The organism is Bartonella sp. bp_1 (assembly GCF_055808085.1).
Map to the genome: position 1 here is coordinate 1,617,843 of NZ_CM147851.1, position 107,332 is coordinate 1,725,174.

Here is a 107,332-nt window from a genome sequence, read left to right on the forward strand (position 1 = left end):
AAAAATACCACTTGGCAACGCCAAGCTCGATGAAAAAAATTATAAAATCATTTTTGAAATGCTTGCAGACAAGCCCCATACAATCGGCAATATAATCAAGACAATTGAAAATCCGAATGATACCAATCCACTTCATATGCTAAGCATGCTCCTAGCCTCCCGTCAGATTGAGATTGTCTTGCCTAACAATGCACGTCGTTCAAAAGCCGATACGATGAAGTTCAATAAAAATATGATTACCTATTATATCAGCAATAACGCCACGCGCGCATCATTTTTAGGATCCCTAATCGGCTCACCACGTATTGTCGGGCTATTCCAGCTTCTCGTCTATGAAGCACTGCTCAATAACACTGAAAAGAAGATTGATATTATTAGCGACACGATCTGGAACAATCTGTCACAGCGTGGTGATTATCTAATCGACAAAAACAGAAAACTGGAAACAAAAGAACAGCACATGGCGCTTATCAAACCTCAGGTTGAAACAGTACTTAAAAGCCATTTTCCAGTCTGGCATCGCTTGGGCGCTATATAACATATTGATATAGAGCCCCACAATAAAGTGGCTTTTTCAGTTTCTCCAAAGAGGCTACATTAATACAGGCCATCTTTGAAACTTCAAAAAAAGACTATATTCGGGAGTCAAATTTGATCCGTATCCTCCCCCTTGTTCTTGCGGTAGCGCTGTTCATGGAAAATATGGATTCCAATGTAATCTCTACATCCCTACCCGCTATTGCTGCCGATCTAGATACCAGTCCTATCGCGCTTAAACTGGCCATGACATCCTATCTGGTATCCCTCTCAATTTTTATTCCTATCAGCGGATGGATGGCAGACCGTTTTACAGCCCGCCACATCTTCCGTATTGCCATTGTTGTCTTCATGATCGGCTCACTCTTATGTGCAGGATCCTTCTCACTTCAATCTTTCGTCTTCTCGCGCTTCCTGCAAGGCATAGGCGGCGCCATGATGACACCGGTTGGTCGCTTGTTGCTCATCCGTTCCACCCCGAAGAACGAACTGGTTGTCGCTCTCTCATGGCTTTCCGTACCTGCCCTTGCCGGGCCACTTGTCGGGCCTCCCGTCGGTGGATTTATTACAACCTTTTTCTCATGGCATTGGATCTTTCTAATCAACATACCCATCGGCATCATCGGTCTCATTCTATCAACCCTTTATCTTCCCCGTGATGAAAACCTCCTTTACCGAAAACTGGACTGGCTAGGCTTCATATTATCAGGCCTTGCCATGGCTGGCTTCATATTCGGCCTTTCAGTCATCAGCTTACCGGCACTGCCCGAATGGATTGGCATTTTAATGGTTGGCCTCGGCCTCATCGCTGCATGGCTCTATATCCACCATGCCGCCCACACAGAACACCCACTACTCAACCTTCGTCTTTTTCGTGATCCTGTCTTTCGCAACTCGATTACCGGTGGTTCAATTTTCCGATTAGGTATTGGAGCCATCCCCTTTTTGTTGCCAATGATGCTACAATTAAGCTTTGGCCTTTCTCCATTACAATCAGGCTTGATCACATTTGTCGGTGCGATCGGTTCTATGTGTATGAAGTTCGGCGCCAATGCTGTCTATGCACGCTTCGGTTTCCGCCGTGTCCTAATGTATGGCGCTCTTATTTCTGCATGCTTTACTGCAGCAAATGGACTGTTTACACTACAAACATCCTATCTCTGGATGCTTTTCATCTTGTTGATTGGCGGTTTTTTACGATCCCTGTTTTTTTCCGGCGTCAATGCCCTTTCCTTTGCGCAGATACCAAACGAACAAGTCAGTCAAGCAACACCGATCTCGGCTGTCGCCCAACAAGCTTCCCTTGCTCTAGGGGTTGCCATTGCTGGCGCGATCTTGGAACTGTGCATTTTGCCCCACGGCGGCGGACCAAAACTCTCCGACTTCCATATAGCCTTCTATACAATCAGCATTATTTCCGCCTTGGCCTTCTTTATCTTTCAACGCCTACCAACGAATGCCGGTCATGAACTGACAAAGTCCCCGAAGAACGTTATCATTCAAAAAAATGGCCCATCCAGAAACTGAGCGGACCATCTTGAAAGCATATCATGCTATCAAAATTAGGCAGCAATGCTACGCAATCCCAACCATGCCTCACGCGTCAACCGATAGAAATCAGTCATAACCAGACCTGAAACCAGAGATGGGCATTCCCCCATACCGATATATTCAAAGCCCATTTTCTCAATAACATGTCTGGAACGTGTATTGGCCGCAAAACACGACACATACAGACTATCCATATCACTGACACGAAAAACCGTATCAATTAATATATTAACAGCCTCGCTGGCATAGCCTTGCCCCCAATAGGGTTCACCAATCCAATAGCCAATTTCGAGCCCTTCCGCATTTTTACATTCACGGATCGAACAGGTACCAATAAATTCACCCGTCTCGGCAAGAGTAATGGCATAGACGCAATAGCCCATCTCGCCAGCCACCGAGCGCAGAATAAATTCTGCAGCATGTTTTCGGGTATACGGATATGGCATTTCAGAAAGCATAGCGGATACACGACGGTTATTGGCGAGATCGGCAATGGCGTCCATGTCTTCCACATGGGGTGCTCTTAAAACCAGCCTCTGTGTAACCAGAACAGGGCAATTGATCTGCCGCTGCCTGCCTCTTTCATCATCTAATATTTCCGTGCTCATTGTAACCTCCTTGGAGCATAAGAAAAGGGAAAGATGGAGCCCCATCTTTCCCTTTTCAATGCTTTTGGAGACTTTCCAACAACCGGGCCCGATGGGACGCCGGTCTGTTTAAAGAGCTCCCGGCTTACTCTGCGGCTTCCGCCATCGGAATCACCGACACGAAAGAACGATTGTTGGCTTTCGTACGGAACGAAACCGTACCGTTTGTTAGTGCAAACAATGTATGGTCTTTACCAATGCCTACATTATCCCCCGGGTGCCACTGAGTGCCACGCTGACGAACAATGATATTGCCTGCAAGAACAGCTTCACCGCCAAATTTCTTGACGCCAAGGCGTTTTGATTCTGAATCGCGACCGTTACGCGAGGAACCACCAGCTTTTTTATGTGCCATCGGTGTTCTCCTTTAATCTCTATTACTTATCTGACTTTTTAGCTGCAGCCTTTTTAGGCGCGGCTGCTTTGCCAGTGGTTTCTTTTTTCGGTGCGGCCTTTTTTGGGGCTGCAGTTTTTGCTTCAGCTTTCGGCGCTGCAGCGGCCTTGGGTGCAGCAGCTTTCACAGCAGGCTTGCTTTCCTGCTTGGTCGCAGCCTTTTTAGGCTTTGCACCACCAGTCAGGATTTCCGAAATACGGATTGTTGTAAGCTCCTGACGATGGCCACGGGTACGCTTCGAATTTTGACGGCGACGCTTTTTAAAAGCGATAACCTTACGTGCACGGCCCTGCTTAACAACTTCTGCTGTAACCAATGCACCTTCAACAAGCGGCACACCAATTGTTGCCTTTTCACCTTCGCCGACAACCAACACCTGATTGAACTCGACAATATCACCGGCACTGCCGGCAACTTTTTCGACCTTGAGAAGGTCGTTAGCGGCAACACGATACTGCTTGCCACCGGTTTTAATGACTGCGAACATTTTTAATCCTTCCGTTCGTTCCGGCTCTTGTCTTCAGTCTTTAAAGTCTGGAAACTGTCCGTCTTTTTATTCAGTCGATTCATCATAACGGGAAACCCCGCAAACAAAACAGGCGCGGATTCCTCCACGCTGTATACTTGTCTATAAGACAGAGCTTTCAACGAGTCAACGAAGCCGCATTAAAAAAAATCAAATTAGGGCTTGTTTTGAATGCATTTGAAAGCTATTTCACAGCGCGTGAACACTCACACCAATTGTGACAGGGCATCGGCCCGATAACAATTCAACGGAGAGGTGGCTGAGTGGTTGAAAGCACCGCACTCGAAATGCGGCATAGGGGCAACTCTATCGGGGGTTCAAATCCCTCCCTCTCCGCCAGTCTATCACAATATTCATATCAAGCTTAAACAATTTGACGTGTAGCGCGCCACAATTTTTGAGACAAAATTACACGATATTTGAGACAAGGCGCGGTTAGATTTCAGCCTTATCAATCACCATTCTGACGTTGCAAGCGAATCCGTTTCGCTTGCAACGTTTTGACAGTCAAACCGCCTTGCCCTTTTGAGCATCTTCAATACGCTGGCAGGCAATATCAAAATAATGTGGGTTTATTTCAATACCAGTATAAGGCAGCCCTAGATTGGCGCAAGCCACGTCGATCGCACCCGCGCCCTGTCCGCATCTGATTTCCTTAAAGCATTTTGTCTTATAGCGGCGCATCATCGTCTTTAACGGGTGATGATAAGCGGTCGCGGCGTTATGCTTATGTGTCGTCGGGCGGGGGTTATTTTGCGATTGGCCCCGTTGATCGGAATTAACCGATCCGGCCTCTAACGCGATTTTTTTTCCGCAGTTTTTCCATAGGCCTATCAACCATCCAATATATAAATATCGCATAGAGTGTGCTCATCAATAATACTGACGTACCGAAAATAAAGCTTCTTCCTAAAGGGATGAAAAGACTTATAGGTATAGCCATTGTAAAGTGCCCCAAATACATAGGGTAGCTTATGAGGCCTATGGCGCTATCCATTTTTCTTAGATTGCCCGTTGCCTTTTTTCCTAGACGATAAAGAAACGCTGCAACGGCGCTGAAAACAAAGACCAATATAAACAACAATAAATTATGAGGATAACCATTATAATATGCAACATTAGGCACGGACTTAAATGTTTGTAGTCCATAAAAACAAAACCCAATAATCGGAAGTGCTATGAATAAAGATAACCACGGCTTTGTCACTTTATTGCGTAAGTGATAAGCCAAAGACCCAACAGAAAACGGCAGTGTAGCGGCCAAAGGAGAAAAAAACCGCAATTGTGAATTTGGGGCTGCCCAGATATGGATAGCAACCATAAATATCACGCTAAATAAAACCCATAAAAGCGTTCTCTTATAAGTTTTTGAAAGCCCTAAACCAATAAGAACATAAAAGAGCAATTCATTTGTCACTGCATAAGACACGACAATCAGATTTTTGTCGTTTGCTTCGTTTATGTATATTATATGTTTAAACCATGCCCAAAGACCATCAGGAAAGGTGGTGTTAATTTGAGAAGACGGCCAGCCATATAAAAGCATGAGTGCAGTGATTAAGATGGTGACCCAATAGGCTGGATATAATCTAAGAAACCTATTCATGGCAAAGGCACCAAAGCGATTTTGGTATGGTCCATGAATCAATAGTGTCATTAAAAAACCACTAAGGCAAAAAAAAGCTACGACCGCTGCCTGCCCCCAACGCAATACATAAAAATGCTGATAGACAACGAGTATAGCTAAAATAGTGCGATAAATACCAAACATCTAACATATAACCTTATCGTGTTCCTTACTGACTTTTGAAATTACAAGTTGGAAAGTAAACGTTTGGGCCAGACAATGCCATCAAAAATCATTTGCGCGTTCTCTGCGGTGTCTGTGCCATCAATTGCGGCTTTGGATTGCAAGCGGACTGTCTCGATTGCCGCGCTGATTTGAAGCCATGCCAGATAGGAATATGTAACGGTCTCGGCTATTTCCAAAAGCGTGTTGCCGTCGGGTGTTCCCATACTTGCCGCGAGCAGCGGATAAAGACTTGCGTCCGGCTCTGGTACATTTTCAGGGTTGGCCATATGGGCGGCAAAAGCGCCGGAATATTCGGCGGCCTGATTGACCTTTTCCTGATAGGTTCTAGCTTGGCCGTCACCGCCGGTGATATATTTCAAACGCTCGTTTTCTGCATATGCATCAATTCGATTTTTCAGACCGGCTTTGATCATTTCAAGATTTGGCGGGGTGGGCTCTATTAAGATTGGAAGCCCATGCTTATCGGCTTTGATATGTTTACCGACACTTTGTCCAGCTAACAATTGTTGATGTTGTTCAATGCCAATTTCCACTGCATCATCTGGAATGCTCATGTGGATTGAGCTTACCAAAAAGCCTTGTGTTTTCGAATAGAAAATTTTCATGTCATGTTCCTCAAAATCCCATGACTATATAACCACCTGTCATATAGGCACCTCTAGTTTTAGATGCAAAAAGGGCAACACCACCAACTAAATCAGTGTCAATAAACCAACTTTGTTCTTGCTGTCCGCCGCCCAAAACATCTGAGCTTGCGCCACCAACCACCCCGAAACATTTATTGGGAAAACTGATCGGCCATTGTATTTTGACGGCGGAGCTTTCCCAAATACCGTTATAGTCTGCACGGTTGGTGTAACCGCTAAACTTACCCCATTGCATCAATAGACCACTTGGTAACATTTGCCATCCATTATCCCCCGGCAAAAAATTTTGCACGAACTCTGCTTTGGAAACAAAAACACGCCAATTTAAACCGTCAAAAACAAAAGAAGTTATTGAGTCGGCCAAAAGATCACCTTGGATGAGAGGGTTGCCAAGCTGATTGAAAACACTCCTTTCACCAAGGCGATTAACATTCAAAGTAACGGCTCCGGTATTATTGGTTGCAATCTTTAGATGAACCGTCATGCCGACTGTCAGTGCCAGCGGCTCGGGGTTCAATGTGGCGGTTAGCGCATTGGCCGTGCCATCCGCTTCAGCGTAAAGCCATTTACCCGATTGGCTATCCAGCGCAATTTGCGGTTGATATTGACCACCTACTTTTTGCAGCAATTGACTATCGGCCAAGCCGATGCCGTGGCCGTCTGGCGTGGCGGTAAACATCCAGCCTTTTTCAGTCCATTCTGCAAGCTGTCCGTCATATCCCGCCCATACGCCGGTTGCCTGTGCGCCTATAATATAGGCATCGCCAATGGCCGGTTTGGTAGGCGGTGTGGTTGTGCCGTTAGCCGTCACCGGCACGAATGGTGCGCGGTTCAATTGCGCCAATGGGACGCGTGAACTATCTAAATCAAATGGCTGATAGACACCTTTGACACGGATAAAAACCTTGCCTTCCGGCAGACCAATGCCATGTCCGTCTTGCGGTTGCATGAAGTTCCATTTTTTGCCATTCCATTCGGCAAGCTGGCCGGTCTTGTCTTTCCAGTCGCCCTTGGCACCCTGCGGCACAAGATAAGTGTCGCCCTGATTGTTGCTTGTTGGCGGGGTGACAACATCCAAGGCCTTGACGGCCAGCCAAGGCGTATTCATGAATTGCGCGGCTGGAATGCGGCGGGTCTCGACATATTCGCGCGTCGCCCAAAGGATGGACGGGTCAACTAGCACAACGACTTGCGCCTGCTCGCCAATGACTAGTTGGAATTCATAGAAGACATCTTCAAGCTGACCCTCGGCACTTGTGGCCTTGTAGTATGGCGCTGGCTTGACCACGGCCAGCATATCGCCATCTATATCAAAAAGCCCGAATTCGCGCATCCACCAGCCGCCGACATTGTGCGGGATGATGGCATTGATAATGACGGCCGCCGGGTTCTTCGGGTCGATCTCGACCGAGTCCAATTGTGTGCGCCAGACTTCATGCACAAGCGCGGTCTGGTTGGGCGTCGGGTTCACCTCTTGGCCGTTGCCGTCACCAATTGCAAAGTAACTGAATTTGACCTCTCCCTTGTCGGCCGCCGCCTTGGCAATCTTATATTTGCCCTTGTCCGTCAAAAGCGTAAAATATTTCTGGCTGTCAGCCATAAAGACCTCCTTTGGCATTGACACGCACGCGCCTGTAAGCATATGCGCCGCCGCCTGCATAAGAATGGATTGAATGTTTCTGGTCGCGCAATTGCGGGCCGTTGATTCTGATTTTGCTAGAACGCTGCGAGACAAGCGCCGGATGAATAGTGTTCTGGTTTGAAAGCCCTATAAACATTTCGATAAACTGGCTTTTACGGGCATAGTTCTGCAAAGCGCGCCGCGCAATTTTCTGCATTCTGGGGTCAAGCAAAACGTCCTGCGCGTCAAAAATGGCTTCCTGCGGAAAGATAACGGCGCGGTGCGTGCCGGGCTGGCCTTTGGGCTGGCGCTCATACCACTGAGTCCAACGCACTTGCATCCCCAACAAAGACAACACCAGGCGTATACCGTAAAGGGTGCCCTTTGCCTCGTGCAATTCATACCAACGCTTCAACAAGCGCCGCTGCACGTCTTCGGTCAAACCGGGTTCGATCAAATCCTCAAGCGATAATTCACGGGTCAAGGCGGGCAGGCTGGCTGCGGGTGCGGTGTCTATAAATTCGGCAAGTACCAGGCGAAAATCGACATCATCCAAAAGCGCGGCCGATACTTCCATCAATGGCACGTTAAAAGCATCACGCACCGCGGGCGGCAAGGTTTTCGGGTCAAGTCTTGTCTTAATGGGGTCAGCCATCGGCCAGCCTCATTTCAATGGTCACATCAGCATCAGCCATAAATTGCCAAGCCCGCAATTGCTGAAAAGCAAGGTTCTGCACATCCACATCGAGAACACCGGCAACATGCTTGATCGGGTCGGCCAGATCGGACGGCGCGATAATGCCGCCCAGCCTTTCGCGCCATGTGGCTTTGACATTGGCAACCAGCGTCTTGGCTTGCGCCTCGATAACGCCTGCACCCGAGCGGCAATAAATGACGACATGCGGGGCGCATGTTACCGGCTCACATTCTTTTATTGTCACTTCATCACCAAGCGGCCGAATGGTTTCGGGATCGAGCGCGGCAAAGACCTGTTGTTTTAAAGCGGCTCCGGCATCGCCCTCATTGGTCAAGACATAAATGTCGATATAGCACGGCTGCGGCCGCACCACGGCGCAATCAACAATCTGGCTCGATACGCCCATCACCGTTTCACGATAGGCATCGGCGGGGCCTGCGCGGCTGATACGCTCTGGCGCGTTGGCAATGCGCAAGCGCCAAGCGTCCAGCGGTTCAATATCGGCACCACCATCGGGTGCAACTTTGTTGGTGACAGTCACGCCGCCAATCGGGTCAAGAAAGGTGGTGATGCTGTTAGCCGTCAGATCATTGGCGCGCGCACCGGCATCTTGTGCCAAGGCCAAAACCTCGATCGACAATTGACCGGCTTCGATAATGGCATCGGTCTGCGTTAGAAATACGTCATTGCCTTGGCCGCCCCTAACGCGGGTCGCGGCTGGAATAAGCACATTCTGATTACGCTGTTGCGCTATCGAAAAGGTCAACAAAACGCTGGCCTTTGCCGCTGGCAGACGCGGCGTCCAACGATTGGCCGCAAGCTGTGAAAGGCCGGTCTCGCTGGCAAAGGCAACAAGATATTCCTCGGCCTGTGCCTGCGCTTCTTGGCAAGCCAGCGAAAACCCATAAGCCCATGTCTCGATCAGGTACATTTCAACCTGTCCTTCATAGAGCTTGCGGCCGGTTGTTTTTTCAAACTCGGCGATCATGCGGTCGCGGATTTTAAGCGGGTCGGTTTCATAAATTGACGGCTTGGGCAAAGCCGCCAAGATTTGCAGGCTATAAGGCCCTTCACGGTCATGACGCATAGGCAAAACCTCCGGCCAATCTTACATTCAAGTCAAAGCTTTTGAATTGTGCCAGCACATCGCCGCGCGGCCGCCATGGAATGGTAACTTTCCAATGATGAATATCAACGGCGGCTGCGATTATATCGTCAACCTCGACACGCACCACCCAAGCGGTGATTGCATCCCAAATTTTTTGACAAATTAACGGCGTCGCTTCTTCGCTTGGCATATCAATCAGCGGCATCAGGTCGCAACCTTTAAGCGGATTGGTCGGCACCGAGCCGATCATGGTGCTGACAATGATAGCCATTTCCTGCTCAATATCGGAAAAATCGCTGACTATTGCGCCAGACAACATATCGCTGCCAGCAGCAACAAGCCGCTTTTGCCAATGAATATAAGGAATTTCAGAACGCTCAATCATATCGCAAGCTTATCGCGTGCGCGTAAAGCGTGGCACGGGCAAGGTTCCCGTGTTGATCAAAATTATGGCAGAGGATTGCCAGTTGTGCCACCGCCGGGCGTCACACCCTCATGATGATGGTCAGACCCTACATTCTTATCATTATGACGTAAAGCCCCGCCCTCAAATTTTGCATTGCCTTTATGGCTCATGTCACCGGTAGATTGGATTTTTCCCGCACCGATGACATAAGATGCACCGCCTGCACTGATTGTTATTTGCCCGTCTGTGATTTCAATAAAAGAGCCGCCGACCTTTGCCAGGATAAATTCTGGATTGACTTCAAAACGCGAATTGCCAATGGTCGTGACATGCTTGGCCTTTTGCTGCAATTCATAAACACCGGTGTCCTTGTCATAAACATCACGGCGGCCGCCGCGCAATTCATTGACAATCTGCGCCGGATTTTGGGTCGGTGGTTGGTCAATATCCGAATAGACCGCGCCTAATATCACACCTTCTTGCGCATGTTCATCGACATAGCATGACACTTGGCTGCCAACTTCCGGCATACAATAAGAACGGCTTTGCTCACCCGACGCCAAAGGCTGCACCGGCTGCAACCAATAAGACACAACATTGTCATCGGCGCGGAATTCAACACGCGCGTGTCCCTTGTCGTTAACTTCACGCACAATGCCATGACGCGGCCCGCTCATTGCGTAACACTCCCATCAGCGTGGACTTCACCCATAAAATCGGCATCATTAGTCATACTATTGCCGCTCTTTTTGGCCTTCTTCTTTATATCCTTGCCATCTTTCACATTCTTGTCGGTCGCCCGTTCAATCTGGATGCTGGTTGAATAGCCTGAGCGCTCACTCTTATGTTCGGATTCAACAATCAGATAGCGGCCGTCAAACAGACCAAAGTTTTTAAGCTCAATCACACTGCCAGCAACGGCGGTGGGGGTGCCAACAAGATCAAGCGTGCCGGTGACTTTTTGTGCATTCTTTTGGTCTAGCCTGCTCTTTGCAATGCGCTTGGCCTGCCCTTCATCTTCCACCCGCACATTCAGCTTCATCACATCACCGCTTGACGTCACCACGCCCAGATCGTCTGCGCTGGATGCTTCGGCCCCCACAAGGGCCTTGCGGCGGGGGTGGTCAAATTTGACCTCGGCCTTTTTGGCGGCCTTATGGTCTGCAAAAGAAAGATCATAGCTTTTTAAGTTCTGCTTGCTTTGGGCAATACGGTCAAAAACAAGCACCGGTGCGCGCGCCCGCAAACCGTCGCGGCTGGTAAAAACAAGCTTTGTGCCTTTGACTGTAAAATAATGGCCATAGTCATCGGCCAGGCGTTTCAAGAATTCCAGATCCCGTTCGCCATTTTGGGTAATGCGCTGGAATTTTATATCCTCAATCTCGCCCTCGACTTGCAGCCCATGTTTATCGGCAATCTTTTGGACGATTTCCGATAAGTTTTGTTCTTCAAAAGCGGTCGTATTTTTGGTGCGCAAGGCTTGCGTCTTGGGCGCGGCCAGCCCCTTTATGCTGATTTTATCGCCGCCGCTGTCACCCGTCACTGTCCATTCATCAATCGTAAACTCACCGGCAAAAACAAGTTCATCGCTGTAACCATACCAGACCTGCATCTTGTCGCCGTCTTGTGGCGCATAAATACCCATCCACTCGCCGGTGGCATTGTGCATATCAAGCTGGCATTCGTCACTTTCGCCATGGCGTTTATCCGTGTAACTGATAGCCGTTGTATAGCCGCCAAACTCGGCGGTGACATCCATGCCCTGATATTTGACAACAAAGGCGGGTTTGCGTGGTGTCATAATTTTTCACCTTCACCTTGTCGCAAAAGTCTGCAACTTTTGCGGGCTCATATTTTTTTCACCTTCGCCTTGTCCAAAAACCGGTTTCCACTTTTTGGGGCTCATATTGACTCCCCTTTTTTCCAAAATGGCAAGAGCGCATCCGATACGGTGGCTTTTTTCTCACGCAAAGGAATTTTCAATAAAAGGCCGGCCGGCAAAACAGCCGGCACGGAAAAAGCGGGAAAAAGATCGGCATTGGCCGCAATCAAAATATTTTGCAGGCGCACATCTTCATAATATCTAAAAGCCAAAGCGTCCCAACGCTCGCCGTCTTTGGTGAAATGCTCGATATAGGGCTGCACAACTTTGGTCATTTTTTCGCTCCCGGTTTGCTGTCGGCTCCGCCCAAGCCTGCGCCGCTGCGTATTTGTCCCATAATAGCGTCAAGCGGGTTGACCAGCGGGGTTTCAATCAATGTCATTGTGCAATCCATCCGCACCACTGTGCCGCCACGTTTGGTTGTTTTGAGATTGTCCTTGTCCAAACTTTCAACCACATAGCGCACGCCGTTAAAGCCTGTTTGTGTCAGAAACGGCATTGGCGTTTTCATCTGATAGGCCGTCCAAAGCCGCGCCCATTGAACGGTCGGATTGCAAAAAGTTTCGTCAAAGAAAAAATCGAATGTGCGCTCGTCCAGTTCCCGCCCAATTTCCTGCAAGACCGGCTTGCCCCGTATCACATCATGGCGCGCCCATGTATTGCGGAAACGCTCCTTGTCGGCGGTCGGGCCGGTCAAATAATCATTGGGGCCGAATGTGCCCAAAGCAATTGAACCAAGGTAAGACAAAAGCATTGTTAATACTCCTTACGTGCTTTGGCACTCGCAACCTTATCCATCAGCTTCGGCAGTTTGCCTTCAAGCTGTGCCAAGGTTTCACGCATGACCTTATCAATCATGGAGCGGTCAGCATCGCCTTGAATGCTGATTTGCGGCGAAAAGTTCAGCACAACAGAACCGCCGCCATTGCCGCCATTGTTATGACCAGCAGGCAAACCAGCACTTAATGGGCTGCTTATTCTTGTTCCACCAAGACCAGACAATGTATTGCGCACGCCAGCCGCCACCCGTTCGGCGGCTTTGACCGCCGGTGCCGGACGCATCGCGGTGGCCAAGGTTTCAGAAAAACGGACTCTATCAAGATCAGATAACGGCCCAACCTTGGCGGGGCTATGCGGCAGATAATCGCGAATCTGCCCGACGACTTCATTTGTTGCGGCAATGGCGGCACCGGCACCGTTGCGAATACCTTGCGCAAAAGTGCGCATCAGGGCAGCGCCGTGGCTTTCAAAACTTGTACGTGACAAAATACTGCGTGCCGTATTGATCGCGCTGTCAAAAGCCTGTGCAATGCCGCCCGCTTTGGCGATTGTTTCGGCTGTTTTGCTTTGCAGACCGGCCAATCCGCTATTCACACCGGAAAATTCAATACCTGCCAAAGCTTCCAGCTTGGCCGTCAGCTTGTCTACCTCCGCTGTCGCCGCGGCAATGGCGGCGGGGTCTTGTGCTACAATATTGACAGCCGCCACATCTTCACCGCCAGAGAACAGACCTTTAACCCACGACCATGCTTTGCCGATTGTTTCAAAGACTTTACCAATCTTGTTTTTGGCCCCTTCAAAAATCCCAACAATTTTATCCAAAACACCTTGAACAAAACCAGATTGCAAAATTGCATCCCATCCCGGAAAGCCCGGTATCATTTCGGCCCATTTGAAAGGGTTTAGCCAAAAATTCCAATCAACCTTGGTCAGGACGTTATCCCATGCCCAATCAAAAATATATTTAGCCCAACGCAACGGCGATAGATAACTTGCCCAATCCAGAACCGTCAGCACATTGTCCCATGTGAAAAGGCTCTTGACCCATTTCCAAAAATTGGAAAAAATCTGTTTCGTCTTGGCCCATATATTTTTGAACCATGGGCCGATCTTGTCCCAATTGCGATAAACGAGATAGGCACCGCCAGCAATGGCTGCAATGCCTGCCACCACCCAACCGATGGGCGTTGTCATGAAGGCAATACCCATACTGATAAAACCCTTGGTTACAAGGCCAAGAGGGGCAACCAACAAGCGCAACACCGCGCCAATTTTTGAAAAGCCGTTTATTTTGGCAAACATGCCAAGGGCCGAACCACCAAAACGCAACAGCCCGCCAAGACCCTGTGCCACCTGAAAAAAGCCTGTTGCCATTTTGAAAAGGGACGGTGCAACCGGCAAAGCAATCAGGATCATCGCCAGATTTTCCCAGCCGCCAACATAGCCGGAAATACCGTCAAGGAAATGAAAGATTTTTTCACCGGCCGTCCATAATTTTTCAGCCACCGCCCAGCCGATGGTCATGGCTTGAATAAGACCATCCGAGATCTGTTTACACCATTTATCCAACGAGCCATCGGCCGCCCATTGATCAATCAGCCCGACAACCAGATCAAGCTTGCCGGTCAGAAAATCGAATACACCGGCATTCATGATTTTAAGCTGGACGTTGTCCCACGTGTTCCAAAGCTTCCAGACCATGCCGTCCCAAGTTTTGCCAAAGGCATTGCTTGAACCGCCAAAACGAGCTTCCATGGCTTTTTGCATGGCGGCAGCATTTGCACTGCGATCACCATCCTTGGCACGATAATATTTCATTCGGCCATCTTTTCCGGCATACATATATTCAATATATTTGCCGTTTTTCTTGGCCTCTATGCCAAATTCTTTCAAGCCACCCAGCTCACCTTTTAAAGCATTGGTATAGGCTTTTGTTGCCTGTTCCATACCTTTGTTGCTGCCAGCCGCCATATCGGCAAGGCCTTGCAATGCGCCCTTGGTCGGGTCAATACCGGCTGATTTGACTTGAATAAAAGCTTGTGCCAGAGCGCCAACGCCTTGCCCCGGCATATTGGCCTTTTCAACCCATTTCATCGCCTTGGCCGCTTCTTCGGCCGAGGCGGTGACACCTTGCATCTGGATTTGCAATTGCTGATATTCACGGGCTTTTTTTGAACCTGCCAGCCCCAGACCAAAAGCCGTGCCGCCTAAGGCCAAAGCACCACCGGCAAGCTTGGCCCCATATTTCATGACCCCCATGCCGCCAAGGGCCATATTTTCAACGCCGTTTGCAACCTTTTTTGACGACCAGTCAATGCGCTTGCGCTGAAGGTTGGCCCAAGCGCGTGCCTCTTTTTCCAAAGCGGCCGTCTGTTTAATTGAATTGTCTGTGCTGGCCTTGCTGGCCTGTGCTGCCTGTTTGGTGGCTTGCGCGGCCTTGGCGGCCGCCTGTGCATTTTGGCTTTGCGCTTTGGCAACCTTTTCCGTCGCTTTTGCCGCTTTGTCTGCACCTTTAATGCTTGCATCATTGGCGCTTTTGGTGGCTTTTGCCACGCCCGCAATGGCTTTGGACGCCTTATCAATGGCTTCAATCGTCAAAGAAAATTTCATGACAATAATCCCTTGGCCATTGATTTTTTATTGTCCGGCAAACCTTTCTGATAAGCATTCAAAAGATGCTTATCAGGGTGCCGGATGGCTTCAATAACAAGGGAAAATTTCATCTATTTTATCCTTTCCCTTTTGAAGCCCTTTCCATTGCGGCTTTTTCTTGCTTAGCCGATTGAACGGCCGTATCGAGCCAATATTTTAAAATGCGCGAGGGCATATCCATCAATGTCTGAAAATCCCACCCCCGCTGCAACATCCACTCAATATCTAGCGGGTGTGGGATTATGCCTTTCCCGATTCTTCCTCGTCACCATCATCGCCATAAAATTCGCCCAGCAAAAACATCCAGTCTTTGCCTTTGATCTCGTCCTCTATCTGCGTCAATGTCCATTGTTCACCGTTAAAACGGCAAACACGCTGGATAAGCACCAACTGCAAACGGCCGGGTTCACCTTTTGAAAGGCGCTGTGCGGCCTGTGTATCGCTGATATGCCAATCGTCTGGAATAGAAACTTTGATTTTTGATTTTGGCAAAGTGACAAGACGTGTTGTAAATTCCGGCTTGTTCTTAATTTCACTTTTTGTGGCCTTGGTTATGTCGTTTTCTAAAGCTTCGCTCATGGCTGTCTCCTTTGGTTATAAATTAGGTTGCTGTCTCTTTTGGCAATTCAATATGCGGGTGGGGCAGATCGAGACAGCGGGGGACTGCCCCACCCTTTAAAGCGCCCTGCGGGGGCTGCGGCGCTTTAATTTCTTTTCACGAACCTTTGGTTCGCAAGCCCGACTGGGCGTCGGCCACGTTTGGCCGCCCTCGCGGAGGGCTGCGCCCGTGAGCGCAAAACAAGATTATCTCGGCCAGACATCCTTGCCTGCAATCCGATAAATGCCGTTGAACAGATCATATTCGAGGTCGGGGTCTGAAAATTTCGACCGCTTGGCAACCAATGACAGAATGGTCATTTCAACTTCACGTTGGGTCGGTTCGCCAAGCTTATATTCCAAATCGCCGGTATCGCGGCAAAGCGTCTTGACGGTGGTTATCAGCTTGTGGCTTTTTTCCTCATCCAGCCCATCGGCGCCAAAAATATCTACATAGCTATGAAGTTGCCATGAGATCGCCTTGGTCGGGTTCAAGATCACACGGTCAACATCAGGATCAAGATGTTTAAAATTGACCGTTGCATTCAAAGCTTCTAACGCACGGCTCGGCAGGCTGGCGGCACCGATCATGCCGAGATTTTCATGATCAACATTCTTGGCGGCAACCTTGCCAATTTTGAATGTCTCAACACGGCCGACAAAACGGTTGCCTTCCATATAGACATCAGCATCGGTGATTTGGCCTATTTGAATAGGATTCATTTTCATATCTCCTTAATTATGCGGCCAAGCCAAGGGCATTGCGAGCGATTGAAATATCGAGATAGCTATCAACCGTCAGGCGCTCCATCACAGAGACGGGCTGAATATCAAGATGATAATAGAAATGGCCGTCCGCCACATCGCGGCTGGTTGTCTTGGTACGGTCAAAATAGAACCGGCTGCCCGAATAGAGTGCGCCTTCCCCTTCTTTCTTGCGCAAAAAGGCGCTCACATCGGCCTCAACCCATTCCAGATTGGCAGGCGTCGCAATGCTATCAATGCGCTGTTGCATATAATAAAGCATAGCTTCGTGAACCATATCGGCGGTGCGGCGGGCATGGATAAAACAACGCGGGGTAATATCGGACGGGAAAGCCGCCGAACGGTTGCCCCATGTCCTATAGCCGTTGGCAAACATATTCATCGCCGTCACAATGCCAACACCATTGAGCGCATTGGTGTCCGACTGATAATCGCCGGGATGATAGGAAATATCACGCTCAATGCCGACAACATCCGTCATCGCTTCATTGGACGGTGAATGGTGATAGCCATGTGCCAGATCGGTCGCGATGATCACGCCCGCCATATGCTGGCTATAGGGCTGATTGACCACATCATCGACAACCGGGTCATAGGCTTTGACCTGTGGGTACATCAATATTGCGCGTTCGGACGCGGTATTATATTCGCCACCTTTGCCACGGGCAGCAATGGCCTGTTGAATGGTCATACCGGCAGGCAGATCGGAAATATTGACTGCATGAAGTTTGTTAGAAATGACATCCATTTCGGTGCGTACACCGACATGTGTTGAATAGCGCGGTGCAATCAGGATTTTCGGGAAATAGCCTAGTTCATTATAGGCACCATAAGCCAATTGAAAACCGGACGCATTACCGGCCGCATCAATCGTGCCGTTAATATCGGCCGCCGTTACCATGGTCGGATCAGGATTGCCGTTTTCGTCCTTATGCTTGTCCGGGTCAAAGACATTGACAGCAATGATTGTGCCGCCGCCTTGGCCGTCCTGTGCCTTGTTGAACATGGCCTTAATGGCTTCGGGAATAGAATAGCCACCGCCAATCTGCGGCCCCAGCAATTGGGCTGCATCTTCCGGCTTGCGGATGACAATGCGCTTATTGATGGCCGCCTTGCGCTTGTCAGCATCATCATAGATTTCTTGAATCGGTGCGGTACCAACGATCATAGTGACCGCCGACTTGACCTCGCGCACAATGCCCGCGCCTTCGCGGCGCTCAATAACCTCGGGGCCGTGATGAAAATTCTCAGGCATATCAGGATTCCTTTTTCTTGGTTTTGGCTTTGTCGGTGGTCTCGCCGCTCTTGTCCTCAGCGGTTGCTTCGGGTACCGGAACCATCAAACCGCCGACAATCAGCGCATTGATTTCAGGGTGTTCAGCGGGCAGATCATAGTTTTTGCCGGGGGCAAGGTTGCCGTCAAAAACGGTCTTGTCACCGTCCTTGATGGTACGGGCCTGAAACGGCCCTTTGTAAATGAAACGAGCCATTTAAAACTCTCCTATTGGTTTGTTACCTTGATCGGTCGGGTATGGGGTGTGGCCGGTGTCGCGCCGCAAGTCGGCAATTGATGGGATATGGTGGGAAAACTCCATCACCCAGCGCCAGCCGCTTTCAATACGGGCATCCAGCTTGTCGGATAGAATTTGAAACGGTGTGGCACCGACAACGCTTTGACCTTGCAAGGCCTTGCGTACCGCTTCGACCGCTTCATGCGCGCCGATAAGACCGCCATTCTTGCCATTCAATGAACGGACAAGAATAAAAACCTGCCAGCGCAATGTGCGCCGCGGTGCATAGGCCGTTGTCGGTTTGTCATCGCCGCTTTCATAATTTGAACCGGCATAAAGCGTAAACACCGCGCCGCCATCACCCTGCGGAAAATCATAATCCTCAAAGGTCTCATCAAAACTTTCAACGCGGTTCAATTCTTGTGGCAACTGCGACCGCAAGGTTTCAATAATGGCGTCCTCGATGCGCGTCAGCATATCGGGTTTGCTCATGACCAACCCTCCAATGCTTTGTTGATGCGACTTTCAGGCATATAGCCCTTAACCGTTTGTGCATGGGTGTCCGGTTCAGGCTGTGCGCCATCACCATTTGAATCCAATGTAATGCGACCATTGCTTATGTCTTTAAGCTGTGCAATCGCATCCTCGTAACGCTGGCGCACAACCTCGGCCATACTGCTTGACTGCCCGCCTTGGCCGCGCAATTTGTAACGTGCCACATCAAAAGCAATGTCTTTCAACAAGTCTGGAATTTTGGCAAAGCCCTGCTTGTAACGGGCGCTTACATAGCCATCAATCAGATTGTCAGCGGCCAGCAAAACGGTTGCCGCACGGTCAAGATCAAGTGTGCGATTATCACGTCCACCTTGTCCCAATAGGCCATCAGCTTCGGTATCACCCAAACGGGTGACAAATTCCTGCGCGGCCAGATATTTCGTGCGAGCAACCATGTTGTTTAAGCTTCCTTGATAAAACCAAGACCGATAAGCATTTCGATTTCGTCCTCTTCCAGATCAAGGGCAATAACATCACCAACAACGCGGCGCTTTCCCTCATATTTGAGCGGAATCAAAACCGTATATTCAACAGTGCCAACCGCTTTGCCGGATAGATCGACTGGATCGACATCCTTGTCCGCCCCTTCATCCGTGCCACCGCTTTGACTGTCGGGCTGTTGCGGTTCGTCCGGTTTCTGTGCTGTGCCAGTGTCACCGGTTGCGGACGGGTCGGCAGCGCCGTCCGCCGCATCGGGTGAAAGAACGGTGGCAGGCACACCGGTTCCTTCGGTTGTGTCTGTGTCTGTTGAGATTTCACCCTCAACGCCTGCGGCTCTAGCGGTATTCCTTCTTGATTGCCGTGCCATGATTAGCCCTCCGCAACGTCTTTGAACAAAAAGCCGCCTTCCGCGCCGGTGATATAAGGGCGGTATTCTTCCGTGGTCGGATAAATCCAGCTTTTTGTCTGGCGTTCCTCATAAGGCTGCTCGACAATCGGGTAGCCCTGTAAGCGGTATGTGTAACCGAATGACGGCACCATGTAATTCGTACCTTTTGGCACATAGGCCAACACCGCATCGTTGCCCCAGACGTCATTGGCTGCATCGTCATCACTTGCATTTTCATCCAGTGCCACGGCCTTACCGATTAAAACCTTTTCAACATTAAAATACTTTGCAAGCATTTCAGCGGTAATGCTGTCGCTCGAGGTGTACTTGAATTTTTCAGCAATAGCGGGGTGGCCGTCCAAAGCATTAAAAGCCGATGGTCCCAAGACTAGCATATTCGGATAGCGGCCAATCATACGGCGCACCGCTTCCTTGGCTTCCTTAATGTCATCCTTGGGCTTTGACGCCGAGTCACTCCATTTATCGGAACCGGTAAAAGCTGTCTGGTTGTTTGTTTTATAATTGGCCGGATTGCGCACCATATTTGCAATCTCAACCTCGCGACCAAGACCGATAATATCCTGCACACCTTCAATCGACGTTTTGGCAAGATCAATGCCCGGCACCTTGCCCGCAACATCCTGCAACTCATACGGCACTTGTGCCTCAAGCGATTCCTGACGCAAAGAAACCGGATCGCTTTCATAGCCGAATTGGATACGGCGTGTTTGTGAGCCGGGGGCGCGACGCGTGTCAATGTAACGGCGAAACGAATCCTTGCCGAAACGTATTACCTTCATAGAGCGGTTGGCAATATCGACATAGGGCAAAAGCTGCGTGCCGATAAACTCATCGTTTGTATAGCCCCGCGCATGATTGCTCAAGATCGGATCAATTGCCTGTGCCTGTCGGCTTGTCATCTGTCCCATAAAAAAGACCTTTCAAATTGGATTTAATAAATTAACGGATAAGAACACTTACTCGGCCATCAACAGCGGCGTCATTCAGCGCTATGCCAAAACTGGCGGCACCGGCGGCCATAGCAACGGGCTTTGCCATGTCATTGGCGGCAAGCTTTTGCCCCTTGGCAATAGTGGCACCGGCAACAAGATCGACCAAACCGGCAGCGGTAATGCGCAAGGCTTCACCCTTCTTCGCATCGTGCATTGCCACGCCCTGCACCTCGTCTGCGCTTTTGGCGGGCGCATCGGCAAAGTTGACAAGTTGCCCCTCTTGTATGTCGGCGGCGGCGGCAATGGTATAAGTCAAAACGGCGATAGTAGATTTCAACATGTTGATGTCTCCTTTATTCACCGCGCTCAATGGCTGCGGCGGCTTCAATGTAGGTGAGATTGGGATTGGCACGCATCCGCGCCATTGCCTTTGCATGAAGGTCAAGGCGTTCTGGATCAACGCTATAACCATCCGGCGCGGCAAAACTGACGCTTTTATCTTCGCCATTATCTTTTAAAACGGAGTCGCCCAACGCGACGATAGGCGGCTGTTTCTTGAGTGCTTCACGCAAGGCTTTGGCCGGATCGCTTCCATCTGAAAAGCTGATAGAGGCGGCATCAATATCAATTGCGTCAAGAATGCCGACAAGTGCCTGTTGTGACACCGGCAGCCACTTACCTTCCTTGACAAGACTATCAGCAAAACTGACATTGGCATCATGCGCCATTGCACGCTCGCGCTCACGAATGTATGACTCACGCTTTGCCAGTTCTTTTTCTTTCTCAAGAACAGCAAAAGAGGCATCAGGCTTTTTCTTCTTCGCGTCTTCCCCGTCATCAGCACCGTTCGGTGCTTCATCTGTCTTTTCCGTGGCATCCGGTTTTTCTTCCGGTGCAATCGTGGCAGCTGGTTTTTCTGTTTTCACATCGCTGTCGAGTTCTTCGCCAAAAAGCTTGTCGGCTTCTTCATCGCTCATGAGCGACTTTGCTTCATCAGCCCCGAATTTATCGGAAAGCCACGCCATAAAGCGGGCACGTAAAGATTGGTTTTCTTGTGGCATATCTGCAAAATCCATTGTTTCCAAAGTGATTGATTGGTCGTCGTCCCCGGCAAAGCTGACAGACTGCAAGCCCGTAACCGCCGGGGACGCTGCACCCAAAAAGCCCACATGTCTTAGATAGTAGTGTCCGGGTTTTGGGTTTGCGGGATGCTCCGGCGTAAAGAGGCGCACGGATATTTTTTTGTAGCGTTTTGATTTCACATCATCGGCAAAGGCGGCATCAAGATCACCAACCTTGGCAACAAGACGATTGGTCTGCTCGTTAAACTCAAGCGATTGCACCCAGCCCTTGGCCGGATCATCGGTGCGGGGGTGGCCAACAACAATTGGTGCGTCGGCAAAGTCGGCATCATAGATTTGCGCTATGTCGCGCAAAGTCTCTTTTGCAAAAACAAGAGGGGCATTTCCACCTAATGGCCTAAAAGAGCCAGGACGGAAAACCTCAATATCAATCGTGTGTGCATCTTTCTTCATGCGGCTAGATTAGCGACAACGCATATCGACCGGCACGGGCAAGGTTCCCGTGTTGTGCATTTTTTTTTAAATTTTTAGATGGGGAGATATTGTCGGGTTTATGCCATTATAAGCAGTTTGACGTCAACCGCGCCAAAGATTTATTTTTACAATCGAATCTAACGCCTATCTAACGCGCATAGAGGCGCTTTAACAGTGTAACCAGTGAGATTGTGCGGCAAAAGGTCAAGAAACGCACTAGCGGGCAAATTTGGCATTTTAATTTATTTGAAAACCAACATGAATAAATTCATTGACGGCATAGATTAAACCATATGGTAAGGCACCCCCTAAAATAAACGCAATAAAACCGCCGAAAGCAAGAAACTTATCTGAAGGATAAAGCCTAGGGCTGATTGAATCACGAATAACATATAAAAAATGCCATATCATTACAAACATATAAAACCACAGAGCGATGAAAAGCGCCCAAAAAATAGTTCCTAAAAGAAAACTCGAATGAATGTTTCTAGCATACTGCAATGCACCCAGAAAAATCGTCGCTTGAAGAACGGCTATGATAAAGTTGAATACCTCCTTAACCCAAGATACAAAAAGCCCCCTGATTTCTGGGTCTCCTGCCTCAGGTAAATCTTTCAATGGTGATCTGATAGCGCGCTGAATAATTGTTTTAAAACCAACATGTGTCATTTTGTATTCTCCGCATCAAACCAGTCTTCCAGCGCATCCATGGCCGCCTGTTCGTCTTTTACACCAAAGCCGATATAGGGACGGGCGGGAATCTTTGCACTTTTTGCAAAGATTGTCTTGCTTCCCATCGGAATACGCAAGGCCTTTTTATCTTTAGGCACAATGGTTGCACCGAATTGGTGGACGGCAGCATCAACCGTATTCGGCCCCAATTGTAAAACATCGCCATTGACCTGATAGGCAATGGAACCTTTCAACCGGCCGGTGCGGTTCAATATTGGCCCGGCCGAACCACGCAGTTTTTTTGTGAGTTCACTTAATGGCTGCCATTTATTACCCTGCGGGTCTGTCTGTGTATGGAAACGCTCAAGTGTTGTTTGCAATAGTGCTTCACCAATATTTTGCAAAGCGCCCTGTTTGTCCTGGGCTCGTTCAAGTAAATGTTCAATCACGCGCTCGACGCGTTGTTGTTCATCTTCATCAAGAACCATTTTAATCGTGACAGACATTTGATTTTTGCCCTTATATGTCTTATATTGAGTTTGTGTCCTGATTGCTTTGGTCGCGTGACACGACCGTCCAAGATCAAGACGCCAAGGCTGGCAGTCACGGGCCAGCCTTTTTATTTACGCCGCCATAGCAAGTTGCCGCTGCGTTGTTTCTCTATATATTTGTCGCGTTTTTTTGTGTCGCTGCTTGAAGCAACAAAAAGCGTCGTTCCGTTCCAGCCATCATTGCCCCATTCAAAAACAGCCAATGATTGTTGTCCGGCATTATAACGCAAATAGCGTTTGCGCATAGTGACTGCGCCGGTTTGCAAATGTCTATCCCAATTCACCCAAATTTCATCGGGGTCAGTCAAAGCCTCAATTGCTTGCGCGTATTCTGTCGCCCTGTCCGCTTTAAAAACTTTCCAATTGCCTTCATGATCTTTGAACAATGAATCGGAAATGATCGCAAAGTGGCCGGACTTGTCCCTTATCAATCTTGCACCATCGGGGCCGCGCTTTGCACCGAATTGTTGCAAGATGGTATCGACATAATATTCCGGTGACTGGTCGGGCTTTAGCGGCTTGATATTGGTTGGCCTGGCATAGGATGATAAAGGAACAAGATTATCAGGTATCGGCAAGCCTCTTTGACCAGCCGGAATATCACTTTGCAGTGGCAGGGGTAATTGCAGATCAGGCGGTACAAGACCATCTGCCCAATCGGCACCGGGTGCATGATTCCAGCCAAAACCGATTCCTTCCGGCACTTCTATAATTTCGCCGGTGCGCGGCTCCTTGATCTTACGATAGGTCAAGACCGGCGTTTCATCTGGCCCCGTCTTGCCCAAGCGTTCAAGCTGGCGGCGTGAAAGCGGCTGGACGCCGCAAGTACAGCCCCAGCCATTGGGTGGATAGATCACCCGCCAGATCGGATTATTCCAGTCCAGCACAATACCGTCCATTTGTTGATGGTCATAGCGCGGGGTTTTCGGTGTACGGATAAAGGCGTGCTTATATTGCCAATATGGCCGCACCTTGACCATTTTAGGGTCAGTCATTTGCTTCCAGCGTCCAGCGGCATAGGCGGCGCGCATATTGGTCTCGTAAATAATTCGCGCGCGCCAAGCGCGACCGGCCGGTGTGTTTTCGCCCTTCCAACCCGTCCATCCGTGTTTGGAAACATATTCCTCAAAACGCTTATAAAACTCCTCGCCACGCATACCATTAGCCGCCGCTTCCATAATCGCATTGTGCATATCGACCAGAAAAGCGTCCTTGGTGGCACCGGCTATCGCAAAAGCCCGGTCATGAGCGCGGCCGTCCAGATCACGCCAATGCTTTGTCGGCTGGCGTACTTTCTGCCTGATATAGTCAATGGCCTCTTTGAAGGGTGTTAGAAAACTCATTCGTCTGCGCTTTCTTCTAACACATCTGCGCGGCCTGTTGCATCGGCTGCAAGCATGGCTTGACCAAGCACGTCGGCAAAAGGCGTCAATTCAAGTTCTGGGTAAAGTGTTAAAAGCCGTTGCGCAAACACCGCTAGATCTTCGCCCTTTGCAACCGACTTTTTAAGCTCAGCCTTTATCAGATCAATCCAGCCGTCAAAAATCGGTTGTGCGGCTTCTTCTACTTGGTCAACCAGCGCAATCAAACCATGATCGTCATGAGTATGATCTGACGTGTCCGGCGCGGCAAAGCTTGTGTCCGTTTGACCGTTATTGTTTGAAGAAAAAGGAATTGCAATCATTTCCCTGTCGAAAATCTCGCTATAGGTTTTTGCCATGCCGTCAGCCGGAACAAAGCCCGCTTGTTTAGCTGCTTGCAAATTATCCATCTCGGTCTTTTGACGTTCAGCGCGCTTCTTTTTCAATTCTTCGATTGCCGCCTCGTTTTTAGTACGCGGCCGCCAAACAGTCGGATAGGGTGCGCCGGGCAAATTATAGTCAATAATCCATTTAACAATTGTAGCGTTCAAAGTCTCACAAAGCGCATCGGCATCACTATCAGCCACACCGTCAGACACTTCCATATGCCCCTCAACGGCTGCACGGCTGCCCGCACCATCAAGCGCGGTGGATAAGGTTTCTCCAAGCACTGTGACGCTTGTTTCCTCATTCCAGAACCGGCACCATTTTTCATAAGAGGCCGTATCGCTTTTATTGACCTCCATAAAGTCAACTTCGGTACCGATTGGCACAACAATGACACCGGCCTGCACCATATCAGCCAACAATGTCATTAGTCGGTTGACCTCGTTCGGTGGTGTGCCATAAGGATATTTTCCAATCGGTGTAGGGGCGGCAAATTTTTCAAGAAAATGCGCCCAAAGCCCAACGCCTTCACGCTTGAAAAGAACGTTCCAGAACAATATGCGACCAAGGCCGCGGCCATAGGGATCGGAACCGTCATCATCATGGCGATAAACAATGAATTTGCGTTCAGGAAGCTCTATGCCGTCAAAAGGGGCTTCGGGTGTCAAAAGCCGCAATTTCCAATCACGATCAAAGGCGAAACGCGCCTGCCTTTGTTTCTTGATTGTCTGCGGCAAAATTAAACCGTTTTGAACATGCCAGACAATCTCGCCGACGCTATAACCGAACAAAGTACCGCTTAACGCATCCTTGCAAGCACGGTCAAAAGAAAACCGCTTCAAAGCATATTCAACCAGATCAGCCGCCTCTTGTGCCTGTGAATCATCATCCTCGGCAGGCATTACCACCCATTCACGTGATATAACTTTTGCAATCCGCTTTTCCAGAACCGACTTGGCGTGTCCGTCGCGTTCAACTTCCTCATAAAGCCGAATACCTTTACCGCCACCTTTTGCAATCAATGTTTCATCTTGCGGGCGCAAAACAGTCGTATAGTTCGGCACTGTCACATCATTGGAAACTGTTGCAATAAGCTGCATGGTTTCTTTGCTCAATGTTATTTGCTGACTGGCTGTGGCCTGTCTTTTATTCTTGCGCTTTGTCATAGGCGCCACCCTTTCGTCAGATCGTTATAATGGCCTTTTGCAGCAACATGAATGTCATCAAGATCAGTAGCGGCACCACGGCCAATTGCCTCTTTAAAAAGCATCTCCAAAGCATCCGGGCCGTCATCATGATCGGCATCCGGCCAATGGGTCAATTGTTCAAGCATTGTCGTCTGGCTGGAATGGAAAAGAATAGAACCGTTTGTTATGGCAGGCTCCAGACTTTCAATGCGCATTTTCTTGTCGCTTGTGTGATTGATTGCAATGGCTGAAATATAGACGCCTTCTGCAAGGCCCTGTTCCATTGTCACCGTTCTGAAAAATTCCTGAAACTGCACGGTCTCGAAAAACCAAAGCTGGCATTTATATTGTTTTTGAAACCGTATTACATCGGCAATGATAAGGCTTGGCAAACGCTTCTTGATAGATGCTTCGACAAGATAGAGTTTCGGCGAACGGCCAGAGCGGTCTAGCGCACCAATCAAAATGGCCGACGGGTCACGACTTTTACCCGCTTTGCCAAGGCTTGGGTCAACTGCGCCAAAATAGAGAAGACCCTCGGGCAAATGTGCCCAATAGGTTAAATCCTTGAATGGCGCGTTTTCGCTCACCGGCTCGCCTTGTTGTTCACTGGCAAAGGCGAGGCGGCTTTCGGCACGTTGCATCATCAACTGCTCAAGCGACTGCATGGCGGGCCAGTTTAAAACCGCGCCTTCGTCCATTGCAGCCTTGTGCTTCAAATAAAAACTATGGGCAGCATCTTGGTTTTCATTGCGAAAGACTTCTTCCCACATATCCCAAAGCGCCATATCATCCGGCATCTGCATGACAGCTTTAAAGCGCGTGACATGCCAACCGGGTTTTTTAGACATACGGATAATGACAGCATCATGATGCAAAACGGTGCCGATATAAAACAGCTTCATAGAGCCGTCAGCCTGCCCCAGTTTCGAGACAGCCTTTAAAATCCATTGTTCCAATTTGTCGCGCTGTTCGGGTGAGCGCACATTCTCGTCATTTTCAATATCATCAAGCACAACAAAGTCAGGACGTTTTGCGCCATGGCGGCGGCCGCGCAATTTCATGCCCGCACCAACAGATTCCATACGCACGCCATTGCGCAAAGTCACTTCACCTTCGGCCCATTTACGCCCCTTGCCGACAAATTCGGGAAAGTCATAGGCAAGGCGCGGGTTTTCTTCAAGTTCAGCCTTGATTGCTTCCAACGCAAGCGCGGCCTGCGCATAGGCATCCATTGCAATGATCGTATAGTGGGTCAGTCCAACCAATGCCAACCAGATCGGCCCTGCCATCGAGATCAATGTTGATTTGGCCGAGCCACGCGGGGCGATTAACAGTTCTTTTGCACCCTTTGTTTGCTGTGCCACTTGCGGTACCAGCTTGAAAATTTCCTCATGCAAGAGACTGGGTTCTTTGGTCAGATAATGGGGGAAATAGGTTTCTGCAAAAAATTGAAAACCTGTGTTCAGATCTAACACTCTTTTTATGCGCTGCGCCTTGGCCTGTTCATCCGGGTCAAAACCCGACACGCTTGCTTCAATGTGAGCGCGCATCTCATCGGCAAGCTTCGCCAATTCTTCTTTGAAGTTTTTAACACTTAGTTTGCGTGTGCTGCTTGGCAAAAGATTATCGGCCATCATAGACCTCAGCTAAATGATCGCCAAACGGCCCCAGCATTTCAAGAATGACATCGGCCTGTTCGGGATATTCACGCGCAACAAATTCTGCCAAACGTTTTAAAACATCATAGGCAACACCCAACTCGGACAGTTTCGGCGCGCTGCGACTGGCGGCTGCAACCGTTTTGTTGAAAGCATCTGAAAGAGTGGCCATCAATTTAACACGCTCACCGGCCGATAAATTGCGGTCATCTTTCAAGGCTTCCATCGTGCTTTGGAATTGCAGTGCAAATTCTTCCAGACTTGCAGCAATCAAAACCGCATAACCGTCACCAGTAACAAGCGCATTGGCACGCACCTTGTCCCAATCGTCACCCGCCTCTTTGGCTTCACGCTTCCAACGGTTGATGGTAGGCAGAGAAACGCCGGTCAGCGCGGCAATATTGGTCAAGGCCAAACGCTTATGGACAAAGAGGTTGCGGGCTTCGCGCTTGGTGGCATCATCATGGGCCATGGTTCAAAACTCCGGACGCGGAATTTTGACGCCCTCAAGAAACGCTTTGCGCTCTATATGATCGAGACCGGCACGGGTCAGTGTGGCAACAAGAATGTTTCCCGCTTCTTCCAAAACAATACCGCCCACATCAGACAGCTTGCGCATCTGTTGACGCACCCATTCACGGGTACGATTATGACCAAAATGATCTAAAACATCATGCAGCAATGTTTCATTCATTTCGTTACCGGGTGCCGTTGCCAAAGCCCGCAAGATTGTCAAACGGGCATCCTCTGCCACCTTTATTTCCAGTTTTGAAAAATCGAGGCTCATGGCTTTCCTTTCGCGTTCTCAATCAGCAACTCATTGATATGGCCAATCAGCCCTTTCATGGGTTCGACACTTGTTGTCAGTACACGCATATCACCGCGCAACTCCGTTAAAGCCAATTCCATCCGATGAACGGCGGCGGCATCAGGCAAGGCCTTGACTGTATTTTCAAGCCGGTCAATGCGCTTCGACAGATTACTTTGGTCGTCAAGAATTTGACGGATTTCTTTTTCATTCTTGCGGCTTCCAGACGTCAAAGCATTGTAAATGACTGTGCCAAGGCTGACAGCCATGGCACAAATTGAAAGCCACATCTGGAATTCAGACGGTGCCATCAATCACCGCCCTAGACTGGTTTTAATAAGATCGGCAATGTCATCAGGCATTCCCTTTTCCTGCAACTTGGCCGCCAGCATATCGCTAACATCGACCGGCCTTAGTTTAAAATGCGCTAGGGCATCCGGTACGCGACTTTGTACATAAGAAAGACCGGCCTTGATTAGAACAGAACGTACGTCAAGCGTTGCCGCTCCGCGCACACGGATATGTTCGCGTAAATTGTCAAAGGCATAATTTACCCCGCGCTCAACTGCACCCATGACAACTGCCCGTTGGCTGTCATCAACTCGAATACCGAGCCATTTTCGCAAGCCGTTGGTCACACGGGTCAGTGTCCAGCCAATGACGCCGACAGCGGCAACGGCGGCATAGTCAATCAATGTATTGGTTATCGGTGCCAGCGATAAGGTCGTGTCGGCTGCAAAGGCTGCGGCTGGAAACAGCAAAACCAAAAGGCAAATGAAAAAACGCATATTAAGCTCCATGTTTTTCGGATTGACGGGCAACTGATTTTGTTGCCCACATGATTGCTGTCTCTAGTTCAGTCAGCGCGACCGCTGTTTCGCGGCTATCGCCAAGGTCTTTGATTTGTCCCCAAAGCACGGTTGCCATGCGCTTGATCCTTGCAATCTTGGCAACATCTTCACTTGATAACGAAACACTATTCATACCCATCACATCGCCATATTGGGCAGTGACAATATTGGCCGCCAAGGTCATGGCCGATTCAAACGGAAAATCCGGCAAAGGCTGCGGCTGTTCGGGTAGTTCAAATTCTTTGCTAATTGTGGGGTCGGCGGCAATTCTCTTTGTTTGCAAAGCTAATTGCAAAGTACTTCGAGTTTTGCCACCATAAACGCCATCAGTTTTAAGTTCGTTTTGTTCCTGAAAGCGTTTAATTGCTTTTGTAGTATTTACACCAAAATCACCGTCAATACTTATTGTATTACCTAGCTCAACAAGCTGGGCTTGAAGCAAGCGCACATCATTGCCTTTACTACCCGCCTCCATATCACGAATGGAAAGGCGGCTGGTGTCAAGAAAATCAAGCGCGGTTTCTGTCAATATTTCACGTTCATGGGTGCCATATTCAAGAACATCCTCAGCACGGTCAGTGGCACTTTCACGTGCACTCAATCCGTTATAACCGCCATTGACAATCTTGGTAATTTCCTTGACGCTGGCCGTCTCGCCTTTAGCTCCGATAAATTCTTTCCAGAATGCAAGGCCTGATAAAAACCCAATATCAGGACGTAAAAGCAAGTCGGGTTCTGCCACCAAATCAAGCCCAAGCTGTTTGCCTGCTTGCTCATAATTATATTTACCAGTTGTTTGCTTCAAACCACGACCACGATACCTATAACCATCGCCAATTCGGTTGTTACCAAGACGGCCGCCATAGACCTTGTTGGCAAGAGCTTCGGGATTGAACGAATAAGGTTTTGCTGCGGCCTCACTTTTAAAACGCTTCGGCCAAACTTGACACAAACGTTTTGCGGAATATCGCAAATTTTCTTCAAGCCGGTTTAGGTCTGCACTTTCATGAACAATCTGCCCCATAAATTTCGACTGCGCCGCGGGCGTTGTTACACCAAAGCGTTCCCACGCACCTTTGTAACCCTCAAGCACTATCGCATCGACAATTTCCGATTTGGCATCTGGGCAAATAGCAAGAATATCGGCTTTGTATAACATGGGGCGACCTTTCGTTTGGTCGATCATGCCAAAAACCAATTCTTAACGGCACGGGCAAGGTTCCCGTGTCATGCAGTTTTTAGGTAGATTTATTTATATAATCTTCAAGGTCAATCTGGCGGGAGTCCTGCATTAAGACTTTTGGGCCAAAACGCTTATTTGTGACCATGGAATGTGTCTTGTTGTAGCGTACCTGTCTCATGGATATGCGCAACGCTTGTGCTATTTCACGCTGTGTCATGCCTGTCTTTATCAACTGATTGACAAGAATATGCAAGCCCCTTGTTGTAAATGCTTTCGTAGGTAAGTCCAATTCTGACCCGCCCATACGCTCAATCAATAATCTGGCATATTCTTCGCCGATCACATTCAATTCGTGGCCTTCTCGCCATTTTTGCGGTACCCAAAACCGACAACCACCAAAATGTTCTACCAACCGCAAAGCCGTTTCCATATCGCAAACACTCGCCACTTCCTCAACGGACGGGGCAAGACAATCCAGCGTTATGTCAAGGCTGCGGTCAATCATATCTTCACCGTAAGGCTGGTATCAATACCACCATAATCAACGAATAGAGTTTGTTGCTTTATTGTAAGACGAGTCAAAACGGATTGTTCTTCAATCCATGGCTTATCTTTTTTTACATAAATAAATCTGACAGAAATGCCGTTATCTTTTCTCACCCAAAACCGTGTTTTCTTTGCATCAAAAGAAAAACCATCTGCCACAAGATCGGTATGAATTTTATCAAGCAACATCGCGTGGTTTTGGATAATCCAGTCACGATTATCATAGCTAACACTTGGGCGCGTATTTTTCTTTTTCCTTGCCATCACGCCGCCGCCTTTTGCTTCTCGCGTACCAATACGCCGAGCCTTGCGATTTCAGCATTCAGATCACCATTGGTTGAAAAGCGCGCATCAAATCCCAACTTGCGGCGTTGCGCGGCAATGATACGCACCTGTAAAAATGCAAGTTCGGTCATGCCGTCTCGTGCCGGATGACCGGATGGGTGAAGATCAAGACCGGCGCGCACCATCATAGACTTGATCGCGTCAATCACTTTGGCCGCATCCTCTCCATGCGTTAGAAACTGTGTATGGGCTGCCCCAGTCTGACGCTTGGAAAATTCAATCAATGCGCGATCATCAGGATTTTTAACCGCGCCAAGATGATAGGCCGACAGCCACATGGCTTGCAGCTTTTTTCCATATTTGCCGGTGACGATTGCGCTGCGTGGCCGCTTGGCCGGTGCGTGACCGGACAAGCGTTTCATGGCAAGAATAACTTTTTGTGCTTGCGCTTCGCTCATATCCTTGCTGGACGCATGGCCGGTCTCGCGCAACATGAAAAACCGGCGCATATCCTCGTCCATGCCGACCCGTCTGGCCTCGGCATGAATGGCTTTGATTTGCTGGGCGTTCGCGCTCATGCCGCCACCACAAAATTATCAAGATAAGACGATTGGGCAGGAAATGCCCATTTATGCCAGCGTATAAACCCATTCAGATCGCCTTCGGGCAGACCGGGACAAAGGCTTGTCCGGTTATCATGTGCAAGGCGGCTTTTCCCTTCCACACTGAAACGGAATTGTTTACCATGTCCTTCGGCGAACACCTTTGCAGCTGTTGGCACATTTTCAAGCTTTTGAGTAAAGCCAATTGCACCGTTCTCATAGCAATAAGCATAATATAGTGGCTGTCCCATCATGCGGCTCCTTTCTGGCTGGTTTGCAATTCAATCGGCTCAATCACAAAATCTTCACCTTCCGATTTAATCGTCACGCCTGCAATCGTCGCCGCCTTTTCAGGATCGGCAAGCATAGCGTCCTTATTGATTTCTTCTTTGGTACGAATGAAGGCCAATAGTCCCAGCGTCTTGCAGGATTCAAGAACCGCCTCGACCTTACGCAAGCCGACACTGGGCGGGCGTAAACGCCAATTGACTCGGCCGGTGCCAAAATCATGGAATTTAACCTTGCCGTTATTTGTCAGTTCATTTCTATTGGCCTCGCAGTACGCCTGCACGCCAGCCTCAAGGCTTTTGAGTTCGTTAACAATTGGTTCGCATACACCTTCAAACAATTCACCAATCTTACGAACCTCTTCGTCATGCTGCGCTTTTGCAACTGTTATTTCGCCTTGCAATTTCCCAATCAATGCTATTGATTTCACAACCTCGTCACGACTTTGCGGCACGGCGGTCAAGGCTGCGGTTTTTGTTTTCTTTGCCATTCTAAAAATTCCTTTTCTTATGCCGCTTCATTGCCGAACGCATTGGCATTGGCTGGCTCATCTTGGTTCAATGGGAAAGGCAAAGGCACAACCTTATGGTTGGGGTTCATTGCCATTTCATAAATCAATTGGATTGCAATGCGGCGGCAATCGCTGGACGTCAGAAACATGCCGCCATGGCGGGCAATTTCCAAAAACTCGTCATGCAATTTCATCAATCCGTCTGGCACTCTACAATCTGTGTTTAAAGGTTTCATGATACTTTCCTCTCAAGTGTGGCAGGGTTGAATGCGCATGTTTGGCAGGCCTGCCAATGTTTAACCTCGGCACGGCTGCTCGTTGGTACCGGCCGGTTGCGGTATTGGCTACAATCGACTGCGGTCAGTTCTTTTTGAAGGTATGGACAAGCAACAAGGCCGGTCAGATTTTCGATAATTGCCACGCGCAATTTATGCGTATCACCGGGATATTTACCGGCACGGGCCAAAGAAAGACTCGACCGTTTATATCCGATCTTGTCCGCGACCGCCTTGATTGACCCCAGTCTATCAATCGCTGTTTCCAAAAGATCGGCGGCATGGGCATCAAGCTGCGGATAGGTCATGGCTGCCCTCCGTCTGCTCATTGCGGTCAATCATATTGCCTTTAGACCAGACCGGAGCAAGCGGCCCTGTATTCTTTATCAGACGGTAAACTTTGAAGCCGTTTGACGTTTCAGCCGTGCCTTTTTCACGTGGGCCTAATTCTACAAGATAATAAGCGTTAAGCAGCAATCGAAAATAGGTTTGCAGATTATGTTCCGGCGCTTTGTCCTCGGCGGTTTTTGCCACCATACAAATGCTTGGAACGGTAAAGCGACCTTGTAAGCGCATGGCATTCCATGCCCTTTGCCGCAATGTATTGGCCGGTTGTTTTGCCAATATATGACGTGGCTTGTTCGGGCCGCTTGTGATGCTGCATCCCTTACTCAAAAAAATGCGGCCTTCCTGCGTCAAATGAAACCGGCCGCGCTCAATCCGCTCAATCAAGTATTTTTCGATCAATTTGCTGGCGGCCTTGCTGATTTCAGAGCGGTTAATCGGCAAATGCACGGCCAATTCATCAAGCGATTTAAAGCCTTTGCCTATCGCGCCCAAAATGGCAATTTGTGTTGTTCCTTGACCCGCCATCATACAATCTCCGGCACAAAAATTGGCTTGCCGCTGCGACGGTCATTGACCAGCAATTTGCCCGCCATATCGGAAAGCGCCATCGGGCTTTCTTGGGTAAATTCACCGCGCTTGCCAGCCCTTTCGATATTGGCAATCGCTTCCTTGATTTCGCGGTTAAAACCTCGCGTCACTTGATGGACAAAATTGACCAGATTGTCAGCCACTGGCACTTCGCAAATGGCATCCATAAACAAACGTACATCGGCCGCGCTTGACACATCAAAACTGACATATTGCGCGATACGGCTTGCAACCTGTGGCAAGGCCGTCAGATTGTCACGCAACTTGCCCATGCCCACCAATATGAAAACAATATCACCAAGATCGGAAAAATCACGGATGCTTTCCATAATGCGCGAATTGCGCGATATGTGGTCAGCTTCATCAACAACAACCGCAAAAGTCTGGCGTTGTTGTGCCATGAATGACTGGCGTTGCAACATGACTTCCATTGCTTGGCTAAAACGCTTTGCATAAGAGTGCATTGGCGTCACGTTCAATTCACCCAAAAGATCATTCAAAAACCAGCCGGGCGTCCATTCTTTTTTTGCCCGCACATAGATTGCATCATTCTGGATTGCCCAACGATGCAAGGCTGTTGTTTTACCAAGGCCCGGCAAGCCATCGACCGCCATTAAGCAAGCCTCTTGTGCGCCGCGCCGTTCCAGTGCCGACAAGGCACTGTGAAAACGCTGTATATTTTCCGTTTCTACAAATTCGTTTTTCATTTATAGTCTTTCTGTCTCTATGACTTCCGGCGTCAGGCGGCAGATCGGGCAAGCTTTACGAGGGCATCCAGATCAACGCCTTGGCGACCGAGAAAGTCGGCATTGTGTTTTGTTGCCAAAAGATCATCCCGAATATTCACTTGATCTTGTGGCGTCACTTTTTCAGGGTTATCCAAAAGCCAACGCGCATACTCGGCGTCATCCCTGAAATTCGGACGCTTGCTGGCTGTGGTGGAATTGTTTTGCTGCACTATTTGCGCATCATTGCTGGCAACCAGAACGGGGCGCGGCGCTTCAATCGGTTGCATTGGCACAACGGGTTCACTGTATGCGTCCAAAGTGATTGCGTGCAATTCTGCGTCAATCGCATCAACTTTGCGCATCGCACGCGCCTTGCGGCCTTTGTGGCGTTTTTCCATTGCTGCTTGTTCTGCACTGTACGGCACAAAGCGGGTCTTATGGCCTTCAAACTGTGCAACCGCTATCAGCTTACCGGGCTTTCTTTCGCCGTCAATCAAGACAATCTCGCGTACAACAACCTTTTGTGCGTCGTGTATGTCATAGGCAACGATAACCTCTTTGCCGTGGTACTTTTCCAGTTCCATTGCAAAGTAGCTATTACCCAGCCAATCAACCAGCGCACGGCGAGTCTTACGAATGACCCACGGTTGCAACAAGTCACGGGCTTCCTCATCGTCCACAAGATCGGGCGTGAAGCCATTGACAACAGAGCGTGTCCAGACTTCATTCGGCGTCATATGGCGGCGCTTGCCACTGACTGGATCAATCATCTTTTCAAGACCACGGTGCGGCCGGTCATTATAACGATCAATCAAATTCTGGCAGGCTTCCAAAAATTCAGCCCATGACGGCAATAAAGATGAAACACCGCTTGTTTGAATATCTTTGCGTGTTGTCTTATGAACGAGCGTTGACGCCTGCTTGTCCATGTCGCGGCCAATATAGGTTGGAAACTCACGCGATAGGCTTGTCCAACGCTTGTTAAAGTTTTCAATCACGCCCTTGGCTTGGCTATTGTACGCAATGGCGTGCGTCGGTGTTGTGCCTAGCCGTGACAAAAAGCCGGTTAAGTCATCTTCCATCTTCTTATTCTTATAGCCACGGCCATTGTCCGAATAGAACAAGGCGGGAATGGCGCAAGTGCGCGCTGCCATCAAAAGTGCGTCAATGACGGCATTGGCGTTTTCATCCAAGGCGGCCGACCAGCCGACAATCTTGCGGCTATGCGCATCTATTATGGTTGTAATTTCCGGCTTGAACGGTTGACCGTGCAACGGGTGTGCGATTTCCGCGTCAAAGGTTTTACCATCTGCCACATAGACAGACGCCGCCAAAAGATCGGACACATCGCGGCTCTTGTAAGCTTTCAGTGTTTTTAATTCATTCGGCCCCATGCGGCCGCGCTGTTTTTCAATTTCTGGCAGCTTGTCAAGTGCGTGTCGCACTTGCCGCAGGGTTGGCATTGTCTGACCTTGGTTATCCAAACACCAGCGTTCATAGGCTTGCGCAACGCTTGGCTTTTGTGGCTGGCGATAATATTTTAAAAAGCTTTTGAGCCAAACCGGTGTGGCTTCTTTTTCACGGGTCTTTTTTGGTGCAAGGGCTATCAACCCGCCATCTTCGCGCATTGCAAACCAGCGCGCAATTGTGCCGTGTGATAGGCCCCGCCCTTTGTCATTTGCATGTATTGCCAGCGCCGCCAGATCTGGCGCTAGCCGACCGGCTTGCAGATCAGCCAAGAATGACAAGATTGCACCACGTTGCGAGTCGCCTTTATCAAACATACGCATATTGATATGATGCAAGATACCGGCACGCGCGTTCATCACGTCCTTTTGTCGCGCTGTCAGATCAGTCATTTGCACTTGATCGGCCTTGACCAGATCACGGCTTTTTTGTTCCGCAACTTCAATCTGGCGAAACGGCAAAGTATGTTCAACCATCAACGCTGTTTGCAAGGCCATCGGCAGCAAAGAAATATGATATTCCATTCCACCACCGCCATTGCGTCCCTTGCGCTTGCGGCATAATGGTGAAGCTGACCAACCTTCACGGTCTGCCATTTCCAAAACCCGGAATTTTGAATGTGGTACAACTTTCAAACCTAAACGGACGGCAGCGTCTGCAATTTCCTGCGCGGTGTAATGTGATTGAAACAGGTTCATTTCAATGACCTCACTTTTCCCATGAGTGCATCAAGGCGTTTGGTACGTTTCTCGATTTCCTGTTCTTCACGCCATATCTCGATAATGTCGCCATAGCGCTCTGGCACTGCAATAAAACCAGCAAATTGGCAGACAAAAGCCAACAACCCATAACATTCGGTTGCATCTAAAAGCGCGATAAAACGCTCTAACGTGATTTTATGGGTTTCACGTGCCGGGCTGGCATAGGCATCCAGCATATTAACCGTTATGCTTTGATCTAAATAAGCCGACATATGAGCGGCAATTTCTTCACGGCTCTTGCCAGACTCTTGCATGGCATAAGCGACTGCGCGTGCAATTTGTACATTGAGCGTGCCACCTTTTGTAATTTCCGGCGCAAGCTTGGCCGCGACTTCTTCCGGGTGATAGTCACGGAAAAGATCAAGAGTATTCAAGTCGCGGCGCTTGCTCATTTTAGGCCAGTCCTTTTGCCTTGACCCAAGCCACAATCCGCTCGGCTTGCGCGGTCAGCACAACGTCAAGTTCATCATCTTTCAGTTTTGAAAGACCCGTTGATAATGCTGTAAATTTGCGCTCAATGGCTGACGGCAAACGGCCCTTGTCGAGAAGAATCAAAGCCTCAGCAACATTAGAAGCCTTGGGTGGTGTCGCCAAAATCAGCTTGAGTATGGCCTCTTGTTGTTTGGGCTTTTGCTCGGATAACATTTTCAGATTAGCCATATGATCGGCCAGCCATGTACCGACCACGCGGTCACGGCTTTTATCTGATAGGCCTTTCCAAACAGACACCGCCAGTTCAATCGAGCGTTTGGATATGCCCAAAACCTCGGCGGTCTTTTGTGCAAACGAAAAAATTTCGTTTGCAGAACCGTGACGGGCTTTCGCACCTGCCACACCGGCCTTCGTTTCAGGATACAACTGCTCATAAGCAAGCTTCAATTCATAAAGATGCTGACAGCGGTCAAGGCCTTTCGGCTCATTGCGTATAAGATTTTCAGTGACTTCTTCAAGCCGTGCCTCTTGCTCGTTTTTTGCCGTTGAAAGCAAAGCAGGGATTCGTTCTTCACCATTGACAATAAAAGCTTCAAGACGATGACGACCGGATACAAGCACCGGCTTACCTTCCTGTTCACGCACCTTGATCGGATATTGCAAGCCCTGTTCTTTAATGGAACCGGCCAGCGCATCAACATAAGCGGGGTTCATATGCCGCGCACGGTTTTCCGGTACGACGATTTTTTTGATTTCCAGATCAAGCACAAGGCGGTCAGTTAGAACCTTGTCAGCCTTAACCTGTTTTGTTGACATAGGGGCGTTCATGCGGCCTTCTCCATGTCAATCAAAGCGTTAGATTTTTTACTTTCTAACAGGGCTTTATATCTGCTAGAAACAATCCGAGGCTTTCTAAGTCGATAGCGTTCCGGCCAGAGGTCTTGCGGCTCCATATCTATAAAGGCTGCGATGACTGCTTCGGCTTTGGTGTTGTGTTTGGTTTTGACATGCGTGAAGGTGGCTTTATGAATGCCGCTTTCCCGTGCCAGTTCATTAAGGGTTGAACCGCGGCGGCGGACTTCGGCCTTAATGCCTTCCCAATCCAAGGGCGCTTTTGCCATTAGAAAAACTCCTAATTGAAAGCGGGTACTGCAATATCCGCTTTTTATTGGTTACTCGTTCAACTTTCAGAACCGAATTTCAGGTTCTTAAAAAAGAATATGCCAAAAACTTTTGGCACTGTCAAATACTTTTGGCACGGGAGCAGTTATGGATATTGAAAATGTCGCCGAACGACTTTTAGAAGAACGTGTAAGATTGGGTTACAACCAGTCTGCATTCGCCCGTCTTCTAGGTATTTCTAGGGAGACTTTACGACTGATAGAAATGGGAACATCTGTTTTTAAAGTTGATATTTTAATATCTGCGGCTGCGGCAGGTGTTGACGTTCAATATGTCATAACGGGAATTAGATCGGTTGATATAAAACGAATCGAAGAAAAAATAGGGTATGAAAAGAATGCAATAATCACTGATAGTAAAATAACAGGCATTGGAAACATTAGCGGGAATAATGTTCACGTCATTCATACAACGAATCATAAAACAATTACAAAAGCAGAAACAAAACCCGGCGCAGATCATATTAGTGTTGAACAAAGAGCGGGACTTAAGGATTTAGTTGATAAGATTGCCGCCCTTGAAAAATTAGTTAAAAAAAATCCAAAAGAACACAAGTCTATATGGGCAGCATTGAACCGCCATTGCAAAGTCAACACTTATACACTTATCCCAATAGATGAATTTGAAAAAGCAAGAAAATATCTTTTAATGTGGTTAGGTCGCCTTAATTCCAGCGCAACCGCTCCAGTCAAGGCGGGAGACCAATGGCGAAAAAGATATTACGGTTATATAAAGGTCAATACAAAATCACCTGATGAATCTGAAAATTTAAAGCAATATATGTCGCGCAATTATGGCGTGGATAGCCTTAAGGATTTAGATAATAACGAATTAAAAAAAGTGTATGAATATGTGGCAGGAAGAAAACGTAGGAGCCGTTAATATGTTGAAACGATGTCTTTATACGATTGGCCTATTATTTGCTGCAACAATAGCCGTATCTGCACAAGATATAAAAAACATAAGCGCTTTTGACTATCTTCTGGAATATGAAGATTTGACTGATAAGACCGTTCAAGTTGATGACTGCGTTGCCTATGGTGTCACCACAGACTTTTTTCTTTGCTCAGTTTCGACCGAAACGGGTACAGCAGGAACAATTGATATACGTCTTAAAGATACGCCAAAGAAACAATTGGCCTACGGTCTAAAAAAATGCGGCAGCATAATGGGAACAGAGGCAGACACCTGCACTGCAACCATTATAGGGACAGCAGGCAAAACAAATGGCGGTGACGCCATGATTAAGGCTAGCGCGATCATTTGGCGTGCTGAAAAGTGATTTTTTTAAGCGTGACACCTTGGGGTTTTATTCTTTCATGTGAAATGCTTAACAAGTGACTGTTTTTATTGAATAATAATAAGGTATCACGTAACACAACCCCATGTGTGCCAAACGTGACACCTTAAACCCCCATTTGTCTCAAATATCATGTCACATTCTAACGGCTCAATCAGTGCAAGGCCTTGCTGCACTTAGCTTTCCGTTTGATAGCACTTTGATTGAAAATGATATTAAAATGATAGCGGATTGATCGAAAATGATAGTTTGCCAGATCACGGCGATTTTTTCCGCTTTTCCCGTCACAATCTTGTTTTCATCATATTTTTCAGGCGATTGCGTGGTTTTCCGGTCAGATCGTCATGACTCAAATATCATGTAAATCTGTCTTAAATAATACAGTCCCCTACATGACGCATTGCGCTCTACTATGAAGAGGCATATCATGACTATTATTTAACCCCATGAAAGTGAAATATTATGAAACACAATGTCGGCAAGGTTGACCGTATCATACGATCCTTGATTGGATTGGTTTTGTTATCTCTTATCTTTTTTCTCGATGGCCCGATACGCTGGATCGGATTAATTGGTCTTGTTCCTCTTTTCACAGCCTATATACGTTACTGTCCGGGATATAAAATCTTTGGTTTATCCAGCTGTCCGATGAAAAAAGCCCCTAACAGCAATCATAAGCATTAAGATTTTCGTCAAAGACTTGATTTTTTGATGAAGAACTTAAATATGCGGTTCAAATCATCGATTTTAAAGGATCGGTCTTTATGGAAAAATTCGTCCTCACCGTAACCTGTCAATCGCGGCGCGGTATTGTCGCCGCTATTGCCGGATATCTGGCCGACCATGGCTGCAACATTATTGATAGCTCTCAGTTCGACGATATGAATACAGGGCATTTTTTCATGCGTGTGGCTTTTGTATCCGAACAAGGCAAAAAGCTTGACGAATTACGTAAAGGCTTTCGGTCCATTGCCGCGCCTTTAGGGATTGAAGCCAAATTCAGCCGCACAGATGCCCGTACCAAGGTCATTTTAATGGTCTCGCGTTTCGGCCACTGCCTCAACGATCTTTTATATCGTTGGCGCATCGGCGCTTTGCCAATTGATATTGTTGCCGTTATTTCCAACCATTTCGATTACCAAAAAATCGTCGTCAATCACGACATTCCTTTTCATTGCATAAAAGTCACCAAAGAAAACAAACCGCAAGCTGAAGCCGAGCTTATGAAGATCGTACATGATAGCGGTGCCGAACTGATTGTGCTTGCCCGCTATATGCAAATTCTATCCGATGAACTGTGTCGAGAAATGTCAGGCCGTATTATTAATATACACCATTCATTCTTGCCCAGCTTCAAAGGCGCAAATCCCTACAAACAGGCCTATGAGCGCGGTGTAAAACTCATCGGAGCAACAGCCCATTATGTCACCGCCGATCTGGATGAAGGCCCGATCATCGAACAGGATGTCGCTCGTATTACGCATGCACAAAATGCCGAAGATTATGTCTCCATTGGTCGTGATGTCGAAGCTCAGGTGCTGGCACGTGCCGTTCACGCCCATATCCAGAACCGCACCTTTATCAATGGCAACCGTGTTATTGTTTTCCCTGCAAGTCCGGGGGCCTATGCCTCTGAACGTATGGGGTAATACTGATCAGCTGCGCGCCTAAAATCCTATCCGCCCGACCGCCGGAATCTTGATACCCAAAGGCCAAAAGTCCAGTCCAGCAACCAGACCGCCAAGATTGAGCTCCAAACCACTCTGTTTACCCAGCGCCACCCCGAAAAGTCCTGAAACACTAAATTTGAAATCCATCGCCTGATGATCAAACCGCGCAACAATCCCGTCTCCCATAAAGTCACGCCCAATAGCATTGGGCGGTAAAACAGTTCCAATCTAGGGGACATCGCGTAGAATTGTTGCAACAAATGTATTGGAATTGGGACCAGGATAAAGCCTGTAATCACCCGCCTTACCATCAGGATAGGCTGCAATAGCAGCTTCCATTTTCGCAATCGTATCAATGGCCGCCTGTCCATGGAGTTCTTTTACAATAAAGGGGTGATTGGAATACCAATAGGCATCAGGCGCATAGGCATTATGGCGAAGCGCAGTCCCCCAACCGACAACATCATAACGTTGATACTTTGTTTCACCCGGCTTCTTATAAACCAGCCAGCTATGTACACCAAGAGCGCCTTTTAAACCGCCAAGCCGGGCCGCCATAACATAAAAGTCGGCCTTGTCTTTAGCCGGTTTTTCCAGCATACCGCTTGTTCCCCATTCAGCCACGCGAAAATTGGCGGGGCGATCTTTCATTGACCACCAAAAAATTGCGCAGCCAACTGGCAAGAGGTAAACAATCAATATAAAAAAGCAAAAACGTCTCAACCATTTCATGCCTGATCTCTATAAACGAAGATAAGGCATGAAAATGGCAGTAATCATTTTTTCATATCGACAAGTCGCTTGATCAGACTCGATGTATCATAACGTCCGCCACCCATAGCCTGTATATCGCCATAGAACTGATCGATGAGCGCGGTAATCGGCAATGTCGCGCCATTGGTTTTGGCTTCATCAAGACAAATACCCAGATCCTTGCGCATCCAGTCGACAGCAAAGCCATAATCGAATTTATCGGCAACCATATTATAACCGCGGTTCTCCATCTGCCACGAACCGGCGGCCCCTTTCGAGATCACATCGAGAACGGCATTGACATCCAGCCCTGCCTTCAGGCCGAAAGCCAGCCCCTCTGACAAGCCCTGTACCACACCGGCAAGACATATCTGGTTGATCATCTTGCAAAGCTGGCCCGCCCCGCTGGCACCCAATAGCCTTACGCCAACAGCATAGACGGCGATGACATCTTCAATTTTTTTATAAATTCCCTCATCTCCACCACACATAATAGTCAGCTTGCCATTTTCCGCACCGGCCTGTCCACCCGATACAGGCGCATCAATAAAACCAAGTCCGGCCTTGGCGGCATAGTCGGCCAATTCACGGGCAACCTTGGCTGATGCTGTCGTATGATCAACATAGATCGCACCTTTTTTCATGCTGCCGAATGCGCCTTCTTCCCCAATCGTAACCTGCCGCAGATCGTCATCATTACCGACACAGCTTAGAACAATATCCTGATTTTCAGCTGCCTCACGCGGTGTCTTGGCATATCGGCCACCATATTCCTTGACCCATTTTTCGGCCTTTGCTGTCGTACGATTATAGACGGTCACTTCATGTCCTGCCCGCATCAAATGTCCAGCCATCGGATATCCCATAACGCCCAACCCTAGAAATGCCAATTTTACCATTGCGGTTTTCTCTCCTCAAAACTTGTAATCATTATAATTGATGCATTGGATTCATATATGTTTGCAGATTTTAATGACTAATAGATCAGGCTGCAATCGAATATATCTATTCGATAATCAATCCTTTCATCTTATGGAGACCCTTAATGTTCTTATGTGAAGGCTTTGCTGTTACCGGCCCCGATCAGAAATTCCAACCCATCCATTTCGAGCGGCGCGATCCCCTGCCTTATGATGTCGACATTGAAATCCTCTATTGTGGCGTATGCCATTCCGATCTGCACACCGCCCGTGGAGAATGGGCAGGGACACAATATCCCTGTATTCCAGGGCATGAAATTGTCGGCCTTGTCAAACGTGTCGGCTCATCCGTAACAAAGTATAAGATCGGAGATAGGGTTGGCGTCGGCTGCATGGTCAACTCATGCCAGTCATGCCAATATTGTAATCAAGGGCTGGAACAATTCTGCATACAAGGCAATATCCAGACCTATAACAGTCCCGATCATGATACAGGACCTGATCGTTATACATTTGGCGGCTATTCAAAACGTGTTGTCGTCAACGAGAACTTTGTCCTTCGCATTCCCGACAATCTAGATCTGGCAGCAGCAGCACCTCTTCTTTGTGCCGGCATCACCACCTATTCTCCGCTACGCCACTGGAAAGTCCGGAAAGGCACGAAAGTAGGCGTTGCCGGTCTTGGTGGACTTGGCCATATGGCCGTTAAAATTGCCCACGCCATGGGAGCCGATGTCACAATGTTAACCACATCGCCATCCAAAGCCGATGACGCCAAAAAACTCGGTGCCCACCATATTGTCATCACCAAAGACGCAGATGCCTTTGCCAAAGCGGCAAGCTCACTTGATCTCATCATTGATACAGTCGCCGCCAAGCATGATATCAATACCTATCTCAACCTTCTCAAGGTCGATGGTACTTTGGTTCAAGTCGGCGCACCGGTCGAACCACTTGATGTACAGGCATTCAGCCTCATTCCCACACGCCGTTCTTTTGCCGGCTCATGTATCGGCGGCATAGCCGAAACTCAGGAAATGCTCGACTTTTGTGCAGCCTATAATATTACCGCCGACATCGAAATAATTAAAGGACAGGACATCGAAACAGCCTATGCACGCATGCTGAAAAGCGATGTCAAATATCGCTTTGTCATCGATATAGCCAATAGTTAAGGATAGAAGATGGAAATAATTAAAAGCGGTGCCCGCCCTTCCAAACAGCAACCCTCAAGCTGGTTTACCGGTACGGTACGTTATGATGCAGCCCTTGATCCACATGCGGGTTCCGATCTTTCTGGTGGCCACGTCACATTCGAACCCGGCGCACGGACCCACTGGCATACACACCCCAAAGGACAAGTTCTGATCGTAACTTTCGGCCGTGGTCTGGTCCAGCGTGAAGGCGGCAAGATCGAAGAAATCCACGCCGGCGACATTGTATGGTTCGAACCGAATGAAAAACACTGGCATGGTGCAAGTGCGACCACAGCCATGTCTCATTATGCCTTTGCCGAGAGTGTCAATGGCAGTCCCGTTAACTGGTTGGAACCTGTCACAGACAAAGATTATCAAAATAATTAACAAAAACGATTATTTTTGATTTAAATCAACCGGCATAAAATGCCGGTTTTTTTATGTCCCCCTCCCTAACCTATAGAAAAAAATGCTCTTTTTTGGAATGGTTCTAAAACATGAGTATTGACAGAAGGTTTATTTTCCGTTTTTAAAACAATACTTTTTTTATCAACTTTTATGTCTTGAGGGAATATTGACATGATTTTGAAGTCGCAAAGCGGGGTCTTTACGTTCAACAAAGCGTTCATGGCGCTGCTGGCCTGCAGCGTAATGACAAGTGTCATAGGACAAATTCCGGTAGCTGAAGCCCAAACTGCACAAGAACGTACGGAAAAAGCCAAAAAACAGAAAAACGGCACAGTACAACAACAGACACAATCAGGTGATCAGGCAACCAATCAAAGTGCCAATGAACAACAGCAGATTGAACAGGCTGCCCAAGGCTCGTTATTGTTGAATGAAGTTGTCGTGAGTGCCACCGGCTTCGAACAAACGGTAAAAGACGCACCGGCTTCCATTTCCGTTATCCCGCGTGAAGAAATCGAAAAAGGATCATTCCATGATCTGACCGATGCACTGCGCAGTGTACAGGGCGTAGCAGTCACCGGTTCTGCCGGTGAACAGGACATCTATATGCGTGGTCTGCCCGGCCAATATACGTTGATCCTAATTGACGGCAAGCGCATGAATACACGCAATTCACGCACCAATGGCAACTCGGGGTATGAGCAAAGCTTCATCCCACCAGCTGCTGCTATCGACAGAATTGAAGTTGTTCGTGGGCCCATGTCATCACTTTATGGTTCGGATGCAATGGGTGGTGTGATCAATGTTATCACACGTAAAGTACCGGAAAAATGGACCGGCAGCATCACAGTTGACGGCACCGCCAATGAAAGCTCCCAATATGGCAATTCCTATGGCGGCAATTATTATGCAGCCGGGCCGCTCGCACCAAATGTCATTGGATTGCAAATGTGGGGACGCGGTTTCAAACGCAATGAAGATCATATTGCAAGCGGTACACCCGAGAAGAAGGAAACCGATTTTACCGGACGCGTAACAATTACACCGAACGAAAATCACGATATTGTTCTTGAAGGCGGAACAACCAATCTGAAGCGCTATTCAGAATGGAATACAGACGCCCCGAGCTATAACTATAATGAACGCGACCATTTGATGGCGTCATATACCGGTCGTTTTGATTGGACAACAGCCGAATTTTCTATTCTTCAGGAACAGACCAAACGGACTTCCTGGCAATGGGATAACAAGATAAATAATTATGAACAGTCGGCACGACAACCATATGTTGTCAATACGGTATATGACGGCAAGTTCACCACGCCATTTGAGCTGTTCGGCAATCATACACTGGTCACCGGCGGTCAATACATCCAGACCGATCTCAATGATCAAAATCCGGGCAAACGGGATAATCAGAATTATGACTTCAGCGTTGACCAATGGGCTCTTTTCGCCGAAGATGAATGGTGGCTGACCAATGACTTCGCCTTGACCGGCGGCATCCGTGCCGACCATCATGATCTTTATGACACCCATTGGAGCCCGCGTCTTTATGGCGTCTGGCACGCCACTGAAAACTTTACCCTGAAAGGCGGTATGTCATCAGGCTTCCGTGCACCCGATATTCGTTCAATCATTCCCGGCTATGCATATACAACCGGCGGGCGTGGCTGTTACTTCGGTGACCAGAGCAACCGACCCAGCAAAAAAAATCCCTGTGGCGTCATTATCGGCGGTGAGGGACTAGAAGCTGAAAAGAGTACATCCTATGAATTTGCCGTCATCTATGACAATCTCTACAATCTGAATTTGGGCGCTACCTATTTTTATACCAAGTTCAAGGATAAAATTGTCAATCAGCGTAAATACGACGCCAATGGCAATTACGCACTTTGGAGTGAAGACCCACGATATACAGTTTTTGAAAATCTAAATATCGATGAAGCTGTTATGCAAGGCATCGAATTGACAGGCATGTGGGCTGTAACAGAAAAAATCCATATACGTGCCAATTATACCTATACCGACTCCGAACAGAAAACCGGTGACTATAAAGACTTTCCGCTGGCACGTACGCCTGAACATATGGGCAATGTGCGCATTGACTGGCAAACGCCTGTTGAAGCGTTGAATGTATGGGGGGCTGGTAATTATCACGGTAAGGAAATCAATGCGGGATTGCGTATCGGTTCCAACGGCAAAGAACTTAAAAACAAGCTCGGCAAGGTCGCACGTGAATATGATGACTATTACACATTTGACATCGGTACCAATTACAAATTCAGTGAACATGTGACATTGAATGCCGCCGTCTACAACCTTTTCAACAAGGAAGTATCAACCGACGAGTTCAACAATGTAATGGAAGGCCGCCGTTACTGGATTTCCATGACATCAAACTTCTAAACAAGCGCAAAAATCCAAGATGCTGAAAAAACCAAGTATCAATCTGATAAAACTTCCTATGGCGATTTTCGCCATAGGTTTTTTACTATTCTGTCTGCCCAACCTATTACATGCGGATCAAAGAGAAAAAACAATTGATTACAAATCTGCATCTGGCAAGACTTATCGTATTTTTATCCGGCAACCTGAATATCCTATGCCTGAAAAAGGTTGGCCACTTATCATGCTGCTTGATGGCAATACAACCTTTGCTATCGCATCAGCTGAAAAACCGCAGGCCTTGATTGTCGCAATCGGTTATCCGACCCGAGATAAAAAAGAGATTGTCCAGAAACGCTTCTTTGACCTTACAACCAAAGCAGAGGCCGAAAATATTCCGTTAAGACAGGGGATGAAAACACCGAAAACAGGTGGTGAAGCTACATATCGTACGGTCATCATCAATGATATTTTGCCAATAATCTTTGAAAAATATAAAGTCAATCCCAATGACATGACACTCTATGGTCATTCTCTAGGCGGCCTATTTGTCATGAATTCATTTTTCTCTGATGATATGATGGCCTTCTCAAATTACTGCGCCGCAGACCCTTCAATATGGTGGAACAAACACCAATATATGAAAAATCTGAAAAAGGTATCATCATATAAAGCCACCCCCCATTTGCAGATCACAACATCCGGCAAACGTATCAAGACACATAACAATGACAAAAAAGCCATTCAAAAAATAAAGAAACTGCGTTCAGGCCCTAATGGTGCAGACGTATCGAAAATTCTGGCACAAAAAGGCTTTCCAAATGACTATATCGCCCATCCGAATGAGACCCACGGCAGTCTGATCAAACCATCAATCCACGATTGCCTGATTTTTTCTGGGCTTATTCATCCAGAACATTCAACAACCAAATGAGGAAACAATGATTAACAGACGTAAATCCCTAATCGGCGCGTTGGTAGGCGCTCTTGCTCTTTCCATCGGCTTTGCCGGGCCTGCTGCGGCCGACATCACAATCAAACATGTATCCGGTGAAACAAAAGTTCCAGAAAACCCCAAAAAGGTTGTTGTCTTTGATCTCGCCAGCATCGACAATATCTCGCGTCTGGGGGCGGCTGATGCGATTATTGCTGTACCTGAAGGTGTAAAGCCCAAATATTTGGAAAACTTTAATGATAAAAAATATACAAAAGTCGGCAGCCTATTTGAACCCAACTATGAAACAGTTGCCAGTCTGCAACCCGATCTCATCATTGTTGCTGGTCGCTCGCAGAAAAAATATGCAGATCTTGCCAAGATTGCTCCAACCATCGACCTGACGGTTAGCACCGAAGATTATCTGAAAGATGTAGATCGCAATATCACGCTTCTCGGTCAGATTTTCAGCAAGCAGGATCAAGCAAAAGCTGAAATCGCAAAGCTCAATGAAACCCTTGCCACTGTACGCAAAAATGCTGAAGGAAAAGGCAAAGGTATGCTAATTCTCACAACAGGCGGCAAGATAAGCGCCTTCGGTCCAGGCTCACGCTTCGGCCTTCTCTATTCCGGCTACGGCATTGCCCCAGCCGATACAGAAGTGACCAAAGGCAATCATGGCAAGAGCACATCATTCGAATTTATTGCCGAGACCAATCCCGATTGGCTTTTTGTTATTGATCGTGATGCCGCGATCGGCCGTGAAGGCCAGTCGGCTGCACAGATACTTGACAATGACGTCATCAACGAGACAAATGCAGCGAAAAACAAACATATTGTCTATCTCGATCCCCAAAACTGGTATCTTGTCGGCGGTGGGCTAACCGGCCTGACAGAGACTGCCAATCAACTGAATGCCGCATTCAAATGAGCGATCTCAAGACCATTGCCACTACTTGACAAAAAAAGTCAAGAAATGGGTTGATTGTCTGTGATTTTAAGGCTTTAACACAGGGATGTTTGCCGATGAACGGCAAATATCCCTTTTATCTAAAGCCGGAAAAAATCGTGAAAAAACTCAGCCTCGGTATTTTCATTGTTTTCTTATTGGCAATTGCCAGTACATTTTACGGCTATTATGATGTCACCCCCGCCCATCTATTGGCAGGAGATAGCAAAAGCTGGCTCTACCTCATCCAAACTCGTCTACCACGCACCGCAGCCATTATCTTGACCGGTATTTCATTGGCTCTTTCGGGCATGATCATGCAATTGCTGGTTCGCAACCGCTTTGTCGAGCCATCGACAGCAGGCGTAACGGAATCTGCCTCTTTGGGCATTCTGATAATCATGATATTCATGCCGGGACTTCCCGTTATCGGAAAAATGACTGTAGCATCGGTTTTTGCCTTTGCTGGCTCAATGCTCTTTGTTTTTATTCTTCGCCAAATTCCACTACGCTCTGTATTGATTGTACCATTAACAGGAATCATGCTGGGTTACGTTATCGGAGCCCTGACAAATGGCATTGCCGATCAGGAAATGTTGTTACCATCCTTACAGGCCTATCTCTTCGGCTCTTTCAGTATGATCATCAAAGGCAATTATGAATTATTGTGGCTGTCATTGCCACTTTGCATTGCTGCCTATCTGGCAGCCGACCGTTTCACAGTTGCCGGACTGGGGGAAACTTTTACGACCAATCTCGGTCTTAATTATCGTCATGTCATGTTTATCGGTCTTGTCATCATTTCACTAATTGCCGGTCTGGTCATAACAACCGTTGGACGCATTCCCTTCATCGGGCTAATCGTTCCCAATATTGTATCTATCATTATGGGCGACAATATGCGTCGCACAGCACCTTATGTTGCGGTTACCGGTGCCGGACTGGTTCTCATTTGTGATATTTTAGGCCGTCTGCCGACTGACGGCAGCGAATTACCCGTCGGTACAATTATGGGTGTAATCGGCAGTTTTATCTTCATTGCCCTCTTATTGCGATGGAGAAAACATATTGGCTAAGAACAAAATTGCCCCTGTTTTTATCTGGCTGTTCGTCATTGCATTGGTCGTGATCGGGCTTTATATGGGCTGGAATATCAATCGGCTGACATGGACCTTCCGCTTTAACAAACTCGCCAGCCTATTGCTGATTGCCTATACAATTTCCATTTCGACCGTTTTGTTCCAAACCGTTGCCAACAACCGGATTCTGACACCCTCAATTATGGGATTTGACCAACTCTATATCCTCATTCAAACAATCATCGTCTATTTTCTTGGCTCCTCTGTCATTCCCGGTGTCACAGCGGAAATGGAATTCATTGCCATCGCGCTCATTCTTGTGCTGTTCTCGACCTGCCTTTTCCGCTGGCTTTTCTCTAATAGTATCAAAGGATTGCATCTGACATTACTCATCGGCGTTGTCTTTGGCGGTCTGTTTTTCAGTCTGCGTATGTTGATGCAACTGGCACTGAACCCTGATGACGCCGTTAATCTGGTTGACAAGATGTTTGCCAATTTCAATCTGATGAATACCAATCTAGTCGGCATTGCTACCATTATCGTCTTCATCGTATCGCTTGTCGGCTGGCGAAAAAGACACGTATTCGATGTATTGGCTTTGGGGCGCGATGTCGCAATAAATCTTGGTGTCGATTACCACCGCCAAGTTACCCATATCCTGATTATGGTCTCTATCCTCGTATCAGTCTCGACAGCTCTTGTTGGACCGGTTACATTTTTTGGTCTGCTGGTCGCAAGCCTCGCCTATCAATTCGCGCCTGATGGCAAACATAAGAATGTCCTTCCTATCGCTGTATTGCTGTCAATTATCTTTCTTGTTGGCAGCCAGTTTATTCTTGAACAATTGTTCAATATGGCAAGTCGCCTATCTTTCATCATCGAATTTTTCGGCGGCATTATCTTTCTGACCCTATTAGTAAGGGGAAAGCTTAAATGATTGAAATTCGGAACGTTACAAAGCGCTATAATGATGCATTGGTTATCAATGATGTCACATTGACCATCCCCAAAAAAGGAATTGTATCCATTATCGGCCCCAATGGTGCCGGCAAATCAACCTTACTGACCATGATTGCCCGTCTTATCGGTTTTGATAGCGGTTCCATCCATGTGGAAGGACTGAATATCTGTCATGCTAAAGGTACCGATTTTGCCCAGAAACTGTCCATTCTACGACAAGAAAATACCCTGACAGCACGATTGACAGTTCTTGATCTCGTCAGTTTTGGCCGATACCCCTATTCCAAGGGACGGCTGAACAATAAAGATCGGCAATTTATTGAAAGTGCTATCCGCTATCTTGGCCTTGAGGGACTGGAGCAACGCTTTCTGGATGAATTATCAGGCGGCCAGCGCCAACGAGCTTTTGTCGCCATGGTTATGGCACAAGATACCGATTATGTCTTATTGGATGAACCGCTTAACAACCTTGATATGAAACATTCAGTCGCCATGATGAAACAATTGCGTCATGCAGCCGATACATTAGATAAAACTATCATCATGGTGATGCATGATATCAATTTTGCCTCCTGCTATTCAGACCTCATCATTGCCTTGAAAGAAGGACATATAATCCGGCAAGGCTCGCCACAGGAAATTGTTTCTCCTGAAACACTGAAAGAGATATATGATCTTGATATCAAGGTTGAAATGATTGAAGGGCACCCGATAGCCATCTATTACAAATAAATAGACCAAGATTAAAATCCGGCATTGATTATGAAGCATAAAACTAAAAAAACATCCTCCCATACTATGCCGCATCATCTTACATCGACGCTCATGTCCATGATTGGCATATCTATCGCCATTATCATGGCCATGATTGATACCGGCATTACCAATACCGCTTTGCCCACGATGGCTGGCGAATTTATCGTCAGTGATTCCGTTATCATCTGGGCAGTCACATCCTATCTGCTCGCTATGGTCGCTTTAACGATGCCTTTTGCCAGTCTCGGCGAGGTTTATGGCTATCGGAAAATATTCCTCATCGGATATGTGGTCTTTACAATCGCCTCACTTTTATGCGGCCTTTCACAATCCTTTGAATTTCTTATCTTTTCACGCGCGTTGCAAGGCATAGGCGCGGCAGCGCTTCTAAGTACAAACCTTTCTCTCATCCGTTTCATCTTTCCACCTGAAAAACTGGGAATGGGCCTTGGCATCAATGGTCTTTGCATGGGGGTAGGTTTCTCCTTGGGGCCAACCATCGCTTCAATCATCCTATGGTTTACTTCGTGGCACTGGCTGTTTTTCATCAATGTGCCCATCGGCCTTATCGGCGGGATAATCGCTTGGCGTCATTTGCCGGTAACACCCTTGGCACAATACCGTTTCGATCTCTTTGCAGCACTCTTTTGCGCCGTCACCTTTTCAGCTTTTGTCATGGGTGTTGGTGAACTCGCCCACATCAGCTCATGGCGTACCGTACTTTTTGCCTTTGCCCTTTCATGCATTTCATTCATCGCCCTGACATTACGGGAAAAAGGACACAAAGCACCATTTATGGCTGTAGATCTCTTTCGCTTTCCTGCTTTTTCTATATCTGTTGCCGCCATTCTTTTTGTCTTTATCGCACAAGGTATTGCCTTTGTGACGCTTCCTTTTCTTTTTCAGAATATCCTGAATCGCAGCGTTGCAGAAATTGGCTTTATCATTGCCCCATGGCCAGCTTGTGCTGCCTGTTCTTCAATTTTTGTCGGTCGTCTTTCCGACCGGATAAAACCGACACTTCTGGTTTGTATCGGTATGTTTCTTGTTGCCTGCGGCCTGTCGCTGATCAGCACATTACCCAAAGCAACACCCAATATTGTTATTATCATACTCATGATGATTTCAGGCTGCGGAATGGGTTTTTTCAATGCTCCCAATCAACGTATTGTTATATCCGCCACTCCACGTGAGCGTACTGGTGCCGCCAATGGCATGATGAATATGGCCCGCCTTCTTGGCCAATCAACCGGTGCTGCACTGGTGGCCTTTTTCCTCAGCCTCTCATCCCTACAAGGCCCCTATTTTGCCTTATGGACAGGCATTGGCGCAATTTTGATTGCGCTCCTACTCAATGTCTTACAACTTGTTCGTAAAACATAACAAGTCCTGCTTCAGATTGTCTCAACACCTTGTGCAAACATGATAATGCGGCAATCTATTTTCAGATTCAAAATCTAATCATTAGTGAAGCGCGTTTCCAATAAATCGGTTTCCCGAATAAGTTTTTTCAGCGTTTCTTCCGACAACTGATGTCGCCGCCCATAAGCGACATAAATCTTACGCTCTGCACGCAAGGCTTCTAAATGCAATTCCCTTTCAATTTCAGCTGTTTTATGCGCAAGCACAAAATCTTCATCACTTCCCCCCTCACCAGTTAATTGTGCACGATAGTTCTCCATAACGCGAGCAGCAGCAGCCGTATAAATATCGGCATCCGCCCGCCCCTCTCCTCGATCATGCACCGCTTGCTCTACCGCACGAATAGCAGCTTCAGCCGCTACCGAACGCGCACGATCTTCTTCTCGCTGATGCGATGGCTCAGGCGGCAATTCGATATCTTTTAAAAGATAAGGCAGAGCGATGCTGGCTGCAATCAAAGACAAGAGGATGACACCGGCGCTTAAGAAAATAATCAATCCACGCAATGGAAAATCCGGCACCAATGTCAAGACACCAGCAAGGGTAACCGTACCCCTCACCCCTGACAACGAGATCACCGCAACCAGACGCCACCCGGGAACAAATTGCTTTATACCTTTTCGAGAAGCCCGAGATAAGGTGAAACGCAACGATACCCAAACCCAGACAAATCGCAAAACGGCAAGGGCAAAATTAATCGCGACAACATAAAGAATAAGCCATAATGGATCAAAATGACCCGTTTCAAGGGCCACATTGGCAGCACTTGAAATAATCTGCGGTAATTGTTCGCCCAGCAGCACAAATATAACACCATTAAGAACAAACTGCATCATATCCCATACAGCAAGGCGGCGCATACGTGTTGTTGCCAACCGGCCGATATAATTATCGGTAAAGCTCATTGTAATACCGGCTGCAACAGCAGCAAGAATACCGGAAGCCTCGACACGTTCGGCCAAAAGATAAGCAATAAAGGGAATGAGCAGACTAATAATAATCTGAACGCTTGGCTCCTCACCGAATTTACGAGTCCACCGATCCAGCACCCACATGACAATGAAGGTAACAATAGCACCGATGGCAAGCCCGGCGAGCGACGTCCATACAAAAGTTCCAAAAGCCAAAGACAAGGAAAAAGCCGTCCCCATAGCCGCTTTTGCCGCAAAGTTCATACTAACAAGACCGGAAGCATCGTTGAGCAGAGACTCCCCTTCCAATATATGCATCAACCGTTTAGGCATCGGAACACGCTTAGCAATGGCACTGACCGCGACAGGATCCGTCGGTGAAACAATGGCAGCCAAAGCAAAAGCTGCAGCCATCGGCATCGAAGGTATCATCCAATAAATAAATAAACCCACACCCAGCACAGTGAAAATAACAAGGCCTAGAGCCAATTGCAAAACTGTCCACTTATCCCGTGACAACGCTTCTTTGGAAATCCGCCAACCGTCCAGAAAAAGCAGCGGCGGCAAAAACAGCAAAAAGAAAATATCTGGGCTTAACGTAACGCCAAATGACATGGTCGATAAAACTGCACCAATAGTAATTTGGATCAATGGAATAGGTATACCAATCGGTATGATGCGTATCACCGCATCACTAACGACAACAGCCGCAAGCAGGATAAGAATAAGAAGAACAATTTCCACGGACAGCCTATTTCTTCACGTTCCAACATCATGATAATGTATGAATATCATGAAGCTATAAATTGATTATGGTTTTTGAAAGAGCCAATATGAATCATCTTAATGACATTTACTTGAACACCACAGGATTATGAAGAAAAAATAAAAACCAAACGGCGGGCGAGACAAAATCGAACCGAATTGAAAAGAAGTTAAACTTCCAAATCAAGTATCATTAGGCCGCGTTGTGACATTGCGAAGATGACGACAAAATCACCCGTGCATGATATCAAAAGCCCGTTCAGACCAAGGCGCGATCGATGAAAAAACTATTGCTTCTATTTTTTATATCCCTGACATTATCAACGCATGCATCGGCTGAATGGCATGGTTTCAAATAGGGAGCAGACTTTGAAAGCGTATATCGTGAACTAGAGAACAAACAAAAATCATCACCCGACATCTATAGCAAATCTCAGAACGACAAAAATTGCAATTCTGACACAATATAAATCTGAATACGGATTGTTTGATCTAGCATTTGTGTTTGGTGATAAAAATGAATTGAATAAAATATATTATATTTCAGATAATCCCGAACCCTGCGAAAAAACGAAATACGATCTTATTAATAAATATAAAGGCTATACCGGTAATCCGGATGAAAAACCGATCACGGTGCTTTTTTGGACGACACATGACAGTCGAGTTAAGTTTCGCTATCGATCCAGACCAGACGACAGTCAAAATATCTCCTGCAACATAACAGCATCCGATGCCCGCTTAAGGAACTAGAATTGAAATATTTTTCCAAAACAACATATCCGATTTTATTTTCCGCGGGACTAAAATCCAGTTATCCATATCAACAAAACTTAACTTCCTAATACGAATATCATAAGCTTTATTCAGACAACCTGCTCTGCATAAGAACCTCGATAAAAACCGGTCACAATGACTGGTTTATAGTTTTCGACTGTCATAAGCCCATTGTAGCAAAGCCTGCCTTTGGCGGCGGCGACAAAAAATATCACCTTCTTCGCAGTTTCTACGTAATTGCTGAACGTGCCGTTTCATAGCTTTCCAACGTTTGATTTGGCGCATATCTTCACCCTGAATACGCCGCCCCCTATAATAGCGGCAGTACCATTGAAACCATCCGCGTGGATCTTCAGCATATATCCACCCCTTTGCTCGCCAATAACTCAACGGTTTTCCTGCCAATACCCTGAAATAATTCAAGTCTGCGTTACGGCCTTCTGGAGAAAGTTTTGCTTGTTTAAACCAAAATGTAGGAAATTCATTCTGACAATCAGTCATGTATTTCCCCCCCATAACCCCCATTCCCAGCATTTCTATCGGTGTTAAATCTGGCGTAAATTCAGGATGGAAATTATCTCCTTCATCACAGGTCAGTTGATACCGATAATCCTGCTGCATTTTATCATTAATAATAATCCATTGAGACATAATCATTTTTCCATTCAATGATTTTAAAGATAGCACATATTTCCGTTTATTTATGAATAATCATCAGCACATTATCGATATCAGCACGCATATCGGTGCGCGTATCAGTGCGCAACACAAAACATCAATTTCATAAGCTATATGATTTTACTGGTCGGAGTGAGAGGATTCGAACCTCCGACCCCCTCGTCCCGAACGTCAGGGCACATTGTAAAAACCCCACAAATCCAACGATTCTTGATTACTATTGATAGCTATTATCACGTTTTGTTCGTGACAAATTCATGCTTTTTGTGACACATCTGTGACACATTCCCCCTATGTTCTTTTGGAAGGTTTACCCAGAAGGCGAATGTTCACAATACCTGTCTGATAGTTTGGGTGATGATGAAGATATGTTCGCTCTAACTCTTCGATTGTGACACCGGCAAAGCCAGACACTTCTATAATAGGCAACCCAGCTTGCATGAGCCATGTTATGGCCGTATGGCGTAGCGCATGAGGTATTACTTTATCATCAAGCCCTGCGGCTTCTCTTGCGCTTCTGAACGACTTTTCCAAGCGCCCTATCTCTCTTCCCCCAAAATGAACAACGTGCCTAATTTCCCCATCAATGCTATGCCAGCGCTTCATGTGCGCTAATAGCCTGTTGGGTATTCTTATGGGTGGTGTTCTTTTTTTTGTTTCTGCCTTGCCTTCTGGACGGCGGTACATAACTTCATTTTCAAGGTCTATCCAGCCGCCGGTCGTGTTTGGCATCCATTGCAACCGCAATATAGCCTCATGTCGCGTTGCTGTATAAAGTGCTATGAGAATAAAGCGAACAAGATGATTACGCCTGTCTGCCCGATAGCAAGCCCATAAAAGTTTTGCTGCTTCATCTCTGCTCAACCATCTTTCCCGTGGCTTTGACTTTTCAGGAAGCGTGAAAACTGGCTCCGCTTCCATTCCATATTCTGCTTTATAATGTTTTACTGCTGCACGTAAATTTTCAAGGTCACGTCTTGCTCCCGAAAAAGTTCCTCTTTTTTCAGTAAATTCACGACATGTAGGACCAAGAATTTCTGATACTGTTTTATTTCCCCAATAATTATTCAACCTACTGATAGAGGCCGCAAGCTCTGATGGTCGAGGTGATTTATCAATCTTATAATCAAAATACACATTTAAAACATCTGCGATTGGAATTTCAGCACTTTGGCCGTTTTCTGTGATGGGCTGGTGCTTTTCTCCGATATATTCTGCAAGCGCTTGCTCTGCCTCTGCAATTTGATGCTCAAGGAATCCTGTGCGCTTTTGATTGTATCCGTCTTTGATGAGCCACCAGACCCTTGGCGTTCCATCTTGCAATGGTCTCCCTCTTTTTTTAATGAGGTGCGGTGGCTTTCGGTCACGAGACATCTTCTTTTCATTTCCTCAATTGCAGCCTTGGTTACAAAGTCTTTTCCAGCAATTCGCATAATATCCAGATTGCCACGTTTCGCTTCAGAACGTAAGCCAGTAGGCTTAACAGCATTAGCAAAGAACAATTCACACGCATCTTCAAGCCGAATTGGCTGATCTTCTGCCAAGGTTTGAATTGATAGGGCAGTTTTCCCCATTATCCACCTCCCTTCATTTCCAGACCGGCGCGGTCAAGCCATTCTTGCCATTTTACGCTGAAAGCATTGAGTGCAGCATCTACAGAATTGTATGGAGCCACCTCTTCTTTCAATGTCGAAGAAAAGCCATCAATGCCACCACGACAAGTAACATGGAATTTCCCCTTTGACGGCGCTATGTGGCCAAGAAGAATTTCACCGCATCTTATTTCAAACCATTTATCTACAGGAACAGTTTTAAGCATTTTCAGCCTCCAGTACAGCACGTCCGGCTGGTGTTGGTATGAATATGCGATATACAATGCCACCTATCGTGTATTGTCTGCTCTCTTCCATCATACCCTTTTCTGTCAGAACAATGAGCGTCTTCACAATGCCATTGCTCCCATAAAAAATTGGAACACGTACACCACACGAGTATTCAGACAAGACGTGTCTTTGTTTTTTTGTCAGTGTCATCACCAATCTCCGCCATCACTAGGGATATCGATTGTATCTATAATCATATCAGAAGATACTGAGCCATTTTTATATACACGCTCTCCATTTTCATTTGTTTTGAGAACGTAAAGTCTTGAGCCATTTGTAAAAAGCCACAGTTTTTCAGGCCAATTAGATGCTACTGTTTTTAAAGCTTCAATAGCTTGTTTTTCTCGCTTTGTCAGTGTCATGGCTGGCTCTCCTCCATGGCATCAAGAGCAGCTCTGTAAACATTAACGCGATACTCCTCATGGCTGACATCGAGAGAATAACCATCAATCACAAATTTAAGTGCAGCCTCCAGATTTTCCATCCGCTCTTTCAAGGCTTCGTTTTCGGCGACAAGGGATTCGTGTTGTTCGTGATTATTTACAAGATCAATGATGAGCGTCGCATCTTCTGGGTCATAGTCACCGAAATGTAAAACTGTGTTACCATCTGCGTCTATTATATAGATATCGTTTGGCTTCCCAACAAATTCAGCAAGTTCCCAAGGCGTCTTTGAATGGCTCATGGCTGCACCTTTTTAAGCACAGGATAACCGGCTTCAAGCATAATCTCGTCAGCCTCTTTTAAAGTTATTGAAGTCCCGCCGTATTCCAAAAGCTCTACCAAACCATCAGCCGCTGGAATGTCTGAATATACTATTCCATATCTTTCTTCAAATTTTGAAGCGATTTCTAAGTTCAATTTTTGATACCTATTGGCAGCATTCATTAAACGCATAAGGTCAGCAGTTGTTAGATTTGATTTGCTCATGGCTGCACCTCGTCTGCACTTAGACCAAAAACGCAATAATCAACATCAATGCCCCACTTTCCGCCCGGCAGAACATATGTAATTTTACGAAGTGTCGAGCTGCCTTCTGATGTGGTTAACCTAACCAAGTCACCGGACTGAAAGCCCCTGTCATTATACCTTACCTCGAATAATTTACGTCCATCCATGATAGCCTCAAAGAAACAAGGCTCTATTTTCAATTCATGGGTTTTCATGGCTGCACCTCGCATGGTGGGATTTCGGCGAAGTGGGTGATTTTAAGGACTACATTATCGCCAATAGAGTCTCGCCAAACATCTTTGTATGTGCAATCAGGCAAACGAAACCCAAGCCCCTTTTCATCGACAACCCAAAGATCATATCTCGCACCCTCCACCCTCGGGCATTGCTCTATAGGCTTCCAGAAGGGTTCTGGGTGAAGCTTGGTGTGGTCGAGTATGCTTGATACAGCTTTTACATAATGTTTTTGGCAAGCGTATTCCGCATCAATATCTGTTGTAAAAATACCAACATGATTAAAGTCGGGGGCTTCTGCCTCAAACTTTCCTTTCCATGGAATAATTACATATATACCAAGAGGTGTTTCCGCCTTAAGCTGGCGGTATGGATTGCCCGTCCACTCAAGCGGCTTCACAATGTCTGCTATGTCTGGCTGTCTGCATGTTGTCTGTTGGGTCATGGCTCAATCCTCACGCTGCGTTTGCAATTGCATCGCCATAATGGGATGCAAGGATACGGTTCATCTCTCGGACAAGATCAGAACGATTAAAACGAATATGAACCGTGCCTTTTTTGAACCATTTGAAATAGAAATATTCAGTCGCGCATTCTGTCTTTCCTTCGCTCATAGCAATTGAACAGAAGGCGGATGCATCCGTATTGTGTGGTGTCCGATCAAGAATGTGCATAATGCGATCAAGGTCTTTAATTATTGGCTGAACTTCATAGCCTCCACTAGCTCTAGTCAGCCAATTTTTTGAATAATCGGAATAGCCAGCAACAAAGATTATTTTATCATCAAACCTAAAACGATTGTTTGTTTTATAGCTTGGCGGCAAACGCTCAAAAACATCAACGACGCTCTGGTTAAATATAGTGCCTGAATTTGTGACCTTATCGGCAAAAGTCGCATACACATTCTCAACTGTAAATTCAGGTGGATTATCATATAGTGACTTTTGGAAAGCATCACGCTGCGAAGCGCTCATAAGCTGTTCAAGGCCAGACACCCCCAGTAAGTGCCGCCAACAAGCTGCATCAATCTGCTTTCTAAAATCTTCAAGTTTAGGGTTGAATTTGTTTCTATATGAAGAAACACCAACAAAAGCATCTGATACACTTTGTGTAGGAGCAGCCTTTGTAGCGGTCTCATTAGCTGTTTTAACCAAGTCTATAGCGCGTTCAACCAATTCAAGCGCGCGGTCTCTATGGGCGCACAACTCTTCAATAGAGGCTTTTCTGATTAAATCCGTACTCATCCTTCAATCCTCGCATAAAGTGACCTGCGTGGTGGCAGTGCTTTGGTTAATTCCTTCGGTGCTTTTGGTCGTTTCGGCATCGGTGACTTGCTTTTCATGGCACCGGTTGCCTTATCACGCTGTCTATCTGCCTTGCGTATTCTGCGAACATCTTCTGCTGTTTTAGCTATATGGCAGACTCTACAAATTAAACGGCCATTTGCGATTGTAGGTTCACCGCCCAAAGCATCAGGAAGGATATGATCAACCTCACCTTCCTTTGCCTTTAGAACGGCCCCACAGCATTCACAGTGGCCATTGGCACGCTCTATGATAGCTTTGCGCACTTTGCGGCTGAACTCTTTACGTGCCATGATAGCCCCGCCCTACAATTCAGCCCGAAGCTTCATGTTGTTAGATATACTCAAAGCCTTCTCCCAAGAGCGGGTCGCTTTTTTATCCCGCCTTGCCCTCGCAAGACTAGCTTTCAAATGCTGTTGCAAGTTGACATATTCATCGGCATCAACTGCAATCGTTGCTTTGTTGCTTTTTCCAAAACCAAATATACGTTTCAAAATGTTCATGCTTCCAACTCCTTTTCATCCATATTCGCCAAGCCGGAGATCAGGCCAATCACATCAGATGTTTCAATTTCACCCCGACATACCGCCTGTGCATGTTTAACAATGTTCCGCGCTCTGGTTTTGCCACTTTCAGAAACACGTTCATCAAACAGTGCTTTTCCTTGTCTTGTTACGACTTCAACTTCTGGGCCGATGGCTGCAAAAATTCCCTTTGCAAAATATTTGAACCATTCAGCTTCATCAAAATCATTTGGTGTTTGATTGAGGGCGGCATCAGTACCGCTGTCACCGCCCTCTACATCTGACGAGACAGGGGGACGCTCGTCATCTGCATTCTGTTCTAATTGCTCACCAGTGAGTATTTCAGCCTCTTGGGTAACATGCTCAAGATCAAAACCTTCATCGCTTTGCGTGGGATTATTTGCAGCCAAAGAACCTAAAATTGTTGGTTTATTATCTTGCGGCGTGACATCAACAATCTGCGTGGCCTCATCACGATCATAAACACCCAATATTACTTCTGGACAGTGACGACGCGCCCACGATCTGGCGGCAAAATATCCAAGCTGTTGTTTAGGGTCTGATTTCCATAAAGGGCTGTTCTTGGTTGTGATGCTACCCATTGGTGGTGTTTCATATTCACATTCTTGCCCATCCAAAACACCTGATACTTTACAGACAAGAGTAGTCCCCTCACCCTTGTATTCATACTTTAAGCGCCCCTTAATGCCAGAGCGTGTATTAACTACGGCAGCGATAAGCTGTGCCTCATAAGCAATGGCGCCTTTGACTTGATACGATTTTGAAGCCACCGCAAAGGGTGACATTTCCCACTCCATTGCTTGCATAGCAACAGCAAGACAAGCCCCATAATTCCCCCTTAAATATTCTGGAAGGGCTACACTTGATTGGCTCATAACTTCTGCAAATCGCATCATTTCACTAAGATTGCTCGGGGCAATCTTTGAACCACCTGTACCCGTTTTTATTGCTACGCTTTTTGCCGATGCCGTCTGTTCAACCAACTGGTTCATTATGCTGCTCTTTCCTCATTGTTTAAATCTGTTTCAAGTCTCGTTCGCGCCCATGACGGCATTTCAATCCAATCAACTGAAGGGCTGAATCCGTCATAGCCATGCCATTCATGCCGTTTCAGGCATTCCTTAACTATCTGGATTGCTTTTCTTGCTTGCCGCTCGCCAAGATCAATGTCGGCATCTTTCAATTGCAGTACTCGCACGTCATAGGGCGGTGTCTTTTCTACAAAAACAAATGAGAAGGATTGAAACGCTTCTGCCCCTATAACTTCACGAATAGCCATGCGAACAACAGCCGCCTGAATGTGATAGCCATGCGAATAGATTGCCTTTGATATTCCATCGGTAGAAACATCATTGGCTGTTTTCAAATCAACAAAATCACCTGATGAATTTGGAACAACATCAGGACGAGCCTTTATCCAAAAATCAGCCTCTTTATCACGATAAACAATCGACCGTTCAATACGTCCATTTAAAAGACCTTGCTTGATAATTGGATGCTTACCGAGGCTCTTTCCTATGTTCTTGATATGCTCAAGATCAGCCTCCGTGAGAATAGACTTCCCAGCCTCTTTTTGTTCGGCTAGCCATTCCTTGCAAGCCGTTCTATTTCCATGCCATTCTTTACCGGCAATGATATCGGGACGAAGCGCATAGCTGGCGTGAAACCCCTCTTCACCAAGCAAAAGCATATGTGCTGCTTTGCCAAAATTAAGATTGTCTTTTTGCTCTTTCTCAAATCTATCTGGATTGTATGGTGAATATGCCCAATACTCGGACGGCCGCCGAATAACTTGGCGTAGGCCAGAAGATGAAATAGAAAAAGCATCAAACAGATTTATGTCGTTGTGATAACGTTCAATTGGAACAAGGTTATAGATTCCATTAACGGCTATCTTTTCTCCGCTCCAGTTAATCTCTTCGCGACCTGTTTTTTTGACAATTGTTGAGGCTAGATCGCCTATATGCGTGAATGTGTCAGTCATTTTCTGCCCTCCGCTTTACGGGTGGGACGCTCAATCTTTTTGATTTTCAAGTCGTTGTCATGCCGACTCCCAACCTCTACGTAATGTCGAAGATACTGCTTGACCTTTTGCAGCGTCATAGGGCAATCAAAGTCGAACTTTTCAGGATAAGAAACCGTAACCAACAGCTGCACTTGTTTGCGTTTCATCACGCAGCCTCCACTTGTTTGGTTTTGTAAACTGGTATTAAGTCACTGAATGACTTTGCTGATTGCATGTGATGGCAAAGATCAGGGATATGACGTTCAGCCAATTCAACCGCCCTGTCACCGCTCCTATTGTCATCTTCACTATAACGGACAACAGCAATCTCAAGTTGGGCTTTGATGTTATTCAGAGTGGCTAAGGCTGTAATAGCATGATGAAGGCTCATTATGCTGCCCTCTTTTCTTCTACACGCTCAACACCATCCAGAGATACACCGGCACGAACGGCGCGATTAGCCAATTGCTCAACAAGAGCCTTCATGTCTGGATGATCTTTCAAAGCTAAAAACGCCTTTTCATAGTCTGTTATTCTAGCTGATACGAAAGTACGTAAAGCGACTTTAGAGCCTGTACGTCCTGCTGCTGCATTTGTTTCTTTGGCTTGTTTTTCAGCCAATTCAGCTTGTCGATTAAGCCGCTCAATCTCTGCCTTATCTTGCGATTCATTGTTGTTTTCAGACGCTAGTTTTTCAGCCTCTAAACGCAACCGTTCTGCTTCTTCACGCGCTAATCTTTGACGTTCTGCTTCTTCTGCTGCTTTTTTACGCAACCATTCGTCCAAGTGACGTTTCATCTTGTCAGAAAGCAATTTTGGGTTTTCTTTAAGGTCTCGCCATTTATCATCGACGGCACGCCCAGCATCCAAGTGAGGCTGTTTTTCAACCTTATGCAAATCTGTTGCCTTCTTAGCAATACCTGCAAGTCGCTTTGACCACACCGCAACCACATCGGCTTGCTCTTGTGTTTCAATCGGCTGTTTCAATAACAATGACGCTTGCTCGGCATCATCTTCAAATTCCATGGATAAGGCTTCAAATGGATTTTCGGCGTTGCTATTATGACCAGCCGGTGCTGGAGCATCATCCCACAATCCGGTTTCAGCAGCCTTTTTATAAGATTCATAAGATACAGGGTTCTGACAAACCCATGCCCACACTTCAAACGGGTCAACTGTTTCATTGCCTTTTAATGCTGTAAGTGTCTCGCCTTCGTACCAGATTGCAACTGGTTCAAATGGTCCGTTTTTAAATTTACGCTTACGATAATAACCGCATTGAGGTTCATTTTCATGAATAGCGCCAAAGTTTCCAGCTAGAGCATTCTTCCACCATTGAAATTTATCAGTCATGTTCTTTTCCTCGATTGTCTGGATTGCTTGTTCAGGTGTCATCACGCACCGCCTTTCATGCCATCCAGCACACGGGCTGCGATTGCATCTGCTATGTCATCAGTATTGCTGAATTTGCCCTCAAGAGCCGCCTCAAGAAGCGTGACAATCTCGGCGTTCATAGAACGATTGTTTAAATGTGCCTGATCTTTGATACGTTGGTGCATATCAATAGGAAATCTCAACTTTATCTGTGAGTCACTACGAGCCATCACGCAGCCTCCCCATACACTTCTAATTCTTCAATCAAGGATTGCTTTGCTTGCTCCAGAACAAAGCGAACTTCATTCATGACTCTGGCGTATTCGGATATATTCTCGTTGTAGCTCGAGACGTCACCCAATGATCGGTGGTGCAATGCGTCACTCATAAATTCTTGAGCGAGACTTCTCTTTGCCAAAACGGTTTCAATGATTTCTTCAAATGATGCTGTCGCCTGTTTCATCACGCCACATCCTTCTGATTAAACTTGTAAACTGGCACCATTTCAGTTTGATCATTAAGTGATGCCACAATGTCATCCAGAACCTTGTAAGCGCGGTTTAATGCTGCTTGTTCATATGCTGGATAACCTTGGGTATTGTTGCGAATTGCTGTATCCAAGTATTCGCAAAGCATATACGCGGATGATCTTGCGTTAAGAAGGTTCTGGTGTTCCATAGCTTGCCCTCCTCAAAGAACTTGAGAAGAGTAAAGGCGATTTTGCTGCTCGCATGTTCCAAAATAAGAATCCGATGCAGCCTCATCATTCCAATCAGAAACAAAGGCTTCCCATTCGTCAGATTTTTTTACGAATTCAGGAACATCACTTTCAGGATTCAGTTTGCTTTCATGGTTTTTAATCCATGCCTTTGCAACATCGTCGGCCAGTGAAATACTTTTGCCTGTTTTTAGATCAATGCGGATAATATCCTCAATCTCTGCTGGCTCGTATTGATCATCAACCAAAGCAGATAGTTGATCGTAATTATGGAAAAGCTGGCGTGTGCTATATTGCTCACCTGCTTGGACTGTTACAAAAAGAATAACTTCGTCAAAAGTTGCAACGGTATGTCTCATATCATTCACCCCTGTTTTGAGCAGATCGGCTAAGGCTTCTTCGTGCTCGGTATAGGGCATATGTATAGTATTAACTAAACTATGTCAATAGCTAAAACTAAACTTTTTATTGACGAACTAAACTTTCATGTATAGTTATGACACACAACACGCAGTGACTGGGTGCAACTCCCATGCTGATTGAAAACTGCAAGCGCGGGTATCGAAAGGCCTCCGGTGCTATCAGAAACAGAGGTCGGGTTAGCTGAAAGGCACTCTGGCATTACGTCCCATCTCCGGCTCCGGCCTTCAAGACGTGCCATTGATACCCCTGCCTTATGGGAGATTGATTTCTTTCATGGGGTAGGGGGTATCTTTGGCTAGAACCCTCTCCTCACCATCCTTCAAAACCTTGAAAGATATAAGTTCTACAAGGTTTAATAACTATCACTGATTTCTTTTTTTTATAAGATCATAGTTTATGATTTAGAGATCATGTGGAATAATTTTCACATAATCAAAGCCCATCACCAGATAGAGCAATGTAATGAACAGACTTCACTCGTGCATGCGGAAATGTAAGTTCTCCAGCTGGATTAAACTGTTCTAAAACAAGCTCTTCCGCATTGTGACGGCAAAACATTTTTATAAATGCTTGCGGGTTTTCTGAATGCTCATCGACTACTATTTGAGCAACAACAAAATCGCCTTTTTTCACGCGTCTCGTAGGGTCAACATAGACGATCTCGCCATCCCGATAACGAGGCCACATAGATTCACCTGATACCTGAATAGCATAAGCACCAGCAATATGCGAAAGCTGCGGCGGGCAAAGAACATCAAACAACACGTTACCATTGAATTCAAACTCACCATTCACACCGCCAACTGCCTGCCCGTAGACAGGAATTGTTTTGCCTTTTGGAAAATCTACAGGCCCCAATATCGTTGCATTTGGCTGATGATTGGGAAACTGATCTTGAATGACACCTTCAATAAACCAATCAACAGGAACCCCCGTAACCTTTGCTATCTCCTCCAATTTATTAGTTCTTGGCTGAGAAAGTCCTTTTTCCCACTGAGATACAGCACCCTTTGTCACCCCGACAGCATCGGCGAGAGCAGACTGTGTAAAATTGGCATCCTTGCGGGCCTTAGCGATTCGTTCATTTAATTCCATGCTAAACATTTATCATTCTAAGGGTTTAGTTGCACGATTAGTTTGTTGTTGACATTGTATAGCATATTCTATACATCCATAAAAAAGACAAAGGATACTTTGATATGGACGTCACCGGAGTTGAAGCAATTAAGCAGGTTATTCCTCTTTCTCATTTAGCAAGCCAACTTGGCATAACAAAAGGAGCCGTTTCTCAATGGGGAAATCGTATCCCAATTTCACGGCTAACAGAGATTGAACGTATAACCGGCATTCATCGCTCAAAACTGCGTCCTGATCTCTATTCTGAAACTTCATAAGTAATACCTCCTGCGGTTGACCCGTCCAGCCGTATCAGAGGTTTGATTCCAACAGACGGAAAAACAGGGGTGCGATCAGGAAAAGCCACGGCGTAATCGTGAAATCTGACCGTACAGAGTACCGAGTAAAGGATAACGGAATGTACCGCGTAGAAGTTATTCGAGATGAAATGGCCTCTGCCGTCCGTGTATTGGGCGGCGTAGGTTCAGCCAAAAGACAAAACTCCATTGTTGCCAAACTAACAGGCTTAACAGTCACGACAGTTGAACGGCTCCGGTGGAAGAAGATCAAACGGGTTCCGGCAGATATTGCGGATTGTATTCGTGAAACGCTTGAGCGCCACAACGAGGACGAACTTAGCCGTGTCAAACACGAACTCTACATCCAACAAAAGAAAGTTGCTGCCCTTTTGGAGATTGCTCCTGAGCTACCTTTTGACGAAGATCGGTAACGGCTTTCTCTGGTTGAGTTATGGTTCATGCCTAGCTGGTGAGTGGTTCCTCAAATTCACAAAAGGAGAGAACCAATGACAGCCAAGGGGCACAATTCCGAACTTACAGAAGGCGAACGCAAAGCGTTATTCTTCCATCATTTACAAAAAGAATTGGCTATTAAAGCTAAGCTTGATGAACTTAAAACCGAACGCAAATCACTTCGAAAAACTGCACAGGCCGATGGCATTGTTCTCGCTGATATGGATTTTGCAGTCAAAGCTATGGAAATGGAAGACAAACAGCTTGTTGTTGATGGTGTTAAATCCAAATGCGAAGTGCTGTCATGGTTGAATTATACATCTGGTTATCAGCCTGATCTATTCACTGATCGCGCTCCTGCCTTTGAAAGAATTGAAGCCGAAGGTGAGTTGGCTGGACTAGCTGGCAAAACAGGCATCAGTCCTTATGAGGCAAAGAGCCAAGAAGACGAGGCATGGTTGCGAGGCTGGGGAAAAGGTCAAAAGCAATTGGCTGATAACTTTCTTTCTGCCCGTGAAAAACTGGACGCCACATCATCAGATGATGACGATTTTTCAGACGATCCATTCCCTGATGATGCCGACATCGAAACCCCAACAATTCAATGATGGGGAATCGGCGTCATGATGCATGAAACCAAAGGGCTAATTGGAGATCAGGTTGAGGCTGCTTATCGCTACTGGCAGCAAGGTCTTTCAACGTTTGAAATAGCAGAAAAATTAAAACTGCCAGAACACCTTATCGCCAACAACCTTAAGGCAATCAAGCATTATGAGCCTTCAAAAAATGAGGCTGTAGCATGACCGTAGTCGCTTCAAATTATGCACGAAAAGAAAACGATCTTTATCAAACAGAACCTTGGGCAACTGAGGCTCTGTTGCGAGTAATTTTGCCAAGCCATGACTCCGTCATCTGGGAGCCAGCCGCTGGCAATCATTTAATAGCTGATGTTTTAAAAGAGTATGGCTATATAGTTCACACCAGTGACATTGCTGTTTATGATCGCAAACACGATCACCTTAATGACTTCTTCGAATACAAAAGTCTTCCTTATGTCGATGCAATCATAACCAATCCGCCGTATGGAAAATCCAATCGTGACGCAGTTCGTTTCGCCAGACATGCCTTAAATATATGCAACGGATGGGTTGCGCTACTGCTTACGGCTAAATTCGATTTTGGCAAAACACGCACATTTCTATTCAGAGATAATCCACGTTTTTACGGGAAGATTGCCCTGATAGATCGTATTTCTTGGGCGGGTAATGGAGAGACAGGCACAGAAGATCATGCGTGGTATATCTGGGGACCAGTCGGACAAAGCTATACGCCTGAAATGTTTTACGAGGGCAAGGTTCCAGCATTGGAGATAATCGCATGAGTGATCTTATATATTTCTCCGTACAGTTATTGGGGCTGATTGCAATATGGGTGTTTGGGCTTTTAATTATTGTAGGCCTTGCCTCACCTTTTATTTTGATAATGTGGGATCTTTGTTGTTCCATGTGGAGCGACAGACGATGAACTGGCTCTCCAGAAAACAACCTGAAAAGACAATCACAGGCTCCAGCCTTGTGTGCGGTTATCGTGCCATGTCTGATATTTTTGTTCCATCTGATGAAATGAAGATCATGTACGAATGCGACTGGTTTCTTGATGAATATTCAGACGGAAGCCGGAAAGTATCAGAAAAGATCATCCGCGTTGTTACATATCGAGAAAGTGAAAACTTCAAAATATATGGCCGTGTTTTAGCGTGGGAAAGAACCGGCACAATAGCCAAGAACCTGATTGTCGATCTGAAAAAGTTTGATGCTGAAATTGGGCAGATTGTGGAGGCGGCGGAATGACCCTTATCCTTGGTCTTGATATAGCAACAACTACCGGATGGGCGCTCTATTCATCAGGTGAACCTCTATCCACCATGCGCACCGGTTTGATTAAGTTACCTCCTAAAAAGAAGGGTGAGTTTGTGTGTCCAATTGACAGAGGCGTTGAATTATCCGTTCTCTTTCGACGTTTCATGATTACCTTAAAGAACAACAATTCACTTCCACAGTTTGCAGCCATTGAAGCGCCGTTCAACCATGTTCAACAATATGATGTAAAACCAAAAAATAAAGACAAACAAGGAAGCCTTCTTGATGAAGGAATAGACGAAGCTGCGAGCGAAGGAAAAACCATAAATGCACATGCTGCCTTTATGGCATACTCGTTAGTAAATGGTGTGGCAACTATTCTACGGGGATATAATGTTCCATATATGTTAATTGCTGATACAACTTGGAGAAAAAGCTTTCTAGGCTTTGGAAGAAAAAAGGGCTTCACTCGGAAGGAATGGAAACAGGCAGCTATTGATAAATGTCGGTTTTTAAGAATTGACGTTGCCAACAATGATGCTGCTGAAGCTGCCGGAGTGGCGTTTGCAGCCTCGGGAACACAACGATTTACATTATTTGAGCATGAATTAAGACAGCGACAAAATAAACAGGTGGCGGCATGAATGCTATGGCACCTATAGAACGCGCCCTACCCTATAATATCGAAGCCGAACAAGCTTTGCTTGGTGCTGTATTGCTTAATAACGATGCTTATCACCTCGTAGCTAATACCATAAAGCCGGAGCATTTTAGCAGCAGTGAACACGCTGAAATCTGGAAGTTGGTTAAAGATCAGATTGACGCCGGTTTAAGTGCCAATCCTATCACGCTGAAAGGCTATGTGGAGAATCGGCTAATTGCTGAAATGTCTCTCTTTCAGTACATCGTCCGTCTTACAACAGAAGCGGTCACCGTTGCTAATGTCAAAGACTTTGCTTGTGTTATTGTTGAACTGGCCACACGCCGTAAACTAATAGGCATGAGTGAATGGCTTAAAGAACAAGCCTATGACATTGAGCCTTCAAAACCAGTCAAAGGACTATTGTCCGATATTGAGAAGGAAATCTATCAGCTTCAAGACGATGCTCCAGACAATGATGGAATCGGTACAGCATCCAGCACAGCCGATAAACTCATTAAATTGTATGAGAAAAAGGAAAAGCCAAGAACAATTCTCCTACCTCTCCCTGAAATTCGAGATGTTCTAAGCGGCGATCTGGAAGCCGGAAACCTCTATGGCCTTGTCTCGTCATCTGGTGAAGGCAAAACCTCTCTAGCAATGCAGATCATGGATTATGCAGCCTCAAACGGGCATCCGGTGTTTTTCCTTTCTTATGACCAATCAGAAGAACAGAGCATTATGCAGATTGCTTGTCAGCGTCTTGGTCTAGATGGAAAGCGTATCAGGAACAAGACACTTACAGCACAAGAGACAGAAAGCTATTTTAAAGAACTTATGCAGATCAAAAAGCTGCCACTACAGGTCAAGAACTGCACTCGTGAAAATATCATTCAAATATCGTCCTATGTGAAACGCTTTTTAAAGTGGAACAAGTCCGACAAAGTTCCTTTGATCGTTCTCGATCATGTCAGAAAGGTTCAACCAATCACTGCTGGCACGTATGAAGGCCGCATAGCTTCTGAAATAGGCGGCATGTGTAAATCACTTGCAAAAGAACACGGCCTTGTCTGGCTCAATATCCAGCAGCGCAAGAGCATGAAAGAAGGTCGAGAGAATCCACAACCCTATGATGGTGACTTATTCGGCGGCGAACAAGCCAAAGAAGACTATGACGCTATTCTTTATCTGTATCGGCCAGACAAATACAAAGACATGGTTATGTCGAGAAACATGCCAGAGAAAAAACGAGAACAACGGCTTCTATTTTTTGAACAATGGTCTGGCCGCTCAAAACTAGGTTCACTGAAAGTCCGATTCGGAGATCCTTCTATCTATCGACCTTTAGAATTTGAAGCTCAATACACCCGTTACACATCAACATACCAAGAGCGCGAAAATGAACTGTTTTAAAGCCTATCCCGAAAAAACTTATGCTGGCTGGCGTGTCATGATGCGTTTTGCTCACAACGGTATGAGCCGACCTGTGCTTGATAAAGGCGGCAAGATCAAACTCTTTAAAACAGAGTTAGAGGCAACGGCTGAATGCTTGCGTCATTTGCTCGACTATATGAACGGTGACTATCAATCGTGGGACAATCCAAATACCAGCGCACCGCACCGATTAGAAGCAGAACGCTTATTCCAAAAGGAACAGCCAGTTGAGCAAGGGAAAGCTTGATGTCTTACTCGATGGTCTGGGTATTAAACTCGTGCCTATCTACAGACGTAGAGAGGCCGCTCAATCCCATGCGCGTGGCACAATGCACGAGATCAGAAACAAACATGATGACGGCTATCTGGTCTTTGTTCTCCGCTGTATCAGGCAGACCAAGAACAACCGTGATGAATTATGGAGTGAAACAATCGGAGCCATTGCAGACATATTTGAACAGCGCCCTGACTGGATGGAAAGAGGCGGCGATGTTCTGGATGCTTTCGATCAAGTCCCATTGGGGGAATTGCGCGGCAAAGCAGTCAAGCGTCGTCCTTGGCCCGTCAGAGCGACATTGCGAACACTTATTTATGAAAAACTGGAAGGATTGTTAGATGAGCAAGAGCAGCGTTTATTATAACAGCCTGAATATGGATGCAGTCCGCTTTTCAGAAGCTTGCCTGATTATTCGCGCTCGTATTGTTGAGGCTGCTGAAACAATGGCTCATATTGATGTACATGGTGTCTTCCCAGCCAAGATGAAATCATTTTGGCCAGACACAATGCCGGTCAATGTTGGTCCGCATGATTCCGGTTATGGTTATAATGAGGTCAAAAACAGATATAGACCGGACGCCAAGGCTATTTCAAGAGCCGAGGAAGTATTCTATAAATGGTTCCCTAATGTGCCAGACGACCACCGCCCTTTATTGTGTACGTGGGCTTTTTGCATAGGTGCGCGGAAAAAGTTTGGCTCTTTTGGCAAATTCTGTAAGAAAAATGGTCAAATCCGTAGGACGGCTGAACGTCATATAAACGATATTATTCAGAATATAGCGGCTGATATATTTAAAAATGCTCAATCGTTACAACAACCTAGCTGGAAAAGGGTGTCGCAACTTCTACCCAAATCAGTTATACAAATTGATAAGATGGCAACAGTCACGCACTGGATGGCAGATGATGCAAAACCAACCATTCAACCAGCACTTCAAGAGGTTGCTTGACCAATGAATAAATTCTTCTTATGCGGTTTCTTAAATGCTTTTCAGTTTAGTAGTTTATTCTTGAGTGAACCTATTGATGAACCAAAACCTGCTAGCGTTGAAAACGCATGGAAAGAAGTCAGCGGTTTTTTGAAATCTTCATGCACTGGTAACGGTGTCATACTCAAGTCCCAATAAGGGCGGCTGGGTTGATCGCCAGCGACAGGCAGCCTTACGAGGTTGCCTTTACCACCATTGCCAACTGTCCGACTACTTTATTTTGGATAGTGGCCTATTCAAACTCCGAAAGGGGCTTAAGCGCACGGTCAACAGCAAGAGTAAACCAACTCTACCGTCCAGAGGCATCCGTTATGGTTAGGATTACGCCTATGAAAATATCTGGCAAGCTGCAATATTTAACTGGCCTATAGATTGATGCTATAGGTTCAAAGGCTGTCGGTATAATGACAGTCTTTGCTTATTACCGACCCATTGGCGTGCCATGGGCTCAAAGGCCATCAAGGAGTAATCCTCGGTGGCTTTTGCTTTATTTACCTGTGTAGCATAACGGTTAATGCCCGCTGCTCATAACAGCGTTGATATTGGTTCAAATCCATTCGCAGGTACCAATTGCGGCAGAATGTGAGAGACAAATTATCGTTTTCTTTTATGCCGCCATTCCCAAGGCAGTGTAAACTCACCCTGCCAAACACCGGCTTTATTCTGGATAGCTTTATTTTGAAATGCTTTGTATGTGCCTTTTGAATATCGAGGCCAGTCAAGTGCATAACCGTTCAGAACCATAAACGAACCAATGTCTTGGCCGTCATATCGAGAACAGATAGCGACAAAGCGTTTGTAACGATCTTTATACTCTGGTTTGCATGTTACAGGCTGTGACTGGTCAAGCCATTCAGACAATGCAAAGGCTGATACCTTGCCGCACCGATACGGTTTGCCATGGCTATCTTTGCAGGTTTGACGGCTTTCTAGTGCATCAATGCCCCATATCCGAATGCGCCGGCCTTGTATGTCGATTGTATCGCCGTCCACTACAGAAGCGCGACCGGTTATGTCAGGATAGTCCTTTCCAAAGGCTGGCAAGGATAACAGGCAGATAAGAAAGGCAAAGCAGAGACGCATTATTCAGCGCCCCATGGCTTCATCTTGTGAAAGATAGCCGTGCAGGTATATGCGACAACCAATGAAATAGGTGCAGGTTTACCATCAAGGCGATGACCGCGTTCCCAATTTTCAACGGTAACACTTGAAACGTCCAGAGCTTCAGCGGCTTGTTTCTGTGTGAAGCCCATTTGTTTACGCCATTGCTTGAAATCTTCGGGTTTCATGTTATATTCCTTCATTAAAAGGTGGTGAGTGCTTTTTCAGGTAGGCGGGGCTTTCGCCCCACCCTTTTGTTAGAAATTGATAATCAATTCGATATGTGCAAAATATAAATTGACTTTCAATCTAATCTTCCTGAGTTTCAAGCATCTCACCACCTTTCTGTTTATGAAAGCTTGATTGCTTCCATGTGTTTATATATACCAAACATTGTTTGGTTACGCAAGTACTTTTCACGATATTTTTAATAAAAATGTTTGGATTTTATACCGCTTATCAACAGCGGTTTTCTGCATTGCAGGAACAACAAACAACCGATCAAAATAAAGGAAACCAATCATGCCAGAACAAAACAACTTCCCTTCTACCGGCGACCAGCGGACAGAGAATAGCACAGTGCGCCATCAATACCGGACTTTGACAGATGCGGAAAAGGCATCAATTGGACAAGTCAAAGAACTTGGTGAAACATTCCTCAATTGTCTTGAAACACTTCAAGATAGCCGCGAAAACAGCATTTCAAAGATCAAGATTGAAGAAGCCGTGATGTGGGCTGTCAAAGGCATCACAAAGTAGAGGCCGTCATGATAACCGTGTATTCCAAGCCCTCATGCGTTCAATGCAACGCAACACTTAGAGCCTTAGACCAACAAGGTGTTGCATATCAGGTTATTGATGTGTCTGAAAATGACGAAGCTTTAGCTTATGTGCAATCACTTGGTTATCGTCAGGTTCCAGTGGTTGTTTCAGGTGATGATATTCACTGGTCTGGCTTCCATCCTGAAAAGATAAAGGCTCTTTAAAATACAGATATAGAGGTTGGGTCTGTTAATTCAGACCAGCAGGAGAGATTGGCGTCCACCCTGCCCGATGTTGCACAAGCATAACCATCGCAACCGCTGCTCCACACCCCAAACAAGATGGTGAGCGGCGTTGTTGTGACATACAAATGGTTAATGCACGATTATGGAGATCAAAATAAAAATTAAGGCGTTGGATGATCTAACGCCGTATGCAAACAATGCCCGTAAACATTCAGATAGCCAGATTAAACAGATTATGGCTTCGATAAGGGAGTTTGGCTTCACTGTTCCTATTCTGGAAGGGAAAGAGGCTATTTCTGCCGGTCATGGCCGATATGAAGCTGCAAAGCGTATCTATGCCAATGGTGAAACAATCAAGCTACCAGATGGTCGAGAATTGCCAAAAGGCACTGTTCCAGTTATCGACTGCTCAAAATGGACAGAGGCACAACGCCGCGCTTATACGCTGGCTGACAACCGTTTGGCAGAAAAGTCCGAATGGGATGATGACCTATTAAAGCTTGAACTGTCGTTTTTAGACGATCTTGAATATGACTTCTCGTCTCTTGGCTTTAGTCTTCCTGATCTTGATGATTTATTGAGTGCCCCAAAAGATGTAGATGACCCAGAGCGAGAATGGCAAGGAATGCCGGAGTTTGTTCAAGATGATAAGATGCCAAAGCGAACAATCAAAGTTCATTTTGACAGTGAGACTGATGTTCAAAAGTTTGCTAAAATTATAGGGCAACAGATAACGGACAAAACCAAATATATCTGGTTTCCTTTTAAAGAAAAGACAGTTCTTAGAGATAAGAGGTATGTGGCAGATGGAGCCTAAATATCCTCTTTACATAGTCTCAAAAGGTCGAGCTGATAGCCGCTTAACCAGCAAAGCCTTAGAGGTAATGAATACCCAGTATTACATCGTTGTTGAGGAACAAGAATATCAAGAGTATGCAGCGGTTATTGATAAGCGTAAAATTCTTGTACTCGATAAAACTTATCAGCGAGATTACGATACGTTTGATGATCTTGGTGACACCAAGAGTAAGGGTCCGGGGGCGGCAAGAAACTTCGCTTGGGAACATTCTATGTCCAATGGCTTTAAATGGCATTGGGTGATGGATGATAACATCAGGCATTTTTATCGGTTCAACAGAAACCAAAAAATAATTGTAGAGAATGGTGTAATCTTTCGCTGCATGGAGGATTTTGTTGAGAGATATGAGAATGTTGGAATGGCGGGTCCAAACTATGACATGTTTATTCCGCAAAAAACCAAGCATCCACCTCTTATTCTGAACACTCGTATTTACTCTTGCAATCTTATACGAAATGATCTGCCTTTTCGATGGAGAGGACGATACAATGAAGACACAGACCTTTCCTTGCGTATTCTAAAAGCTGGACTGTGTACCATTCAATTTAATGCTTTTTTACAAGGAAAAGTTACGACCCAAACTGTTAAGGGAGGCAATCATGAGGACTTTTATTCGCACGAAGGCACAATGCCTAAGTCGCGAATGCAGGTCGCAATGCACCCTGACGTTTCTGAATTGGTCTGGAAGTTCAACCGTTGGCACCATTATGTCAATTACCGCCCGTTCAAACGCAACAAATTGATACGTAAAAAAGATATTTTAGTCCCTAAAGATGTGAATAATTATGGCATGGTTTTGAAGTCATATTAGCCTGAATAACTTTACACGCCTACAAACAATGAATGAGTTGAAACAATGGCTAGAAAGCAAGTTATAGAGCTGGACGATAAAAATCTGGAATTGTTAAGAAACTTAGGCACCTGTTTTGCAACGCAAGAAGATGCTGCGGGGTTTCTTAATGTGTCTCGTCAAACGCTTATTGCATCTTTCAAACGGCATCCTGAATTGAGAGAGGCGTTTGAAAGTGGGCATGGTAAGGCTAAGGCCTCGTTAAGGATGACGCTATTCAAGCTATCCCAAAAAAATGCTCAAGCCGCCATCTTCTTAGCGAAAAATCATCTCGGTATGACAGACAAGCAGGAAATATCAGGCCCGAATGGCGACCCTATCCAGATTGGACGAATAGAGCATGTCATTATCGACACTAAGGATAGAAACACCGAGAGTATTTGAACCGCTTCTCTACCCATCACGTTACAAAGGTGCGTATGGTGGACGCGGTTCAGGCAAGTCACATCACTTTGCAGAAAAGGTTATATCTGCGGCTTTATCTGATACGAAGCGCATTGTGTGTATCCGTGAGGTGCAAAAGTCAATAAGGGAATCGGTCAAGCGCTTACTTGAGGATAAAATCAAAAAGTTGCAGCTTGGCTCATGCTTTAATGTGCTTGATCGTGAAATCAGGTGCCACAATGGCTCGCTTATAATCTTTCAGGGTATGCAAGACCATACGGCAGAAAGCATCAAGTCGCTGGAAGGTTATGACATCGCATGGGTTGAGGAAGCCCAGTCACTTTCAGCCCGTTCATTAAGGTTATTGCGACCTACCATCCGTAAGAAAGGTTCCGAACTTTGGTTCACATGGAACCCGATGTCACCAGACGACCCAGTCGATCAACTGCTAAGGGGGGAGCATGTTCCAGATAACGCAACCGTTGTCGAAGCAAACTGGTCTGATAATCCTTGGTTCCCGAAAGAACTTGAGGAAGAACGCCTATTCGACCTTGAGGACAACCCAGACACATATGATCACATATGGGAAGGGCATTATTGGTCTGTCTCGGATGCGCAGATATTCAGGCACAGAGTGTCGGTTGAGCCATTCGATGAACCAGAAAAAGGAACGACGCTTCTATATGGCGCGGACTGGGGCTTTGCCAATGACCCGAATGTACTTATTCGCTGCTGGATAAAAGACGAATGCCTTTATGTTGATTATGAAGCCTTCGGGCATGGTGTCGAACTTGATGAGTTGCCGCAGCTATTCGATAGCATCCCAGAGGCGCGTAAATGGCCGATCAAGGGTGATAGTGCACGTCCAGAAACAATCAGTCACATGGCTGGTAAAGGGTTCAATATTAAGGCTGCGAAAAAGTGGCAAGGTTCCGTTGAAGATGGCATTGCTCACATGAAGGGCTTTAAGCACATCTTTATTCATCCGCGCTGCACTCATGTGGCGCAAGAGTTCCGGCTCTATAGTTACAAAGTCGACAAGAAGACCGAGGAAGTATTGCCGATCATTGTCGATAAATACAACCACGGCATTGATGCCATACGCTATGCGCTTGATGGATATATTCAGCGCAAGGGCTTTGTGTTCCTTAAAAAAGGTTAGGTTTTTATGTGGCCGTTCAGTAAAAAGCAGGTTGCCCAAGAGATTGAGCGACACGAAAAATCATATCCATTTTTGACGCACATGGATAAAGGCGCAGCAGCCCGTGCGCTTAATGATGCTATCGCCGAAATCTCTTCTATACAGCCACGTCCGGCAGGTATTGCAATGGATGACGCTAGCTATGGCATAAAAGACAACTTCTCAAGCGCACTGCCAAACTATCCAGATGCTTTAACGGGATGGTTTGCAGCGCAAGGCTTCATAGGGCATCAATTGGCTGCCATGCTTGCGCAGCATTGGTTGATTGATAAAGCATGTTATGTGCCAGCTCGTGATGCTATCCGCCACGGATTCAATATTGAAATTGAAGGCCTGCAAGCGGACGATGAGAACAGCGAAGAGAATGACATCGTAAAAGCTATCACAAAGGCTAACAAACGTTTCCGTCTCGACCATCACATGAAGCAGTTTGTTCATTTTGGCCGTGTTTTTGGCATTCGTGTTGCTCTATTTGAAGTTGATAGTGATGACCCTGACTATTATGCTAAGCCTTACAATCCAGATGGTGTTACGGCTGGCAGCTATCGAGGCATTAGACAGATAGACCCGTATTGGTGTTCTCCAGAGCTAACCAACGAGGCGTTGAACAATCCTGCGGCAGCTTCATTCTATGAGCCAACGTATTGGACTATACGAGACAAGCGCTATCACCGGACACATCTTTGCATCTTTCGTAATTCCGATGTGCCAGACGTTCTAAAGCCAGCCTATCAATATGGTGGAGTGCCAGTACCACAGCGTATCATGGAGCGTGTCTATGCCGCAGAGCGTACAGCCAATGAAGGGCCATTGCTGGCCATGTCAAAGCGTCTCATGGTGTGGAACACTGACCTGCAAAGCATTATGGCCAATCAGGAAGGCTTTTTGGAACATATGACGGTGTTTCAAAACTACCGAGACAACTATGGGACAAAACTGGTTAATACCAATGATGCCGTTCAGCAATTTGAAACATCACTAAGTGACGTTGATACTGTCACAATGTCGCAATATCAGCTTGTGGCGGCGGCTGCGAATATACCCGTCACAAAGTTACTTGGCACGACCCCAAAGGGCTTTAATGCAACGGGTGAGTATGACGAAAGCAGCTATCACGAAGAACTGGAAAGCATTCAGACGAATGATCTTGAACCATTGGTTGAGCGTCATCATGAATTGCTATTGCGCTCTGAAATCGCACCAAAGTTTGGTCTGAATGCAGAAAATCATGAAATTGTAATCGACTGGGAGGCTCTAGATAGCCCAACCGCCAAGGAATACGCTGAAATCAATGAGATCAATTCTCGAACCGATGCCAACCTTGTGAATGCGGGCGCTATTGATGGCATGGACGTTCGTGATCGACTGATGAAAGACCCCAACAGTGGATATGCTGGTCTGCCTATTGTTGAGCAGCCTAATGATATGCCTGAACCTCCAGAAGAAAAAATAACGACTGTAGGAGGCACAAGTGTCTAAGGCCACACGCCCACCGCTGACAATCAAGCGTAGGGCATGGGCTGATAATCGTGAAGGCACATTCAGAGGCAGCGCACTTAATATCAATCATGCTGCGGCCATCAGGTATCAAAAGCGACTTGAGCACATGATTGAGCAAATGACAAAAGAGGTTGAGCGAGAGTTCAAAGCCTTACTGAAAAAACCATCTGCCAAGAAGGTATTTACACAAGACGATATATTCAGCACTGCTGCATCGCGTTTATTCAGTAAGCTTCACAAGAAATTTGACGACTGGTTCGATGAACTGTCAAAACCAATATCTGAAAGCATGGGGGAGAATGTCGATAAAAGCACAAAATCCATGCTTCATTCGTCCCTACAGGTGGCCACAGGCGGTTTGAGCCTCAATACTGGGAAAACATCACAAAGCACAAAAGAGGCTCTCGGTGCCTCTGTAAAGCAGAGTGTGGCTTTAATCAAAACAATACCATCCGATTATTTCAGCAAGATTGAGGGTGCTGTCATGCGCTCTGTTCAATCGGGCGGTGGAGACACAGAGACGGTTTTTAACGAAATACAAGACCTCGGCGTTGTCACCAAAAAACGTGCGGCATTCATAGCAAGAGACCAAACGAGCAAGGCAACGACAGCCGTCAATAAAACAAGAATGAGTGACCTCGGCATCAAACAGTTTGAATGGCTGCATTCAGGTGGTGGCAAGCATCCGCGACCACTACACGAAAAATATGACGGACAAATATTCGACATCGACAACCCACCCGTGATTGACGAGCGGACAGGCGAGAGAGGCTTACCCGGCCAATTGCCTAATTGCCGTTGCCGGATGGTGCCAGTCATTCGTTATGGAAATGAAGATCAATGAGCAAACGAAAAGAAGACATAAACGGTTGGTTTGAAGTAAAAGGCAATCCAATCAGTAAGGTCGGTGTGTTCGAATATTCAGGAGCGCAGATCGGTGCAAATGAGCCAGATAGAATTTACAAGGTTCTAAGGCCAGCAGAAGAACTGAGCGACCCCGAAGCCATTGAAAGCTTTAAACTCCTCCCGTTGATAAACGACCATGAAATGCTTGGTTCTGACATTGGTGGAACACCGCCGGAAGATAAGGGCGTTGACGGGGTCATTGGTGAGGATGTGTTTTTTGAAGCCCCTTATTTAAAAGCAAATATCAAGGTTTTTTCAGAACGACTGCGCGACGCGATAGAGGCCGGAAAGGTCGAACTGTCATGTGGCTATCGTTGTGAATACGACTTCACCTCCGGCACTTTCGAGGGTGAAAAATATGACGCAATCCAGCGTCGTATCAGAGGCAATCATTTAGCACTGGTTGATGAAGGCCGCATGGGTAAGGACGTGAAAGTCCTTGACCATTTCAAATTAACTGTTGACGCAAAGGAAAAGCAGAACATGGAAAACGAAGAATTGCTGGCAAAGCTTGCCGCAGTCCAAAAAGCTGTCGAGGAAGGCAATGAGCTTTCTGCGGATGAGCAAGCTGTTGTTGACGCTCTGAATGGGGCAACCAATGATGATGATGCCGACAAGGCATCTGACACTGATGAAACCACTAGCGACGAAGGTGAAGAGCCTACCGCCTCTTGTGAAGAAGAAAAGGCGTCGGATACAGACGAAACAACATCTGATGAAGATGAACCTACAACCGATGATAATGAGACTGCATCTGATGAAGATGAAGACAAAGCCATCGACGAGGTTGTCAATGAAGCTGTCGGCGACGATGACACTGCAAAAGCAAGTGGCATGGATGCAGCCTTACGTAAAGCACTTAAAACATGTGGCGTTAAACTGGTTAAATCCAAGCGCAAATCGGTTGGTATGGATGCCAAGTCATTGATGTCTGAAATTGCCAATCGTGACAAGTTGGCCAACCGTTTGTCAAATGTCATCGGCACCTTTGACCACTCAAGCATGACCACGCAAGATGTCGCTAATTATGGCGCTCGCAAGCTTGGCCTCAAAGCAAAAGGGCGTGACGCAATTACAGCGGTTGATTCCTACCTGATCGCAGCTAAGCGCCACTCCGCAAAAAGCGCAACCGTTGCTCAAGATAGTCGTGCAACTTCCTCATTCATTACAAAATATCTTAAAGGATAATCATAATGTTCCAGAAAGAAATTCTTGACCATCAGGCATTTGGTGTCGTGGGTGAGTTGGCCGTGGACGGTCCCATTCGTGCAGTACCTGCTATGCTTAAAACAACCACAGAAGCCAACAACGTTATTGGCCGAGCCTTCACAGTTGTTTCAGGTGCAACAGGCACGACCGATACAGCAACAGACCCCAAGCCTATCATCGCGCAGGCTGGTGGCGACGGTGTGTTTGCCGGTATTCTCATCAACCCAAAAAGCCATGCTGCTTTTAATGTTGATCTTGCTCCGATATCGGTCGTTAAGAACGATGTTGCCGTTGAATTGCTTACAATGGGTGAAGTCATCGTAGAGGCTAACGCAGCTGTTTCAGTTGGTGATCTGGTCTATTTTGATCCAACCAATGGCCAACTTAGTTTTGCTGCTCAAGGTGCGACTGCACCGGCTGGCAAGACACTCATTCCCAACGCCTATGTGAGCCGCTTTTCAAACACAAGCGCGGCTTTGGCTGTCGTAAAACTGACAAACTAAGGATACCATAGATATGAAAGAATCTGTTATTCACTCAAGCCTTTCTGGCCGTGGCTTGAAGCCATTGACCATGACGGCTCAAGACTGCAAAAGCTACGAAGACCTTAAACATATTGGTATCAGTCTTGATCACAGCACTATACGCTCCATGATGGACTCTGGTCTTTCAACGACCATGACAAGCGGCTCCATTGGCACACCTATCCAGTTTTTGCAGGCTTGGTTGCCGGGCTTTGTTCAAATCAACACAACACCCCGCAAGATTGATGACCTTATTGGCATCTCTACTGTTGGCGCTTGGGAAGATGAAGAAATCGTTCAGGGCGTTATGGAGCCAACCGGACAAGCAGCACTCTATGGCGACCATACCAACGTGCCTCTTGCGTCTTGGAATACAAACTATGAACGCCGGACTATCGTTCGCTTTGAACAGGGCTTTAGCGTTGGTAAACTTGAAGAAGCGCGGAGCGGTCGTCAGAACGTCAACACGGCTGCTGAAAAGCGCAATGCGGCATCTGTATCACTTGAAATTCAGCGTAATCGTATCGGCTTTTATGGCTATAATAACGGTGAAAACCGCACATATGGCTTTTTGAATGACCCTGCGTTGCCTGCATATATCTCGGTTGCGAATGGTGCCAGTGGTAAATCTTCATGGAATGCAAAAACCTTCCTTGAAATCACTGCTGATATTCGCGGTCTGGTGAACAAGCTTCTCGTTCAGTCTGCCAGCACCATCAATGCAATTGACCATGAGACCACACTCGCCATTCCGGTCAGTGCAGTAACATATCTCTCGGTCACGTCTGAATATGGCAACAGCGTCTATGATTGGTTGTCTAAAACCTATCCGAAAATGCGTATCATCACAGCGCCTGAACTTGACAAAGCCAATGGTGGCGTAAGTGCAGCCTATCTTTATGCTGAAAAGGTAACAGACGGCTCCACAGATGGCGGTCAGGTGTTCATGCAGGCGGTCCCGACCAAATACATTGCGCTCGGTGTCGAAAACCGCGCCAAGGGTTATTTGGAAGACTTCGGCAACGCAACGGCTGGTGTGATGTGTAAACGTCCATTTGCTGTTGTTCGTGCAACAGGCATTTAAGGTGATTGATATGGCAAAACGATATTACGTTTATTCAACGCTTTCCAATGACCAGAAGTATACGAACTATGCTTCCGGCGCGGGTGATCTGCCAATTGAAACCGATACAGTCATCATCAAAGGTGGCGCTAGTGTTGCAGATAAACGTCTGTTTACTCCGTTGGGTGTCGTGACTGAAATTGATGAAGATCAACTTGAAGTGCTGAAATCAAATACAGTGTTTCAAGCCCATCAGTCTAACGGCTTCATCAGTGTCAAAGACAAGAAGGTTGATGAAGAGGTTGCTGCGGCTGACATGGCCAGCCGTGATGAAAGTGCGCCTCTGGTTGATGGTGACTTCAAGGAAGAAGAAGCTCCTAAAACTTCCAAAAAGAAATGATGTGACATGGAACATACTCTCAATCTCGATCTATTCAGAAAACAGTTCCCCCCTTTTTCTGATACTGCCGTGACCTCCGACGAGCAGATTGCATTGAATTGGGAGATGGCAACCAATTACATCAGTGCCAAGGACGGACCGTTATTGAATGGCTCGCCCTTGGCTCTTGCACTAAGTTACATGACCGCACACCTTTTGAGCCTATCAAGCATGATTGGAAGCAACCGATCAGCACGAACAGGAATTGTAAGTGGTTCAGTCGTGGACAAAGTTCAAGTACAGCTCGCAGCCCCTCCGTTTAAGGATGGGTGGGACTTCTGGCTTTCACAGACACCCTATGGACAACAGCTTCTCGCTTTATTGAAAGCAAAATCTGCTGGCGGTTATTACTTTGGTGGACGACCTGAAAAGAAACCGTTCCGAAAAGTCGGTGGGCGATTCTAATGTCTTCGTCAGGTGGTGGCTTCGATAAACTTCGCGATATGATCGAAGAACTATCTAAGGTAAACGGAAAGACGGGCTGGCCGTCAGATGCCACCTATGAGGACGGCACGAAAGTTGTTGATGTTGCTGAATACCAAGAATTTGGTACAGCTAAGGGCATACCACCACGTCCGTTTGTTCGTGTGGCAATTTCAGAAAACAAAGACAAATGGATGAGGTCACTAAGCGAGGGTGCAAAAGCCTGCCTCAACGGTTCTGTCAGCCCGACAGCGATTCTTGAGAATACTGCAATCATGGCGGCAGGTGACATCGCTAAATCCATCAAGGCAGTCACATCACCAGCCCTTAACCCCAAGACAGTAAAGCGCAAAGGCTTCAATAAGCCGCTTGTCGATACAGGTTTACTTATGAAAACAGTAACCGGAATTGTGGAACCAAAAGAATGAATATCCCCGGCTCAAACTTACTCGGCGCGGCACTCGATATTGTTGCCAGCCAAGAGGTTGAATATCTTGCCTTTGATAAAAATGCTATCATGCCTGACGGCTCCAAGGCACCAGACTTCAAACCGCCCGTCATGTTACGAGGCAGCTTTCAGCCCGTCAGTTCAATGACGAAGCAATATCTCGGTCTCAATCTTAGCGAAAACTATGCAAACTTTTATGTATCGGCTGATTTGATGCCGATCAAGCGTGACAAGGCGTCTGATCGTGCCCGGTTCAATGGCAGACTTTACCAGATCGTGAGTGAGACAGACTGGACTTCCGTTGACGGATGGAAATCGGTTTTATTAATTGAGGTCGGTGATGGATGACAAGAAAATCTATATTACCCTCCGCACAGCCTTGATGGAAGGCTTTAAGGCTTTCAATCTCTCAAACGTGTCAATCGTAAGAGCATATCAGCCAACCTCGCAAGGGCGTGAAGATGGAATGGCCGTCTATATGACGAAGATACTTGACAAGCGCTTTGGGCATCCAGAACGCAAGGAAACGTATAGAGCTGACACTGACGACTTTCTGCATACTGAAACAGTTTGGTATGAAAGCACCTTCCAGATCATAGCGATGGTCGAAGAAAACCCAAAAGAAACCGAAGGGTTGACCGCTGTAGATCTGATTAATCGTGCTGCACATATTCTTCAAAGCGATGCCGGCATCGCTTTATTGAGACAAAACGGACTGATGCCGCTCCGTGTGACTGATATTCGCAATCCATATTTCCAGAATGACAAAGGCCAGTTTGAAGCCAGCCCGTCGTTCGACATCATCCTGACGCATAAGCAAGTTGTTACAAGCGTCATTCCCGCCGCCCAAACAGTTCAAGGAAAATTTGACCATGGCTATAAATATTAAACGTTATGTTGACATTACGTCAGGCGTTGGCGCAGGCGCGTCTGTTCGCCAGCGTGACTTGACAGGATTAATCTTCACTACAAATCAGAAGGTCCCTACCAACTCGATTGTTGAAATGACAACATTGTCTGATGTCGTCAGCTATTTTGGAGCAGGTACGGAAGAAGCAAAACGCGCTTCATTCTATTTTGATTATATTTCAAAGACAATTACACGTCCTAAAAAGATCACCTTTGCCCGCTATTCACCTAAAGCAACTGCGTCGGCTATTTATGGCGGCAAAGCAATCACATTGCTTTCATCATGGAAAACTGTGACCGATGGCAGTTTAAACATAACCATAAACGGCTATACAGCGTCACTGACGAGCTTGGACTTCTCCAATGCTGTATCTTTGTCAGATGTTGCCAGCGTCATTCAGACCGCTGTAAATGGTCTTTCTGACGTGCCTTTTCAAAACGCAACAGTCACGTATGATGCCATTACATCATCTTTCAACTTTTTAGCTGGCGCAGTTGGAACCGGCGAAATTGCTATTGATGCTTCTGCAAGCAATTCGATTGCGCAAAAACTTGGTTGGACTGGTACAAGCGTTGTTCTTTCGTCAGGAACCAATGTTGAAACAGCATTACAAGCTTTCTTGCGTACGGCTGACCGGAACAATAATTTTGGTTCTTTTGTTTTTATGGACAAGCTTGAGTTGCCTGATGTTGTGGAAGTTGCACAAGCAAACAGTGGACGCAACGTTGAGTTCATGTATTGCGTACCAGCAGCAACCCCAGAGGAAGCAGAGTCATACTATGCCGCTTTGGTTGATCTTTCAGGCGTGAGTGTAACCTATACACCAACGTCAGAATACGATGAAATGGCGCCGATGATCTTGCTTGCCTCAACAGATTATAATCGTCGCAACAATACGATCAATTACATGTTCAACGAGTTCAATCTCAAGGCCAAGGTTGAGACAAATTCTGACGCAAGCTTCTTTGACAACCATCGTGTGAATTACATGGGTGTCACACAGACAGCCGGACAGTTGATTAAGTTCTACCAACGGGGCGTCATGATGGGAACATCAACAGCCCCCGTTGATATGAATACTTATGCGAATGAGATGTGGTTCAAGGACGCAGCAGCAGCGCAATTACTTGAGCTTCTTATGGCACTGCCCAAAGTGTCGGCAAATCGCACTGGCCGTGGTCAAGTTATGGCGGCACTTCAAAGCGTGATTGATCGTGCGCTTTTCAATGGTACCATTTCAGTCGGTAAAGACATCAGCACAACCCAACAGCTCTATGTCACCGAAATGACCGGAGACGACAAAGCATGGCGTCAGCTTTATGACATTGGCTATTGGCTCGATTGCTCTATGGAGCAGAGCAAGACCACAGATGGGCGCATTGAGTGGGTCGCAAAATATCTACTCGTTTACTCAAAAGATGATGTCATTCGCAAGATCGAAGGCACCCACACGCTTATCTAATTTTGAAAGGTTTTTAACACATGGCACAAGACATTTCAGGCTTCGGCCTACAAGTCCGCTTGACGGCTTCTAAAACATATCCAAATGGCATTACGATTACGCAATTTGCTGATGATGCAGATCCGTTTGACTTCCCAAGCATTCAAATACGTGACAAGGCGATGGGCTTAAATGGCGACCTTGTTTATTGGTCAAAGGCGAATCCGCTAATCGTAACACTCAATATCATTCCAAGCAGCGAAGATGACATTAATCTTGATGTTCTATTTGAGGCAAATCGAGTTGGCAAAGGCAAGATGTCATCTAAGGACATTATCACAATCGTTGCTCTTTACCCAGACGGGAAAACAATGACGCTATCGAACGGTGTCTTAACGGATGGTGTGACGGGCAAATCCGTTTCATCAGCCTCTCGTATTAAAACATCTCAATATGTCTTTGCTTTTGAAGGTATGGCACACACACGGCAGGGAGATCAATAATGGCAGACTTATTGCAACCCATTGACGTTGAGATCAAACTGCAAGACGGCACCTTAAAAACTTATGTCATTTCAAAGTTTCCTGCCGTTCAGGGACGTGAGATCATTGCTAAATACCCAACAAGCAATATTCCAAAGCTTGGCGATTATGGTGTGTCAGAAGAAACCATGCTCAAGCTGATGTCCTACGTCGGTGTCCGTAATGAAGAAACGGGACATATTCAGACCCTTGGCACGATGGCTCTTGTCAATAATCATGTGGCCGATTGGGAAGGATTGATGCGGATTGAGGCGGCAATGATGGAGTACAATTGCTCTTTTTTCGCACTAGGAACGACCTCCGGTTTCTTAGAGAATATCATGCAGAAGGCCGTTCCGTGGATTTCAAAAATATTGACAGCTTTATCGGAACAATCGTCCAAGACGGCAAAGCAACCCTCAACGAACTCAAAACGATCTACACGTTAGAAGACGCCTTTGATCTTTGGGAAGTGATTATGGTCACACGCTTTAATGAGTGGTTGGCATATCAGGAAACGAAAAAAAGATGAGCCTTTTTGAGAAATTCTTTATTGTCTTTGAGTCAGACGCGGGGGAACTTGCGTCTGATATGGATGAAGTCCAAAAGAAAACAAAGGACTTTGCCAAGGCCGCTCAAGACGCTGGAAGAGTTGATTTCAATAAGGTCGAAACACTTCCAATTGCTCTTGCAGAAGCAGAAAAGCAAGCTGATAAAGTTGCTAAAAGTGCATCCAAAATCGGTACGGAAACGGATAAAGCCACTAAGAAAATGAGCTTCTTTCAAAGGTCTCTGGCTGAGTCCGACAAGAAAATGCGTTCAATGGGTAGTTCAATCGCGAACACCATCACAGGCATTGCCGCTCCAATTTTTGCCTTGGTATCTGTCACGGCAATGGTCTCAAGTGCCTTTTCTCGAATTGGTGAAGTTGAAAGCCTTGGGAAAGCCGCAGCACAATCACGAATAGCGGTTGGTGATCTTGATGCATTGGGGCGCGCGGCTCGTGATCTTGGCGGTGACGTACAATCTGCAAGCAATGACATCAAAAATCTTGCTGACAAGGCCATTGAGGGTGCGGCAGACCGAAGCAGTGGTGCTGCCAAGGTTTTTGCAAGTATGGGTGTAAAATTAAAAAACAATAAAAAGGAATTGAAAGACACAAACCAGCTTTTGCTTGATCTCGCGGGTGCGACCGAGAAAATGTCAGCGGTTAAAGCTACTGACAAACTCAAAAAACTTGGCATCACAGACCCCGGCATGGTCAAACTTATTTTGGCAGGGAAAAAGGCTGTTCTTGAACATGTTGAAGCACAAAAGAAGGTTGGTGTTGTTACAGAGGAGCAAGTAGAGGCGACACGTAAATATCGAATAGCCCAAAACGAGTTCAAAGATGCTACAACAGTTGCATCTACATCATTGATGACGGCTTTCCTGCCAGCTCTTACGCAGGGCATTAAATGGCTGACCTTATTCATTGGCTGGTGTCAGCAAAACAAAACCTTTGTAAGTATATTTTTTGGCGCTTTAAGTGCTGCTGTGGCCGGATATACACTCTATGCGACCGCCGCCGCCATAGCCACAAACGCCTTCTTATGGCCAGTTCTAGCGGTAATTGCAGCTTGTGCCGCCTTTGCATTGGTACTGGAAGATATTCTAGCATACATGAGTGGTCAGCCGTCATTACTTGGTGATTTGGCTTCGAAATACCCTGCTGTTGCAAATGCGCTCCGCATGATCGGCGAGGTTTGGAACTTTGTAAAACAGCAAGCAGGTATCGCCTTTGAGTTTTTGAAAAATATATGGGGGATGATCACGGCTCTGTGGAACGGGGATATTGATGCCTTTAAAGAACACTTCTTGAGCGCTTTGAACCACCTTAAAGAATTTTGGGGCAACATGTGGGAAGGTTTCAAAGGAATTGTTGGAAAAGTTGTCGATTGGATAAAAATAGAGCTTTTAAAAATGATTCCAGACTGGGCAAAACGCTGGCTTGGCATGACCGACAGCGACAAAGCAGAAGCACAGAAAAGCATCGAAGAGGAAGATCGTGCTAAGGAAGTTGAAAAGCAGAAGGCAACAAACGCGGCTATTGAAGCAGGTAAAACAGGGATAGAAAACACAAAGGTCACTCCTATCCCTGCCAACAACAATCAAAAGATTGACGTTCGTAATGATACAAGTGTGAATGTGGCATCACCAAACATTGTAATCAATGCAACTGATACAGCCGCCGGAGCCGCAGCTGCTGCCCAAGGTATGGGTAACAATTTACAACGAGAATACAGTAAAGTTATCTCAAACGCAGCCGACGGAGTGCAACGTTAGTCATTCACTTCTAGTGAAGCATAAAGCAAGAATGTAAACGAACTCTAAAAATCTTAGTTGCGCCTTTACACTGAAACGTAACTTTATCACCTTTATCAAAAGTTGCTATGGTAGACAAAGTTTCATCAGTTGGTGTTAAACCAATTATTGTTTCGCCATTTTGGTCGTCGCTCAATTCAACGACAACCTCACCTAGACCATTTCTACTAACGGACGTAACAAAACCTGTAATTATTGTAGAGATAGCTTTATATTTGGCTTCAGCTTTCAGTTCGTTTTCTTTGAACTCATTTGTTATGGAAGCCCCAGTCACTTTATAAACATTCTCATCCTGAGCACATGAGAAGGAAACCATGCTTGCAAAAGCCAGCACACCTATAGCGAAAGCTTTAATCATCTTTTTCATTCTGTTTGTCCTTCTCCAATTTATCCATGAGGATGAATTTAATGACTTGGTATATCAATAGCTGCTTTTAGAATGTTTTCATTGTCTTGATCATTGTCGGAAACAAAACTGATAACAAGTTGTTTTTTATTCTTGTCGCCAAATTTATATCCAATTTCATACCGGAAAGGAAAATTTAGATTTTCAGCAATATGATTTGCACCTTCTAAAGCTTTAGTTATGTCGTTAACAGTTTTTGCGTTGGCAAGTTCTGCAATCGTAAAATGGTGTAAATCCGCTTGGCCCATAACAGGCGGAAACGCTTCTAACAAAACATCAACAATCTCTGCATTCATTGATCGCCCATTTTTTTCAGCCGCATTACGAATACGATCTCTTAATCCATCAGGGAAACGTAAAAGATACTGATCAGAATCTCTGTTGGTTTTATTAGGCATAAGTGTACTCCAAATTATTTTACTATCACTGTGATATTTTCTATTGACAGTCAACCATATCTTCGTGATATAAATATCTCCGTGATATAAAGGAGTAAATTAAAATGATTATCGCAAAAAAGCATTCTGAACAGTTTCCTCTGAGGTTTCCCGATGGCTTGCGCGCTCATATCAAAGCACAAGCACAAACTAATGGGCGATCAATGAATTCAGAAATAATCTATCAACTTCAAAAAGCCTACAAGCTTAATGAGGCGGCAGGGGAAGAGATTGGCGTCCAAGCCCCTGCCGCAAAACACAAAACTGATGCTGAAACATCAGCCTGCTAACCAAACCAGAAAAGGAACTTCTGATATGACTAAACACACATATAACAATTTTCCCACTGTTTCCAATGGTAAAATTGGAGACGAAGCAATTCAAACCGTCAATGCTCGTGATTTACATAGCTTTCTTCAAGCTGGTAAAGATTTTTCCAATTGGATAAAAGATCGTATTGAACAGTACGGGTTCATTGAAAATGTTGACTTTTTAATTTTCGCCGAAACTGGCGAAAAATCAGGAAGAGGCCGTCCAGCCAAGGAATACGCCATTTCAATCGACATGGCCAAAGAGCTGGCAATGGTCGAACGAAACGAAAAAGGTAAACAAGCGAGACAATACTTCATTGAATGTGAACGTAGAGCAAAAGACCCTGCCCTTGTATTAAATGACCCGTCAGTGCTGAAAACACTTCTGTTGGATAATGTTGAGAAGGTTTTGGCTCTCGAAGCACAAGTTGAGGAAATGAAGCCTTCCCATGATGCACTTGAGCGTATTGCGATTGCTGACGGCTCTCTCTGCATTACAGAAGCAGCCAAAGCCCTACAAATGCGCCCCAAAGACCTTTTTGCATGGCTTCAATCGAATGGGTGGATATATAAGCGGACAGGTAGCGCACATTATCTTGGGTATCAGTCCAAAACGCAATCTGGGTTGATGGAACATAAGATTACTACGGTTTATCGTTCTGACGGTACTGAAAAGGTAACAGAACAAGTGCGTGTTACGGCCAAAGGCATGACACGCCTTGCAAAACTTATCAAACGCGCCCTTAGCGCAGCATGATAGGGGAAAGCAGATGAATAATTATAACCTATCCGTCAACATCAACGGTGAGGGCATTGCGCCCTCGCCTACCTCGAGTAAATTTGCTCATATGAGTTTATGTGAACTTTTAAGCCTCTATGAATATCTATCAATGGCCGTACAACAAAACATTATGATGCAAAACAGCCCTGCTTTCGGAGATAATGAGCGTTTTAATGCAGCAGGTGAATATCTCGAACAATTATATAACCACATTGATACAGAGCGCCATGCGGTGATTGATGCTGTGAAGGTCTACAAACCAAAAAATGACGGTGAACGTCATATCAAGGGTCACATCCTTTTACGATATGAAGCAGAATTTCAAGAACTTGATATGACCGAAATGGCTACATTAGCCTTGTCAAATTCCAAACCTACACATTAGAGGGCGCGAAAGCGCCCTTTATCATTTAATGAACGAGATTTTAAATGGATTATAAAAGCATACTCGGTCAAGCGGCAAATTATCTTGGCGCGACTGTCAACAGTGATGAAGTGTTTATCATGGACGGACAGTCTTATGCTCAAATGTTCCCTTTTGCCCGTCCTTTAAGGCTAAGTGTCAGGGAACCAAGCAAGATAATGAACCATCCGTTAGAAGATGGTTCAACAATTACCGATCATCTCGTGGTTGAGCCGGTTCTGATTGAAATGAACGTGATTTACATCAATGGATACAAGGACACTATATCGCAGATTAAAAGCACCTTTGATCAAGGTAAGCTTTTGACTATTCAAACAAAGGGCAAGGCGTATGAAAATATGGTTTTGACCGAAATGCCTCATGAAGAAGACCCTGATTTTATGGATGTTCTTATGGCGTCATTAAAGTTTGAGGAAGCTCGCTTTGTGACACCTGAATATGGAGAGATACTAGCCTCACAGGCTGCAAATTCAAAAGATGTGTCAACGGTTAATCGTGGAACACAGCAAACGACCAAGACAGTCGGCAACGATGCAGCCAAGGCAGGTCAAGCCTATCAATCATCACAAAACTCAAAAGGTTCTCTGCTGCATCAATGGACAAATTAGGCTGACATAATGCAAACACTCAATCTCATATCTGTTCCTTCCCAGTCTTTATCCGCCCGTCTTGATGATGTACATGTCACGATTACAATCCGAGAAGGCCGAGGCACTATGCTGGCCGATATTGTTCGTGATGGTGAAACTGTCGTTCAAGGTATGAGGCTTATTGCTGGACAGCCAATTATTCCATTTACTCGATTAGAGACCGGAAATTTCATTCTTTTAACAGATGAAGGCGAGCTTCCTGACTGGAAACAATTCGGGAAATCACAAAAGCTTATTTACATCACCCAAGATGAAATTGAGGCTATTCGAAATGGACAAGTTTGACCCACGAAGGTTGCGTGTTTCGATTGAAATTGATGGCAAGATGAATATTTATGAAGGGCTTCATGTGAAAGCCTCTGGCGAGAAAAAAGCCAACGTCCTGCAAAACTCATGCAACGTCGAAATCTTCAATCTTAAAAAAGAAGTACGAAACTATCTTCTAACCGAGACAAGCCCATTCAATAAAAACCGTACACGCAAGAAGCTGATTGTTGAAGCTGGTCGAGAAAGCACAGGATTAACAAGGCTGTTCATGGGCGATATTATATCTGCAACACCATCACAGCCGCCAGATATTGGGCTTTCGTTCGAAGCAAAGACGGGGGACTTTATCAAAGGCAATCTTGTTGCAAGATCAGGAGAAGCAAGAGAAAACCTTTCGAGCCTTGCTGATGGTGTTGCTAAGGATGCTGGCCTTACATGCGACTTTCAAGCGACGGATAAAGCAATCGCTAATTATTCATTCACAGGCGGGGCGCTCAAACAAGTTGATAAACTTGGCCAATCTGGCAACGTCAACGTCTTCGTTGATGACGATACATTGATTGTTAAAGACGCAGGAAAACCTCGTTCTAATCGGGTTCGTATCCTACGAAAAGATACAGGTATGATCGGCATTCCTGAAATCACAGAACATGGCATCAAGGTTAAATTCCTTTTTGATAACGAAACTGTAATCGGTGGGATGCTGCGTATTAAAAGCGAACTCAACCCTGCCGTTGATGGTGATTATGAAATCTACAAGCTGAATTTTAGTTTAGCACTGCGCGACACTGAATGGTATTATGAAGCGGAGGCGAAACGCCTATGACGAATAAAAACACACAACCATCCATTGACCCAGCCGATAGCGGAACATTGGAAGGAGTTTTCAAACACGTCTTAAAAAAACATCAGCAAAGCACCGATAGCATGATGCCTGTCAAAGTCATTGGTTATGACCGAAAAACCAATCGTGTGCATGTTCAGCCGCTTGTGCAGGTTCAAGGGACCGATGGGCAGATCATTGATCGTGCGCCGATTAAAAGCCTTCCAGCCTTTCGGTTTGGTGGTGGCGGTGCGCTCATGTCATTCCCGATTAAAGCTGGTGATGTCGGCTATGTTATGGCTGGTGATCGTGATGTGAGCTTGGTGGAACAAGGAAACTACGAAGCACAGCCACCAAACACAGACCGGATGCACTCCTTTGAAAACGGTATGTTCCTGCCAGACAGCATGAAAAATTGGGATATTGCTGATGAGGACTTGGACAAGATCGTTATTGGAAATACAGACGGCTCGGTCAAGATCACTTTCGATGGTGATACGTTGAATGTTGTTTCTGCGCTCAAGACTAACGTTAAATGTCCCGAAGTTGAGATTGAAGGGAATATGACTATCAAAGGAACATTAACGGCCGAGGGTGGCATCACTGGTGCGGATGGCACAACGCTTGAAAAGCACCGCCACGAAGGCGTGGTTGCAGGCGACAGCCTAACGGGCATCCCAAAGCAAGGCTCATAAAATGAAATCTTTTTCGGTAGACGAAAATAACGACCTTCATCTTGATGCAGGCGGCAGATTAGCCATGACAGAAAGCGTTCAGGCCGTTCTCAACGTTTGTCAGCACGCAGCACAGGCCATTCGGTATGAGATGATCTATGCGCAAGGTCGTGGCCTTCCCGACTTTCAAGTGGTGTGGAATAGTACGCCCAAGCTTGTAGTTTGGGAAGCTGCTTTCCGGTCAAGAATTAGCAAGGTAGCTGGTGTCACTGGAATTGAAAGCCTTGAGATTAAACAACAAGGCGATGCCTTAATTTACAAGGCCGTCATCAACACGATTTACGGAACAGGTGAACTGAATGGCTGATTATAAATATATATCAAACACAGGTGTCATTGTTCCGGATACCGCCAAAACACTGGAAGAAGTACGTGATGAATTTCGCAATTCATTTGGTCAAGACTTGGATGTATCCGATGAAACACCGCAAGGGGTCTTAATAACAGCAGAAACAATTGCAAGACGCGCGGTCATAGAAAACAATGCTGCCCTTGCCAACCAGATCAATCCGAACCAAGCTGGAGGAGTTTTTCTTGATGCAATATGGGCTTTAACAGGTGGCGCACGTGTGAAAGCAACACCATCAATTATTCGCAACGTTGTGATGACAGGGCGACCATCAACACTGATTCCATCAGGCTCCCTTGCTCGATGTGGACCAAATGGTGCTGTATTCAAGCTTGTTTCCTCCGTCATCATCGACAATGACGGACAAGCAATCGGCACGTTCCAAAGTGTTGATCTTGGAGCAATAACAGCACCTAAGAATACCCTGCAAACCATCGTCACAGGTGTTCTTGGATGGGAAACAATAAATAATCCAGAACAAGCAGAGCTTGGAAAGAATGAAGAAAGTGACATGGCAGCTCGTGCGCGTAGGCGCGTTACGCTTGCATTGCAAGGGGTGGCTCTTCCAGAAGCTATTGTTTCAGGTCTTTATGATGTTGAAGGTGTTAAATCTCTTAAATTCCTTGAAAACACGACAAACAAGCCCTTAACCGTCCAGACCGTAACACTTGAACCGCATTCAATTTATGTTTGCGTTGATGGTGGAACAGATGATGATGTAGCATGGTCGCTTTTACAGAAAAAGAGCCTTGGTTGCGGTTGGAATGGTAAAACTAAAGTAGATGTTGTAGAGTCGGTGTCTGGACAGACCTACACAGTAAAGTTTGATCGACCTAAGATCATTAACATTTTTGCAAAGGTTTTTATCCGTTCTACGTCGGCCATTACTGACCCTGCCACTGTTATTCGTGAAGCTATTGTTCAATATGCAAATGGCGATATGGATGGCGAGGCTGGTTTTACAGTTGGAAATAGCATTTCCGCTTTTGAATTGGCCGGAGCAATCAATCGTAACTATCCAACGCTCTTTGTTTACAATCTTCTTTTATCGACGGATGGTATCAATTATTCATCAAATGAAATTAAAATCATGGTGGACGAGAAAGCAATAATTGCTAATGGTTCAATAGAGGTCAACGTCACATGACCACAATCCAGCAATTTGATTATTCCGTAAACCTCTTGAGAGTATTGCTCTGGCAGTACGAGGATGCTGAACACCTTCAATCGTTATTGAAGCAAAAACAGGCGTGGCATACAATCCACCAACAGCAATTCTGGACAAATTGGTATCACGATGTCTTCAATCTCGATACCGCAAATGATTTTGGACTTTCTGTATGGTCAATCATTTTGGAAGTGCCACTCAATTATGGCGTTGCCGGTTCAGGAAGTCGTGTTGTTTTCGGTTTTGAAGATCCAAACGGCAACTATTCAAAATGGGATGGCAATACAAATACATTCGGCACAAATTTTGGGCGTGATGCTGATGCGGTCTTAGGTCTTTCAATTAAACAAAAACGAATGGTCTTAAAGCTGCGCTATTTTCAGCTTGTTTCTCGTGGTTCTGTTCCCGAAGTCAATCAATTTTTAAAAATGCTTTTTGGCGATGGTGTGTATGTTCTTGACGGTCTTGATATGACCTACACATTTATTTTCACCTTCATGCCAGACGACAAAACGCTTTTTATTCTTGAAAACTTTGACGTTTTACCAAGACCAGCAGGCGTTGAGAAAAAAGTTCTTATCCAGCCAAACAACAGCTTCGGCTTTGACCCTTACTATCTCAACTTTGAAAATTCCAACTTCTACAGCTATTGAAGGAAAAAACGATGGCAAAACCTAAATTCTTCCGGTTTCCATTTGCGGCAACTGGTGACAAAGAAGCTATTCCAGACGAAGCGCAATCTTCTGGCTTATTGAGTTATTCAGAAGGCTTTGGTCTTGACTATGAGCGCGACCCTACGACTGATGCCAAAGCTAAGCGTATGCCTCGCGATGGCACAAACCAAGTGCTTTACGATACGACAAGCAACCTTCAACAATACCAGCTTTATGGCATCCCATTTTGGTATGACGCTACAAGTAACGGTGGAACAGCAGTTGCCTATCAAAAAAATGCAATGGTGCGTTATTCAGATGGAACGGATGAGAATATCTATATTTCATTGAAAGACAACAACACAGACACCCCTACGGTTGAAGCCTCGTGGTTTTTATTCCAACCTTACAATTCAACACTATTGTCACGACTATCTGTTGCTCCCTTTGTTCCTGTAGAAAGCATGACGCTTACGACACCACCGACCTCACCAATTACTGGGAAACTTTACCTCGTTCCCGTCAATGCCACTGGAGATTGGACGGGAAAAAGTGGACAACTTGCAGAATGGGACGGCACATCATGGAAGTTTATTCAACCTCAAGACGGCCACGGAATCGGCTTGCCGGATGGCAAGGTTTTTATCCGTGTCAAAGGTGTCTATCAGCCATTTGACCTTGAGGGCTATCGTGTACCGCTGGCGCAATTGAACCGCGCACCATTTGTGCCGGTGACGGCTAACGGCACAACCACACCGCCCACCAAACCGGTCATTGGCGATGCCTATATTATAGGCCAAGCCGCCACTGGCGTATGGGCAGGCCATGACGGCCAGCTTGCAGAATGGACTGAAAAAGGCTGGATGTTTACAGTGACACCGCAAGGCCATGTGATCGGCCTGCCAGATGGCACCCTTTTAACCAAAGGAACAGACGGCTATCAACCGCAGCTTGCGCGGGGCGTACAATCTGGAAAGTGGCTTTATGCCGAAGCAGGCGGCACAGAAAACGAATTAACCGCCACGCTGAACCCGAAGCCGCTTGCTTTGACAACCGGTATGAAAATACGTCTTGGTTTGAAAGCGGCCAACACCGCCGCCGCCACCCTTAATGTCGACGGCTTGGGCGCAAAGCCGATTGTCTATCATGAAACCGGCTCAGCGCTGGTTGGTGGAGATTTTCAAGCCGGTGATGTGGTCGATCTGATCTATGACGGCTCAAGCTGGCGTATTGACCCGACCATTGCTTATTTTGATAAGCGTTATAGCCGCCTTGTTTTACCGCCAACCGACACGTTTTTTGTTGATAGCCTTGCGGGCAATGATGGAAATAACGGGTTTACGCCTTCCACACCCTTTAAAACTCTGCAAGGCGCTGTTGATGCTATCATCCGCCGCTACATAACAACGGGTACAATCAATTTAAATGTTGCAGCCGGTGACTATGAAGGCTTTACGATTAAGCCTTCACTGGTACAAAATTGGGTCGTTTCGGGCGTCAAAGATGACCCGTCAAAGGTTGTTATCAGTGCGCCCAATGAATTTCAAAATGGCGGCTATGCATTTCAAAACAGTGGCAGCAATGTCACATTTGAATATGTAGAACTTGGCGGCTACACAATAACCTTAATGAATTCCGGAGGACTGACCCTTTTTAAAAATTCTAATTTAAGAGGGCCGGTTTCTGGCAATTATATTGTGAATGTTGCCAGTGGCAGCTTTAACGCCAATGGACAAATAAAAATAAGCGGTGATTGTACAGCGGTTTTTTTTGTTGGCGGCGGTGGAACAATAAGGCTCGGCGGTTATCCGTTTATTGGTGAAAATGCTGTCACAATCACATTTAGTGGCATTCGTGCGCAAACCGCTGTGATGCTTGCTACTACGCTTGGTGTCATTAGTGTTTTTCCTCAAAATGCAACATTGATCGGAATGCCAACAGGGCGTCGTTTTGCAGCGAGACTCAATGGTATCATTTCGGTCAATGGAGCAGGCGTTAATTTTATTCCGGGCACCGTCGCGGGTGATGTTGCATCCGGTGGTCAATATGGTTGAGGTTTATTATGTTTTATGATCCTAAAAACTGGTACTGGATGGCCAAAGATGGCCGGATTTATTGCAGTATAAAGCAGGCTCTTGTCAAAGAAACCGATAAGGCTTTTGTCGAATGGAAAAAGGGAGGCAATCTGCCGACACCTTGGCCGAAAGACCTTGAAGGCGTCGAGACCGATGAAGCACTGGCCGAAGTGCTGGCCGCCCACGGCCTGCCGCTTTTCGTGCCGATACTGAACGAAATTAAGGCCGATCTGAAAACCCAGATTGACCAAACCGCCGAGTCCGAGCGCCTGAAATATATCACGCCCGGCGATGGGCAGGCTATGACCTATCAGGAAAAGGTCAATCAGGCCGCCGAATATTCCAAAGCATACGCAGCCTATAAGGCAGAGCCGAAAGAGCGTTCAGAACCACCCGCCGATGAATATCTGCTTTTAAAGGCCAGCTTGGGCATTGACGGCGACACGCTTTTGGAAGTGGCGATCACCGTCACCCAAGCTTATGCCATGTGGCAGCAAGTTGGCGCGGCAATAGAAACCATCCGCTTGCAGACCAAGGCCGCCATTGACGCTGCCGACACCGCGGAAGCGGCACAAGCTATCTTTGATGCCATTGAATGGCCAAAACCATAAAAGTTATAAGCGGTAATAATCCAATCCTTACCCGCCCTTGAGGCGGTTTTTTTTATGTCTGAAAGGAAAAATCTATGAAGCTGACAGCAAATATGCTGCGTCAGATTGTTGGCGCTCGTGCAAAAAAAGAGAACATTGATTCACTCGTTGAGGCCTTTGATAAATATGGCGTTCGTTTTGGTCTTGATCTACCGCATCGCCTTGTCCAATTCCTTGCTCAAGTTTTGCATGAATCAAACGGTCTTTATTACAATCAAGAGATATGGGGACCAACAAAAGCACAGAAACGCTATGATACTCGTGTTGATTTAGGTAATACACCGGAACTCGATGGTGACGGCAAAAAGTATAAAGGCTATGGTCTCATTCAGGTTACAGGCCGCAAAAACGTACGGGCTTTCTATAAGTGGTGCGTCAAAGAAGGCCTTAATCCTCCTGACTTTGAAAAAGAACCTTCCCTTATAGGGACCGCCCCTTGGTCTGCGGTCTGCGCTTTCTGGTATTGGTCTGTAAACCGTATCAATCGCTATGCTGATCGCGGTGACATTGAAATGGTCACAAAAACAATCAACGGCGGTTTGAATGGCTATGCAGACCGTTTAAAGTGGTATGATAAGTCTGCGCTCATAGTCCTTGGTTATAAACCTAACGATATAAAGTCCCTGCAAAAAGATGCTGGCATTATGGTTGATGGTCTATCCGGTCCGCGCACTCGTGCAGCCATGCACAAAATGCTTTTAAAGCTTACTGATAAAAAATCTTTGCCAGATATTGTATCAGATGCGCCCGTTGTAGATGTTAAAATTCCCAAACAGATTGACAAACCAATACATAAAACAAGTGGATTCTGGGAACGTATCACCTCAATGGTCGGCATGGCTGGAATCGGTGGGGCAAGCTGGCTTGGTGACTGGCGTGTTATCCTTGTCCTTGCGGCTTTTCTCATTGTTGTTTCTGCTTTTGGCCTTATTTTCCAAAATAAAATCATCAAAGCGGTTCGTAATCTGAAAGAGCAACTTTCATGACCCTCCCCTATCGTATCGGCATAATTGCCGCATTATTTGCCGCCGCCTTTATGAGCGGCTTTTTTTATGGCCGCAGCTATGAGCGCAAGGCCACGCTTGAAAGTGTGGTCAAAGCCTATCAAACCCGTGAGGAAATAGACCATGAAATTTCTGACCTTTCCCCTATTGATGCTTGCCTTGCTATTGGCGGGCTGCATGATGAATGCGCCACTCTCTTGCAGCGGATGGAAGAAACCACCCAAGGCAAATGAACCTGTCCGTATGGTTCAGGTTGAGCCAGAACTCACACGCTGGATAATTGCAACAGATCAGTTCGGTCAAAAACAGAAGTGCTGGAAATAATCTTATGCCTGAAAAACATTTCCCGCCGGACTGGTGGGCTTATCTCATTTCTTGGCTCTTAATGGCCTTAGCAGGTGCATTCGGTGCGTTTGTTAAGCAAATCCACAGCCCTGCCCGCAAATGGCCACAGAGGGTCATGGAATGGATAGGTGGAGCGTTATGTGCCGTCTATGGTGCTGAGATAGTCGCTCAAACAATGTACCACTTATTGAGCAAGTATGATCTGATCGAGACGGGTTATGTTGTACCAGAAAAGATTATAGGGCTTTCAGGCTTCTTGTGTGGTGCGCTCGGCGTTGCTATGATTGACAGCATCATAATGTTTTTCAAAAAAAGAGCAGGAGTAGATCAATGACAACATACTGGCAGAAGATATTGGCTATCCTGCGTGGGTTTTGAGGTTCCTTGGAATTCCAAGGAACCATATTGTCGGCGTCGATAAAATGGTTCATTTGTGACACATATTGTGACACATTCCAAAACATCAAATCTCTAAGCTATTGATTTTACTGGTCGGAGTGAGAGGATTCGAACCTCCGACCCCCTCGTCCCGAACGAGGTGCGCTACCAGGCTGCGCTACACTCCGACTTTGCGCCTTGTCAACGCGGTCTATGGCGGGCTTATAACTCCGCATGTCTTTTCTATCAAGCGGTTTTTAGTGAAATTTTCATATGCCTTTTCATCACATGATTGATAGTTGTGCCCGCGCCAGTTAAAAGCGATAATATAGAGAGGAAAGCAACATGGCAGCAAACAGCGCAAATGGAAAAATCGTCAGCTTCATCATGAGTGGCGGTGTCGGCTCGCGCCTATGGCCCTTGTCGCGCGAAGACTTTCCCAAACAGTTTCATAATCTTTCCGGCCAAGGCTCTATGATATCACGTACGATCAAACGTATGGGAGCACGTAAAGACAACACCGATCCAATATATCTGATCAGTTCCGAAGCCCATGCCTATCGCTTACAGCAAGAAATCGCCGGCCTTCCTCTCAATCAAGGTCGCGCCATTTTTGAACCCTTGGGCCGCAATACCGCCGCCGCTGTTGCTCTGGCCACCCAGATTACTCTTGCCGAACATGGCAATGCACTGATCCTTGTCGTACCATCCGATCATGACATCACGACAGATCATGATTTCTGGCAGACGATCGAAGCCGGTACAAACGCTGCCCAAAAGGGCCGCATCGTTGTCTTCGGTGTCCATCCCGACAAACCAGAAACCGGCTATGGCTACATTGAAACCGCACAAGAAAAAGACGGCGTTTTCGATGTCGTACGCTTTGTCGAAAAGCCTGATCTGGAAACAGCACAAACCTATTTTCAATCCGGTCGGTTCCTATGGAATTCAGGTATTTTCCTATTTTCTGCGCAAACCATGAAAGCGGCTTTCTTGCGCGACCAGCTGGAAATTTGGGAAAAAACCGAACAGAGCCTTGCGCAAGCCCATAACGATGTATCCGGCACATGGCTACCTTATGATCTCTATGCCGATATTCCCTCGGATTCTATCGACTATGCCATTATGGAAAAAGCCGATAACATCGCATTGATCCCGGCCCGCTTCCGCTGGAACGATCTCGGATCATGGCAATCTTTGCTGGATGCGCAATCAGGACCGGTACAACCAGATCAAGATGGCAATGTCATTATCGGCGATGTGGTTGCCATTGATTGCCAGCGCTCCTATTTGCGTTCCGATTCCGGCTTGCTTTCTGCGGTTGGATTAAACGATATGGCCGTTGTTGCAACCAACGACGCTACTTTTGTTGCGCCCGTCAACCAAAGCCAGAATGTACGCCAAGTTGTTGCGACACTTGAAAAAGCCGGAAGATTAGAAACAAAATTTACCCCTTCGGCAGACCGTATGCCTCAAACCGGTGCCTATCAAAACCGTGTTTCACATTGGCTGTTTGATGAAGCCCTACCGTTGTGGTCCCAGCGCGGCATCGATGACAAAGGAGGCTTCTATGAAGCCTTGGACTTTGATGGCCTGCCGATTATCCGTAACAAACGCATGCGTACCATGGCTCGCCAAGTCTATGCTTTTGCCACTGCCGCCCATATGGGATGGGATGGACCGGCACATCAAATCATCGATCATGGCCTCGACTTTATGGAAAAAGGGCGCACAGCCAAAGGCGGCTGGGCGATGGTTCTTGATCCCAAAGGTTCTATTATTGATAGCCACGATGACAGCTATGACCAGTCCTGTGTTCTTCTGGCTCTGGCTGAAGCGCACCGCGCCGGCCATAAAAGGGCGTTGACACTGGCGACCGAAACGTTCGCCTTTCTGGACGAATATCTCACAGACAAACAGGGACACGGCTATTTTTCCGATAGCCAAAGCAGTAAAGCCGAGAAAACGCGCCGCTCCAATCCGCATATGCATTTATTAGAATGTTTCCTTGCCTGGTATAATGTCACCGGCAACAAGGACTTTCTTCAACGTGCTGCACGCATTGTTGATCTGTTTGAAAGCCACTTTTTTGATCATGATACATGGACAGTCGGCGAATATTTTGATGCCGACTGGATGCCCCATAAAGAATATGGCCACCAATGCGAACCCGGCCACCATTTTGAATGGGCATCCCTGCTCGTTGATTATGCACGCCAATCGGGCCAAAAAACCATCATCAAAAAAGCTCGCAAACTTTATGCTTCAGCCATTGCCAATGGCATGAACCGCGCAACTAGTCTGGCATACAGTGTCATTTCACGAGAAGGCATGCCCATTGAAACCCGCTCGCGCAGTTGGCCACAATGCGAAGTCATCAAGGCAGCAATCGCTTTGGATGGCAATGAAGGCCCAGATCTCAAGCCCGAGGTTGAAGCCCGTGTACGGCGCCTTTTCCGCTGGCATATTGAAGCAGCACCCAAGGGCCTATGGATCGACCTAATTGATGAAAATGGTCGCGCTATTGCCGACGATGTACCCGCTTCTATTTTCTATCATCTTGTGGCGGCTCTCACACAGTATCAAGCCTTTTCGACTACAGCTAAAAACTGATCGCATAAAAAAGAATACAACAATGCGTTATGCTTTTTTTATAATCACACTGATGCTTCCTGTATCGGCATGGGCGCAACTAAAACCCGATATCGATCCTGGCAAGGATGGCCACCCCATGGCAGCGCGGGTCATAGCACTGCTAAAAAATCCGCAAAGTGCATTCGGGCCTGACATTGATGACAAAACACTTATTAAAAAAGGGGATGCGCTCGGCAAATGGGAATATATGAATAAGAATATTCCGAATATGCGCCTTATCCGTGATGAGTATTTAGAAAAAGTCTATCTCAGTGGCCAGTATTTTGGTGCCTTCCGATATATGCCCGATACACGACTCAAGCCGGCCCAAATGCAAATCGAAATGACTTTCTGGTCGGAATCCGATTATCGCAAATTTAGCCGCCATCTTGATGAAACATTTGGCAGACCATCCAATTCATGTAGCAACGGGCTGACCATATGGCGCAACCTCGATAATGGCTTTGCGCTCAAACAAACTCGTTATCGTCCACCCGGCTTTGAAAATAAAGAGAATATTTATCTTGAAGGCAACGCCAAAAAAAACCGCTATTTTGTTTCCATCGGCTTCCTATTGATTGAAGGACATTTTAATGAATATTGCGATCTTGATTCACTCGATCCGCGACGCCTGATTGACAATGGAAAGTTGCAACACGTCATCAACGAAATTGCCACAGGCAAAATTATTGGCGCGAAGTCACAAATAACTCAAAACTATTTCAAGCCTTACACACAATGGATTGAAAAACAAAAACCCCAGCCTAAAATGGTCAACATGCTCAAACTACCGGAAGAACGACTACGCCCACAAACAGATACACAATGTCTAGAAGAATTCAGCCTGCTTAATGACTTACCTCTTCTACCAAACAGCACCATTACAATAAGCTATACCAAAGACACCTGCCCACAAGAGACCTATACAGCGAACCTTTATATCGCACAAATGCAACCGCGTTCTATCGATTTGGGGTTTGAACATGAATACGCCATTGATGATCCCTTCTGGTCGGTCAAGATGCACAATGCGCTGGATAAAGCCTTCGGCAAGCCACATTGGCGACAAAGCCCGAAAATGATCTATACGCTTTGGCCGGAAAAATCAGGGGTACTTCCTATTTTTGAAACGCTATCTGGTAATAGCTATGAAGCTTTTCGTTTCCATTATGGTATACGCCTGCAACGTATCAATGAATTTTTGTCCAATACCCAGCCTGTCATTGTACTGAGATAGGAACAATAATGCGCTTTATTATAACTTTTCTGTCTCTTCTATATCTCGCTATATCATCAGTTTCAGCTCATGCTGAAGTATTTGATCCTTTTGATTCATTCGATGACAAAAATTTTCCTGTTGTGCTGGATAGTCTTTCCAAAGGTGCCGCGTATTTTTTCCAAAATCGCGATCAACTTGTAACGCAAGGCGATACACTCGGGCGGTGGGAACATATTGAGGACGGCCCTTTCTATCTTCTTGGCGGCCTTGATGGCAGCGGCTTGAAAATGTCAGGTGTCTATGGACTAATGTCAGCCCAAAGCAACGTCGCTGAAAACAGTGTGTATTTTCAGCTCAGTTTTAAAAGCTGGCAGGATTTTCTGAAATTTCGGAAAATGGTGGTTGAGCGTTTTGGCGCCCCGAACAAAAACTGCTCGGCAGCCCCTGTTGAATGGCGCAATATTGGTAAACAAACAGCCATGCGTATGACCACCTATGATGAAAGCAATACGCCACCCAACGATGATATGGCGCCATCACAGTATGAAATTGTCTTGCGACTGGGAGATTTCGATAACACTTGCACACTTAATACAATACAGCCGAAAAAACTCGTCCGCTATGATACATTAAAAGACTTTCTATCTGCATTATTCAATAACAAAAGCGCATTCACATCGCTTGAAGCCGCACGCGCGTTCCTTGATCAATATGGCCACTACAAAATAGAACACACCAGCTGTACGGATTCCCTTACCGAATTCCATTCGGACAAACTTGGCGAATTGACACTCAGCATGGCGTTCAACAAAAAAGGATGCCAGCCCGAGTTTGAAGAAGCCACCGGCGCAATTTTACGATTCGGTTTTTATGATCTTGATTCCAACTGGCCAATCAAAGAACTTGTCGGACATGATCCCATGGCCGAGGTCAAAGCGATCAAGGTCTTAAATGATTTATTCGACCTTAATATACCGAATGCACGGATAAGCAGTTGGCTATCCGAATCTGGTCTAACCGCCTATTTATTAAAATCAGGTGGTGACGGAATGAATTTTTTCACCGTCTATCCGGCATCAAAAGAAACGATACAAATGATACATGAAAATATCAAAACCATAAAAAAATCGAAATAGACGATGGCATTAGATCGACAGAACAATGCCATCGTCAGCATATGAAATGCACTAGCGCCGATAATGCAACTGTGGCGGTTTACCATGGTGGGGGGTAAACGGACGATAGTGGGGGCGAAAATGCTGAAAAGGTGGCGGCGGCACACGATATCCATAACGTGGCCCGTAGTGACGACGATAATGCGCAGGCCCTCGCCCGCCAGACTTATAGATAATAATACTGCCATGCGGACCAGCGGAAATAGCTGGGCGCGCCTCGGCCGCACTGACCATAAAACCTGTTGCCGGCATAACAATACCTATGGATATGAGCAGAATAAACAAACGTTTCATGTAATGATCTCCTTTACTTCAAGCCAAGATTAGAGATCCACATTTGAACTATGACTGAACCTATGGTTCATCGTGTGTTCACATATATAATATCTGTATCAAGTATCAAAAACTACCTTTTAAGCCGATTGAGCAAGCACCTTGACCACTCTACAACCAGACAATAGACTGGAACAGGAACAATAACTGCATGGTCAAAAAGAGAGGCAAAGTGACGACTTTCTGTCAAAACTTTTTTCTGACTATCATGCTTTTACAGTCCATTGTTCTTCCGGCATCGGCTGAAATGCCGACAACACTTTCAAAGGATAATTATGAAACCCTTTTCAATTAT

General features: G+C 46.3%; 144 protein-coding genes and 3 tRNA genes (2 of these 147 only partly in view). 67 read left to right on the forward strand and 80 right to left on the reverse strand.

Going from position 1 to position 107,332, the window contains the following annotated elements:
• Window positions 1-538: the end of a class I SAM-dependent methyltransferase gene (locus ACYZ97_RS07860; RefSeq protein ID WP_473297959.1), read on the forward strand. Its footprint begins 995 nt before the window's first position; only the last 538 of its 1,533 coding nucleotides appear in the window; its start codon lies beyond the left edge, outside the window; the stop codon is at window positions 536-538.
• A gap of 113 nt (window positions 539-651) precedes the next feature.
• Window positions 652-2,064, forward strand: coding sequence for a DHA2 family efflux MFS transporter permease subunit (locus ACYZ97_RS07865; RefSeq protein ID WP_473297961.1), 1,413 nt, complete (start codon window positions 652-654; stop codon window positions 2,062-2,064).
• A 35-nt stretch (window positions 2,065-2,099) separates the two neighbouring features.
• Here ACYZ97_RS07865 and ACYZ97_RS07870 read toward each other — a convergent pair whose 3' ends face one another.
• The 3 genes from ACYZ97_RS07870 to rplU form a co-directional block, all read right to left on the reverse strand.
• The gene (locus ACYZ97_RS07870) at window positions 2,100-2,696 is read right to left on the reverse strand and encodes a GNAT family N-acetyltransferase (protein ID WP_473297963.1); all 597 of its coding nucleotides are present in this window, start codon (window positions 2,694-2,696) and stop codon (window positions 2,100-2,102) included.
• A gap of 124 nt (window positions 2,697-2,820) precedes the next feature.
• Complete coding sequence (rpmA, locus tag ACYZ97_RS07875) at window positions 2,821-3,090, reverse strand: 50S ribosomal protein L27 (RefSeq protein ID WP_473297965.1); 270 nt, start codon at window positions 3,088-3,090, stop codon at window positions 2,821-2,823.
• 22 nt (window positions 3,091-3,112) lie between these two features.
• Entirely contained in the window at window positions 3,113-3,616 is a 504-nt protein-coding gene (gene rplU, locus ACYZ97_RS07880) for a 50S ribosomal protein L21 (RefSeq protein ID WP_473297966.1), read from the reverse strand.
• 288 nt (window positions 3,617-3,904) lie between these two features.
• Here rplU and ACYZ97_RS07885 point away from each other — a divergent pair.
• Window positions 3,905-3,994, forward strand: a tRNA-Ser gene (locus tag ACYZ97_RS07885).
• A 439-nt stretch (window positions 3,995-4,433) separates the two neighbouring features.
• On the opposite strand, the gene ACYZ97_RS07890 is transcribed toward ACYZ97_RS07885, so the two are convergent.
• The 44 genes from ACYZ97_RS07890 to ACYZ97_RS08105 all read right to left on the reverse strand — a co-directional run bounded on the left by ACYZ97_RS07890 (window position 4,434) and on the right by ACYZ97_RS08105 (window position 38,640).
• On the reverse strand, window positions 4,434-5,426 hold the full coding sequence (locus tag ACYZ97_RS07890; protein WP_473297968.1) for an acyltransferase family protein: 993 nt from the start codon (window positions 5,424-5,426) through the stop codon (window positions 4,434-4,436).
• A gap of 41 nt (window positions 5,427-5,467) precedes the next feature.
• Complete coding sequence (locus ACYZ97_RS07895) at window positions 5,468-6,073, reverse strand: hypothetical protein (protein WP_473297970.1); 606 nt, start codon at window positions 6,071-6,073, stop codon at window positions 5,468-5,470.
• Between the two features lie 10 nt (window positions 6,074-6,083).
• Window positions 6,084-7,715, reverse strand: a complete 1,632-nt coding sequence (locus tag ACYZ97_RS07900) for a phage tail-collar fiber domain-containing protein (protein ID WP_473297972.1) — start codon at window positions 7,713-7,715, stop codon at window positions 6,084-6,086.
• Entirely contained in the window at window positions 7,708-8,391 is a 684-nt protein-coding gene (locus ACYZ97_RS07905; protein WP_473297974.1) for a phage tail protein I, read from the reverse strand. Before ACYZ97_RS07905 ends, ACYZ97_RS07900 begins: the two co-directional genes overlap by 8 nt.
• Complete coding sequence (locus ACYZ97_RS07910; protein WP_473297976.1) at window positions 8,384-9,520, reverse strand: baseplate J/gp47 family protein; 1,137 nt, start codon at window positions 9,518-9,520, stop codon at window positions 8,384-8,386. The genes ACYZ97_RS07905 and ACYZ97_RS07910 overlap by 8 nt, the downstream gene beginning before the upstream one ends.
• Complete coding sequence (locus ACYZ97_RS07915) at window positions 9,510-9,926, reverse strand: phage baseplate protein (protein WP_473297978.1); 417 nt, start codon at window positions 9,924-9,926, stop codon at window positions 9,510-9,512. The genes ACYZ97_RS07910 and ACYZ97_RS07915 overlap by 11 nt, the downstream gene beginning before the upstream one ends.
• 62 nt (window positions 9,927-9,988) lie before the next feature.
• The gene (locus ACYZ97_RS07920) at window positions 9,989-10,624 is read right to left on the reverse strand and encodes a phage baseplate assembly protein V (RefSeq protein WP_473297980.1); all 636 of its coding nucleotides are present in this window, start codon (window positions 10,622-10,624) and stop codon (window positions 9,989-9,991) included.
• Complete coding sequence (locus tag ACYZ97_RS07925) at window positions 10,621-11,748, reverse strand: phage late control D family protein (RefSeq protein ID WP_473297982.1); 1,128 nt, start codon at window positions 11,746-11,748, stop codon at window positions 10,621-10,623. Before ACYZ97_RS07925 ends, ACYZ97_RS07920 begins: the two co-directional genes overlap by 4 nt.
• 101 nt (window positions 11,749-11,849) lie before the next feature.
• Window positions 11,850-12,104, reverse strand: coding sequence for a tail protein X (locus ACYZ97_RS07930; protein WP_473297984.1), 255 nt, complete (start codon window positions 12,102-12,104; stop codon window positions 11,850-11,852).
• Window positions 12,101-12,583, reverse strand: coding sequence for a phage tail protein (locus ACYZ97_RS07935; protein WP_473297986.1), 483 nt, complete (start codon window positions 12,581-12,583; stop codon window positions 12,101-12,103). Before ACYZ97_RS07935 ends, ACYZ97_RS07930 begins: the two co-directional genes overlap by 4 nt.
• Before the next feature lie 2 nt (window positions 12,584-12,585).
• Complete coding sequence (locus tag ACYZ97_RS07940) at window positions 12,586-15,219, reverse strand: hypothetical protein (RefSeq protein ID WP_473297988.1); 2,634 nt, start codon at window positions 15,217-15,219, stop codon at window positions 12,586-12,588.
• Between the two features lie 282 nt (window positions 15,220-15,501).
• Window positions 15,502-15,840, reverse strand: coding sequence for a hypothetical protein (locus tag ACYZ97_RS07945; RefSeq protein ID WP_473297990.1), 339 nt, complete (start codon window positions 15,838-15,840; stop codon window positions 15,502-15,504).
• Between the two features lie 225 nt (window positions 15,841-16,065).
• Complete coding sequence (locus ACYZ97_RS07950; protein WP_473297992.1) at window positions 16,066-16,581, reverse strand: phage major tail tube protein; 516 nt, start codon at window positions 16,579-16,581, stop codon at window positions 16,066-16,068.
• 16 nt (window positions 16,582-16,597) lie between these two features.
• Window positions 16,598-17,878: a phage tail sheath family protein gene (locus tag ACYZ97_RS07955; RefSeq protein WP_473297994.1), complete on the reverse strand. Its 1,281-nt coding sequence runs from the start codon at window positions 17,876-17,878 to the stop codon at window positions 16,598-16,600.
• A 1-nt stretch (window position 17,879) separates the two neighbouring features.
• On the reverse strand, window positions 17,880-18,113 hold the full coding sequence (locus tag ACYZ97_RS07960) for a hypothetical protein (protein WP_473297995.1): 234 nt from the start codon (window positions 18,111-18,113) through the stop codon (window positions 17,880-17,882).
• On the reverse strand, window positions 18,114-18,626 hold the full coding sequence (locus ACYZ97_RS07965; RefSeq protein WP_473297997.1) for a Gp37 family protein: 513 nt from the start codon (window positions 18,624-18,626) through the stop codon (window positions 18,114-18,116).
• Window positions 18,623-19,084 carry a phage protein Gp36 family protein gene (locus ACYZ97_RS07970; RefSeq protein ID WP_473297998.1) on the reverse strand — a complete coding sequence of 154 codons (462 nt, stop codon included), beginning with the start codon at window positions 19,082-19,084 and terminating at the stop codon, window positions 18,623-18,625. The genes ACYZ97_RS07965 and ACYZ97_RS07970 overlap by 4 nt, the downstream gene beginning before the upstream one ends.
• A 5-nt stretch (window positions 19,085-19,089) precedes the next feature.
• Window positions 19,090-19,497 carry a hypothetical protein gene (locus ACYZ97_RS07975; RefSeq protein ID WP_473298000.1) on the reverse strand — a complete coding sequence of 136 codons (408 nt, stop codon included), beginning with the start codon at window positions 19,495-19,497 and terminating at the stop codon, window positions 19,090-19,092.
• 2 nt (window positions 19,498-19,499) lie between these two features.
• Window positions 19,500-20,447, reverse strand: a complete 948-nt coding sequence (locus tag ACYZ97_RS07980; protein WP_473298002.1) for a major capsid protein — start codon at window positions 20,445-20,447, stop codon at window positions 19,500-19,502.
• A 31-nt stretch (window positions 20,448-20,478) separates the two neighbouring features.
• Entirely contained in the window at window positions 20,479-20,811 is a 333-nt protein-coding gene (locus tag ACYZ97_RS07985; protein ID WP_473298004.1) for a DUF2190 family protein, read from the reverse strand.
• 13 nt (window positions 20,812-20,824) lie between these two features.
• Window positions 20,825-22,006, reverse strand: a complete 1,182-nt coding sequence (locus ACYZ97_RS07990; RefSeq protein WP_473298006.1) for a hypothetical protein — start codon at window positions 22,004-22,006, stop codon at window positions 20,825-20,827.
• 258 nt (window positions 22,007-22,264) lie between these two features.
• Window positions 22,265-22,696, reverse strand: a complete 432-nt coding sequence (locus ACYZ97_RS07995; protein WP_473298008.1) for a hypothetical protein — start codon at window positions 22,694-22,696, stop codon at window positions 22,265-22,267.
• Window positions 22,693-23,205 (reverse strand): phage virion morphogenesis protein, encoded by a 513-nt coding sequence (locus tag ACYZ97_RS08000; protein ID WP_473298010.1) that lies wholly within the window; start codon window positions 23,203-23,205, stop codon window positions 22,693-22,695. The genes ACYZ97_RS07995 and ACYZ97_RS08000 overlap by 4 nt, the downstream gene beginning before the upstream one ends.
• Window positions 23,206-23,318: 113 nt before the next feature.
• Window positions 23,319-24,593, reverse strand: a complete 1,275-nt coding sequence (locus ACYZ97_RS08005; RefSeq protein ID WP_473298012.1) for a PBECR2 nuclease fold domain-containing protein — start codon at window positions 24,591-24,593, stop codon at window positions 23,319-23,321.
• Window positions 24,590-26,164, reverse strand: coding sequence for a DUF935 domain-containing protein (locus ACYZ97_RS08010; protein ID WP_473298014.1), 1,575 nt, complete (start codon window positions 26,162-26,164; stop codon window positions 24,590-24,592). Before ACYZ97_RS08010 ends, ACYZ97_RS08005 begins: the two co-directional genes overlap by 4 nt.
• Entirely contained in the window at window positions 26,161-27,825 is a 1,665-nt protein-coding gene (gene terL, locus ACYZ97_RS08015) for a phage terminase large subunit (protein WP_473298016.1), read from the reverse strand. Before terL ends, ACYZ97_RS08010 begins: the two co-directional genes overlap by 4 nt.
• Window positions 27,812-28,318 carry a DUF1804 family protein gene (locus ACYZ97_RS08020; protein WP_473298018.1) on the reverse strand — a complete coding sequence of 169 codons (507 nt, stop codon included), beginning with the start codon at window positions 28,316-28,318 and terminating at the stop codon, window positions 27,812-27,814. Before ACYZ97_RS08020 ends, terL begins: the two co-directional genes overlap by 14 nt.
• A 3-nt stretch (window positions 28,319-28,321) precedes the next feature.
• On the reverse strand, window positions 28,322-28,633 hold the full coding sequence (locus ACYZ97_RS08025) for a VpaChn25_0724 family phage protein (protein WP_473298019.1): 312 nt from the start codon (window positions 28,631-28,633) through the stop codon (window positions 28,322-28,324).
• A complete protein-coding gene (locus ACYZ97_RS08030; protein WP_473298021.1) occupies window positions 28,630-28,965 on the reverse strand; it encodes a DUF2730 family protein in 336 nt (111 codons plus the stop codon). The genes ACYZ97_RS08025 and ACYZ97_RS08030 overlap by 4 nt, the downstream gene beginning before the upstream one ends.
• A gap of 3 nt (window positions 28,966-28,968) precedes the next feature.
• Entirely contained in the window at window positions 28,969-29,442 is a 474-nt protein-coding gene (locus ACYZ97_RS08035) for a hypothetical protein (RefSeq protein ID WP_473298022.1), read from the reverse strand.
• 1 nt (window position 29,443) lies between these two features.
• Window positions 29,444-30,691 (reverse strand): Acb2/Tad1 domain-containing protein, encoded by a 1,248-nt coding sequence (locus ACYZ97_RS08040; protein WP_473298023.1) that lies wholly within the window; start codon window positions 30,689-30,691, stop codon window positions 29,444-29,446.
• Window positions 30,692-30,743: 52 nt separating this feature from the next.
• Window positions 30,744-31,193 (reverse strand): hypothetical protein, encoded by a 450-nt coding sequence (locus ACYZ97_RS08045; RefSeq protein ID WP_473298024.1) that lies wholly within the window; start codon window positions 31,191-31,193, stop codon window positions 30,744-30,746.
• Complete coding sequence (locus ACYZ97_RS08050) at window positions 31,190-31,498, reverse strand: hypothetical protein (RefSeq protein WP_473298025.1); 309 nt, start codon at window positions 31,496-31,498, stop codon at window positions 31,190-31,192. The genes ACYZ97_RS08045 and ACYZ97_RS08050 overlap by 4 nt, the downstream gene beginning before the upstream one ends.
• Window positions 31,498-32,097 carry a phage protein GemA/Gp16 family protein gene (locus tag ACYZ97_RS08055; RefSeq protein ID WP_473298027.1) on the reverse strand — a complete coding sequence of 200 codons (600 nt, stop codon included), beginning with the start codon at window positions 32,095-32,097 and terminating at the stop codon, window positions 31,498-31,500. Before ACYZ97_RS08055 ends, ACYZ97_RS08050 begins: the two co-directional genes overlap by 1 nt.
• A complete protein-coding gene (locus tag ACYZ97_RS08060) occupies window positions 32,094-32,375 on the reverse strand; it encodes a hypothetical protein (protein ID WP_473298029.1) in 282 nt (93 codons plus the stop codon). The genes ACYZ97_RS08055 and ACYZ97_RS08060 overlap by 4 nt, the downstream gene beginning before the upstream one ends.
• A complete protein-coding gene (locus tag ACYZ97_RS08065) occupies window positions 32,372-32,899 on the reverse strand; it encodes a host-nuclease inhibitor Gam family protein (protein ID WP_473298030.1) in 528 nt (175 codons plus the stop codon). The genes ACYZ97_RS08060 and ACYZ97_RS08065 overlap by 4 nt, the downstream gene beginning before the upstream one ends.
• Before the next feature lie 17 nt (window positions 32,900-32,916).
• The gene (locus ACYZ97_RS08070; RefSeq protein ID WP_473298032.1) at window positions 32,917-33,156 is read right to left on the reverse strand and encodes a hypothetical protein; all 240 of its coding nucleotides are present in this window, start codon (window positions 33,154-33,156) and stop codon (window positions 32,917-32,919) included.
• On the reverse strand, window positions 33,153-33,503 hold the full coding sequence (locus ACYZ97_RS08075; protein WP_473298033.1) for a hypothetical protein: 351 nt from the start codon (window positions 33,501-33,503) through the stop codon (window positions 33,153-33,155). The genes ACYZ97_RS08070 and ACYZ97_RS08075 overlap by 4 nt, the downstream gene beginning before the upstream one ends.
• A complete protein-coding gene (locus tag ACYZ97_RS08080) occupies window positions 33,484-34,071 on the reverse strand; it encodes a hypothetical protein (protein ID WP_473298034.1) in 588 nt (195 codons plus the stop codon). Before ACYZ97_RS08080 ends, ACYZ97_RS08075 begins: the two co-directional genes overlap by 20 nt.
• Window positions 34,068-34,838, reverse strand: coding sequence for an AAA family ATPase (locus ACYZ97_RS08085; RefSeq protein WP_473298035.1), 771 nt, complete (start codon window positions 34,836-34,838; stop codon window positions 34,068-34,070). Before ACYZ97_RS08085 ends, ACYZ97_RS08080 begins: the two co-directional genes overlap by 4 nt.
• Window positions 34,839-34,870: 32 nt before the next feature.
• Window positions 34,871-37,024 (reverse strand): Mu transposase C-terminal domain-containing protein, encoded by a 2,154-nt coding sequence (locus ACYZ97_RS08090; protein WP_473298037.1) that lies wholly within the window; start codon window positions 37,022-37,024, stop codon window positions 34,871-34,873.
• Complete coding sequence (locus ACYZ97_RS08095) at window positions 37,021-37,479, reverse strand: hypothetical protein (protein ID WP_473298038.1); 459 nt, start codon at window positions 37,477-37,479, stop codon at window positions 37,021-37,023. Before ACYZ97_RS08095 ends, ACYZ97_RS08090 begins: the two co-directional genes overlap by 4 nt.
• Window position 37,480: 1 nt before the next feature.
• Complete coding sequence (locus ACYZ97_RS08100; protein ID WP_473298039.1) at window positions 37,481-38,347, reverse strand: ParB/RepB/Spo0J family partition protein; 867 nt, start codon at window positions 38,345-38,347, stop codon at window positions 37,481-37,483.
• Window positions 38,344-38,640: a helix-turn-helix domain-containing protein gene (locus ACYZ97_RS08105; protein ID WP_473298041.1), complete on the reverse strand. Its 297-nt coding sequence runs from the start codon at window positions 38,638-38,640 to the stop codon at window positions 38,344-38,346. Before ACYZ97_RS08105 ends, ACYZ97_RS08100 begins: the two co-directional genes overlap by 4 nt.
• Before the next feature lie 148 nt (window positions 38,641-38,788).
• On the opposite strand from ACYZ97_RS08105, the gene ACYZ97_RS08110 reads away from it, so the two are divergent.
• The 4 genes from ACYZ97_RS08110 (at window position 38,789) to purU (ending at window position 41,650) form a co-directional block, all read left to right on the forward strand.
• A complete protein-coding gene (locus tag ACYZ97_RS08110) occupies window positions 38,789-39,583 on the forward strand; it encodes a helix-turn-helix domain-containing protein (RefSeq protein ID WP_473298042.1) in 795 nt (264 codons plus the stop codon).
• Between the two features lies 1 nt (window position 39,584).
• A complete protein-coding gene (locus ACYZ97_RS08115) occupies window positions 39,585-39,983 on the forward strand; it encodes a hypothetical protein (protein WP_473298044.1) in 399 nt (132 codons plus the stop codon).
• A 480-nt stretch (window positions 39,984-40,463) separates the two neighbouring features.
• Window positions 40,464-40,685, forward strand: coding sequence for a YgaP family membrane protein (locus tag ACYZ97_RS08120; protein ID WP_473298045.1), 222 nt, complete (start codon window positions 40,464-40,466; stop codon window positions 40,683-40,685).
• An 80-nt stretch (window positions 40,686-40,765) separates the two neighbouring features.
• On the forward strand, window positions 40,766-41,650 hold the full coding sequence (gene purU / locus ACYZ97_RS08125; RefSeq protein ID WP_473298046.1) for a formyltetrahydrofolate deformylase: 885 nt from the start codon (window positions 40,766-40,768) through the stop codon (window positions 41,648-41,650).
• Window positions 41,651-41,668: 18 nt separating this feature from the next.
• On the opposite strand, the gene ACYZ97_RS08130 is transcribed toward purU, so the two are convergent.
• The 3 genes from ACYZ97_RS08130 to ACYZ97_RS08140 form a co-directional block, all read right to left on the reverse strand.
• Window positions 41,669-41,857: a hypothetical protein gene (locus ACYZ97_RS08130; protein ID WP_473298048.1), complete on the reverse strand. Its 189-nt coding sequence runs from the start codon at window positions 41,855-41,857 to the stop codon at window positions 41,669-41,671.
• 42 nt (window positions 41,858-41,899) lie between these two features.
• Entirely contained in the window at window positions 41,900-42,322 is a 423-nt protein-coding gene (locus tag ACYZ97_RS08135; protein WP_473298049.1) for a DUF3750 domain-containing protein, read from the reverse strand.
• A gap of 125 nt (window positions 42,323-42,447) precedes the next feature.
• Window positions 42,448-43,323, reverse strand: a complete 876-nt coding sequence (locus ACYZ97_RS08140) for an NAD(P)-dependent oxidoreductase (RefSeq protein ID WP_473298050.1) — start codon at window positions 43,321-43,323, stop codon at window positions 42,448-42,450.
• 146 nt (window positions 43,324-43,469) lie between these two features.
• Here ACYZ97_RS08140 and ACYZ97_RS08145 point away from each other — a divergent pair, with 146 nt between their 5' ends.
• Both ACYZ97_RS08145 and ACYZ97_RS08150 read left to right on the forward strand, forming a co-directional pair.
• Window positions 43,470-44,519 carry an NAD(P)-dependent alcohol dehydrogenase gene (locus ACYZ97_RS08145; RefSeq protein WP_473298051.1) on the forward strand — a complete coding sequence of 350 codons (1,050 nt, stop codon included), beginning with the start codon at window positions 43,470-43,472 and terminating at the stop codon, window positions 44,517-44,519.
• A gap of 9 nt (window positions 44,520-44,528) precedes the next feature.
• Window positions 44,529-44,927 (forward strand): (R)-mandelonitrile lyase, encoded by a 399-nt coding sequence (locus tag ACYZ97_RS08150; protein WP_473298053.1) that lies wholly within the window; start codon window positions 44,529-44,531, stop codon window positions 44,925-44,927.
• 65 nt (window positions 44,928-44,992) lie between these two features.
• Here the strand turns inward: ACYZ97_RS08150 and ACYZ97_RS08155 are convergent, their stop codons facing one another.
• Window positions 44,993-45,205, reverse strand: coding sequence for a hypothetical protein (locus ACYZ97_RS08155; protein WP_473298054.1), 213 nt, complete (start codon window positions 45,203-45,205; stop codon window positions 44,993-44,995).
• Between ACYZ97_RS08155 and ACYZ97_RS08160 the strand changes: the two genes are divergently transcribed.
• The 7 genes from ACYZ97_RS08160 (at window position 45,192) to ACYZ97_RS08190 (ending at window position 53,397) form a co-directional block, all read left to right on the forward strand.
• On the forward strand, window positions 45,192-47,357 hold the full coding sequence (locus tag ACYZ97_RS08160; RefSeq protein ID WP_473298055.1) for a TonB-dependent receptor domain-containing protein: 2,166 nt from the start codon (window positions 45,192-45,194) through the stop codon (window positions 47,355-47,357). The genes ACYZ97_RS08155 and ACYZ97_RS08160 overlap by 14 nt on opposite strands.
• A 19-nt stretch (window positions 47,358-47,376) precedes the next feature.
• Window positions 47,377-48,270, forward strand: coding sequence for an alpha/beta hydrolase (locus ACYZ97_RS08165; RefSeq protein WP_473298056.1), 894 nt, complete (start codon window positions 47,377-47,379; stop codon window positions 48,268-48,270).
• 7 nt (window positions 48,271-48,277) lie between these two features.
• Window positions 48,278-49,201: a siderophore ABC transporter substrate-binding protein gene (locus ACYZ97_RS08170; RefSeq protein WP_473298058.1), complete on the forward strand. Its 924-nt coding sequence runs from the start codon at window positions 48,278-48,280 to the stop codon at window positions 49,199-49,201.
• A gap of 134 nt (window positions 49,202-49,335) precedes the next feature.
• Window positions 49,336-50,295: an ABC transporter permease gene (locus ACYZ97_RS08175; RefSeq protein ID WP_473300667.1), complete on the forward strand. Its 960-nt coding sequence runs from the start codon at window positions 49,336-49,338 to the stop codon at window positions 50,293-50,295.
• Between the two features lie 64 nt (window positions 50,296-50,359).
• Window positions 50,360-51,235: an iron chelate uptake ABC transporter family permease subunit gene (locus ACYZ97_RS08180; RefSeq protein ID WP_473300668.1), complete on the forward strand. Its 876-nt coding sequence runs from the start codon at window positions 50,360-50,362 to the stop codon at window positions 51,233-51,235.
• Window positions 51,232-51,990, forward strand: a complete 759-nt coding sequence (locus ACYZ97_RS08185; protein ID WP_473298059.1) for an iron ABC transporter ATP-binding protein — start codon at window positions 51,232-51,234, stop codon at window positions 51,988-51,990. The genes ACYZ97_RS08180 and ACYZ97_RS08185 overlap by 4 nt, the downstream gene beginning before the upstream one ends.
• 30 nt (window positions 51,991-52,020) lie before the next feature.
• Window positions 52,021-53,397: an MFS transporter gene (locus tag ACYZ97_RS08190; RefSeq protein WP_473298061.1), complete on the forward strand. Its 1,377-nt coding sequence runs from the start codon at window positions 52,021-52,023 to the stop codon at window positions 53,395-53,397.
• Window positions 53,398-53,471: 74 nt separating this feature from the next.
• On the opposite strand, the gene ACYZ97_RS08195 is transcribed toward ACYZ97_RS08190, so the two are convergent.
• The 23 genes from ACYZ97_RS08195 to ACYZ97_RS08305 form a co-directional block, all read right to left on the reverse strand.
• On the reverse strand, window positions 53,472-55,091 hold the full coding sequence (locus ACYZ97_RS08195) for a Na+/H+ antiporter (RefSeq protein ID WP_473298062.1): 1,620 nt from the start codon (window positions 55,089-55,091) through the stop codon (window positions 53,472-53,474).
• Between the two features lie 942 nt (window positions 55,092-56,033).
• Window positions 56,034-56,540 (reverse strand): hypothetical protein, encoded by a 507-nt coding sequence (locus ACYZ97_RS08200; protein WP_473298063.1) that lies wholly within the window; start codon window positions 56,538-56,540, stop codon window positions 56,034-56,036.
• A 318-nt stretch (window positions 56,541-56,858) separates the two neighbouring features.
• Window positions 56,859-57,890, reverse strand: coding sequence for a site-specific integrase (locus ACYZ97_RS08205; protein WP_473298065.1), 1,032 nt, complete (start codon window positions 57,888-57,890; stop codon window positions 56,859-56,861).
• 250 nt (window positions 57,891-58,140) lie between these two features.
• The gene (locus ACYZ97_RS08210) at window positions 58,141-58,386 is read right to left on the reverse strand and encodes a hypothetical protein (RefSeq protein ID WP_473298066.1); all 246 of its coding nucleotides are present in this window, start codon (window positions 58,384-58,386) and stop codon (window positions 58,141-58,143) included.
• Window positions 58,379-58,600 carry a hypothetical protein gene (locus ACYZ97_RS08215; RefSeq protein ID WP_473298068.1) on the reverse strand — a complete coding sequence of 74 codons (222 nt, stop codon included), beginning with the start codon at window positions 58,598-58,600 and terminating at the stop codon, window positions 58,379-58,381. The genes ACYZ97_RS08210 and ACYZ97_RS08215 overlap by 8 nt, the downstream gene beginning before the upstream one ends.
• Window positions 58,600-58,812, reverse strand: coding sequence for a hypothetical protein (locus ACYZ97_RS08220; protein WP_473298069.1), 213 nt, complete (start codon window positions 58,810-58,812; stop codon window positions 58,600-58,602). The genes ACYZ97_RS08215 and ACYZ97_RS08220 overlap by 1 nt, the downstream gene beginning before the upstream one ends.
• Complete coding sequence (locus ACYZ97_RS08225; RefSeq protein ID WP_473298070.1) at window positions 58,809-59,135, reverse strand: hypothetical protein; 327 nt, start codon at window positions 59,133-59,135, stop codon at window positions 58,809-58,811. Before ACYZ97_RS08225 ends, ACYZ97_RS08220 begins: the two co-directional genes overlap by 4 nt.
• A complete protein-coding gene (locus ACYZ97_RS08230; protein WP_473298071.1) occupies window positions 59,132-59,380 on the reverse strand; it encodes a hypothetical protein in 249 nt (82 codons plus the stop codon). The genes ACYZ97_RS08225 and ACYZ97_RS08230 overlap by 4 nt, the downstream gene beginning before the upstream one ends.
• A complete protein-coding gene (locus ACYZ97_RS08235) occupies window positions 59,377-59,616 on the reverse strand; it encodes a DUF3850 domain-containing protein (RefSeq protein ID WP_473298072.1) in 240 nt (79 codons plus the stop codon). The genes ACYZ97_RS08230 and ACYZ97_RS08235 overlap by 4 nt, the downstream gene beginning before the upstream one ends.
• On the reverse strand, window positions 59,613-60,080 hold the full coding sequence (locus ACYZ97_RS08240; protein ID WP_473298073.1) for a hypothetical protein: 468 nt from the start codon (window positions 60,078-60,080) through the stop codon (window positions 59,613-59,615). The genes ACYZ97_RS08235 and ACYZ97_RS08240 overlap by 4 nt, the downstream gene beginning before the upstream one ends.
• Before the next feature lie 10 nt (window positions 60,081-60,090).
• The gene (locus tag ACYZ97_RS08245) at window positions 60,091-60,810 is read right to left on the reverse strand and encodes a DUF4942 domain-containing protein (protein WP_473298074.1); all 720 of its coding nucleotides are present in this window, start codon (window positions 60,808-60,810) and stop codon (window positions 60,091-60,093) included.
• Window positions 60,811-60,875: 65 nt separating this feature from the next.
• Window positions 60,876-61,232: an HNH endonuclease gene (locus ACYZ97_RS08250; protein WP_473298075.1), complete on the reverse strand. Its 357-nt coding sequence runs from the start codon at window positions 61,230-61,232 to the stop codon at window positions 60,876-60,878.
• 12 nt (window positions 61,233-61,244) lie between these two features.
• A complete protein-coding gene (locus ACYZ97_RS08255) occupies window positions 61,245-61,442 on the reverse strand; it encodes a hypothetical protein (RefSeq protein WP_473298076.1) in 198 nt (65 codons plus the stop codon).
• The gene (locus tag ACYZ97_RS08260; RefSeq protein ID WP_473298077.1) at window positions 61,439-62,476 is read right to left on the reverse strand and encodes a recombinase RecT; all 1,038 of its coding nucleotides are present in this window, start codon (window positions 62,474-62,476) and stop codon (window positions 61,439-61,441) included. The genes ACYZ97_RS08255 and ACYZ97_RS08260 overlap by 4 nt, the downstream gene beginning before the upstream one ends.
• Window positions 62,476-63,468, reverse strand: a complete 993-nt coding sequence (locus ACYZ97_RS08265) for a PD-(D/E)XK nuclease-like domain-containing protein (RefSeq protein WP_473298078.1) — start codon at window positions 63,466-63,468, stop codon at window positions 62,476-62,478. The genes ACYZ97_RS08260 and ACYZ97_RS08265 overlap by 1 nt, the downstream gene beginning before the upstream one ends.
• Entirely contained in the window at window positions 63,465-63,656 is a 192-nt protein-coding gene (locus tag ACYZ97_RS08270) for a hypothetical protein (RefSeq protein WP_473298079.1), read from the reverse strand. Before ACYZ97_RS08270 ends, ACYZ97_RS08265 begins: the two co-directional genes overlap by 4 nt.
• Window positions 63,656-63,880 carry a hypothetical protein gene (locus tag ACYZ97_RS08275; protein ID WP_473298080.1) on the reverse strand — a complete coding sequence of 75 codons (225 nt, stop codon included), beginning with the start codon at window positions 63,878-63,880 and terminating at the stop codon, window positions 63,656-63,658. The genes ACYZ97_RS08270 and ACYZ97_RS08275 overlap by 1 nt, the downstream gene beginning before the upstream one ends.
• Entirely contained in the window at window positions 63,880-64,884 is a 1,005-nt protein-coding gene (locus ACYZ97_RS08280; protein WP_473298082.1) for a hypothetical protein, read from the reverse strand. Before ACYZ97_RS08280 ends, ACYZ97_RS08275 begins: the two co-directional genes overlap by 1 nt.
• Window positions 64,884-65,093, reverse strand: coding sequence for an Arc family DNA-binding protein (locus tag ACYZ97_RS08285; RefSeq protein ID WP_473298083.1), 210 nt, complete (start codon window positions 65,091-65,093; stop codon window positions 64,884-64,886). Before ACYZ97_RS08285 ends, ACYZ97_RS08280 begins: the two co-directional genes overlap by 1 nt.
• Window positions 65,093-65,326, reverse strand: coding sequence for a hypothetical protein (locus ACYZ97_RS08290; RefSeq protein WP_473298084.1), 234 nt, complete (start codon window positions 65,324-65,326; stop codon window positions 65,093-65,095). Before ACYZ97_RS08290 ends, ACYZ97_RS08285 begins: the two co-directional genes overlap by 1 nt.
• On the reverse strand, window positions 65,326-65,541 hold the full coding sequence (locus tag ACYZ97_RS08295) for a hypothetical protein (RefSeq protein ID WP_473298085.1): 216 nt from the start codon (window positions 65,539-65,541) through the stop codon (window positions 65,326-65,328). The genes ACYZ97_RS08290 and ACYZ97_RS08295 overlap by 1 nt, the downstream gene beginning before the upstream one ends.
• A gap of 12 nt (window positions 65,542-65,553) precedes the next feature.
• Window positions 65,554-65,940, reverse strand: a complete 387-nt coding sequence (locus ACYZ97_RS08300) for a hypothetical protein (RefSeq protein ID WP_473298086.1) — start codon at window positions 65,938-65,940, stop codon at window positions 65,554-65,556.
• Window positions 65,941-66,436: 496 nt separating this feature from the next.
• The gene (locus tag ACYZ97_RS08305) at window positions 66,437-67,108 is read right to left on the reverse strand and encodes an XRE family transcriptional regulator (RefSeq protein ID WP_473298087.1); all 672 of its coding nucleotides are present in this window, start codon (window positions 67,106-67,108) and stop codon (window positions 66,437-66,439) included.
• A 95-nt stretch (window positions 67,109-67,203) separates the two neighbouring features.
• On the opposite strand from ACYZ97_RS08305, the gene ACYZ97_RS08310 reads away from it, so the two are divergent.
• From ACYZ97_RS08310 to ACYZ97_RS08365, 12 genes are all read left to right on the forward strand, one after another.
• Window positions 67,204-67,398 (forward strand): Cro/CI family transcriptional regulator, encoded by a 195-nt coding sequence (locus ACYZ97_RS08310; protein WP_473298088.1) that lies wholly within the window; start codon window positions 67,204-67,206, stop codon window positions 67,396-67,398.
• A gap of 140 nt (window positions 67,399-67,538) precedes the next feature.
• Window positions 67,539-67,850, forward strand: coding sequence for a hypothetical protein (locus ACYZ97_RS08315; protein WP_473298089.1), 312 nt, complete (start codon window positions 67,539-67,541; stop codon window positions 67,848-67,850).
• Window positions 67,851-67,925: 75 nt separating this feature from the next.
• On the forward strand, window positions 67,926-68,480 hold the full coding sequence (locus ACYZ97_RS08320; protein WP_473298090.1) for a hypothetical protein: 555 nt from the start codon (window positions 67,926-67,928) through the stop codon (window positions 68,478-68,480).
• Between the two features lie 15 nt (window positions 68,481-68,495).
• Window positions 68,496-68,675: a hypothetical protein gene (locus ACYZ97_RS08325; RefSeq protein ID WP_473298091.1), complete on the forward strand. Its 180-nt coding sequence runs from the start codon at window positions 68,496-68,498 to the stop codon at window positions 68,673-68,675.
• A complete protein-coding gene (locus ACYZ97_RS08330; RefSeq protein ID WP_473298092.1) occupies window positions 68,672-69,253 on the forward strand; it encodes a hypothetical protein in 582 nt (193 codons plus the stop codon). Before ACYZ97_RS08325 ends, ACYZ97_RS08330 begins: the two co-directional genes overlap by 4 nt.
• Window positions 69,254-69,392: 139 nt before the next feature.
• Window positions 69,393-69,722, forward strand: a complete 330-nt coding sequence (locus ACYZ97_RS08335; protein ID WP_473298093.1) for a hypothetical protein — start codon at window positions 69,393-69,395, stop codon at window positions 69,720-69,722.
• Window positions 69,719-70,375, forward strand: a complete 657-nt coding sequence (locus ACYZ97_RS08340) for a hypothetical protein (protein WP_473298094.1) — start codon at window positions 69,719-69,721, stop codon at window positions 70,373-70,375. The genes ACYZ97_RS08335 and ACYZ97_RS08340 overlap by 4 nt, the downstream gene beginning before the upstream one ends.
• Window positions 70,372-71,784: a replicative DNA helicase gene (locus ACYZ97_RS08345; RefSeq protein ID WP_473298095.1), complete on the forward strand. Its 1,413-nt coding sequence runs from the start codon at window positions 70,372-70,374 to the stop codon at window positions 71,782-71,784. Before ACYZ97_RS08340 ends, ACYZ97_RS08345 begins: the two co-directional genes overlap by 4 nt.
• On the forward strand, window positions 71,771-72,052 hold the full coding sequence (locus ACYZ97_RS08350) for a hypothetical protein (protein ID WP_473298097.1): 282 nt from the start codon (window positions 71,771-71,773) through the stop codon (window positions 72,050-72,052). Before ACYZ97_RS08345 ends, ACYZ97_RS08350 begins: the two co-directional genes overlap by 14 nt.
• Complete coding sequence (locus ACYZ97_RS08355) at window positions 72,033-72,446, forward strand: hypothetical protein (RefSeq protein ID WP_473298098.1); 414 nt, start codon at window positions 72,033-72,035, stop codon at window positions 72,444-72,446. Before ACYZ97_RS08350 ends, ACYZ97_RS08355 begins: the two co-directional genes overlap by 20 nt.
• Window positions 72,421-73,032 carry a DUF6362 family protein gene (locus tag ACYZ97_RS08360; protein ID WP_473298099.1) on the forward strand — a complete coding sequence of 204 codons (612 nt, stop codon included), beginning with the start codon at window positions 72,421-72,423 and terminating at the stop codon, window positions 73,030-73,032. The genes ACYZ97_RS08355 and ACYZ97_RS08360 overlap by 26 nt, the downstream gene beginning before the upstream one ends.
• A 532-nt stretch (window positions 73,033-73,564) precedes the next feature.
• Window positions 73,565-73,640 (forward strand) — tRNA-Ile (locus tag ACYZ97_RS08365).
• A 25-nt stretch (window positions 73,641-73,665) separates the two neighbouring features.
• Here ACYZ97_RS08365 and ACYZ97_RS08370 read toward each other — a convergent pair.
• A complete protein-coding gene (locus ACYZ97_RS08370) occupies window positions 73,666-74,154 on the reverse strand; it encodes a thermonuclease family protein (RefSeq protein WP_473298100.1) in 489 nt (162 codons plus the stop codon).
• On the reverse strand, window positions 74,154-74,360 hold the full coding sequence (locus ACYZ97_RS08375; RefSeq protein ID WP_473298102.1) for a helix-turn-helix domain-containing protein: 207 nt from the start codon (window positions 74,358-74,360) through the stop codon (window positions 74,154-74,156). The genes ACYZ97_RS08370 and ACYZ97_RS08375 overlap by 1 nt, the downstream gene beginning before the upstream one ends.
• Before the next feature lie 334 nt (window positions 74,361-74,694).
• Between ACYZ97_RS08375 and ACYZ97_RS08380 the strand changes: the two genes are divergently transcribed.
• The 20 genes from ACYZ97_RS08380 (at window position 74,695) to ACYZ97_RS08475 (ending at window position 90,182) form a co-directional block, all read left to right on the forward strand.
• On the forward strand, window positions 74,695-74,931 hold the full coding sequence (locus ACYZ97_RS08380; protein WP_473298103.1) for an Acb2/Tad1 domain-containing protein: 237 nt from the start codon (window positions 74,695-74,697) through the stop codon (window positions 74,929-74,931).
• A gap of 8 nt (window positions 74,932-74,939) precedes the next feature.
• On the forward strand, window positions 74,940-75,158 hold the full coding sequence (gene nrdH / locus ACYZ97_RS08385) for a glutaredoxin-like protein NrdH (protein WP_473298104.1): 219 nt from the start codon (window positions 74,940-74,942) through the stop codon (window positions 75,156-75,158).
• A gap of 163 nt (window positions 75,159-75,321) precedes the next feature.
• Complete coding sequence (locus ACYZ97_RS08390; protein ID WP_473298106.1) at window positions 75,322-75,996, forward strand: ParB/Srx family N-terminal domain-containing protein; 675 nt, start codon at window positions 75,322-75,324, stop codon at window positions 75,994-75,996.
• Window positions 75,977-76,849, forward strand: coding sequence for a GREB1-related protein (locus ACYZ97_RS08395; protein WP_473298108.1), 873 nt, complete (start codon window positions 75,977-75,979; stop codon window positions 76,847-76,849). The genes ACYZ97_RS08390 and ACYZ97_RS08395 overlap by 20 nt, the downstream gene beginning before the upstream one ends.
• Window positions 76,850-76,894: 45 nt before the next feature.
• Complete coding sequence (locus ACYZ97_RS08400) at window positions 76,895-77,272, forward strand: hypothetical protein (RefSeq protein WP_473298110.1); 378 nt, start codon at window positions 76,895-76,897, stop codon at window positions 77,270-77,272.
• Window positions 77,229-78,434 (forward strand): PBSX family phage terminase large subunit, encoded by a 1,206-nt coding sequence (locus tag ACYZ97_RS08405; protein ID WP_473298111.1) that lies wholly within the window; start codon window positions 77,229-77,231, stop codon window positions 78,432-78,434. The genes ACYZ97_RS08400 and ACYZ97_RS08405 overlap by 44 nt, the downstream gene beginning before the upstream one ends.
• 6 nt (window positions 78,435-78,440) lie before the next feature.
• A complete protein-coding gene (locus tag ACYZ97_RS08410; protein WP_473298113.1) occupies window positions 78,441-79,952 on the forward strand; it encodes a phage portal protein in 1,512 nt (503 codons plus the stop codon).
• Window positions 79,945-80,817 carry a phage head morphogenesis protein gene (locus tag ACYZ97_RS08415; RefSeq protein ID WP_473298114.1) on the forward strand — a complete coding sequence of 291 codons (873 nt, stop codon included), beginning with the start codon at window positions 79,945-79,947 and terminating at the stop codon, window positions 80,815-80,817. Before ACYZ97_RS08410 ends, ACYZ97_RS08415 begins: the two co-directional genes overlap by 8 nt.
• A complete protein-coding gene (locus ACYZ97_RS08420) occupies window positions 80,814-82,067 on the forward strand; it encodes a DUF2213 domain-containing protein (RefSeq protein ID WP_473298115.1) in 1,254 nt (417 codons plus the stop codon). The genes ACYZ97_RS08415 and ACYZ97_RS08420 overlap by 4 nt, the downstream gene beginning before the upstream one ends.
• Window positions 82,068-82,072: 5 nt before the next feature.
• The gene (locus ACYZ97_RS08425) at window positions 82,073-82,591 is read left to right on the forward strand and encodes a structural cement protein Gp24 (RefSeq protein WP_473298116.1); all 519 of its coding nucleotides are present in this window, start codon (window positions 82,073-82,075) and stop codon (window positions 82,589-82,591) included.
• Between the two features lie 13 nt (window positions 82,592-82,604).
• Window positions 82,605-83,696: a major capsid family protein gene (locus tag ACYZ97_RS08430; protein ID WP_473298117.1), complete on the forward strand. Its 1,092-nt coding sequence runs from the start codon at window positions 82,605-82,607 to the stop codon at window positions 83,694-83,696.
• Between the two features lie 10 nt (window positions 83,697-83,706).
• A complete protein-coding gene (locus tag ACYZ97_RS08435) occupies window positions 83,707-84,075 on the forward strand; it encodes a hypothetical protein (protein ID WP_473298118.1) in 369 nt (122 codons plus the stop codon).
• Window positions 84,076-84,081: 6 nt separating this feature from the next.
• The gene (locus tag ACYZ97_RS08440; RefSeq protein ID WP_473298119.1) at window positions 84,082-84,519 is read left to right on the forward strand and encodes a DUF4054 domain-containing protein; all 438 of its coding nucleotides are present in this window, start codon (window positions 84,082-84,084) and stop codon (window positions 84,517-84,519) included.
• Window positions 84,519-84,965 carry a hypothetical protein gene (locus ACYZ97_RS08445; protein ID WP_473298120.1) on the forward strand — a complete coding sequence of 149 codons (447 nt, stop codon included), beginning with the start codon at window positions 84,519-84,521 and terminating at the stop codon, window positions 84,963-84,965. Before ACYZ97_RS08440 ends, ACYZ97_RS08445 begins: the two co-directional genes overlap by 1 nt.
• Complete coding sequence (locus tag ACYZ97_RS08450; RefSeq protein WP_473298121.1) at window positions 84,962-85,333, forward strand: phage collar protein; 372 nt, start codon at window positions 84,962-84,964, stop codon at window positions 85,331-85,333. The genes ACYZ97_RS08445 and ACYZ97_RS08450 overlap by 4 nt, the downstream gene beginning before the upstream one ends.
• Window positions 85,326-85,874 carry a phage gateway protein gene (locus tag ACYZ97_RS08455; RefSeq protein ID WP_473298122.1) on the forward strand — a complete coding sequence of 183 codons (549 nt, stop codon included), beginning with the start codon at window positions 85,326-85,328 and terminating at the stop codon, window positions 85,872-85,874. Before ACYZ97_RS08450 ends, ACYZ97_RS08455 begins: the two co-directional genes overlap by 8 nt.
• Window positions 85,858-87,357, forward strand: coding sequence for a DUF3383 domain-containing protein (locus ACYZ97_RS08460; protein WP_473298123.1), 1,500 nt, complete (start codon window positions 85,858-85,860; stop codon window positions 87,355-87,357). Before ACYZ97_RS08455 ends, ACYZ97_RS08460 begins: the two co-directional genes overlap by 17 nt.
• 20 nt (window positions 87,358-87,377) lie before the next feature.
• Window positions 87,378-87,839, forward strand: coding sequence for a phage tail fiber protein (locus tag ACYZ97_RS08465; protein ID WP_473298124.1), 462 nt, complete (start codon window positions 87,378-87,380; stop codon window positions 87,837-87,839).
• The gene (locus tag ACYZ97_RS08470) at window positions 87,839-88,306 is read left to right on the forward strand and encodes a hypothetical protein (protein ID WP_473298126.1); all 468 of its coding nucleotides are present in this window, start codon (window positions 87,839-87,841) and stop codon (window positions 88,304-88,306) included. Before ACYZ97_RS08465 ends, ACYZ97_RS08470 begins: the two co-directional genes overlap by 1 nt.
• A gap of 79 nt (window positions 88,307-88,385) precedes the next feature.
• Entirely contained in the window at window positions 88,386-90,182 is a 1,797-nt protein-coding gene (locus ACYZ97_RS08475; RefSeq protein ID WP_473298127.1) for a phage tail tape measure protein, read from the forward strand.
• A gap of 10 nt (window positions 90,183-90,192) precedes the next feature.
• On the opposite strand, the gene ACYZ97_RS08480 is transcribed toward ACYZ97_RS08475, so the two are convergent.
• Together ACYZ97_RS08480 and ACYZ97_RS08485 are read right to left on the reverse strand one after the other, a co-directional pair.
• The gene (locus ACYZ97_RS08480; RefSeq protein WP_473298129.1) at window positions 90,193-90,588 is read right to left on the reverse strand and encodes an OB-fold protein; all 396 of its coding nucleotides are present in this window, start codon (window positions 90,586-90,588) and stop codon (window positions 90,193-90,195) included.
• Window positions 90,589-90,626: 38 nt separating this feature from the next.
• Entirely contained in the window at window positions 90,627-91,025 is a 399-nt protein-coding gene (locus tag ACYZ97_RS08485) for an Arc family DNA-binding protein (RefSeq protein ID WP_473298130.1), read from the reverse strand.
• A 104-nt stretch (window positions 91,026-91,129) separates the two neighbouring features.
• On the opposite strand from ACYZ97_RS08485, the gene ACYZ97_RS08490 reads away from it, so the two are divergent.
• The 15 genes from ACYZ97_RS08490 to ACYZ97_RS08560 all read left to right on the forward strand — a co-directional run bounded on the left by ACYZ97_RS08490 (window position 91,130) and on the right by ACYZ97_RS08560 (window position 101,632).
• Window positions 91,130-91,354 carry an Arc family DNA-binding protein gene (locus ACYZ97_RS08490; protein ID WP_473298131.1) on the forward strand — a complete coding sequence of 75 codons (225 nt, stop codon included), beginning with the start codon at window positions 91,130-91,132 and terminating at the stop codon, window positions 91,352-91,354.
• Entirely contained in the window at window positions 91,332-92,132 is an 801-nt protein-coding gene (locus ACYZ97_RS08495; RefSeq protein ID WP_473298132.1) for a phage antirepressor KilAC domain-containing protein, read from the forward strand. Before ACYZ97_RS08490 ends, ACYZ97_RS08495 begins: the two co-directional genes overlap by 23 nt.
• A gap of 13 nt (window positions 92,133-92,145) precedes the next feature.
• Window positions 92,146-92,541 (forward strand): hypothetical protein, encoded by a 396-nt coding sequence (locus ACYZ97_RS08500; protein ID WP_473298134.1) that lies wholly within the window; start codon window positions 92,146-92,148, stop codon window positions 92,539-92,541.
• Between the two features lie 44 nt (window positions 92,542-92,585).
• Window positions 92,586-93,188 carry a phage baseplate protein gene (locus ACYZ97_RS08505; RefSeq protein WP_473298136.1) on the forward strand — a complete coding sequence of 201 codons (603 nt, stop codon included), beginning with the start codon at window positions 92,586-92,588 and terminating at the stop codon, window positions 93,186-93,188.
• A gap of 9 nt (window positions 93,189-93,197) precedes the next feature.
• Window positions 93,198-93,515, forward strand: coding sequence for a phage baseplate plug family protein (locus ACYZ97_RS08510; RefSeq protein WP_473298138.1), 318 nt, complete (start codon window positions 93,198-93,200; stop codon window positions 93,513-93,515).
• On the forward strand, window positions 93,502-94,323 hold the full coding sequence (locus ACYZ97_RS08515) for a baseplate hub protein (protein WP_473298139.1): 822 nt from the start codon (window positions 93,502-93,504) through the stop codon (window positions 94,321-94,323). Before ACYZ97_RS08510 ends, ACYZ97_RS08515 begins: the two co-directional genes overlap by 14 nt.
• Window positions 94,320-95,015: a Gp138 family membrane-puncturing spike protein gene (locus tag ACYZ97_RS08520; protein WP_473298140.1), complete on the forward strand. Its 696-nt coding sequence runs from the start codon at window positions 94,320-94,322 to the stop codon at window positions 95,013-95,015. The genes ACYZ97_RS08515 and ACYZ97_RS08520 overlap by 4 nt, the downstream gene beginning before the upstream one ends.
• A 1-nt stretch (window position 95,016) precedes the next feature.
• Complete coding sequence (locus ACYZ97_RS08525; protein WP_473298141.1) at window positions 95,017-95,361, forward strand: contractile injection system sheath initiator; 345 nt, start codon at window positions 95,017-95,019, stop codon at window positions 95,359-95,361.
• The gene (locus ACYZ97_RS08530; protein ID WP_473298142.1) at window positions 95,354-96,550 is read left to right on the forward strand and encodes a baseplate J/gp47 family protein; all 1,197 of its coding nucleotides are present in this window, start codon (window positions 95,354-95,356) and stop codon (window positions 96,548-96,550) included. The genes ACYZ97_RS08525 and ACYZ97_RS08530 overlap by 8 nt, the downstream gene beginning before the upstream one ends.
• Complete coding sequence (locus tag ACYZ97_RS08535) at window positions 96,547-97,224, forward strand: baseplate wedge 1 family protein (protein WP_473298143.1); 678 nt, start codon at window positions 96,547-96,549, stop codon at window positions 97,222-97,224. Before ACYZ97_RS08530 ends, ACYZ97_RS08535 begins: the two co-directional genes overlap by 4 nt.
• Window positions 97,225-97,235: 11 nt before the next feature.
• Window positions 97,236-99,278: a DUF2793 domain-containing protein gene (locus ACYZ97_RS08540; RefSeq protein WP_473298144.1), complete on the forward strand. Its 2,043-nt coding sequence runs from the start codon at window positions 97,236-97,238 to the stop codon at window positions 99,276-99,278.
• 8 nt (window positions 99,279-99,286) lie between these two features.
• Window positions 99,287-99,910 (forward strand): hypothetical protein, encoded by a 624-nt coding sequence (locus ACYZ97_RS08545; protein WP_473298145.1) that lies wholly within the window; start codon window positions 99,287-99,289, stop codon window positions 99,908-99,910.
• Window positions 99,911-99,984: 74 nt separating this feature from the next.
• The gene (locus tag ACYZ97_RS08550; protein ID WP_473298146.1) at window positions 99,985-100,935 is read left to right on the forward strand and encodes a glycoside hydrolase family 19 protein; all 951 of its coding nucleotides are present in this window, start codon (window positions 99,985-99,987) and stop codon (window positions 100,933-100,935) included.
• Window positions 100,932-101,186: a hypothetical protein gene (locus ACYZ97_RS08555; RefSeq protein WP_473298147.1), complete on the forward strand. Its 255-nt coding sequence runs from the start codon at window positions 100,932-100,934 to the stop codon at window positions 101,184-101,186. Before ACYZ97_RS08550 ends, ACYZ97_RS08555 begins: the two co-directional genes overlap by 4 nt.
• Before the next feature lie 95 nt (window positions 101,187-101,281).
• The gene (locus tag ACYZ97_RS08560) at window positions 101,282-101,632 is read left to right on the forward strand and encodes a hypothetical protein (protein ID WP_473298148.1); all 351 of its coding nucleotides are present in this window, start codon (window positions 101,282-101,284) and stop codon (window positions 101,630-101,632) included.
• Window positions 101,633-101,787: 155 nt separating this feature from the next.
• Here the strand turns inward: ACYZ97_RS08560 and ACYZ97_RS08565 are convergent.
• Window positions 101,788-101,864, reverse strand: a tRNA-Pro gene (locus tag ACYZ97_RS08565).
• Window positions 101,865-102,021: 157 nt separating this feature from the next.
• Here ACYZ97_RS08565 and ACYZ97_RS08570 point away from each other — a divergent pair.
• From ACYZ97_RS08570 to ACYZ97_RS08580, 3 genes are read left to right on the forward strand one after another with little or no spacing between them, the layout of a single operon-like run.
• A complete protein-coding gene (locus tag ACYZ97_RS08570) occupies window positions 102,022-104,289 on the forward strand; it encodes an AGE family epimerase/isomerase (protein ID WP_473298150.1) in 2,268 nt (755 codons plus the stop codon).
• Window positions 104,290-104,311: 22 nt separating this feature from the next.
• Window positions 104,312-105,547 (forward strand): hypothetical protein, encoded by a 1,236-nt coding sequence (locus tag ACYZ97_RS08575; RefSeq protein WP_473298151.1) that lies wholly within the window; start codon window positions 104,312-104,314, stop codon window positions 105,545-105,547.
• Window positions 105,548-105,555: 8 nt separating this feature from the next.
• Complete coding sequence (locus ACYZ97_RS08580; RefSeq protein ID WP_473298152.1) at window positions 105,556-106,665, forward strand: hypothetical protein; 1,110 nt, start codon at window positions 105,556-105,558, stop codon at window positions 106,663-106,665.
• Between the two features lie 51 nt (window positions 106,666-106,716).
• Here the strand turns inward: ACYZ97_RS08580 and ACYZ97_RS08585 are convergent, their stop codons facing one another.
• Complete coding sequence (locus ACYZ97_RS08585; protein WP_473298153.1) at window positions 106,717-106,998, reverse strand: hypothetical protein; 282 nt, start codon at window positions 106,996-106,998, stop codon at window positions 106,717-106,719.
• A 190-nt stretch (window positions 106,999-107,188) separates the two neighbouring features.
• Between ACYZ97_RS08585 and ACYZ97_RS08590 the strand changes: the two genes are divergently transcribed.
• Window positions 107,189-107,332: the 5' portion of a hypothetical protein gene (locus ACYZ97_RS08590; protein ID WP_473298154.1), read on the forward strand. Its footprint extends 1,041 nt past the window's final position; the window shows 144 of its 1,185 coding nt (coding positions 1-144); it begins with the start codon at window positions 107,189-107,191; the stop codon falls past the right edge of the window.

Bases quoted from the DNA above. Each gene is read 5' to 3' on its own strand.
- ACYZ97_RS07870 (WP_473297963.1), bottom strand. From the start codon at position 2,696: ATGAGCACGGAAATATTAGATGATGAAAGAGGCAGGCAGCGGCAGATC.
- rpmA (WP_473297965.1), bottom strand. From the start codon at position 3,090: ATGGCACATAAAAAAGCTGGTGGTTCCTCGCGTAACGGTCGCGATTCA.
- rplU (WP_473297966.1), bottom strand. From the start codon at position 3,616: ATGTTCGCAGTCATTAAAACCGGTGGCAAGCAGTATCGTGTTGCCGCT.
- ACYZ97_RS07890 (WP_473297968.1), bottom strand. From the start codon at position 5,426: ATGTTTGGTATTTATCGCACTATTTTAGCTATACTCGTTGTCTATCAG.
- ACYZ97_RS07895 (WP_473297970.1), bottom strand. From the start codon at position 6,073: ATGAAAATTTTCTATTCGAAAACACAAGGCTTTTTGGTAAGCTCAATC.
- ACYZ97_RS07900 (WP_473297972.1), bottom strand. From the start codon at position 7,715: ATGGCTGACAGCCAGAAATATTTTACGCTTTTGACGGACAAGGGCAAA.
- ACYZ97_RS07905 (WP_473297974.1), bottom strand. From the start codon at position 8,391: ATGGCTGACCCCATTAAGACAAGACTTGACCCGAAAACCTTGCCGCCC.
- ACYZ97_RS07910 (WP_473297976.1), bottom strand. From the start codon at position 9,520: ATGCGTCATGACCGTGAAGGGCCTTATAGCCTGCAAATCTTGGCGGCT.
- ACYZ97_RS07915 (WP_473297978.1), bottom strand. From the start codon at position 9,926: ATGATTGAGCGTTCTGAAATTCCTTATATTCATTGGCAAAAGCGGCTT.
- ACYZ97_RS07920 (WP_473297980.1), bottom strand. From the start codon at position 10,624: ATGAGCGGGCCGCGTCATGGCATTGTGCGTGAAGTTAACGACAAGGGA.
- ACYZ97_RS07925 (WP_473297982.1), bottom strand. From the start codon at position 11,748: ATGACACCACGCAAACCCGCCTTTGTTGTCAAATATCAGGGCATGGAT.
- ACYZ97_RS07930 (WP_473297984.1), bottom strand. From the start codon at position 12,104: ATGACCAAAGTTGTGCAGCCCTATATCGAGCATTTCACCAAAGACGGC.
- ACYZ97_RS07935 (WP_473297986.1), bottom strand. From the start codon at position 12,583: ATGCTTTTGTCTTACCTTGGTTCAATTGCTTTGGGCACATTCGGCCCC.
- ACYZ97_RS07940 (WP_473297988.1), bottom strand. From the start codon at position 15,219: ATGAAATTTTCTTTGACGATTGAAGCCATTGATAAGGCGTCCAAAGCC.
- ACYZ97_RS07945 (WP_473297990.1), bottom strand. From the start codon at position 15,840: ATGAGCGAAGCTTTAGAAAACGACATAACCAAGGCCACAAAAAGTGAA.
- ACYZ97_RS07950 (WP_473297992.1), bottom strand. From the start codon at position 16,581: ATGAATCCTATTCAAATAGGCCAAATCACCGATGCTGATGTCTATATG.
- ACYZ97_RS07955 (WP_473297994.1), bottom strand. From the start codon at position 17,878: ATGCCTGAGAATTTTCATCACGGCCCCGAGGTTATTGAGCGCCGCGAA.
- ACYZ97_RS07960 (WP_473297995.1), bottom strand. From the start codon at position 18,113: ATGGCTCGTTTCATTTACAAAGGGCCGTTTCAGGCCCGTACCATCAAG.
- ACYZ97_RS07965 (WP_473297997.1), bottom strand. From the start codon at position 18,626: ATGAGCAAACCCGATATGCTGACGCGCATCGAGGACGCCATTATTGAA.
- ACYZ97_RS07970 (WP_473297998.1), bottom strand. From the start codon at position 19,084: ATGGTTGCTCGCACGAAATATCTGGCCGCGCAGGAATTTGTCACCCGT.
- ACYZ97_RS07975 (WP_473298000.1), bottom strand. From the start codon at position 19,497: ATGGCACGGCAATCAAGAAGGAATACCGCTAGAGCCGCAGGCGTTGAG.
- ACYZ97_RS07980 (WP_473298002.1), bottom strand. From the start codon at position 20,447: ATGGGACAGATGACAAGCCGACAGGCACAGGCAATTGATCCGATCTTG.
- ACYZ97_RS07985 (WP_473298004.1), bottom strand. From the start codon at position 20,811: ATGTTGAAATCTACTATCGCCGTTTTGACTTATACCATTGCCGCCGCC.
- ACYZ97_RS07990 (WP_473298006.1), bottom strand. From the start codon at position 22,006: ATGAAGAAAGATGCACACACGATTGATATTGAGGTTTTCCGTCCTGGC.
- ACYZ97_RS07995 (WP_473298008.1), bottom strand. From the start codon at position 22,696: ATGACACATGTTGGTTTTAAAACAATTATTCAGCGCGCTATCAGATCA.
- ACYZ97_RS08000 (WP_473298010.1), bottom strand. From the start codon at position 23,205: ATGTCTGTCACGATTAAAATGGTTCTTGATGAAGATGAACAACAACGC.
- ACYZ97_RS08005 (WP_473298012.1), bottom strand. From the start codon at position 24,593: ATGAGTTTTCTAACACCCTTCAAAGAGGCCATTGACTATATCAGGCAG.
- ACYZ97_RS08010 (WP_473298014.1), bottom strand. From the start codon at position 26,164: ATGACAAAGCGCAAGAATAAAAGACAGGCCACAGCCAGTCAGCAAATA.
- terL (WP_473298016.1), bottom strand. From the start codon at position 27,825: ATGATGGCCGATAATCTTTTGCCAAGCAGCACACGCAAACTAAGTGTT.
- ACYZ97_RS08020 (WP_473298018.1), bottom strand. From the start codon at position 28,318: ATGGCCCATGATGATGCCACCAAGCGCGAAGCCCGCAACCTCTTTGTC.
- ACYZ97_RS08025 (WP_473298019.1), bottom strand. From the start codon at position 28,633: ATGAGCCTCGATTTTTCAAAACTGGAAATAAAGGTGGCAGAGGATGCC.
- ACYZ97_RS08030 (WP_473298021.1), bottom strand. From the start codon at position 28,965: ATGGCACCGTCTGAATTCCAGATGTGGCTTTCAATTTGTGCCATGGCT.
- ACYZ97_RS08035 (WP_473298022.1), bottom strand. From the start codon at position 29,442: ATGCGTTTTTTCATTTGCCTTTTGGTTTTGCTGTTTCCAGCCGCAGCC.
- ACYZ97_RS08040 (WP_473298023.1), bottom strand. From the start codon at position 30,691: ATGATCGACCAAACGAAAGGTCGCCCCATGTTATACAAAGCCGATATT.
- ACYZ97_RS08045 (WP_473298024.1), bottom strand. From the start codon at position 31,193: ATGATTGACCGCAGCCTTGACATAACGCTGGATTGTCTTGCCCCGTCC.
- ACYZ97_RS08050 (WP_473298025.1), bottom strand. From the start codon at position 31,498: ATGGCAAGGAAAAAGAAAAATACGCGCCCAAGTGTTAGCTATGATAAT.
- ACYZ97_RS08055 (WP_473298027.1), bottom strand. From the start codon at position 32,097: ATGAGCGCGAACGCCCAGCAAATCAAAGCCATTCATGCCGAGGCCAGA.
- ACYZ97_RS08060 (WP_473298029.1), bottom strand. From the start codon at position 32,375: ATGATGGGACAGCCACTATATTATGCTTATTGCTATGAGAACGGTGCA.
- ACYZ97_RS08065 (WP_473298030.1), bottom strand. From the start codon at position 32,899: ATGGCAAAGAAAACAAAAACCGCAGCCTTGACCGCCGTGCCGCAAAGT.
- ACYZ97_RS08070 (WP_473298032.1), bottom strand. From the start codon at position 33,156: ATGAAACCTTTAAACACAGATTGTAGAGTGCCAGACGGATTGATGAAA.
- ACYZ97_RS08075 (WP_473298033.1), bottom strand. From the start codon at position 33,503: ATGACCTATCCGCAGCTTGATGCCCATGCCGCCGATCTTTTGGAAACA.
- ACYZ97_RS08080 (WP_473298034.1), bottom strand. From the start codon at position 34,071: ATGATGGCGGGTCAAGGAACAACACAAATTGCCATTTTGGGCGCGATA.
- ACYZ97_RS08085 (WP_473298035.1), bottom strand. From the start codon at position 34,838: ATGAAAAACGAATTTGTAGAAACGGAAAATATACAGCGTTTTCACAGT.
- ACYZ97_RS08090 (WP_473298037.1), bottom strand. From the start codon at position 37,024: ATGAACCTGTTTCAATCACATTACACCGCGCAGGAAATTGCAGACGCT.
- ACYZ97_RS08095 (WP_473298038.1), bottom strand. From the start codon at position 37,479: ATGAGCAAGCGCCGCGACTTGAATACTCTTGATCTTTTCCGTGACTAT.
- ACYZ97_RS08100 (WP_473298039.1), bottom strand. From the start codon at position 38,347: ATGAACGCCCCTATGTCAACAAAACAGGTTAAGGCTGACAAGGTTCTA.
- ACYZ97_RS08105 (WP_473298041.1), bottom strand. From the start codon at position 38,640: ATGGCAAAAGCGCCCTTGGATTGGGAAGGCATTAAGGCCGAAGTCCGC.
- ACYZ97_RS08110 (WP_473298042.1), top strand. From the start codon at position 38,789: ATGGATATTGAAAATGTCGCCGAACGACTTTTAGAAGAACGTGTAAGA.
- ACYZ97_RS08115 (WP_473298044.1), top strand. From the start codon at position 39,585: ATGTTGAAACGATGTCTTTATACGATTGGCCTATTATTTGCTGCAACA.
- ACYZ97_RS08120 (WP_473298045.1), top strand. From the start codon at position 40,464: ATGAAACACAATGTCGGCAAGGTTGACCGTATCATACGATCCTTGATT.
- purU (WP_473298046.1), top strand. From the start codon at position 40,766: ATGGAAAAATTCGTCCTCACCGTAACCTGTCAATCGCGGCGCGGTATT.
- ACYZ97_RS08130 (WP_473298048.1), bottom strand. From the start codon at position 41,857: ATGGGAGACGGGATTGTTGCGCGGTTTGATCATCAGGCGATGGATTTC.
- ACYZ97_RS08135 (WP_473298049.1), bottom strand. From the start codon at position 42,322: ATGAAAGATCGCCCCGCCAATTTTCGCGTGGCTGAATGGGGAACAAGC.
- ACYZ97_RS08140 (WP_473298050.1), bottom strand. From the start codon at position 43,323: ATGGTAAAATTGGCATTTCTAGGGTTGGGCGTTATGGGATATCCGATG.
- ACYZ97_RS08145 (WP_473298051.1), top strand. From the start codon at position 43,470: ATGTTCTTATGTGAAGGCTTTGCTGTTACCGGCCCCGATCAGAAATTC.
- ACYZ97_RS08150 (WP_473298053.1), top strand. From the start codon at position 44,529: ATGGAAATAATTAAAAGCGGTGCCCGCCCTTCCAAACAGCAACCCTCA.
- ACYZ97_RS08160 (WP_473298055.1), top strand. From the start codon at position 45,192: ATGACAAGTGTCATAGGACAAATTCCGGTAGCTGAAGCCCAAACTGCA.
- ACYZ97_RS08155 (WP_473298054.1), bottom strand. From the start codon at position 45,205: ATGACACTTGTCATTACGCTGCAGGCCAGCAGCGCCATGAACGCTTTG.
- ACYZ97_RS08165 (WP_473298056.1), top strand. From the start codon at position 47,377: ATGCTGAAAAAACCAAGTATCAATCTGATAAAACTTCCTATGGCGATT.
- ACYZ97_RS08170 (WP_473298058.1), top strand. From the start codon at position 48,278: ATGATTAACAGACGTAAATCCCTAATCGGCGCGTTGGTAGGCGCTCTT.
- ACYZ97_RS08180 (WP_473300668.1), top strand. From the start codon at position 50,360: ATGGGCTGGAATATCAATCGGCTGACATGGACCTTCCGCTTTAACAAA.
- ACYZ97_RS08185 (WP_473298059.1), top strand. From the start codon at position 51,232: ATGATTGAAATTCGGAACGTTACAAAGCGCTATAATGATGCATTGGTT.
- ACYZ97_RS08190 (WP_473298061.1), top strand. From the start codon at position 52,021: ATGAAGCATAAAACTAAAAAAACATCCTCCCATACTATGCCGCATCAT.
- ACYZ97_RS08200 (WP_473298063.1), bottom strand. From the start codon at position 56,540: ATGTCTCAATGGATTATTATTAATGATAAAATGCAGCAGGATTATCGG.
- ACYZ97_RS08210 (WP_473298066.1), bottom strand. From the start codon at position 58,386: ATGCTTAAAACTGTTCCTGTAGATAAATGGTTTGAAATAAGATGCGGT.
- ACYZ97_RS08215 (WP_473298068.1), bottom strand. From the start codon at position 58,600: ATGACACTGACAAAAAAACAAAGACACGTCTTGTCTGAATACTCGTGT.
- ACYZ97_RS08220 (WP_473298069.1), bottom strand. From the start codon at position 58,812: ATGACACTGACAAAGCGAGAAAAACAAGCTATTGAAGCTTTAAAAACA.
- ACYZ97_RS08225 (WP_473298070.1), bottom strand. From the start codon at position 59,135: ATGAGCCATTCAAAGACGCCTTGGGAACTTGCTGAATTTGTTGGGAAG.
- ACYZ97_RS08230 (WP_473298071.1), bottom strand. From the start codon at position 59,380: ATGAGCAAATCAAATCTAACAACTGCTGACCTTATGCGTTTAATGAAT.
- ACYZ97_RS08235 (WP_473298072.1), bottom strand. From the start codon at position 59,616: ATGAAAACCCATGAATTGAAAATAGAGCCTTGTTTCTTTGAGGCTATC.
- ACYZ97_RS08240 (WP_473298073.1), bottom strand. From the start codon at position 60,080: ATGACCCAACAGACAACATGCAGACAGCCAGACATAGCAGACATTGTG.
- ACYZ97_RS08250 (WP_473298075.1), bottom strand. From the start codon at position 61,232: ATGGCACGTAAAGAGTTCAGCCGCAAAGTGCGCAAAGCTATCATAGAG.
- ACYZ97_RS08255 (WP_473298076.1), bottom strand. From the start codon at position 61,442: ATGAACATTTTGAAACGTATATTTGGTTTTGGAAAAAGCAACAAAGCA.
- ACYZ97_RS08260 (WP_473298077.1), bottom strand. From the start codon at position 62,476: ATGAACCAGTTGGTTGAACAGACGGCATCGGCAAAAAGCGTAGCAATA.
- ACYZ97_RS08265 (WP_473298078.1), bottom strand. From the start codon at position 63,468: ATGACTGACACATTCACGCATATAGGCGATCTAGCCTCAACAATTGTC.
- ACYZ97_RS08270 (WP_473298079.1), bottom strand. From the start codon at position 63,656: ATGAAACGCAAACAAGTGCAGCTGTTGGTTACGGTTTCTTATCCTGAA.
- ACYZ97_RS08275 (WP_473298080.1), bottom strand. From the start codon at position 63,880: ATGAGCCTTCATCATGCTATTACAGCCTTAGCCACTCTGAATAACATC.
- ACYZ97_RS08280 (WP_473298082.1), bottom strand. From the start codon at position 64,884: ATGACACCTGAACAAGCAATCCAGACAATCGAGGAAAAGAACATGACT.
- ACYZ97_RS08285 (WP_473298083.1), bottom strand. From the start codon at position 65,093: ATGGCTCGTAGTGACTCACAGATAAAGTTGAGATTTCCTATTGATATG.
- ACYZ97_RS08290 (WP_473298084.1), bottom strand. From the start codon at position 65,326: ATGAAACAGGCGACAGCATCATTTGAAGAAATCATTGAAACCGTTTTG.
- ACYZ97_RS08295 (WP_473298085.1), bottom strand. From the start codon at position 65,541: ATGGAACACCAGAACCTTCTTAACGCAAGATCATCCGCGTATATGCTT.
- ACYZ97_RS08300 (WP_473298086.1), bottom strand. From the start codon at position 65,940: ATGAGACATACCGTTGCAACTTTTGACGAAGTTATTCTTTTTGTAACA.
- ACYZ97_RS08305 (WP_473298087.1), bottom strand. From the start codon at position 67,108: ATGTTTAGCATGGAATTAAATGAACGAATCGCTAAGGCCCGCAAGGAT.
- ACYZ97_RS08310 (WP_473298088.1), top strand. From the start codon at position 67,204: ATGGACGTCACCGGAGTTGAAGCAATTAAGCAGGTTATTCCTCTTTCT.
- ACYZ97_RS08315 (WP_473298089.1), top strand. From the start codon at position 67,539: ATGTACCGCGTAGAAGTTATTCGAGATGAAATGGCCTCTGCCGTCCGT.
- ACYZ97_RS08320 (WP_473298090.1), top strand. From the start codon at position 67,926: ATGACAGCCAAGGGGCACAATTCCGAACTTACAGAAGGCGAACGCAAA.
- ACYZ97_RS08325 (WP_473298091.1), top strand. From the start codon at position 68,496: ATGATGCATGAAACCAAAGGGCTAATTGGAGATCAGGTTGAGGCTGCT.
- ACYZ97_RS08330 (WP_473298092.1), top strand. From the start codon at position 68,672: ATGACCGTAGTCGCTTCAAATTATGCACGAAAAGAAAACGATCTTTAT.
- ACYZ97_RS08335 (WP_473298093.1), top strand. From the start codon at position 69,393: ATGAACTGGCTCTCCAGAAAACAACCTGAAAAGACAATCACAGGCTCC.
- ACYZ97_RS08340 (WP_473298094.1), top strand. From the start codon at position 69,719: ATGACCCTTATCCTTGGTCTTGATATAGCAACAACTACCGGATGGGCG.
- ACYZ97_RS08345 (WP_473298095.1), top strand. From the start codon at position 70,372: ATGAATGCTATGGCACCTATAGAACGCGCCCTACCCTATAATATCGAA.
- ACYZ97_RS08350 (WP_473298097.1), top strand. From the start codon at position 71,771: ATGAACTGTTTTAAAGCCTATCCCGAAAAAACTTATGCTGGCTGGCGT.
- ACYZ97_RS08360 (WP_473298099.1), top strand. From the start codon at position 72,421: ATGAGCAAGAGCAGCGTTTATTATAACAGCCTGAATATGGATGCAGTC.
- ACYZ97_RS08370 (WP_473298100.1), bottom strand. From the start codon at position 74,154: ATGCGTCTCTGCTTTGCCTTTCTTATCTGCCTGTTATCCTTGCCAGCC.
- ACYZ97_RS08375 (WP_473298102.1), bottom strand. From the start codon at position 74,360: ATGAAACCCGAAGATTTCAAGCAATGGCGTAAACAAATGGGCTTCACA.
- ACYZ97_RS08380 (WP_473298103.1), top strand. From the start codon at position 74,695: ATGCCAGAACAAAACAACTTCCCTTCTACCGGCGACCAGCGGACAGAG.
- nrdH (WP_473298104.1), top strand. From the start codon at position 74,940: ATGATAACCGTGTATTCCAAGCCCTCATGCGTTCAATGCAACGCAACA.
- ACYZ97_RS08390 (WP_473298106.1), top strand. From the start codon at position 75,322: ATGGAGATCAAAATAAAAATTAAGGCGTTGGATGATCTAACGCCGTAT.
- ACYZ97_RS08395 (WP_473298108.1), top strand. From the start codon at position 75,977: ATGTGGCAGATGGAGCCTAAATATCCTCTTTACATAGTCTCAAAAGGT.
- ACYZ97_RS08400 (WP_473298110.1), top strand. From the start codon at position 76,895: ATGGCTAGAAAGCAAGTTATAGAGCTGGACGATAAAAATCTGGAATTG.
- ACYZ97_RS08405 (WP_473298111.1), top strand. From the start codon at position 77,229: ATGTCATTATCGACACTAAGGATAGAAACACCGAGAGTATTTGAACCG.
- ACYZ97_RS08410 (WP_473298113.1), top strand. From the start codon at position 78,441: ATGTGGCCGTTCAGTAAAAAGCAGGTTGCCCAAGAGATTGAGCGACAC.
- ACYZ97_RS08420 (WP_473298115.1), top strand. From the start codon at position 80,814: ATGAGCAAACGAAAAGAAGACATAAACGGTTGGTTTGAAGTAAAAGGC.
- ACYZ97_RS08425 (WP_473298116.1), top strand. From the start codon at position 82,073: ATGTTCCAGAAAGAAATTCTTGACCATCAGGCATTTGGTGTCGTGGGT.
- ACYZ97_RS08430 (WP_473298117.1), top strand. From the start codon at position 82,605: ATGAAAGAATCTGTTATTCACTCAAGCCTTTCTGGCCGTGGCTTGAAG.
- ACYZ97_RS08435 (WP_473298118.1), top strand. From the start codon at position 83,707: ATGGCAAAACGATATTACGTTTATTCAACGCTTTCCAATGACCAGAAG.
- ACYZ97_RS08440 (WP_473298119.1), top strand. From the start codon at position 84,082: ATGGAACATACTCTCAATCTCGATCTATTCAGAAAACAGTTCCCCCCT.
- ACYZ97_RS08445 (WP_473298120.1), top strand. From the start codon at position 84,519: ATGTCTTCGTCAGGTGGTGGCTTCGATAAACTTCGCGATATGATCGAA.
- ACYZ97_RS08450 (WP_473298121.1), top strand. From the start codon at position 84,962: ATGAATATCCCCGGCTCAAACTTACTCGGCGCGGCACTCGATATTGTT.
- ACYZ97_RS08455 (WP_473298122.1), top strand. From the start codon at position 85,326: ATGGATGACAAGAAAATCTATATTACCCTCCGCACAGCCTTGATGGAA.
- ACYZ97_RS08460 (WP_473298123.1), top strand. From the start codon at position 85,858: ATGGCTATAAATATTAAACGTTATGTTGACATTACGTCAGGCGTTGGC.
- ACYZ97_RS08465 (WP_473298124.1), top strand. From the start codon at position 87,378: ATGGCACAAGACATTTCAGGCTTCGGCCTACAAGTCCGCTTGACGGCT.
- ACYZ97_RS08470 (WP_473298126.1), top strand. From the start codon at position 87,839: ATGGCAGACTTATTGCAACCCATTGACGTTGAGATCAAACTGCAAGAC.
- ACYZ97_RS08475 (WP_473298127.1), top strand. From the start codon at position 88,386: ATGAGCCTTTTTGAGAAATTCTTTATTGTCTTTGAGTCAGACGCGGGG.
- ACYZ97_RS08480 (WP_473298129.1), bottom strand. From the start codon at position 90,588: ATGAAAAAGATGATTAAAGCTTTCGCTATAGGTGTGCTGGCTTTTGCA.
- ACYZ97_RS08485 (WP_473298130.1), bottom strand. From the start codon at position 91,025: ATGCCTAATAAAACCAACAGAGATTCTGATCAGTATCTTTTACGTTTC.
- ACYZ97_RS08490 (WP_473298131.1), top strand. From the start codon at position 91,130: ATGATTATCGCAAAAAAGCATTCTGAACAGTTTCCTCTGAGGTTTCCC.
- ACYZ97_RS08495 (WP_473298132.1), top strand. From the start codon at position 91,332: ATGCTGAAACATCAGCCTGCTAACCAAACCAGAAAAGGAACTTCTGAT.
- ACYZ97_RS08500 (WP_473298134.1), top strand. From the start codon at position 92,146: ATGAATAATTATAACCTATCCGTCAACATCAACGGTGAGGGCATTGCG.
- ACYZ97_RS08505 (WP_473298136.1), top strand. From the start codon at position 92,586: ATGGATTATAAAAGCATACTCGGTCAAGCGGCAAATTATCTTGGCGCG.
- ACYZ97_RS08510 (WP_473298138.1), top strand. From the start codon at position 93,198: ATGCAAACACTCAATCTCATATCTGTTCCTTCCCAGTCTTTATCCGCC.
- ACYZ97_RS08515 (WP_473298139.1), top strand. From the start codon at position 93,502: ATGGACAAGTTTGACCCACGAAGGTTGCGTGTTTCGATTGAAATTGAT.
- ACYZ97_RS08520 (WP_473298140.1), top strand. From the start codon at position 94,320: ATGACGAATAAAAACACACAACCATCCATTGACCCAGCCGATAGCGGA.
- ACYZ97_RS08525 (WP_473298141.1), top strand. From the start codon at position 95,017: ATGAAATCTTTTTCGGTAGACGAAAATAACGACCTTCATCTTGATGCA.
- ACYZ97_RS08530 (WP_473298142.1), top strand. From the start codon at position 95,354: ATGGCTGATTATAAATATATATCAAACACAGGTGTCATTGTTCCGGAT.
- ACYZ97_RS08535 (WP_473298143.1), top strand. From the start codon at position 96,547: ATGACCACAATCCAGCAATTTGATTATTCCGTAAACCTCTTGAGAGTA.
- ACYZ97_RS08540 (WP_473298144.1), top strand. From the start codon at position 97,236: ATGGCAAAACCTAAATTCTTCCGGTTTCCATTTGCGGCAACTGGTGAC.
- ACYZ97_RS08545 (WP_473298145.1), top strand. From the start codon at position 99,287: ATGTTTTATGATCCTAAAAACTGGTACTGGATGGCCAAAGATGGCCGG.
- ACYZ97_RS08550 (WP_473298146.1), top strand. From the start codon at position 99,985: ATGAAGCTGACAGCAAATATGCTGCGTCAGATTGTTGGCGCTCGTGCA.
- ACYZ97_RS08555 (WP_473298147.1), top strand. From the start codon at position 100,932: ATGACCCTCCCCTATCGTATCGGCATAATTGCCGCATTATTTGCCGCC.
- ACYZ97_RS08560 (WP_473298148.1), top strand. From the start codon at position 101,282: ATGCCTGAAAAACATTTCCCGCCGGACTGGTGGGCTTATCTCATTTCT.
- ACYZ97_RS08570 (WP_473298150.1), top strand. From the start codon at position 102,022: ATGGCAGCAAACAGCGCAAATGGAAAAATCGTCAGCTTCATCATGAGT.
- ACYZ97_RS08575 (WP_473298151.1), top strand. From the start codon at position 104,312: ATGCGTTATGCTTTTTTTATAATCACACTGATGCTTCCTGTATCGGCA.
- ACYZ97_RS08580 (WP_473298152.1), top strand. From the start codon at position 105,556: ATGCGCTTTATTATAACTTTTCTGTCTCTTCTATATCTCGCTATATCA.
- ACYZ97_RS08585 (WP_473298153.1), bottom strand. From the start codon at position 106,998: ATGAAACGTTTGTTTATTCTGCTCATATCCATAGGTATTGTTATGCCG.